The sequence below is a fragment of the Photobacterium sanctipauli genome (genome assembly GCF_003026495.1).
GTDB classification, from domain to species: Bacteria; Pseudomonadota; Gammaproteobacteria; order Enterobacterales; family Vibrionaceae; genus Photobacterium; species Photobacterium sanctipauli.
In genome coordinates this window covers 56,918-172,260 of sequence record NZ_PYMA01000010.1, presented here as the reverse complement: position 1 = coordinate 172,260, position 115,343 = coordinate 56,918, and the positions used below count along the sequence as shown (strand labels likewise).

The window sequence follows — 115,343 nt, the reverse complement described above, 5'->3', positions numbered from 1 at the left end:
AATTTATCCAGTGCCCAAATGATCCCCGTGACCAAGGTGGCCAGAACAAGGATTAGCGAAAAAGTATTAGCCATCATATTCCCTACTAAATGTAACAATGCAGCAAGGGATCCTTGCTGCATCGCTCATTACCTTAAACCCGCCAGCCCGGCACGTTGCATCACGCTGGTACCTGCGGCTAGGTAAGGCATTGAGTAAACTCGTTATTACTTATCTTTACCTACGTGCAGAATTGCCAAGAACGCTTCTTGAGGCAGTTCGACGTTACCGATCTGCTTCATACGCTTCTTACCTTCTTTCTGCTTCTGTAGCAGTTTCTTCTTACGGCTCACGTCACCACCGTAACACTTGGCAATTACGTTCTTACGCAGCTGCTTCACGGTTGAACGTGCGATGATGTGGTTACCGATAGCAGCCTGGATCGCGATGTCGAACATCTGACGTGGAATGAATTCCTTCATCTTCTCAACCAGATCACGGCCGCGGTACTGTGCGTTGTCCTTGTGGGTAATGATAGCCAGTGCATCGACGCGGTCGCCGTTCAGCAGGATATCAACACGTACCATGTCAGACTCTTCGTAGCGCTGGAAGTTGTAATCAAGCGACGCGTAGCCACGTGACGTTGATTTCAGGCGGTCGAAGAAATCCAATACCACTTCGGACATCGGGATATCGTAGGTCAACGCAACTTGGTTGCCGTGGTAGACCATGTCTACCTGAACACCACGTTTCTCGATACACAAGGTGATCACGTTACCTAGGTAATCACTTGGCACCAGGATGTTACAACGAGCAATTGGCTCACCAACCACTTCGATGTCGTTCACCGCCGGTAGCTTCGACGGGCTATCAACGTAAATCTGGGTACCGTCGGTTTTCTTCACTTCGTACACTACGGTCGGCGCCGTGGTGATCAGATCCAAGTTGTACTCACGCTCTAGGCGCTCTTGGATGATCTCCATGTGCAGCATGCCTAGGAAGCCACAGCGGAAACCAAAGCCCAGTGCCGCCGAGCTTTCTGGCTCGTAGAATAGCGAAGCATCGTTCAGGCTCAACTTGCCCAGTGCATCACGGAAGTTCTCGTAGTCGTCTGACGATACAGGGAACAGACCCGCGTATACCTGTGGTTTCACTTTCTGGAAACCCGGTAGCGCTATTTCGCTGCCGTGCTTGGCGTGGGTCAAGGTATCACCAACTGGCGCACCCAGGATGTCTTTAATACCACATACAACCCAACCTACCTCGCCGGTACGCAGGATGTCGGTATCGATCTGCTTAGGTGTGAAGATACCGATACGGTCAACACCCCAAACCTGGTCGGTACTCATTACCTTGATCTTGTCGTTCTTCTTCAGTACGCCGTTTTTGATACGTACCAAAGAAACAACACCTAGGTAGTTGTCGAACCAAGAATCGATGATCAGTGCCTGTAGCGGTGCTTCAGGATCACCCTCCGGTGCTGGAATTGCTGATACGATGTTTTCTAGTACATCTTCAACACCCAAACCGGTTTTCGCTGAACAGCGAGTGGCTTCCAGGGCATCGATACCAACAATTTCTTCAATTTCTTCTGCTACGCGCTCAGGATCGGCTGCTGGCAGGTCAATCTTGTTCAAGATTGGCACCACTTCCAGATCCATCTCGATGGCGGTGTAACAGTTCGCAAGCGTCTGGGCTTCTACACCCTGGCCTGCATCGACAACCAAAAGCGCACCTTCACAGGCCGCCAGCGAACGTGATACTTCGTATGAGAAGTCAACGTGTCCCGGGGTGTCGATAAAGTTCAGCTGATAAGTCTCACCATCTTTAGCCTGATAGTCGAGCGTCACGCTCTGGGCTTTAATGGTGATACCGCGTTCGCGTTCAAGATCCATGGAATCCAGAACCTGTGCTGCCATTTCACGATCGGAAAGGCCGCCACAGACTTGGATTAGACGGTCGGATAAGGTCGACTTACCATGGTCGATATGTGCAATAATCGAAAAGTTACGAATGTGCTTCATGAATTGGCGTGACTAACTCGTGATTAAAAATGAATGGGATCAAACGATCAAGTTGACGGATTCTACCGAATTTCGCCGCTAGTCGCTATCTTTCGATGCGCCATTTATCACTTGATCAGCTGAAATAGGACTACCAAGCACCCGGATAAGGTTGGGTTTATACGCTAAATTTCCTTCCAAACGGGCTGCGAGACGCCGGGCAAGCAGCAAACCAACACCGCCGCTCACCAGCGAAGTGACGATAACACCCAGCTCGCTTCCCCCGGAAATACTGACAAACCACCACTGCCCCAGTGCTGCGCCCACCACTAAGAATAGCAAAGGCAGCACATAAACCAGCACTGCAGAGTGCAGCATGCTCCGTTCCGACAGGCCGATTTCAACCACATCCCCCACCTTGGCAGGAATTTGGGTCGCAATTTTAACCAGATGGCTGCGACCGGGTATTGCCTTAGTGACAATACCGGTGCCGCAACTATTTTGCGCCGCGCAACTGCCGCACGAGGTTTGCTGCTGGCAGCTGACGGTAAGCTCGTTATTGCCTACCGCCACCACCGTGGCAAGGGAGCGCATCATTGCCCGCTTTCTCCGGCCACATTGGCAAAGACCACAGATTCAGCGATGCGACGTGCCGTCGCCGGCGGAATATCACCGACAACCGTCACTTCTTTATCATTGAGCATATAACTGTGCAATGTTCGGCGACCTTGGCGAACCAGCTGCTCCCGCACCGTGTAGCTATCTGACGCAGAGACGTAAATCGAAAAGCTGAACAGGCCATCACTGTACATTTTGCTTTCCACCGGTCGCTCAGTCATCATCAGGCGGTGGCGGTTCTTCGACACCGATTCAAACCCTTGCGGCAGCCAGTTCACCTGCCAGTTTAGCTCAGCCTGAGGCTGCGGCGGCAACTGGACCACGGCAGGCAGCTCGACACTTTCCAAGCTTTTCAGTACTTCGCCCACCTTGGGGTTAATCACATAAGAAACGGCCCGGTACTGCTCTAGCGGCTCGCCGTCACGATCGAGCAAATCAGCCCTCAGTACCAGCTTGCTACGGGTATCAATCCAAAGCAGGTAGGAATAGCGCGCACCGTCTTTCGGCGCGATACGTACGACATCCGATGCCACCCCGGCTTCGCGGGCACGGCCCATCGGAATAAAGTCGTAATACTTGGCCAACTCATCGATGTCGGTTTTCATGATTGGCGGCAGCGGCGCGACCATCTTGTTGCTGTCGATGGTAAACGGGTCTAGGCCAGGCTCGAAATAGCTCACTTCGTTGCCACGCTGAATCACCTCACGAGGAGGCCCGCTCAAATAAACTAGGTGTGCATAAGTCTCGCCATCTTCGATTGCATGGCGGTAACGCAGGGGTTCGATACTATTTTTCTTGATTAGGATGTACGACAGCTCATAGCTGAGCTCGCGGCTAGCCTCACCCATTTGATGCAACAAAGCCTCGGCGGAAGAAACAGGCTCTTCTGCAGAGGCTTGCAATGGCATCGCGAGGCTGACCAGTGTCATTACACCGACCAGAATCTTCTTCATTTAACTGCCATCGTTTAGTTCACTTCAAGCATTGTACGGTCGATAGAACCATCTTCCGCGTTCAAACGCAGCTGTAGTTCGTAATCTTGAAGCATCGCATTAATACGGCGACGTTGTTCCATAACCTGCTCTTCGCTAGGTGCGGCATGGCGGGTGCCAGAGCGCACAGAATCACGGGTTAGGCTCACAGGCTCGGCGGTACCGGCAAACGGAATGGTTTCCAATACGGGTAGCTGGCTATCGGTCGCAACGGCTGTTGCTCCGTCATCACCCGCCCCACCGTTGTACTGCTGAACACCGACAATCACCGCTAAAGAAACACAAGCTGCGGTTGCAACCTGTCCAAATTGGGTCAACCAAGCAGGCAATGTACGCTTGGCCTGTTGCGGTGTTGGCTGTGCTTCCTCGACACGCGCCTCTCGGGCAGTGGCTATTTGTACCACAGGAGCAGGTTCTTCAACTGACTCCGTCAAACCAGTGTGGGCTGGTTCATCTTCCAGTGCCAGTGCTACCTTTGCCGCAATGTCCCAATCCTTGTTTTGCGGTGCATCCCCACGCATCACATCACCGATAAGGTTGAAGTTCTGCCAGGTTTGCTGGCTGTCATCATCAACAGCCAATGCATTTACAATGCTCTGATCCAGCTCTTCGCCATCTAATAATGCCGAAATTTTTTCTCTATCAGCCATCTTTTTCACCGTTTGGCTTAACACTAACGTTGCGTAAGAGGACGGATGCGTTTTTCAACCGCCTCCCGCGCACGGAAAATTCGAGATCTTACTGTACCGACCGGGCATCCCATGACTTCTGCAATTTCTTCATAGCTTAAGCCTTCCAGCTCGCGTAAGGTGATCGCAGTTTTAAGATCGTCCGGTAATCCTTCGATGGTACTAAAGACAACCTGTCTTAATTCATCAGACAACATTTGGTTCTCAGGGTTCGAAATTTCTTTCAACGCATTACCACTCTCGTAGTATTCCGCCTCTTCCGCATCGACATCTGACGCTGGCGGGCGGCGCCCCTGGGCAACCAAGTAGTTTTTCGCTGTATTAACAGCAATACGGTACAACCATGTATAAAACGCACTTTCCCCTCGGAAAGTAGGCAATGCCCGATACGCTTTGATAAATGCTTCCTGAGCGACATCCGGTACGTCACCGGAATTGCTGACATATCTTGCTACCAAGTTGCATACCTTGTTTTGGTACTTCACCACCAGCAAATTAAATGCCTGCTTGTCTCCTCGCTGTACTCGCTCGATTAATACCTGATCAGTTTGCTGCTCGCTCATTCGAGCGTGTACTCCTATGTCTATTGCCCTTGTCATTCTTATTCGCTTTAGCCAAATGCGAAACGGGCTTTTATATGCACTGTAGTATGGAGTGCCATACAAATGTAGCCTGTTAATGCCCAACTAAAACAATATGATAAAAATTTATGAGCGTGAGCACTATTTAAGACCCGGGCACGATGGCAAAGTTCCCCGAACTGAAAAAATTATTTCTCAATAATAGTGCGCGATTTTTCTGCGCTTATAAAGCAAAATTAGTGGTTGCATTATAACGCGTTAGGCTAGTTTTTTGTGCACATCCTGTCAAAAATCAACAAATGGAACGGAATTTGGTAACATAGCGCGATTGCCAAAGGGATATGAAATCAATATGAACGAAAACCGTGAACATCAATGTGATGTACTTGTCGTGGGTAGTGGTGCAGCCGGGTTATCACTGGCCCTTCGCCTAGCACCACTGGGTAAGGTCATCGTATTAAGCAAGGGGCCGCGTAGTGAAGGCGCGACCTATTATGCTCAGGGAGGAATTGCCGCGGTCTTCGACGAATCCGACAGTGTCGATTCTCATGTGGAAGATACCCAAATCGCAGGAGCCCACCTCTGCGACGAAGACGTGGTCCGGTTCATTGCCGAAAATGCCAAGCACTGCGTGCAGTGGCTCATCGATGGCGGCGTCCCGTTTGACCAAGAAGAAAGCAATGGCGACGAAGCCCCCCGCTACCACCTCACCCGTGAGGGCGGCCACAGCCACCGTCGCATTCTCCACGCCGCCGATGCCACCGGCATGGCAGTACAAAACTCCTTGCAGGACAACGTCCACAACCACCCGAATATCGAGGTGCTGGAGCGCCACAACGCCCTTGATCTGATCACCAACCAAAAGCTGGGTATTAGCGACCAGCCAAACCGGGTGCTTGGTGCCTATATCTGGAACCGTAACCGTGAAGCGGTGGAAACCGTACGCGCCAAGTTTGTGGTGCTGGCAACGGGTGGGGCTTCGAAGGTTTACCAATATACCTCCAATCCGGACGTGTCTTCCGGTGATGGTATCGCCATGGCCTGGCGTGCTGGCTGCCGGGTAGCCAACCTTGAATTTAACCAGTTTCACCCGACTTGCCTGTTCCATCCGGATGCCCGCAACTTCCTGCTAACGGAAGCGCTGCGCGGGGAAGGGGCCTACCTTCGCCGTCCAGACGGCACCCGTTTCATGAAGGACTTCGATGAGCGTGGCGAGCTTGCCCCGCGTGATGTCGTCGCCCGTGCTATCGACTTCGAAATGAAGCGCTTGGGTGCCGACTGCATGTACCTAGATATCAGCCACAAGCCAGCGGATTTCGTGATTAAGCACTTCCCGACCATTTACGAGAAGCTGCAAGGGTTTGGAATTGATATCACCAAGGAGCCTATCCCTATCGTACCGGCCGCCCACTATACCTGCGGCGGGGTTGTGGTCGAGAAAGACGGCAGTACCGACCTACCGGGCCTTTACGCAATTGGGGAAGTCAGCTACACCGGCTTGCACGGCGCCAACCGCATGGCCTCGAATTCGCTGCTTGAATGCGTGGTCTATGCGTGGTCTGCGGCCCAAAGCATCGAGCAGAAATTCAATGACGTCGGCCTGCCGGCACCATTGCCAAACTGGGATGAAAGCCAAGTAAGTTGCTCGGACGAAGAAGTCGTTATCCAGCACAACTGGCACGAGCTACGCCTGTTTATGTGGGACTACATGGGCATTGTCCGCACCACCAAGCGACTGGAGCGCGCAATGCGCCGCATCCAGCTGCTGCAGGATGAAACCCACGAGTACTACAGCAACTTCAAGGTATCGAACAACCTACTGGAGCTGCGTAACCTGCTGCAGGTTGCCGAGCTGATGGTACGCTGCGCCCTTGAGCGCAAAGAGAGCCTTGGCCTGCACTACACCCTGGATCACCCGGAGCAGTCAGAGGATCTGAAACCGACGATCCTCACCCCGGACCAACCGTGCTAGCGGCACTGCCAGGGTTCAAGTAACTTAATACAAAAAAAGCGAGCCGGCCAAATAGCCTGCTCGCTTTTTTCATTCTAGCCCTAGGGCAATCGAATTACAGCTTCTTCGCCCAAGCCTTGGCAGCTTCATCAATTAGCTCATAAGCATGGTCGAAGGCTTCGCGGCTCTGGCGGTAAGGGTCAGGAATGTCCTTTTGGCCGATCCACTGGCCGAACAGCATCGTCTTGCCACGCGCTTCGGCTGCAATATTCGTCACCGCTTCAATGTGGCCTTTTTCCATCACCAAGATCAGATCGTACTCGCGGCAGATCTCGCTGGTCAGCTGGCGTGCAACGTGCCCTTCAAGGCTGACACCATGCTCTTCGGCCACCAAGGCAGAGGTTTTATCGGCAGACTTGCCAACCACCGCTGCCACACCCGCAGAGGCAATGTGCTTATTCGGCAGCAGGCTCTTTAGCAAGTATTCACCCGCAGGTGAGCGGCAAATATTGCCAACACAAACGACCAAAATTTTATTGAACATTCTATTTCCTTTATATCCCCTCAGCCGACGGATACACCATCGGTAGGGCTAAATGCGTGTCGAGTCTGCCGCCATTTTCCCATAACCCTAGGTAGAATTTAAACCTTATATTCTGAAATCGCCTTGGCCAGCCCGTGGGCTTGCTGCGCAACATCATCGGCCGCTTGGGCATTGTCATGGGCAACGGCAGAGTTTTGGCTGGTGATATCCCGAATCGCCGACACGTTGCGGCCAATCTCATCAGAAACCAAGCTTTGCTGCTCAACCGCTGCGGCTATCTGGGTGCTGGTGTCCATGATTTGCTGCATATCAGCCATAATTTGGTTGATCTTCGCCTCGGCGCTATTTGCCTGCTCGACACTGACATTGCCTTGCTCCTGGCAGCGGCCAATGTGCTCAACCACTTCCCCGGTTTGCTGCTGCAATGAGCCGATGATCGTCGTGATTTCTTCGGTCGACTGGCGTGTACGCAACGCCAAGGAGCGCACTTCGTCAGCCACCACGGCAAAGCCTCGGCCCTGCTCCCCGGCGCGCGCGGCTTCTATCGCCGCATTCAACGCCAGCAAGTTAGTCTGCTCGGCTATGCCTTTTATCACATCGAGCACCGAACCGATGTTCTCGGACAGGCCTGATAAACTGGCGATTTCATGACTGGTTTGGGACAAGTCATCCGACAGGGCCTTGATCCGCTCCTTGGTGGCCGATACCTCGGCCAGCCCTTGCGTCGCCCCTTGGTAACTGTTGTCGGCGTTCGCCGCGGCCTGCTCGGTATTACCGGCGATTTCACGGATGGTCACCCCCATCTCGGTGATAGAGGTTGCCACCGAGTCGGTTTCACCCTGCTGGTTTTGCAATGCCTGCTCCGAGTCCAGGCTTCGCTGCTGGAGCTTGGCAGAGGCCGGTTCGAGTTGTTCAATTGCCTGCTGCACATTTGCGACCAGGCCGCTGAGGCTGCCAAGCAAGTAATTGAAGTTAGCTGCCATTTCCGCCAGTTCATCGCTACCGCTCTGATCTGCGCGCTGGGTCAAATCATGCTGGCGGGCAATATTGCCCATCAATTGGCTCAGGCTCGCCAAGCGCTGCTGGATCGACTGGCTGATCCACCAAGACACGCCCAACAACAGCGCGACCACAACGATTAGCGCAACCAGGATGGTCCATACCGTTTTCTCCTGATCGGCAGCAACAGTCGCGGCCAGCTGCTGCTTTAGCCGGTCAAAAGCCTGCTCGACCTGGTGGGATTGCTGGCGGATCTCGCCCTGCAAGCCATCGTTATGGCTCAAGCCAATCACATGCAATTGAGATAAGAGCGGTGCCACCGCCTGCGCATAATCTTGATAAGCCGAGCCGAGGTTCGCGCCCAGCTGGGGAGCCAGCTCTTGCTGCAGGGCCACATAATGGTTGGCTTGCTGCTCACTGCTATCGAGAACAAGTAGCTCGGCAGCCTGCACCAAGCGATAGGCTGCAATACTGTCCTGTTGCCCGCTTGCCGCTAAGATCAAGGCTTGCGATGCCGCAAAGAAAGCTTGCTGCATCCCTTCATCTGGCGATAGCCCCAGCTTTTGATAGGCTCCAATCAACGCCATCATGCCCGCCTGGTAGCTCGCCATCTTATTTGGCAAAGCCTCAATTTCAGGCAATTGAATATCCAGCTCAGACAGGTACAAGCCCAGCTGTGCCTGATGCTGTTGGTAGGATTGGAAGTTGCGCTGAAAGGTCGCTTGGTACTTCAAGTCCATCCGCATCAAAAAATCTTTTTCGTTACGGCGCAGGTTAAGCAGCGAAACCTCCATCTCGCTGACGGATGTCAGCGCCTGGTTGATCTTCACCACCCGATCACTGGCAAACCACCCGAGCGACAAAACGGCGCCCAAAGCAAGCAGTCCCAGCATACTTAAACCGTATAGTTTGTGCTTTATTTTCATGAGCAATGTTCCCCCTCTGCTCAATATAATTATTCAGTTGAGCAATCTATCATTAAAAGCGCATAAATGCTGGGTATAGATCAATAGGTATGACCTGCTCCGGGGAAAAAGCACAAGGATGATGCAATATTGGTCAGTCGTGACATATTGACGGGAAGTGGTGGCAAAATAAGGCCAAGCTGCGGTAATCATTTTCTCGGCAACTGTCTGGGGCGATAAGCAACCAACGGCGCTGGGAACCTGATTGCACGCCGACCATGATTAGCCAACGGGTGCAGATCTTCACTTGTACCAGGCGCCACCGTTCGCCCTGCCAGCGGATCTGGCCCTGTTGCTCTATTACCAACCGCCCCTGCTGCTGGCAATACCTCAACGCAAGTTGCCAATACTCATGCCACAGCAACCAGCTACAGGCAATCAATATAGACAGCGGAAGAACAAGAAAAAATACGGCAAGGAAAAGAAGAAAAAGCGCACTGGCATACAGGGTTGCCAGCGCGCCTAATAGATACGTTGATGGTACGAGGGTAAGATCAGCGAAGTTTGCTGTTGTTGTGGGCAACGATCTTGTCCACCATCGCGGCATGGGCAGGGTTGTCGCTGCGGCCATGCTGCATCACCCAAGTAAACAGATCAGGATCATCACACTTCAACAGTGAAATGAAGTCCTGCTGCTCTTGCTCCGACAAGTCATCAAAGCACTCTTCGAAGAAAGGCATAATGATAACGTCTAGCTCTAGCATACCGCGGCGGCATGCCCACTTTACTCGTGCTTTATCGTCTGCACTCAACATTTTACAACCTCAAACCGGTTACTGGTCGTTAACAATGGCACCCATACTAGCAGCCCGATCTGCAACCGACCATGAGCCAGAGCAAGCAAAACACCAAGTTGAGACCTAGGATCCATTATCCCGTCTATTAACTGACCTATTCTCTCAAGTATTTGGGCTGACAAATAATGCATCTGGCTTTAACATAGTCGATATACCCAGTTACCTTTCATCGAGTAGGTCAGACAGTTTACCCTCTGGCGGCTACTTCAATAGCATGGATTTTCTATGAGCAATTGGTCTGAAACTTTGAAATTTGCCCCTCTCTCCCTGTCACCAGAAGATAGCCTGCCGGCACTGGCATTGGTTGATCTTGCGAATTGGGGCTTGGTTACCCTGATTGGCGACGACAAGAAGTCTTACCTACAAGGCCAGGTGACTTGTGATGTCGTTTCCCTAGCACCGACGCAATCAACGCTGGGTGCCCATTGCGATGCCAAGGGCAAAATGCGCACCGTGTTTCGCCTTTTCCACCACAATGATGGCTACGCCCTGTTCCAGCGCCAGAGCATCATGGCCACGCAGCTGCCTGAGCTGAAGAAGTACGCGATCTTCTCCAAGGTCGATATCGAACAAAGCGGCGATGTCCTGCTCGGCCTTACCGGTGCTGACGCCGATACCAAGGTGAGTGCCCTATTTGGCGGCGAAGGCGATGTCCGTGCAATTGACGGCGGTACCGCCGTGAAGGTCGACGAGCAGCGCTGGTTATTGGCCGTCACCGCAGAGCAAGCCGGCACGATTGCCGACAAGCTGGCGGGTGAAGCGACACTGGCTGACGACACCCTGTGGGACCTTTACGATATCAAAGCGGCGCTACCTCGCGTCGATGCGGCCACCGAGCTGGAATTCATCCCTCAAGCGATGAACCTGCAAGCGGTTGACGGTATCAGCTTCAAAAAAGGCTGTTACACCGGACAGGAAACCGTTGCCCGCGCCAAATACCGTGGTATCAACAAGCGCGCAATGTACATTGTCAGCGGCCCAACCGAGCAGTGCCCGCAAGCGGGTGATGCGCTTGAGCGCAGCGTAGGCGAAAACTGGCGCAAGGGCGGCAGTATTATTGCCGGCTACCAATACAACAACGGCACAGCCGTTGCGCTAGTTGGCCTGCCAAACGATCTGGATGCCGACACCACGTTCCGCCTGAGCGGACAAGAAGCGGTATGGCAGCAGCTTGAACTTCCCTACTCGCTGGCGGAAAACGACTAACCATGGATACCCCGGTTACCAGTTACCTGCAAAAAGAAGGCGTGGAATACCGCCTTCTCCCCCATACCCAACCGGCCAAAACCATTGACGAGGCCGCCCGCGAGCGCGGGGTCGATCCGCAACAAATGGTCAAGTCCATCCTGCTTCGCGATATGGGTGGTTTTCATGTCTTGGCCTGCGTGCCGGGCCCTGCCCAAGTTGATCCGAAAAAGGTGCGTGAAATGTTCGGCTGCCGCCGGATGACCTGTGCCGATGCCAGCGATGTTGAAAAAGTAACGGGACTGGTCATTGGTACCGTGGCCCCTATCGGCTTGAAGCGCCCGCTACCGGTAATCTTTGATCACCAAATTACCCGCCACCAGCGGGTCAATATCAGCAGCGGCGATCGCATGGCGGGGGTCGAGCTCAGTACCGACGATTTGCTGTTGTTGTGCGATCCGATGTTTGCCGATATCTGCCGCTAGGAAGGAAAAGACGATGAGCAATATTAACTGGCGTGGCGTGGATCTTAACCTGTTGATCGCCTTTTCCGCCTTGATGGAAACCCGCAGCGTAACCAAGGCGGCCGCCAAGCTCTCGATCGGCCAGTCGGCAATGAGCCATAACCTATCGCGGCTAAGGGCATTGATTGACGATCCGCTGTTCGAACGGCACGGCCACCAAATGATTGCCACCGACAAGGCAACCGAGCTCGCGCCGGTGGTGGAGCAGATCCTGCAATTGGTGACCAATGAGATCCTGCAACCCGACGATTTTTCGCCGCAGGAGTACCATGGGATCTTTCGCATCGGCCTGACGGATTACGCCGAGCTGCTATTTGCCCCAACGCTGTTTGATGCAATTCGCCATGCCGCCCCCCACTGCCAGTTGAGCTTCTGCAATATTGATCGCAATAACTACCAGCAAGCGGTAGAGGCCCAGAAAATCGACCTCGTCATCGGTTCGATGACCGACCTCCCCCGCGAGTTCGATGCACAATACCTCTATACCGAGGATCATGTGTGCCTGTTTGATGCCGACGCCACCGGGCTGGCATCGCCTATCGATTTGGCCCGCTACATCCACACCCCGCAGGCTTTGGTCACCCCGGATGGCAAGCTGGCCAGTAAAGTCGACAGCCAATTGCAGCAACAGGGATTCCAGCGCCATGTTGCGGTTGGCTCCGGCAATTTCATGACGATCCGCCACCTGCTTACGGGGCGCAACTTGGTCTGCGTGGTATCGACCCTGATGGCCAAGCTCGATGTTTTCCACGACAACCTGAGCCAATGTCGGCCGCCGGTCGATATCCCTGATTTTGATATCAATATGCTGTGGCTCAAGCGCAATACCAACCACCCGCGCCTGGAGTGGCTGCGCCAATGCGTTCATGATGCCATCACAGCCAGGGTTAACGACCTGCGCCGGCTAGGCTAGGTCATAGCCGCAACGCAAGACGCTTACAGCTTCATGGTCGGCTTGGCTTCATCCGCCGGCTCTTGGATTTGATACAGCTTGTGCTCATCACAGGGCTCTTTGCAGCCACACTCTTTTTCCACCCCAACATTGGCTAAGCCGCCGCAACTCCCCTTGATGGCTTTCTTTTTAAATACCCAACCAATGGCCATGGCGCCGATCACGACCAGAAACACCAACACAGTTAATAGGTAAGTCATAGTTTAAGCCCTCCTATCTTAGTCAGACCCGAGAGCGGTGCAGTTGCTTTCAGCATGGTGCCCACTTTTGGCACCGCTGCTTTCTTCTTGCTGCCGCAGCCACAACCACAGCCGCCTTTCTCGCGCTTGCACGGGCGCCCTTGCTCGGCCGACAACAGCGGCTCAAGCTGGGTTCCCCCCGCCACCACCTGGCTCGCCGCGATGCGGGACGGGGCCTTGAAGACTTCAAACCCCGCATTGAGTAGCCGTGCCAACGACCGTTGGCCGATATTCCCCAACACCAGGCGTGTCACCCCATGCTCAGCCAACTGGCGTTGGATCACTTTTTTATGCTTGCAACCAATCTCGCGGCTGCCGCTGTTGTTTAGTTCAGCCAGCAGCTGCCCCTGCTCGTCGTAAATATGAAACCCAGCAGCTTTACCAAAATGCCCTGCCACTTCATTGCGAGGCGTTACTGCAATTGCTAATGCCATGTCGAAAACCTTACTCAAAACAGATTAATAATAGAAAATAAGTAGGGCCCCCCAGAGGCGGTGCGGCCTACTCAGCCGGTTCATCAGGAATCAATTCAATCGCCATCCCGTCAACCAACGCCCGCGCAACTTTATGCCGGGCCTGGGAAATAATATTCCCGAGCGTCTGGCGGGAAACACCCAGTTCTTTTGCCGCACTAACTTGGTTCAAGCCCTTAGCATCCACCAGCTTTAGTGCCTCTAGCTCATCGGCGGCAAGCGGTATTGATGCCAGCTCCCGCATCGGCACCCCGTTTGGCTTGAAGCACTGGTAGGCGGGGCGACAAGTAAGCCTGCGTTGTATTTTAGGTCGGGGCATCTCCACTCCTGTCATTCGCGATAGCATCCCTATTATTGGCATATGCCAAAAACCTTCATTGATCTTAAACAGCCAATCATGGCTTTTATCGACAGATCGGAGTTGCTGGCAGTTTCAGCATAAATCACTGTGTGAATTTCGTGCCCAAGCAAGGGTGACTAAAACACAACCAGCCAAGGCCATATTTCGTCACTCAATTAAACCCCTCCGAACTATCGCTCTTGGCTATAAGCCTTTAATAAACAAACATAATTGTCATACTTATTGAAAAACCATCGCCCAAGCCAATTCGGCCAAACTTATTTATCACTAAAAATAAAAAGAACAAAATCCTGATAACACCAATAACACTCAAAAAAATAAACCAGCAAGATCTATTTAACATTGTTATTATGCTGATGACATCACAAAAGTCTCATGCATGTTGTTTTATAATTTTTCGGGTATGGAACAAAGGGAAAGGTTAGCTAAATATGCGCATGTTCAAACGCTACTTGCCGAAACTTATCGCCAAGCATGTTAGTCGTTTATTCAGTGGAAGGATCTACATTGATGGCCGTGGTGGCTATGAGTTCAACAACGGAATGTTACTGGTGCCGGTCAAGGCAGAGCAGCGCCACTACCAAACCGTTAATGAGATAAATCAAGAAATCAAACGGCTAAAAGAGCCTTCGTTTTAAACGAGCACAGGCCGAAAGAAGATGAAGCCCACGTTGTAAAGTGGGCTTTTTAGATCTTGCGCGACACTATTCGGACTCATCGACCAAATCAAGGTAGCCGTCGGCATCGAGCAAATCGGTAAACTCATTTTCGTCATCGACCTTTATCTGGAATAGCCAGCCATCGCCATACGGATCGCTATTGACCAACTCCGGCGAGCCTTCCAACTCTTCGTTAACAGCCACAACAAAGCCCGTTAAGGGTGCATAAATATCCGAGGCCGCCTTCACCGACTCCGCCACGGCGCAGTCTTCGCCCGCTTCCGTCGCCGCATCGATCTCCGGCAAATCAACAAAGACCATATCGCCCAATAGAGACTGGGCGTGATCGGTAATGCCTACGGTATAGACGCCATCGCCTTCTGGACGAACCCACTCGTGGGTGTTGGTATAGCTCAACTCAGAGGGAATATAGCTCATGGTGCAACTTCCTTATGAAAGCCTGCCTTTTGCCACACTCAATGCGAACAAAGCAGTAGTGTTAATACCAAAGGGGAAACCCCTGTCATTGGCTCGGGGTTGGCAAAACCGACGACAATAAAGCGCCTTAGCACAACCGCTGAACCCGCCTCAAAATTTCCTGTTATTTACTTTAGGAGAAAAATTCAAAATGGATCAAATTATTCACTCTCATAAAAAAACCGCTTGGCAAAGCGGTTTTCTCTTAGCAAGGCTTGGCAGGAACTAGAAGCGAGCCAACTCAGGCAGTTCGCCTGTCAGGCCCAGTGCCCGTTTCATAAACTCGTCTTTCACGCCCGGCGCTTTATCGGCAAACAACATGCCCAAGTCGCGCACGAGCTTCTTCGCCGGGTGGTCGCCCGCGAACAGATCCTTAAAGCCCTGCATCGCCGTGATCATCTTGGCCGCCTCGGCTTTACGCCATCGCTCGTAATGGCGCAGGTTGACTTTCTTGCCAATGTCTTGCTCTTGCAGCCAAAGCTTCTTGAGCTCTTGCGCCAAGCTAGCCGCGTCAAGCAAGCCAAGGTTCACCCCCTGGCCGGCCAGAGGGTGGATAGTGTGGGCAGCATCCCCCACCAAGGCAACACGCTCGCGGACAAAGTCGCGGGCATAGCGCATCTTCAGCGGGAAGGCTTGGCGTTCGCCTTCCACCTTGCACATCCCCAAACGGTGATCAAATGCGGTGGTCAGGTGCTTGTTGAACTCAGCTTCCGACATGGCGCAAACCTGCTCCGCTTCCTGCGGCGGCAGCGACCAAACAATGGAACACAAATCTGGCTCGGGTAGCGGCAGGAATGCCAGCGGCCCTTGCGGGCGGAAGATCTGCCTTGCCGTATCTTGATGCGGTTCGGCACAGCGAATGTTCGCCACCACCGCACTATGGCCGTAATCCCAGTGGGTTAGCGGAATATCCATTTGCTGGCGCAGCCAAGAGTTGGCGCCATCGGCGCCCACCACCAACTTGGCGGTTAGGTTCTTGCCCGACTCGAGGCTTAGCCAAGCTTCGCTTTCACCAAAGGCAATGTTCTGGCAGCGCTCCGGGGCCAGCAGGCTAACGTTATCCAAGGTTTTCACCTTGTCGAGCAGCGCCAGCTGGATCACTCGGTTCTCGACGATATGGCCAAGGTTCGGTTGTGCCAAGCGGGCAGCATCAAAACTGATGTTGGCAAAGCTATCCTGCTCCCATACCGACATGCTGTTGTATGGGGCAAGGCGGCGGGTTTCGATGCCATGCCAAGCACCAACACGACTCAGGATACGTTCGCTTGCGCGGCTTAACGCCGATACTCGGAGATCTGGCAATGGTGCCAAATCGGGTTCAGGTAACTTGCCCTCGATGACAGCAACCCGCAGTTCGGTGTCAGCCAAAGCCGCAGCCAAGGTCAGCCCCACCATTCCGCCGCCAATAATGGCAACATCAACACTTTGCATCATGGTTATCTTTCTACCTGTCCCATTGCACGCCGTACCAACGGCGCTTTTAATACATCAATCAATTCCATTGCCATTAACCCGGTATTGCGTCCCACAATAAACGGCAGGCTGCAATTTGAGAAGATCCCGACCAAGCCTGCGGTCATGGCTACCGTTGCGCCCCGATCCGGCTCCCGGCGCTGGCGGTAACCGCTAAGTACCCGCTGGCAACCAGCATCGCCGTACAACCCAACACCTTTGGTCACTTCCTCTGCCAGGGTGACGACATCGCGCAGGCCAAGGTTAAACCCTTGCCCGGCAATCGGGTGGAGTGTTTGTGCCGCGTTGCCAACAACGGCTACCCGATGCGAAGTCAGGCGCTGTGATTGGCGCAACAATAGCGGGTAGGCGCTGCGCGAGCCGGTTTTTACCATTTCGCCAAGGCGCCAACCAAAAGCTTGCTGGAGCTGGGAGAGAAACTCATCATCGCTCCACCCCATTACCTTGGCCTGATCTTCGGGACGAACACACCATACCAGTGAACTCCGACCTTCGGACATCGGCAACAAGGCAACCGGGCCATGCGAGGTAAATCGCTCGAAGGCACGGCCGGCATGCGGCTCAGAAGTCGTGACATTGGCAATCACCGCAACTTGCTCGAAGTCATGCTCGCAACGCCCGATACCAAGCATGTCGCAGCAACCGGATAGCGCGCCATCAGCCGCCACCAGCAATTTGCCCTCGATGGTATCGCCAGTGTCCAAGCTCACCGTGACGCCAGCCTGCTGGCGCTCGATCCCGGCGATCGTTGCCGGACACAGAAGATCGATCCGATCCAGCTCATTTAGCCGCTGGTGGAAAATACGTCCGGCATCGGCCAGCTCGATAACATAGCCAAGGGCGTCGACCGCTTGCTCTTTGGCATCGATATTCACCATGCCGGCATGGCCGCGATCAGAAACATGGATGTGCTCAATCGGCGTCGCCACCTTGGCCAGCTGCTGCCAGCATCCCACCGATTCCAACAAGCTCACCGAGCCCAGCGACACCGCAATGCTACGGGCATCATAGCCCGGGTGCTGATCAAGCTTGGGGGCCATTGCCTCCACCACTGCGATTGTCAGCTTGCCCGCACTGAGCTTGTCGAGCGCAATGGCTAAAGTAGCCCCTGCCATTGCCCCGCCGGCAATGACGACATCGTACTGCTTCACATCCTGTTCCTTTGTCAGTTATTCAGTTATCGCCTTAGTGAAGGGTCGGCTTTTGCGCCGATTCGGTTTCGCCTTCTTGCTCAACCTCACCACGCTGGCTCAAGCCTACCAGACAAGTCAGCACACATTCCGGTACATAGGCCACGACATTGTCGAACAGCTCGGCCTGCTCTTCCATATCGTCGTCCTCGTCGATGCCAAGCTGGGCAATCTCTTCAAGCGCGGCGATGGCTTCGGCAACATCGTCGGAAAGCTGCTGCTTATCCATCCCCATCAAGCCCAAGCCAGAGATAAAGTTCGTCACCCACTCGCTCAGTGCTTCGGCACGCAGCATCAAGTCGGCTTCTTCGGCAGGCAACAGCAGCGATACCGAAAACTCCACTTCCATCAACTCGGCGGCTGTCGAGGTAAACAAGGTTTGGGTCAAGCCGCCTAGCTCGGTTGAAGCCGCGCTAAAGATTGAGCGTACCAGTGTCTTCGCCCCATCCGTCATCGGCTCACCTTCGTTGGCATAATCGCAAATTGGCCCCAGCCACTGCTCGCCATCAACGGCCAGACCGCCGCAAATCATCCCGCTAAGAAGGCCGTGCAACTCGGAAGGGGTGGCGGCTAGGCCCTGCTCTTTCAGCATTGGCTCGATGGTTTCGTAAGCTGGCAATTTCACTTCGCTCATGGCGCTTCACCTTAATGTCATTGGCGTGGTTCGTATATCTGTTATGCTACCACTTATCAGAAAGATCCGTCACTCGCCATTTCCAGTCACGGGAGTATGTTTGTGCCAAACTGGTTAATATATGATTAGTCAGGCATCTTATAGACTAAAGCGTGACAAGCTTGCTTGCATGTTGTGAGGGGTTTTTCTATATTGAGCCACCTAAAGCGTATCGCAAGCGGAATGCCACAATCACAGTTTGGCACGGAGCAAATGTAGAGTTTATGAGTAATCAGGCAGTAGAAATTCAGGTATTAGGCCGCAAACTAAAGGTTAACTGCCCGACTGGTCAGGAAGAAGCCCTTCTGGCGTCCGCCGCTGATTTCGACCAGCGCCTGAAAGATCTTTCAGAGCGAACCAACATCACCAACCCGGAGCAACTTTTGATGTTCACCGGGCTGAACATTTGCAACGAACTGTACAGCGAACGCCAAGAACAGCAACGCAATGCTGAAAAACTATCCAATAGAATCAATGAGATGGAAGAATTATTGGAGAAAGCATTGCAATATCAACCAAAGAGTTGATAATGAATTGACCCTGGGGTGTGCGTCAGCGGATTAACGTCCCCGAGCCGATAAGCAAAAATCCAGGATTTGCTTTTTATTAGCTATTGAGCATGCTCGGCATGTACCGAGAAGCCTGCGGTTAATGTTGCAGATCCACCTTGAACATCTGGTTCAAGGGCCACAATTCGCAACGGCACCTTGGGGCATACCTTCTTTCCTATCGCCATACTCTGTCATTGGATGACCTATGAGCTCAGCGGTTACACCATCGGCTTCCCGCCAGCAAATACGCCAACAGATCCGCCAACAACGCCGTACCCTGACGGACGAGCAACAACGCCATTTTGCAACACAGCTATTGCAGCAATGCCAGCAAGCAGAAACACTTGGCAATGCCCAGCATATTGCACTCTACCTTGCCAACGACGGCGAGCTCGACACCCAACCCGTCATCGACTGGCTATGGCAGCAGGGGAAGTCTGTTTACCTACCCGTGCTGCACCCGTTCAGCAAAGGCCACCTGCTGTTTTTGCATTACACCGCCGAAACGCGGATGACCCTCAACAAATACCAGATCCGCGAACCGCAGCTGGATATCCGCTTGGTCAAACCCGCCCACCAGCTCGACGTCATTTGCACCCCGTTGGTTGCCTTCGATGCCAGCGGGCAGCGGTTAGGCATGGGCGGCGGCTACTATGACCGCACCTTGAGCAACTGGCACCGCCACCAACAAGGCCCTCGCCCTGTCGGGCTCGCCCACGATTGCCAGCAAGTCGATAGCCTGCCAAGCCAGGCTTGGGATGTACCATTACCGGAAATCATCACCCCATCCCGCCACTTTCGCTGGTAATGACCGGCCAACCGGGCTGATCCGCAACCAAAAACGCAAACGATTGTCTTTTTCGTGCCACACGCGCGATGATTAAGTCTATGTTATTAATAGTATTGTCAAATTTGTTATCACGCTCGGCTAAGATTATGACTGACGAAAACATTCCGTTTGGCTATAATCAGCGCTCCGCATTCGTCATCACTAGGAGAAAAGCATGACACAAGATGAAATGAAAAAAGCCGCTGGCTGGGCTGCCCTTGAATACGTTAAGAAAGGCAGCATTGTAGGTGTAGGTACCGGCTCTACTGTTAATCACTTCATCGATGCTTTGGAAACCCGTAAAGAAGAAATCAAAGGTGCGGTTTCAAGCTCAATCGCATCAACCGAGCGACTAGAAAAAATCGGCATCCCAGTGTTCGATGCCAACGAAGTTTCTAGCCTTGATGTTTACGTTGACGGTGCTGACGAAATCAACGGCGAGTACGACATGATCAAAGGCGGCGGCGCAGCCCTGACCCGCGAGAAGATTGTTGCGGCTATCTCTAAAAAATTCATCTGTATCGTTGACGATACCAAGCAGGTAGATGTACTGGGCCAGTTCCCGCTACCTGTTGAAGTGATCCCGATGGCACGTTCATACATCGGCCGCGAGCTAGTGAAGCTAGGTGGTGACCCGGTTTACCGCGAAGGTTGCGTCACTGACAACGGCAACATCATCCTTGATGTCCACAACATGGAAATCACCGATGCAAAAACACTGGAAAAGCAAATCAATGCCCTTCCTGGTGTGGTGACCGTGGGTCTATTTGCCGATCGCGGTGCTGACGTTCTACTTGTTGGCTCACCAGACGGTGTGAAAAAGTTCGAGAAATAAGGGCATCGTTACCACAAGGTAGCGCTTCCGTTATTTGGTTACAAAACGGCATAATTTATGCCGTTTTTTATTATCTTTTTTGTAATATTCTTACCCATAGTGGCTATTTTTTGATACCTTAACTGTCAGCATGTAAGCAACTGTTCACGAGTTAAGGATGAGGATCAATGGCAAAAGTTTCATTGGATAAAGACAAAATAAAAATTCTCCTGCTTGAGGGAGTCCACCCTTCAGCAATTGAAGTTTTTCAGGAAGCCGGTTACACCAACATCGAGTACCACAAGGGCTCGCTATCGGGTGAGGAACTGAGCGCGGCAATTGAAGATGCCCACTTCGTTGGTATTCGCTCCCGCACCCAGCTAACTGAAGATGTTTTCCAGTCCGCCAAGAAACTGATCGCCGTTGGTTGCTTCTGTATCGGCACCAACCAAGTCGACCTGACCGCCGCTGCCAAGCGCGGTATCCCGGTCTTCAACGCACCGTTCTCCAACACCCGTAGTGTCGCCGAGCTAGTACTGGGCGAAATTTTGCTGCTGCTTCGCGGTATCCCAGAGAAAAACGCCAAAGCCCACCGCGGCGAGTGGTTCAAGTCTGCGGATCACTCCTTCGAGGCCCGTGGCAAACGCCTGGGTATTATCGGCTATGGCCACATCGGCACCCAGTTGGGTATTCTGGCTGAAAACCTTGGTATGAAGGTTTACTTCTACGATATCGAGAACAAGCTGTCGCTGGGCAATGCCACCCAAGTCGCCTCACTGACCGAGCTATTAAATAAGTGTGACGTGATCAGCCTGCATGTACCGGAAACCCCTGAGACCCAAGACATGATGGGGGCGGAAGAGTTTGCCCGCATGAAGCCAGGCGCCATCTTCATCAATGCTGCCCGTGGTACGGTGGTCGAGATTGACTCGCTGTGCAGCGCGCTTGAAAGCAACCACATTGCAGGGGCGGCACTGGATGTCTTCCCGGTGGAGCCAAAAACCAACAAAGACCCGTTCGAATCGCCACTGGCCAAGTTCGACAATGTGTTGCTGACCCCGCATATCGGTGGCTCGACGCAGGAAGCCCAGGCCAATATCGGTATCGAGGTGGCAGGCAAAATGGCGAAGTACTCGGACAACGGTTCTACCTTGTCAGCGGTTGGCTTCCCAGAGGTATCACTGCCGGAGCACAAAGATTGCTCGCGCTTGTTGCACATTCACGAGAACCGCCCGGGTATCCTTAACCAGATCACCACGATCTTTGCGTCTGACGGTATCAACATCGCCGCCCAGTACCTGCAAACAGGCCCGGAAATCGGCTACGTGGTCATTGATGTCGAAACCGAGCGTTCGGAAGAGGCATTGAAGAAGCTGAAGGGCATCGACGGCACTATCCGTGCCCGTATCCTGCACTAAGCCAGGCCCAAAATAAGATAAAAGAAAGGAGAGCCAATCGTGCTCTCCTTTTGCTTTTCGGTGACCCGCTTTAACCTACTCCGCCAATTTGAATACCACTTCCACACGGTCTCGGATCACAATCTCGGCGTCTTGGTAAGTGGCTGCCGTTTCCGGCGCAGCATCCATCGCCATGCGCATCATGACCGGGCGGGGCTGGTTCGACTGGTAACGGATCTGCCATACCCCATCGATTTCCTCGCCAAAGCCCTTGGCTAGCGACTCTGCCTTTGCCTTGGCATCACTGATCGCCGCCTGGCGCGCCTGCTCTTGGTACTTGGCTTCATCGCTCACCTTCAACTCGATGTTATTAATACGGTTGATCCCATCACCAATAGCATGGTCAAGGTAGGTATTGAGCTGCTCCAAGTCGCCCACCGTCACGGTGATATTGCGGCTGGCCCGATAGCCTTTTAGCTCCGGCGCTTTGTCTTTCGGGTAATGATACTGAGGTTGCAGGCTAATATTGGCGCTCTGGATTGCATTGCGCTCAATGCCCTGCGCCTGTAGGCGTTCAACAAATGCGGTTACGGCCTGATCGACCGCTTGCTTTGCTTCTTTCGCCGTCGGCTTTACTTCAACCACAGCAACAGCAAATGTTGCCATGTCAGGCTGGACTGCAACCTCACCCATACCGGAGGTTTCCAGGTGCGGAACCGTAATATTGGCTGAAGCCACACCGCTGGCTCCCATCAAGCCAAATCCTAAAAATGCAGCAACAAGTTGTTTTTTCATCAGGATCTTCCTATCTAACCAATCAATATTATTTTCTTACTCCTATAGGACAACGTGATATTTGAAAAAATCCCTAAAAGCTAAAATTTTTTGTACAGTGTTTTATTTTAGCTTTTATCAATGGTGGTTATACCGGGGGGGTACTACTGCGGCAGCACGGTACGGGCATGCTGGGTGAGTTGCAGGGAGAGCTCTGTCAACACACCGCTTTCCAACGCCCAATGGTGCCAATACATCCGCCTGGTAAGAAAGATATCTGGTGTGACATTCACTAACCTGCCATTCTCAAGTTCATCAAGTATTTGCACCTTGGGTATCAAACTAAAGGCAATGCCTTCCAACGCCAAGCGCACAAAGGCTTCAGACGAGCGGACGGTATGCTTCATCACACTACCAAGCGGTAAGTTGAAGTGCTGCTGGATAAACCGCTCATGCATGTCATCGTGCTGATCGAAAGCAACACCTGGCGCATTGAGTAGGCTTTCCCGGGTCACCCCATCAGCAAAGTATTTAGCCGCGAACTCGGGGCTGGCAACGCAGAGGAAGTCGACCCGGCCAAGGTAATCGGCTACGCAGCCCTGCATCGGCGTGGCATCCATACTAATGGCCCCCACCACTTCACCGCTACGGAGCTTATCAAGGGTGCGCGCCTCGTCCTCGATCATCAAATTGAGCTCGATTCGGCGTGATTTCAGCAGGGGGCTAAGTGCCGGTAATAACCAAGTCGCCAAGCTATCGGCATTGGTCGCAATTGACACCGACAATGGCTGGCTGACATCATCCGGGGTGATCTCCGGTAATAGCTCCTGCTCTAGCAAGCGCACCCTGCGATAGAGGCCAAGCATCTTCTGCCCCGCCGCTGTGGGCCGTGGCGGTTGCTCCCTTACCAACATCGGTTGCGCCATCAACTTTTCCAGTTGCTTCACCCGCTGGGAGACTGCCGACTGGGTGATGCACAAGTGCTCTGCCGCCCGCTCGAAGCCCCGCTGGGCAATCACGGCATCTAACGCTTCAATCCAACGATAATCGAGTCCCCGCATCTTGTTTTCCTTAATATTTTCCGCATTGGTGGCGATAGCAAAGCGTTAAATTATCATCATTAGACAAACTTATGATAGATAAATTTTATTAGTTGTACTTAACAGCATAGCCCAGCGTATCCTTGCGCCATCACTTAACCACAATGAAAAAAACAAGGTATACAGCAACATGAGTATTTGGGCGCTATTACAAGGATTCGGCCTCGGAGCCACCATGATCATTCCAATCGGGGCACAAAATGCCTTCGTATTGAACCAGGGGATCAAGCGCAACCATCACCTGACCACGGCGACCATTTGTAGCATGCTCGATGCCTTGTTTATCAGCTTGGGGATCTTCGGCGGCGGCGCTTTGCTGTCTAGCAACGAGACCCTGCTAACCAGCGTTACCATTGGCGGTATCTTGTTCCTGACCTTCTACGGCTCGCTTTCGCTAAGCAGCGCACTTCGCCCCGTGGCCGATCAAGAGCAATCCAAGCAAGTACTTGCCCGCGGCCGCCGCGCGGTGATCTTGGGGGCGCTGGCAGTCACAGTGCTTAACCCGCACATGTACCTAGATACCGTGGTGATCCTCGGCTCTATCGGTGGCCAGTTTGAGGGCAACGAGCGGATTTCGTTTGCTATCGGCACGGTCATGGCATCGATCGTGTGGTTCTACACCCTATCAATGGGTGCGGCCAAGCTAGGGCCGACGTTATCAAAACCCAAGGTGAAGCGCGGCATCGACTTTGCAGTTGCTGCTATGATGTTCTTCATTGCCAGCCACTTAGCCAAAGGACTTTGGAGCCAGTATGTTGCTTGATAACCCATTAACCGAACACCCAACCGAACAGCTCGAGGCCATTTATCTCGCCAACTTGGCATTGTTTAGCCAAACCGGCGTGGCCTACCAAGCTTGGCAGCACGAGCCTATCTTAGATTTCGAGACCGATGCCAGGATTGCGGCTGAACTTGGTTGGACAGCGGCGCCAACCAAAAGCCTGTTCATGAAAATTAAGGGCGGCGGCCACTGCCTGCTGCTGACCCACCGTGACAGCCGGTTGGACAGCAAGCTAGTCAAGCTAATCCTCGGCAAGCGGGTGTCGGTTTGCAGCCACGACGAAATGATCGCGGCGATTGGCTGTACCCCGGGCGCGGTTTGCCCGTTTGGCTTACCAAGCGATGTCGTGATGCTGGTTGATCCCGTGCTCTACCAACATGACGAGTTGATGTTCACACCGGGCAAGCCCGAGATCACCTTCGCCTTTGCCAGCGGGGATCTTGATACCCTGCTCGGTGCCCTACCCAACAAGGTGATCCCCCTGCAGGCCCCACAGCAGACCGCCTGATAGCCATCACGGACCCTTAGCAGGCTTAGCCTGCGCATAAAAAATGGAGCTCGAAGCTCCATTTTTTGTTCTCGCTAGAAAGGCTTAGCTTTCTACTTTGTTCAGGTGGACATCCATCTGCGGGTAAGGAATACCAATGTTTTCCTTATCCAGCTCTTCTTTGATGGCCTGCATCAAGTCGAAGTAGACATCCCAGTAGTCAGAAGTGTTTACCCATGGGCGCACGGCGAAGTTCACCGAAGAGTCTGCCAATGCCAACACACCAACGGTCGGCTCCGGATCTTTCAAGATACGCTCATCGGCCTCGATGATACGGGTAAGTACAGCCTTGGTATGCTGAAGATCAGCATCGTATGACACGCCAATCACCAAATCGATACGGCGGGTTTTGTGGCGGGAGTAGTTGGTTATCGGGCCACCAATCACCGACGAGTTTGGTACCACCACCATTTTGTTATCCGGGGTATTCAAGATGGTTGAGAACACCTGGATAGATTCAACCGATCCCGACACACCGCCGATTTCGACAAAGTCACCGGACTTGAACGGGCGGAAGGCGACAATCAGTACGCCAGCGGCAAAGTTGGATAGCGAGCCTTGCAATGCCAGGCCGACAGCAAGACCGGCGGCACCGATCACCGCAACCACAGAGGCCGTTTGTACCCCAACCCGGCCCAATGCCGCAATCAGTACAATCACAAACAGCAGGTAGCGAACAAGCGAGTGCAAGAACTCAACGACCGCTTCATCCATGTCTTTCTTGCGCAGCATTTTTGCCACGCCGTTAGCGATGCTCTTGGTGATAATATTACCGATGAAAAGGATGATCAGCGCAGACAGGATATTCACCCCGTACTGGATCAACAATTCTTGGTTGTCGGCAACCCAGGTACCTGCATTGAGCACACCCGAGGTTAGTTCATTATCCTTGATGGTCTCCACCACCGAATCTGCGACACCGGAGACGGTATCCGTCACGGTATCTGAAACAGTACTCTCACTCATACATTTCTCATCCTGCAAATGTTATTTCCATTCCCACCAAAATAAACCGGGAAACACAAATAATCATAGGCTCGTTTATATAAATTACTTATGCAACTGCCAATATATCAGCAATTTATTCATTTTGTAGAGCATTGAAAGCTCTTTTTCGCGGCGGATAATACTCTTCGGCACAAAAAACGCCAACAAAAAATGACAAGCGAGTCATACCCTGTTCTTCAGGCATAAAAAAACCCGCCGAGGCGGGTTTTTTAAAAGGCTTAAAGCTAAACGTAACTTATAGTACGTCGATAGCGTTAAGGTCTTTGAATGCTTGCTCAAGACGGTTAACCATACCAACCTGACCAGCACGTAGCCATACGCGTGGATCGTAGTATTTCTTGTTAGGCGCGTCTTCGCCAGTTGGGTTACCGATCTGGCCCTGTAGGAAGTCACGATTTTCCGCTTCGTACGCACGAACGCCATCCCAAGTTGCCCACTGAGTATCAGTATCGATGTTCATTTTGATAACACCGTAGCCGATTGACTCTTCGATTTCTTCCTGAGAAGAACCAGAACCACCGTGGAATACGAAGTTTAGTGCGTTACCAGCAATACCGAACTTCTCTGCACAGTGTGCTTGAGAGTCACGTAGGATAGTTGGAGTTAGAACAACGTTACCTGGCTTGTATACACCGTGTACGTTACCGAAAGATGCAGCGATAGTGAAACGTGGGCTGATAGCAACAAGTTTCTCGTAAGCGTAAGCTACGTCTTCTGGAGAAGTGTATAGCTCAGATGCGTCCATGTGAGAGTTATCAACGCCGTCTTCTTCACCACCAGTACAACCTAGTTCGATTTCTAGCGTCATACCCATCTTAGCCATACGCTCTAGGTACTGGCCAGAGATTTCGATGTTCTCTTCTAGCGACTCTTCAGAAAGGTCGATCATGTGAGAAGAGAATAGAGGCTTACCAGTTTGAGCGAAGAACTCTTCACCCGCGTCTAGTAGACCGTCGATCCATGGAAGAAGCTTCTTAGCAGCGTGGTCAGTGTGAAGGATAACTGGCACACCGTAAGACTCAGCAACAGCGTGTACGTATTTCGCACCAGCTACAGCACCCATGATTTGCGCTTCCTGACCTTCTAGTTTCAGGCCTTTACCAGCGAAGAATGCAGCACCGCCGTTAGAGAACTGAACAACAACTGGTGCTTTAACTTTAGCAGCAGCTTCTAGTACAGAGTTTACAGAGTCAGTGTTAACAACGTTAACCGCTGGAAGAGCAAATTTGTTCTCTTTTGCAACTTCAAATACTTTCTGTACGTCGTCGCCAGAAATAACACCAGGTTTTACGAAATCGAAGATCTTAGACATAACAATAGTCCTATTTGCCTTGTTGTCTGTGTGAATTTTAAATCTTTGCAAACGTTTGCTGCTGGTCGGGTATTCTAGTAAAACCAGACCTAAATCACAAACATTTCAGTGCGGGAGCAGCTTGCTCCCGCCCTAATAATTAAGCTTTTGCGCGCTCTTCAAGCATTGCAACAGCTGGAAGTACCTTACCTTCAACGAACTCAAGGAATGCACCGCCACCAGTAGAGATGTAAGAAACGTCAGCTTTGATACCGAACTTGTCGATAGCCGCTAGCGTGTCACCACCACCTGCTACAGAGAAACCTTCTGACTCTGCGATTGCTTTAGAGATACCAGCCGTACCTGCTTCGAAGTTCTTGAACTCGAATACGCCAACTGGGCCATTCCAAAGAATTGTTTTCGCGTTGCCGATAATTTCAGCCAGTGCCGCAGTTGAATCCGGGCCTAGGTCGAAAATCATGTCGTCGTCAGCTACGTCTGCAACGTTCTTGATTTCAGCTTCCGCGTTCTCGTCGAATGCTTTCGCACAAGCAACGTCAGTTGCAACAGGGATTGAACACTCTTTCATTAGCTTCTGAGCAGTTTCAATTAGGTCTGCTTCGTACAGAGATTTACCAACATTGTGGCCTTCTGCTGCAATGAATGTGTTCGCAATACCGCCACCAACAACTAGCTGGTCAGCAACTTTTGATAGCGACTCAAGTACTGTTAGTTTAGTAGAAACTTTAGAACCACCAACGATAGCAACTAGCGGACGAGCTGGGTTGTCCATTGCTTTGCCTAGCGCTTCTAGCTCAGCAGCAAGAAGAGGACCTGCACATGCTACTGGTGCGTAAGTACCAACACCGTGAGTAGATGCCTGTGCACGGTGAGCAGTACCGAATGCGTCCATTACGAATACGTCACATAGCGCAGCGTATTTCTTAGATAGCTCTTCTTCGTTCTTCTTCTCGCCTTTGTTGAAGCGAACGTTTTCAAGAACAACTAGCTCACCAGCGTTCAGCTCAAGGCCGTCTAGGTAATCTTTCGCTAGTTTAACGTCGCAATCTAGTGCGTCGTTTAGGTAGTTAACTACAGGCTGTAGAGAGAACTCTTCCGCGTACTCGCCTTCAGTTGGACGACCTAGGTGAGAAGTAACCATTACTTTCGCGCCAGCTTCTAGGCACTTCTTGATAGTAGGTAGAGACGCTAGGATACGCGCATCAGAAGTTACTTTACCGTCTTTTACAGGAACGTTTAGGTCAGCACGGATAAATACGCGTTTGCCCGCTAGTTCCAGATCCGTCATCTTGATTACAGACATGGTTTGTCCTCTCAACATTAATTAATTTAAAATCAAAGTTTTGTCGGCCCAGCGTCACTGCCAAGCCCTAATAATTCGTTATTGCTGCTCGCCAACCGCAGAGTCTCGCTCACCAGCCGCTTCGGCTGTGTCGGTAGCGTGCATTGCCAAGGCGGTGTCTAGCATCCGGTTGGCAAAGCCCCATTCGTTATCACACCAGACCAACAGCTTGATCAGGTGCTGGTTGCTCACCCTGGTCTGGGTACCGTCGACAATCGCGCTATGGGGATCGTGATTGAAGTCTATTGAGACAAGTGGCGCTTCGGTATAGTCCACAATGCCGTCTAATGTACAACGAGACGCACCAGACAATGATTGATTTACGTCATTAACTTTCACGTTTGTCTTTACCGTGACACTTAAATCCATCGCGGTAACGTTAATTGTCGGCACGCGCACAGAGATCGCTTCGAATTTGTCAGAAAATTTCGGAAAAATACGACCAATCCCCAAATGTAACTTGGTATCTACCGGGATGATGGATTGGCTGGCTGCGCGGGTGCGGCGTAAATCAGTATGGTAGGCATCGATGACCTGCTGGTCGTTCATTGCCGAGTGAATGGTGGTGATGGTGCCGGATTCAATCCCGAATGCTTCGTCCAGGACTTTGATAACAGGGACAATACAGTTGGTGGTACAAGAGCCGTTCGACACTATCTTGTGTTCCGGCCTGAGGGACTCGTGGTTCACCCCGTAGATGATCGTATTGTCTATATCGTTGGCTGCCGGGTGGGAAAATAGCACCTTGCCTGCACCGGCCTTGATGTGTGCTTCGCCATCGGCGCGGGAGCCAAACTTGCCGGTACAATCGAGTACGATGTCGATACCCAGATCTTGCCACGGCAACAAATGCAGCTCGGATTGGTGGAGGATTCGGATAGAGTCCTGGCCGCCGTTTTCATGAGCAATAAACATATGCTCCTGGTCATGGCTGACAGGCTTTTGGAAGCGACCATGGCTGGTGTCATATTGCAGTAGGTGAGCCATAGCCTCAGGCTCAGCCAACTCGTTGACTGCCACGACCTCGATTTGATGGTGCTTGCCGCTTTCGTACAATGCCCGAAGCACACTGCGACCGATGCGACCGAATCCATTTATTGCGACTTTTAGTGTCATATCCGTGCTACAAAATTATTAAGCTGGGTTAGTGTATACCAAGCTTTGGCGAGAATCACCATAATTGTGAGCGAAATCACCCAAGCAACAAATAACATTAAAAATCAGACAATTAAAAACAAAAACACACAAAAAAAGCGGAAAATAACCGTAAACCAAAGCGTGATTTAGATCTCACTTCATATAAAAAAGGCCTCATAACGAGGCCTTTTTTTTACACTTCGAATTAAATAGGCGCCATCAGCACAAAGCGCGTGTCGCCCATCTCACCCATTGAAGTATCAATTAAGCTAGAAGCTCTTTCGCTGTTTCAACGACGTTTTCAACCGTGAAGCCGAACATCTTGAATAGTTCGCCTGCAGGTGCAGACTCGCCGAAGGTCGTCATACCGATGATGCGGCCGTTGAAGCCCACGTACTTGTACCAGAAATCAGCAATGCCCGCTTCAACAGCGATACGTGCCGTCACGTCTGATGGCAGTACTGCTTCACGGTAAGCCGCGTCTTGCTTGTCGAATGCATCAGTAGATGGCATTGAAACAACGCGTACTTGCTTGCCTTCTGCAGCTAGCTGCTCAGCCGCTGCGACTGCTAGCTCAACTTCAGAACCAGTTGCGATCAGGATCAGCTCAGGCTTGCCGTCACAATCTTTCAGGATGTATGCACCCTTCGCGATGTCTGCAACTTGTGCTTCTGTACGTGCTTGCTGTGCTAGGTTCTGGCGCGAGAAGATCAGCGATGTTGGGCCGTCTTTACGCTCGATAGCCAGTTTCCAAGCCACTGCCGATTCAACCTGGTCACATGGGCGCCATGTGCTCATGTTTGGCGTTAGGCGAAGTGATGCCATTTGCTCAACCGGCTGGTGAGTCGGGCCGTCTTCACCCAGACCGATAGAGTCGTGAGTGTAAACCTGGATGTTCTGCACCTTCATCAGTGCCGCCATACGCATTGCGTTACGCGCGTATTCCATGAACATTAGGAAAGTTGCACCGTATGGTACGAAACCACCGTGTAGCGCGATACCGTTCATGATAGCGGTCATGCCGAACTCACGTACACCGTAGTGGATGTAGTTACCAGAGAAGTCGTTTGCTTCTAGCGACTTAGAACCAGACCACATAGTCAGGTTAGATGGCGCCAGGTCAGCAGAGCCGCCCATGAACTCAGGTAGCATCTGGCCGAATGCTTCTAGTGCGTTCTGAGAAGCCTTACGGGATGCGATGTTCGCTGGGTTAGCTTGCAGATCAGCGATGATAGCGTTCGCTTTCTCTTCCCACTGTGCTGGTAGCTCACCGTTAACACGGCGCTTGTACTCAGCAGCTAGCTCAGGGTAAGCCGCTTCATAAGCTGCAAACTTGTCGTTCCAAGCAGCTTCTTTCGCTGCGCCCGCTTCTTTAGCGTCCCACTCAGCTGCGATATCAGCAGGGATTTCGAATGGGCCGTGGTTCCAACCTAGGAACTCGCGTGCTGCTGCAATTTCGTCGTGGCCTAGTGGCGCACCGTGACAGTCGTGAGAGCCCGCTTTGTTTGGTGAACCGAAACCGATGATGGTCTTGGTACAGATCAGCGTTGGCTTGCCCGTTTCAGCTTTCGCCGCTTCGATAGCAGCGTTAATTGCTGCTGGATCGTGGCCGTCTACTGCAGGGATCACGTGCCAGCCGTAAGATTCGAAGCGCTTAGGCGTGTCGTCAGAGAACCAACCTTCAACTTCACCGTCGATAGAGATGCCGTTGTCATCCCAGAATGCGATCAGCTTGCCTAGGCCCAGTGTGCCAGCAAGAGAACATGCTTCGTGAGAGATACCTTCCATCAGACAGCCGTCGCCCATGAACACGTAAGTGTTGTGGTCAACGATGTCGTGGCCATCGCGGTTGAACTGGGCAGCCAGGGCTTTTTCAGCCATTGCCATACCCACACCGTTGGTGATGCCCTGGCCTAGCGGGCCAGTGGTTGTCTCAACACCCGGTGCGTAACCGTATTCAGGGTGACCCGGTGTTTTAGAGTGTAGCTGGCGGAAGTTTTTCAGATCGTCGATAGACAGATCGTAGCCAGTTAGGTGAAGCAGAGAGTAAATCAGCATTGAACCGTGGCCGTTAGACAGGATGAAACGGTCGCGATCAGCCCACTCTGGGTTTTGTGGGTTGTGGTTCATGTGGCTGCGCCACAGTACTTCAGCGATATCAGCCATACCCATAGGTGCACCTGGGTGGCCAGAGTTTGCTTGTTGAACACCGTCCATGCTTAGGGCACGGATTGCATTAGCAAGTTCTTTACGAGAAGACATGTCTGCTCCAAAAATTCGTAGACTTTATTGATTGAGGGATGTCCGTCATCTATGACCCAACACCCATCAGGATTCGGCGGGCGAGTATTGTCGCAAAGAGTCGCACTAAACTGCAAACGATTTCCTGAGAAAAATAAGTTCCATATCAACACGCTGAAAAAGTGCGCCCGCCAACCGCCTGTAATAAAAGCTATACAGGGGAAACGTTTGCTCAATCGCAAAACCATACCCGCACTGATTGCGGTGTTGCTTTTCAATCGCCAGTGAGTAGAATAGACGTCTAGACGGAGGTAGCTCTATACATACAAACGTATATCCGTATGCATCTATATGATGCTTTTTCTTTTTTATAGAGCCCTACATTATCAATCAATATTTATGGGAGCGCTCATGGCGAAGCACCTGTTTACTTCTGAGTCAGTATCAGAAGGCCATCCAGATAAAATTGCTGACCAAATTTCTGATGCAGTATTGGATGCGATCTTAGAACAAGATCCTAAAGCACGTGTTGCGTGTGAGACTTACGTAAAAACCGGCATGGTAATGGTTGGTGGTGAGATCACGACTTCTGCTTGGGTTGATATCGAAGAAATCACACGTGAAACAGTACGCGAAATCGGCTACGTTCACTCTGACATGGGCTTTGATGCTAACTCTTGTGCGGTACTAAGCGCTATCGGTAAGCAGTCTCCAGATATCAACCAAGGTGTTGACCGCGCAGACCCGCGCGACCTAGGTGCTGGTGACCAAGGTATCATGTTCGGTTACGCGACTAACGAAACTGACGTACTGATGCCTGCGCCTGTCACTTACGCTCACCGCCTTGTAGAGCGTCAAGCTAAAGTGCGCAAGAACGGTGCCCTACCTTGGCTTCGCCCTGATGCGAAAAGCCAGGTAACTTTTGCCTACGACCAAGGCAAAATCGTTGGTATCGACGCTGTTGTTCTATCAACTCAGCACTGCGACAGCATCGAGCTACCTGTACTGCAAGAAGCAGTAATGGAAGAAATCATCAAGCCAGTACTGCCTTCAGAGTGGCTAAACAAAGACACCAAGTACTTCATCAACCCAACAGGCCGTTTCGTTATCGGTGGCCCAATGGGTGACTGTGGTCTAACTGGCCGTAAGATCATCGTAGATACCTATGGTGGTGCAGCGCGTCACGGTGGTGGTGCTTTCTCTGGTAAAGATCCATCGAAAGTTGACCGTTCAGCGGCATACGCAGCACGTTACGTAGCGAAGAACATCATCGCTGCTGGCATGGCTGACCGTTGTGAAATTCAGCTTTCTTACGCTATCGGTGTTGCTGATCCAACATCTATCATGATCGAAACGTTTGGTACTGAAAAAGTATCTCACGACATCATCGTTGAAGCGGTACGCCAGCACTTCGACCTACGCCCATACGGCCTAATCGAAATGCTTGACCTGCTGAAGCCTATGTACCAGAAAACGGCGGCATACGGTCACTTCGGTCGTGAAGAATTCCCTTGGGAAAAAACCGACAAAGCAGACATCCTGCGCGACTTCGCTAACATCAAGTAAGCGACCCCGCATTGATTTGAAAAAGGAAGCCTCGGCTTCCTTTTTTGTTTCATGCCATCCACCAGCAAGCCTTGGAAAGAACATGACCGCCCTGCAAAACCAAGTTACCGATCGCGTAAAGCAATGCATCGCCCAAGCCAACCAGCGCCTCAACAAGCGCATGGCGATGCCAGCCGTCAGCTTTAGGCAACGGGGAAAAATTGCCGGTAGCGCCCGCCTGCAAGGTTGGGAAGTGCGCTTCAACCCGGTATTGCTGGCGGAAAACCCCGACGCCTTCCTGAACGAAGTGGTTCCCCATGAAGTGGCCCACCTGGTGGTGTTCAAACTGTTTGGCAAGGTTCGCCCCCACGGCAGGGAATGGCAAATCATCATGGCCGAGGTGTTTGGCGTGCCGCCGCGCACCACCCACAGCTTCGATGTCAGCTCGGTACAGGGCAATACCTTCACCTACCAGTGCCAATGCAGCGAGCACCAACTGACGGTCCGCCGCCACAACAAGGTACAGCGCGGCCAGGCAATTTACCGCTGCCGTCAGTGCAATAGCCCATTGCAGCTACAATCTAGCTAACATCCCTCGTACCGCTAATTACCCCTATCCATTCGCAACAACCTGCAACTGATAAAAAACTTTCTGTGCAGTGGTTCTAAAAAACAGCATCAATGATACGCTTGGAGCATAAATTGCTGTTTTAAAGGACCCTCATGCTTCGTCCAATCCATTGCTTGGCACTTGGCCTATTGCTACCGGCTATCGCCAATGCCGCCCCTCCCTCTTCATTCGGCCGAGCCAAAACCATCGCGGTAAAAGAGATTTACCATGATTACACCACCAGCTTTTATTGTGGGTGTGATATTGAATGGCAGGGCAAAAAAGGGATCCCCAACCTCGCCAGTTGCGGCTATGAAGTGCGCAAACAAGAGCGCCGGGCAAACCGCATCGAGTGGGAGCATGTGGTACCCGCGTGGCAATTTGGCCACCAGCTCCAGTGCTGGCAACAAGGCGGGCGCAAAGCATGCGGCAAGAATAAAAACTTCCGTATGATGGAAGCGGATCTGCACAATTTAGTGCCGGCTATCGGCGAGGTCAATGGCGACCGCTCCAACTACAGCTTTCAACCTTGGAACGGCAACCAAGGTGCCTTTTATGGCCAGTGCGAGATGAAAGTCGATTTCAAGCAGCGCCGGGTAGACCCGCCTGAGCAAAGCCGAGGGGCGATTGCCCGTACCTACTTGTACATGAGCGACACGTACCCGTTCAGCCTTTCGCGCCAGCAGCGCCAATTGATGGAGGCGTGGAACCGCAGCTACCCGGTTTCCGAGTGGGAATGCGAGCGTGACCGCCGAATTGCCAAGGTTCAGGACAACCATAACCCCTATGTGCTTGAAGCCTGCCGTGAAATCGGTTGGTAAGTACCCAATGTCGATGATTAGTTCGCTCTTCCCCTTGTGATCGGGCGGACTACCCCCCATTACTTATATACCCGACCACCTTGAAGTAACTTGGGTGTATTGGGTATATAATGCCCCGAGATAAAAACCAACAGGTTATAAGATAGCCATGAGAATCCCACGAATTTATCATCCCGAGGCACTGCCTGCTTCGGGGAAAATCATGCTCAGCGATGATGCTGCCAACCATGTCGGGCGCGTTATGCGTATGCAGGCTGGTCAGGAAATCTTGCTTTTTGACGGAAGCGATGCCGAATTTCCGGCCGTGATCACCAACGCCAGCAAGAAAAGCGTGGAAGTGGACATCCAGGGCCGCCGCGAAAACAGCATCGAATCACCGCTGGATATCCATCTTGGCCAGGTGATCTCTCGTGGCGAGAAAATGGAATTTACCATTCAAAAGTCTGTTGAGCTGGGTGTGAACACCATTACCCCGCTCATCTCAGAGCGCTGCGGCGTTAAGTTGAATGCCGAGCGCTTTGAAAAGAAACTCGCCCAATGGCAGAAAATTGCCATCGCGGCCTGTGAGCAATGCGGCCGCAACGTGGTGCCGGAAATTCGTCCGGTTATGAAATTGGAAGACTGGTGTGCCGAAGAATACGACGGCCTTAAGCTGAACCTTCACCCACGCGCCCACTACTCGATTAACACCCTGCCAGCGCCAGTTAGCAAAGTACGTTTGCTGATCGGCCCCGAAGGTGGCCTGTCTGCTGAAGAGATCAGCATGACGGAAGAATATAAATTTGATGAGATCCTGCTTGGCCCACGCGTACTGCGCACCGAAACCACGGCCATGACGGCGATCACCGCCTTGCAAGTTCGCTTCGGCGATTTGGGCTAACCCCGACGGGACACTAACTAGGAGAAACCAATGATCAAACTGGGTATCGTGATGGACCCTATTGAGTCTATCAACATCAAGAAAGATTCCAGCTTTGCCATGATGATGGAAGCTCAGCGCCGAGGCTGGGAAATCCACTATATGGAAATGAACGACCTATCACTGGAGCAAGGTAAAGCCGTTGCCCGTACCCGCGTGGTAAGCCTGAAAGAAGATCCTAATGGCTGGTTCGAATTCCACAGCGAGCAAGAGATCGCACTGTCAGATCTTGATGCCGTACTGATGCGCAAAGATCCACCGTTCGACACCGAGTACATCTACGCGACTTACATCCTAGAGCGCGCCGAAAACGAAGGGGCGTTGATCGTCAACAAACCGCAAAGCCTGCGCGACTGCAACGAGAAGTTGTTCACGGCTTGGTTCCCGGAGCTAACGCCAACCACTATCGTGACGCGCCGCGACGATAAGATCAAAGCCTTCCACCAAGAGCACGGCGATGTGATCCTCAAGCCACTTGATGGCATGGGCGGCTCGTCTATCTTCCGTGTCATGAAGGGCGATCCGAATGTATCGGTGATCATCGAAACCCTGACCAACCACGGCCAAAACTACTGCATGGCACAAACCTTCGTGCCAGATATCAGCAATGGCGACAAGCGTATCCTAGTGGTAGACGGCGAACCAATGCCTTACTGCTTGGCCCGTATCCCGGCCAAAGGCGAGACGCGTGGTAACCTGGCAGCGGGTGGCCGCGGTGAAGCACGCCCGATCAGCGAAACCGACCGCAAGATTGCCGAGACGGTTGCACCGGTACTGAAAGAAAAAGGCCTAATTTTCGTTGGCCTGGATGTAATTGGCGACAAGCTGACAGAAATCAACGTCACTAGCCCAACTTGTATCCGCGAAATCGAAGCCGCTTTCGATATCTCTATCACCGGCAAGCTGATGGATGCCATTGAGCGCCGTATCAAGGCTTAACAACCAAAGCTAATTTGTGCCACGTATTCGTGGCACATGCTAGCATGAATAACGCAGCCTACTCGGCTGCGTTTTATTACCAATTCTGTCAATTAGTCGGCATACTGTTAGTAACAGCGTATGTAGTAGGTGCACACCAATGAATCTGACCAATCACTTTCTGGTTGCCATGCCAAGCATGCAAGACCCTAATTTTAAAGGAAGTGTCGTCTATATCTGTGAGCATAATGACGAAGGTGCCATGGGTATCGTCATCAACCTGCCGATTGAGATCTCGGTGGGCAACATGCTCGAACAAATAGAAATTGAGCGTGACCTTCCTGTTGAAGACCCATCAAGCCTTGAGCAACCGGTATTTAACGGCGGGCCGGTTTCGAGCGATCGCGGCTTCGTGCTCCATAACCGGATCAAAAACTTCAGCTCGAGCATCGACATTACCGACGATGTGTCGGTCACAACCTCGAAAGATATCCTGTCGCTACTCGGCACTCACGAAGCACCGGACAATTTTCTTGTCGCCCTTGGCTATGCAGGCTGGGATGCCGGACAATTAGAGCAAGAATTGGCTGAAAACTCTTGGTTAACCACCGAGGCTAACCCAGATGTTGTGTTTAATACCCCGGTAAACGAACGCTGGCACAAAGCCATTGCGCAACTGGGGATCAGCTCCGCCCACCTTTCCATTGATAAAGGACATGCATGAGTAACTCACGCAGCGTATTAGGCTTTGATTACGGCACCAAGAGCATTGGTGTTGCTATCGGCCAAGAACTCACCGGCACAGCCAACCCACTCGCCGCTTTAAAGGCCAAAGATGGGATCCCTAACTGGGACGAAATAGAAAAGATCCTCAAGGAATGGCAACCTGATTTAGTGGTAGTAGGCTTGCCGCTTGATCTTCACGGCGGCGAATTGGAAGCCATCACCCCGCGGGCAAAGAAATTTGCCAATCGCCTGCATGGCCGCTTTGGCTGCCAAGTTGAATTGCACGACGAACGCTTAAGCACAGCAGAAGCCCGTGCCGATCTGTTTGAGCAAGGCGGCTACCGCAACCTCAGCAAAGGCAATATCGACTCCCAGTCGGCAGTGGTGATCCTCGAAAGCTGGTTTGAACAGCAATACGGATAACCGCCGGCCTTTCTCCACCTAGGCTCATTGGGATCTAGGTGGACATTGATCCCCCTCCCCCTCGTACAGCTTTTCAATCCAAGATCAAATAAAAGCAGAGCAGCTGCTCAGCAACACATAATTGACAGCAAAAGATCCAAGCGGGATAAGGGCTGATCAGCTTGTACAGCTTTTGGACACTTTGAACCCAAAAGCTCATATCGCTGATCACTGCATTTTCATCGCTCTTTAAAACCATTTAAGATCAACCATCTAACCAATAGCGATCATAAAAAAAAGCATTAGGATCATTACAACCCCAATGCTTTATACCTGCCATAAACCTTTTACTATTTACCATACCGATATGGCCCATGGTTCGTAGCCCATGGCCAAGGCTAGCCCATATCGATCGTCACCCCATCAAGGGTGTTGTTGCCTAGTTGGTTCTTACTACCGACTTTGATCATCAAGCGTAAATCATTGGCGGAATCGGCGTGGTGAAGCGCGTCCTGCTCGGTGATCTTGCCGGCGCTATAGAGGTCGTAAAGGGATTGGTCGAACGTCATCATCCCCGACTCATTGGATTTTGCCATCGCCTCTTTGATCTCATGCAACTCACCGCGGCGGATCAGATCGGCCACTCGGGGGGTATTTAACAGCAGCTCAAAAGCACCATGACGCCCTGCGCCGTGGGCATCTGGGATCAACTGTTGGGCAAGGATGCATTTGAGGTTGAGCGACAAATCAAACAAGAACTGCTCCCGGCGCTCTTTCGGCACCAGGTGCAAGATACGCTCGAGCGCTTGGTTAGCATTGTTTGCATGCAGGGTTGCCATACACAGGTGGCCCGTTTCGGCAAAGTTCATTGCGTACTCCATGGTTTCCGGGGTACGGATCTCGCCAATCAGGATCATATCCGGCGCTTGGCGTAACGAGTTTTTCAATGCAACCTCATAACTCTCGGTATCCAAGCCAACCTCCCGCTGGGTCACAATGCACTTGTTGTGCTTGTGAACGAACTCAATCGGGTCTTCTACCGTCAGGATATGCCCACTGCGATTGGCGTTGCGGTATCCGGTCATTGCCGCCATCGACGTCGACTTCCCCGACCCCGTCGCCCCGACCACCAATACCAAGCCACGCTTGGCCAGCGCCATCTTCTGCATGTCCATCGGCAAGTTCAGGCTAAAGATATCCGGGATCTCGGTTTCAATCCGGCGGATCACCATGCCCGGCAATTCACGCTGCCAAAAGGCGCTCACCCTGAAACGGTACTCACCACGCACCAAGGCAAAATTCGCCTCCTTGGTCGTATTGAACTCGTGTTGCAACGCCTCATCCATCGCTTCGGCAAACATGCCGTCAACCGCAGTACGGTCGAGAATATCGCCAATGGCATGAAGGCTGCCATCCACCCGCAGCAAACTCGGCGAATCCACTGTAATATAAAGATCTGACGCCTTGCTGCTGACCATCTCTTTCAGCGCATCTTGTAAAGTCATACGACCACCCTTGATTAAATCTGGATAAAGCTGCTATCAACCACGCGTCGGCCTTCCTCGGCCTCAACCAAGCCTTGCGCCACCAGCATCTTGACACTCTGCTCCATGGTTTGCATCCCAAGCGCCGAGCCGGTTTGGATCATCGAATACATCTGCGCGACTTTATCTTCGCGGATCAAGTTACGGATGGCCGGGGTCGCCATCATCACCTCATGGGCGGCAATACGGCCCCCGCTGATGCACTTCAATAAATTCTGCGACACCACCGCGCGCAACGACTCCGACAGCATCGAGCGCACCATCGCCTTATCGTTGCCAGGAAAGACATCAATGATCCTGTCCACGGTTTTGGCCGCCGAACTGGTGTGCAGCGTCCCCAGCACTAGGTGGCCGGTTTCAGCTGCTGTCAACGCCAAGCTAATGGTTTCCTTGTCTCGCAATTCACCGACAACAATCACATCCGGATCTTCACGCAAAGACGATCGCAGGGCGTTCTGGAAGCTATGGGTATCGCGGTGGACTTCACGCTGGTTGATCAGGCAGCGTTTGCCGGTATGGACAAATTCAACCGGATCCTCAATAGTCAGGATATGGCGGTTGAAGTTCTCATTGATGTAATCGACCAAGGCTGCGATGGTGGTCGACTTACCCGAGCCCGTCGCCCCGGTTACCAATACCAAGCCCCGTTGGCACTGGGCAATTTGGTAGAACACATCGGGCACATTGAGTGACTCAAGCGTAGGGATAGTCACCGGAATGGTTCGAAACACCGCCGCACACCCGCGGGCCTGCTGGAAAGCATTGACTCGAAAGCGACCTACGTCAGGTAAATCGAAAGAAAAGTCAACTTCGAGCCTTTCCTCGTATTCACGACGCTGAGCATCATTCATAATGTCAAAAATCAATCGGTGCACCTCGCCGTGCTCCAATGCAGGCAAGCTGAGCTTTCTGACATCACCGTCAACACGGATCATTGGCGGAACGCCCGCAGAAAGGTGCAGATCAGATGCATTATGCTTTACACTAAAGTCCAGTAGTTCGGTGATATCCATAAATTTTCCCCACAGAATCAATTATGAGTAGTATCAAGCAAAATATTGAACAGGTCATCTCCCAGATTGGCCTTGCAGCAGAAAAATGCGGTCGAAACGCCGATTCCGTGCAACTACTGGCGGTAAGCAAGACCAAACCCATCGCTGCCATCGAGGACGCAATTGCCGCCGGCCATTACGCCTTCGGTGAAAACTATGTCCAGGAAGGGGTCGAAAAAGTCCAGCACTTTGCCTCGGATAGTTACCCGCAGCCAATCACTTGGCACTTCATCGGCCCAATCCAATCCAACAAAACCCGCCCGATCGCGGAGCATTTTGACTGGGTTCACTCCGTCGACAGGGTAAAAATTGCCCGCCGCCTCAGCGAGCAGCGCCCGGCAGAGATGGCACCGCTTAACATCTTGCTGCAGGTCAACACCAGTGGCGAAGCCAGCAAGTCGGGATTGGATAACGACGAAATCCTTGCCGCGGCAGATGAAATTGCCCAAATGCCCAATCTGGTTTTACGCGGCCTGATGTCAATCCCGCAAAAAGCAGAGGATTACGACAGCCAGTTGGCCGCCTTTACCCAACTGGCCGAGCTGCAAGCCAAACTGAAAGAAACACACCCACAACTCGATACCCTTTCTATGGGAATGAGCGGTGATTTAGATGCAGCCGTCGCCGCAGGCAGTACAATAGTACGCATCGGCACGGCAATTTTTGGTGCCCGGGACTACTCCTAGAAGATATCCCAGAAGCCATCATAAGCGACGAAAACACAACGAGAATAAACACAATAACGGACAGGTGGGTACTGGCAGCCACTCCAAAGGCTCCCGGCCCTCAATAATTTTAATAAGGATTGAACATGGAACAACGCGCAATTGCCTTTATCGGTGCAGGAAACATGGCCCGCTCTATCATCGCTGGCCTAACCGCCAGTGGTTATGCCCCGGATAAAATCACTGCAACAGCGCCTAGCTCTGCACGCCGTGAGCCACTCGCCCGAGACTACGGCATCCACACCACCGACAACAACCTGCAAGCTGCCTCCGAGGCCGATGTTGTGGTACTTGCCGTCAAGCCACAGCTGATGGAAGAAGTCTGCAAACCGCTACAAATCCTCGACTTTTCTGGCAAGTTGGTGATTTCCATCGCGGCAGGGATCAGCGCCTCAAGGCTCAACGAGATGCTGGCAACCAACCTTAACCTAGTGCGGGTGATGCCAAATACCCCATCGCTGATCGGCAAGGGCATGAGCGGGCTGTTTGCCTCTGAGGGCTTGAACAGTCGTGACAAGACCTTTGCCGAAAACTTAATGCAAGCTGTCGGTAAAGCATGCTGGGTAGAGCAAGAAAGTGATATTAACGGTATCATTGCCGCAGCAGGTAGCGCCCCGGCCTATTTCTTCCTGTTCATGGAAGCGATGCAAGCCGAGGCGATTAAGCAAGGCTTCAGCCCTGAAACTGCTCGCGAGCTAGTGCAACAATCCGCCCTTGGCGCGGCAGAGATGGTGGTTGCCAACCCTGATATCGAACTATCGACATTGCGTGAGCAAGTCACATCGAAAGGTGGAACCACTGCTGAAGCAATCCGTACTTTTAACGAGCACCAACTTAGTGATACCGTAGCGAAAGCAATGCGTGCTGCCGTGACTCGCGCGGAAGAAATGGAAAAGTTATTTTAAGGTTAAGATATGAATTCAATTGGTTTTTTGGTCAGCACCCTGTTTGACCTTTACATCATGGTCGTCCTGCTACGCATCTGGCTCCAGTGGGCACGTGCAGACTTCTATAACCCGTTTTCGCAATTCATTGTAAAAGCGACCCAGCCAGTTGTGGCACCGCTGCGCCGTATTATTCCGTCTATCGGCTCGTTGGATGTAGCAACCCTGTTGTTTGCCTACGTGCTGAGCATGGGTAAGTTCATTGTGCTGCAATTAGTACTGGGCGGCGCATTGATGTTCAGCCCTGATCTACTGTGGGTTGGTGCGCTATCGCTACTAAAAGCCGCTGGTGGCCTGCTGTTCTGGGTACTATTGCTACGCGCAATCCTGAGCTGGGTTAGCCAAGGCCGCAGCCCGGTTGAATACGTGATGCACCAGCTAACAGAGCCGCTAACTGCGCCGATCCGCCGTATTATCCCGGCAATGGGTGGCCTGGATCTAAGCGTACTGGTTCTGTTTATCGGCCTGCAGTTTGCGAACTTCCTCATTGGCGACATGGTTGGCCCGATCTGGTACCAGCTATGACCATAGAGGCGGTCTCTCGCCAGGGCGATGACTTGGTGATCAGGCTGTATATCCAGCCCAAGGCCAGTCGCGACCAAATCGTCGGCTTGCATGGTGATGAAGTTAAAATCGCTATCACCGCACCGCCTGTCGACGGCAAGGCCAATGCGCACTTAGCCAAATACCTGTCGAAGCAATTCAAGGTAGCCAAGGGGCAGGTGAACATTGAAAAGGGCGAACTAGGCCGTCACAAGCAAGTCCGAATCGAGAGCCCGCGCGAGGTCCCCGAAGCGATCTCCGCACTGCTAGCCTAGGGGCTGTTGATCTTTTGAGCTAATACCAAGGCCGAGTCTCAGACTCGGCCTTGCTGTATCTCCCCACAGAGATACCATTCCGCTTACTGCTGGTCGTTATGGCGTCAGCAGGTTACCAACCCGGTAAACTTGCAGCTCCCCGCAGGCAATACGTGCGCTCAACTCATTACCCAGCTCCTTATCCGATTTATGATGGAGCAAAGCAGGATTCAAGAGCCGGGCGTAGAGCTTGCGCAAGTTAAACCTACGCCCCCAGCCATCATGGTGCGAGTGCAATAATAAACTTGCCCTGTAAATATTGTTGTAGCACCTTTGCGCCTGTCCCAAATTGCTATCGACAGCCTGACCATAAGGCACAATGAGGTAGCAAAACCCCATCGCATCGACAATCATGGTTTGGTGGCGCTGTGCCTCTTCCTGTGGGTTTCCAGCTGCTATATTCCCTTGTGGTTTAAACATGCACTCCCCTACGGCATCCCTGTTGTTGACACAATTCAGCTTTCAAAATTAACGAGTTAGAACTAAAAGAGTGACTCCGCAAGATTGCTTTATCAAACCTGAAGTGAAAAACTTCGGTACAATGACAAGAGATCAATGCAAGCACATCCAATACTGATAACAAAGCTTGTGGTGAATCGAGAAAAAGTGACCGAAACTAAATCTATAGCGAAACACAGCTAACCCACTGGAGATAACACAATGAAAGCCCTGCTCAGCGCCTTACTCCTTACCTTGGCAGCCCTGCCGGTTCAGGCCGAACAACTTAAAAATATCGGTAACCTAGAAGTACATTACTCCAGTTTCCCATCGACCTTCCTAACCCCGGAAATTGCCAGCAACTACAAGATCCAGCGCAGCCGTTATTCCGCTGTCGTGAACGTCACCGTGCTTGATACCAACTTGGAAGGCAAGCCAGCGGTTCCGGCAGTGCTAACCGGCCAAGCCAAAAACCTCATCGGCAACGTAAAGAACCTGTCGTTCCGTGAAATCAGGGAAGGTGCAGCCATCTACTACATCGCAGAGCTCAAGCACGCCAACGAGGAGAGCTTCAACTTCTCAATCGATGTGTCGCAAAACGGCACCAAGGGCAATATCGGTTTCAAGCAAACTTTCTATGTCGACTAGCCCATAGAGCACAACGACACAGGGAGGGGCTAAACGCCCCTCTTTTAATTTCCGGGCAGTCGGTTAAGATAGCGCCCAATTCGGTGATCCCACCAGCATAACGACCCGTCGAGGAACTGAGATGAGCAAATTGGTACTGGCTACTGGTAATCAGGGCAAAGTAAAAGAAATGGCAAGCCTGCTGGCTGACTTTGGCTTTGATGTTGTCGCCCAAAGTGACTACAACGTTTCTTCTGTGGCCGAAACAGGCACAACCTTTATCGAGAATGCCATTATCAAGGCACGCCATGCCGCCAAAGAAACCGGTCTACCGGCCATCGCTGACGACTCAGGGCTCGAAGTGGACTACCTAAAAGGCGCGCCGGGCATTTACTCTGCGCGTTTTGCAGGCGAAGACGCATCAGATCAGGAAAACCTAGAGAAGCTACTAAAAGAAATGGCAGGCGTACCTGCCGAGCAGCGTACTGCGCGTTTCCATTGCGTACTCGTAATGATGCGCCACGAGAACGATCCAACCCCGCTGGTTTGCCACGGCAGCTGGGAAGGCAGCATCCTAACTGAAGCACATGGTGAGAACGGCTTTGGCTATGATCCGGTATTCTGGGTACCGGAAGATCAGTGCGCCTCCGCAGAGCTTGAGCCTGCGCGCAAAAAACAATTGTCACACCGCGGCAAGGCACTCGCCAAACTGTTTGCTGCCCTGAAGGAAGCATAAGCGATGCTAGTTCCACCACCACTCAGCCTGTATATCCACATCCCGTGGTGCGTGCAGAAGTGCCCATATTGCGACTTCAACTCACACGCGCTGAAAGCCGAGATCCCAGAGCTCGATTACATCGATGCCCTAATTGAGGATTTGGATACCGACTTGGCAGCTTACAACCTGCAGCAAGACAACCGTAAGCTCCATTCTATCTTTATTGGTGGTGGCACCCCGAGCTTGATCTCCGCACCGGAGATCGGCCGCCTGCTTGAGGCCGTAAGCCAGCGGATCCCGTTCAGTGACGATATCGAAATCACCATGGAAGCCAACCCGGGGACAGTGGAAGCAGGCCGCTTTACCGCCTACCGCGAGGTTGGCGTCAACCGTATTTCCATCGGTATCCAAAGCTTCCAAGACGAGAAGCTAAAGCGCCTCGGTCGGATCCACGGCAGCCAGGAGGCTATCAAGGCCGCCCAGCTGGCGACAGAAGCCGGACTAAACAGCTTCAATATCGACCTGATGCACGGCCTACCGGATCAAAGTGTTGCTGATGCGCTTTCCGACCTGAAGCAAGCTATTGCCCTAAACCCGCCTCACCTATCCTGGTACCAGCTAACTATCGAGCCGAATACCCTGTTCTACTCGAAACCTCCGGTACTTCCGGACGACGATGATCTTTGGGATATCTTCGAGCAGGGCCACCAGCTCTTGGCCGAAGCCGGTTATGTCCAATACGAGATCTCGGGTTATAGCAAACCGGGGCTACAGTGCCGCCATAACCTCAACTACTGGCGCTTTGGCGACTACCTCGGTATTGGTTGCGGTGCCCACGGCAAAATCAGCTTTGCCGACGGTACCATAACCCGTACAGTCAAGGTGAAGCATCCCCGAGGCTACCTCAACCCGGCAAAGCCCTACTTGGATCAAGCGACCTCTGTCGCAGCTAGCGAGCGTCCTTTCGAGTTCTTCATGAACCGCTTCAGACTGCTAGAGTCATGCCCCAAGCAAGATTATATCGATCGTACCGGCCTACCGGTGAGTACCATCGAGCAGCCTATCGAGTGGGCTCTCGGCAAGGGATACTTGGAAGATCTGGGCACAGAGTGGCAGATCACCGAGCACGGCAAGCTGTTTCTCAATGACTTGCTGGCTGCCTTTGTTGATGAGGGCGATCAGCAATAACCCTACCGGTCATCTTTCGCGAGGCTGACGCTGTCAGCCTCCTCTTTTCCTTTCTTGCTTGCTCCATCCAACTTATCCGTCCCCCCATCCGCCTAACGTCACCCTAGACATCTAGCGATCAAGATCAACTTTATGGAACTTTTTGTATCATTAATTAAAACGTAAACTATATTTTTACTTGGCAATACTTTTTGGCACCTTCAATTCCAAGGCCATAGCCAATGCCACACTTTTACCAATGCAAACTAACGCCTAGCTTGTCTGCCATGAATAAGTTGTTGCTATGGGTTGTCAGCCGCTGATTTAGGCCGTTTATTCTCACCATTAAAGACATGGGGATAAGATGAAAACCAAGACCTTACCAATGACAGCACTGATTGCACTGGCTATGGCTCCAAGCTATAGCCATGCCCAGACTACTGAGCAATTCGCCGATACTATCTACCGAAATGCTCAAGTCATCACCATGGATCCCGAATTCAAGCAAGCCGGCAGCATTGCTATCAAGGATGGCGTAATACTTTCGGTTGGTAGCAACGAACAAATAGCCAAGTTCCAAGGACAAGACACGACTCTCCGAGACCTTGGGGGAAAAACAATTGTTCCTGGATTTATTGATAGCCATGGCCATTTTAGTATTGTTGCCCAGACCCTGAACTACGCCAACTTGGCTCCCTCACCAATCGGGAATAGCAATTCTATCCCCCAACTTATCAAGGAAATGGAACAATTCTGGCAAGGCAAAGACGTCGCTAAAGGACAGTGGCTAATCGGTACTGGCTACGATGATTCCCTGCTTGCGGAAAACACCCACCCGACCCGCCACGACCTAGATAAAATTAGCACTACCCAGCCCATTGCCATTATCCACGCGTCCTATCATCTGGCTGTAGTAAACAGCAAAGGGTTGGAGCTTCTCGGCTTCGATACCAATACCCCAGATCCAGATGGAGGAAAAATAGTCCGAGAGCCAGGCAGTAAGCAACCAAACGGCGTACTAGAAGAGACGGCGATGAAAAAGCCACTGCGGATGGTCATGACCCCTACCAACAACCTCAGCCAGCTTATCGACAACTTCAAGCAAACCCAGAATTATTACGCCAGCTTTGGGATCACAACAGCACAGGAAGGCGCGGCCAGCTACAACACGATCAAAAGCTACGAACAACTCGCTAAACGGAGCCAGCTATATTTAGATATTGCGGCCTACCCAACTTGGGATGCGTTCGCTCGCTTAAAAATGGAAGGCTACAAGCCAGCAAAAAGCTACACCAACAATTTCAGAATTGCCGGTATTAAAATCACATTGGACGGCTCACCCCAGGGAAGAACCGCCTTTATGACCAAGCCGTACAAAACCCCTCCCAAGGGAGAAGCTAAAAGCTACATCGGCTATCCAACCCTGGAGAAAGACTTCCTGATCAGCAAGCTCGGTAACTACTTGGACAACAATTACCAATTCATTGTCCATACCAACGGCGATGCCTCAGTTGATATGTACTTAGAAGCACTGGAAGCCGTGATTGATGAGCAAACCGACTTATCTCAAATCCGCCCGGTTTCGATCCACTCCCAAACAACCCGGGATGATCAACTGGAGCGAATGGCCGAACTCAATATGATCCCGTCGTTTTTCTCTGCCCACACCTACTTCTGGGGCGACTGGCATAATGATGTCGTCTTTGGCAAGGAGCGTGCGATGCGCATCAGTCCAACAGGCTCGGCCACCAAGTTAAACATCCCCTATACCACGCACAACGATTCGCCTGTCGTTGACCCTGATATTCTTCGCTTGATGTATAACACTGTTAACCGGGTGACACGGAGCGGCAAAGTCCTTGGGCATGACCAACAAGCAACCCCCTATGAAGCGCTTGCCTCGGTCACCATCAACGCCGCCTACCAAAACCATGAAGAACATAAGAAAGGCTCAATAACAGCAGGCAAGCTCGCGGACTTGGTTATCCTGTCGGACAACCCTTTAACTATCGACAAGACTCAAATCAGCAACATCAAAGTACTGGAAACCATCAAGTCCGGACAATCCATTTACCAAAGCACCGAAGAAATATAACCACCAAGGGAAAAGCGCATAAGCAAGCTATAAACTGCTTATGCGCCCATCACGAGTAGCACTACTCCAGCGTGACGCTCTGCCAGCGGTTTAGCGCCGGGATCAATGACTGGATCTCATGCTCTTTGGCCTGGCGTACCGCGACACGGTCGCACATCTCGTCATCAATCAATTGCGAGTGGGATAATGTATAGGGAAGATCATCAAGCATCAGCTTGTGGTAATCGGCAAGGGCTGCAGTCTGCTCAGGGTTGAGCTTTACCTTGTGAATACCAAAATAAAGCTGGCCGCTGGATTGTATCTTGAAGGTTTCACCGGACAACTCGAGCTGCAGCGCCCCGTCCTGCAGGCTCATCACATTGTGCCATTGTGGCTGGCATATTGGCTCATGCACTTCCTGCGCGCTGACAGGCAGCATCCAGCTCAATACCGATAAGCCAACGGCAGAGCAGAACAAACGGCTGTGTCGTAACAACATACGCATCCCCAAATCAGGATCAGCCGTTCATCTATGAGCAAACTCATCCGTTAAAATATCGAGCGTCCAATTCTCTCAGCAAGTAGTTCCAATGCCGCTGTTCCAGCCAGTGAATTACCTGACGGATCCAGCTCCGGTGACCATACCGCTATCGACATCTCGCCAGGTACGATGGCAATGATCCCGCCACCGACCCCGGATTTGCCCGGCATACCCACACGGTAAGCAAATTCACCGGCTCCGTCGTATAAACCGCAGGTCGCCAGTAATGCATTCATTTGCTTAGACTGAGTTTGGTTGATAATTGTTTTTTTTGCGCCTAAAGGAAGCCCTTTATTTGCTAAATAGCTGAATGTCCTAGCCAAATCAACACAGCTCATTTTCAGTGCACAGTAACTAAAGTAGTTTTTTAGCACCGGCATCACTTCGTTTTCGAAGTTACCGAACGAGCGCATCAGGTAGGCAATCGAGGCATTGCGGTCGCTATGCTGCATCTCGGAGGCAGCCACTACCTTGTCGTAGACAATATGCGGGTTGCAGGACAGCTCGCGCACCATTTCCAGCATTCGGTATTGCGGCGCAGAAAGGCGGCTATGAAGCAAGTCAGACACCACCAGCGCACCGGCATTGATGAACGGGTTGCGCGGAATACCATTCTCAAGCTCTAACTGGATCATCGAATTGAAAGCATGGCCTGAAGGCTCCTTGCCAACCCGCGGCCAGATTTCACTGGCCTGGTAGAGCGTCATCGCCAGCGTCAAGCTCAGCGCCTTGGAGATCGACTGGATCGAAAAGCCTTCTTCACTGTCACCGGCCTGGATGATCTCGCCATCGTTGTAACACACCGCAATACCCAGCTTATTGGCCGGTACTTCAGCCAGTGCCGGGATGTAGTCTGCCACCTTGCCATGACCGATAAGCGGCCGAACTTCGTCCAGAATTTCGTTTAACAGTTGCTCTGTTGGCTTCATTTCATTTTCTCCAAGGATAAAAAAGCCAACACAAAGGTTGGCTTTCTTGCTTAAACTGTTGTCTTACGGCGCTGGCCGCAATGGAGCAGACTTATTCAGTGCGCTCGTATTTCATGTCCCACACACCGTGGCCAAGACGGTGGCCGCGCGCTTCGAACTTGGTTAGCGGGCGATCTTCCGGACGTGGGATGTAAGCGCCATCCGTCGCGGTATTGCGGTAGCCAGGGGCAGCATCCATCACTTCCACCATGTGCTCGGCGTAGTTTTCCCAGTCTGTTGCCATGTGGAAAATACCACCGATTTTCAGCTTCTTGCGAAGCATCTCGGCAAACTCTGGCTGCACGATACGGCGCTTGTGGTGGCGCGCCTTGTGCCAAGGGTCAGGGAAAAACAGCTGAACGCAATCAAGGCTGCCGTCCGGGATCATGTGCTCGAACACTTCAACACCGTCGTGGCACATAACGCGAAGGTTGGTCAGGCCCGCTTCCTCAGCACCCATCAAGCATGCACCCACGCCAGGGCTGTGTACTTCGATACCGATGTAGTTCTTCTCTGGGGCGTTCTTCGCCATTTCAACTAGCGATGCACCCATACCGAAACCAATTTCAAGTACCACTGGCGCTTCGCGGTTGAACACTTCTTTCCAGTCCAGCATCTGCTGAGCAAAGTCGATACCCATGGTTGGCCAGTTGTTATCCATGGCCGCTTCTTGGCCCTTGGTTAAACGGCCTTCACGACGAACAAAGCTACGGATCTTGCGTACCAGTTTGCCGTCTTCGGTAAATTCAGTCAGGGTAACGTCGCCTGACTTTTTTGAAACTTCGCTCATGCTTAATATCCAAACAAAAAAGAAACGGAACGGCATTATCCAAAGTTACAGGCTAAGTTCAAGTCTATCGTTTGCGACAGCCACGACTTTGTGGTGCAATCAGCGCAAAATGACGATTCCAATAATAATGACACGGCCCAACCGCTGTCAGTAAAGTGAGCTTAATTCTGTGACTAAAACCTTCTCTGATGCCATTTTAGCGTGGTATGACAAATTCGGCCGGAAAACCCTGCCTTGGCAATTAGAAAAAACACCGTATAAAGTTTGGCTATCTGAGATCATGCTCCAGCAGACCCAGGTTGCCACGGTGATCCCCTACTTCGAACGCTTTATGGCCCGCTTCCCGACCGTCACCGATCTTGCCAATGCCGATCAGGACGAGGTGCTCCACCTTTGGACCGGATTGGGCTACTACGCCCGCGCCCGCAACCTGCACAAGGCGGCGCAACTCATTGCCAACCAATACAACGGCGAGTTCCCCACCAATATCGACCAGGTAATCGACCTACCCGGCGTCGGCCGCTCAACGGCAGGCGCCGTGCTTTCCCTATCGCTAAACCAACACCACCCAATCCTTGACGGCAATGTCAAACGTACGCTGGCGCGTTGTTATGCGGTCGAAGGTTGGCCGGGAAAAAAAGCGGTTGAAAACAAGCTATGGGAGATCGCAGAGCAGAATACCCCAAGCGAGGGCGTCGAGCGCTACAACCAAGCCATGATGGATATGGGCGCGATGATCTGCACCCGCAGCAAGCCAAAATGCGAGCTCTGCCCCGTTGCCGATATTTGCCAAGCCAAAGCCATGGCTCGCCAAGCCGATTTCCCCGGCAAGAAACCCAAGAAGGCCATGCCTGAAAAACAAGCCTGGTTTGCCATCTTGCAATACCAAGATGAGGTTTGGTTGGAAAAGCGCCCGCCGGCCGGGATCTGGGGCGGCTTATGGTGTTTTCCGCAACATGACGACGCCGACCTCTCGGCTACCGTCGCCAAGCGGCTTGGCCAGCAGCAAGGGTTGGTTACCGATACCGAGCAACTCAACGCTTTTCGCCATACCTTCAGCCATTATCACCTCGATATCGTACCGGTACGGCTCACGCTGTCACGGTTGCCGGAGCAAATAAGCGAGGCCGGCCAAGGTCAATGGTATAACCTTAACCAGCCACCGGAGATTGGCCTTGCCACCCCGGTACAGCAGATCCTCGAGAGCCTGCGCTACGAACTCAATCATAAATAACCGCTTGGCCGCACTCGGTTAGCTAGATGCGGCCTCGGCTCTCTGGTATAAATAGAGCCGTACTCATGAAGGTTAGATCACTAAAGGAGCCACTCAATGAGCCGTACAGTATTTTGTGCCCGCCTGAAAAAAGACGCGGAAGGCCTGGATTTCCAACTATACCCGGGCGAACTGGGCAAGCGCATCTTCGACAACATCTCGAAAGAAGCTTGGGCTGAGTGGCAAGGTAAGCAAACCATGCTAATCAACGAAAAGAAACTGAACATGATGGATCCAGAGCACCGCAAGCTGCTGGAAACGGAAATGGTAAACTTCCTGTTCGAGGGACAGGACGTTGTTATCGACGGCTATACCCCGCCAAGCGAGTAAGCCCGATCACGTTTTTGGTTTGCCGGCTGATTTTTTTGATCTCAGCCCTTACCCCAAGGTATTGATAATGACATCATTTGTGCCATCACAAGTGATGTCTTTTTTATAACTATGAAAATTAGCGTATTTCTTTTATCTCTACTATTGCTGACAGGGTGCAGCCGTGAGTTCATCGAAGGGATCTACGATGTTAACTACACCACCACCAACCGCTTTGCTAAAAACCTCGCGCCGCTCCCAGGGCAGTTCACCAAAGATGCCGCGGCCTTAGACCGCCTGATGAACAACTTCAGCGGCCAGGTTAAGCGCCATTGGGGGGACAACGACTCGCTTGTTGCCAGTAAGCGCCAATACGTCAAATACACCGACGGCTACCAAAGCCGCGCCCACGTAGATTTTGAACGCGGGGTGGTGATTGTCGAAACCGTGGCGAAAACCGAGCCAGAGAACCACCTGCGCGAGGCTATCAACAACACCCTTCTGACCCCGGATAACCCGGGTGGTGTCGACTTGTACTCGGACTCCCCTATCAGCCTCAACGGCAAGCCGTTCCTCTATGGCCAGGTACTTGATCAGGACGGCAAGCCAATTGAATGGTCTTGGCGGGCAAACCAGTTTTCCGAATACCTGATCCAGAATAAGCTCAAAAAACGCAAAGAGCGCTACCACCAAGTCTATTACGTCGAGATCCCAATGGTAGAGGATCACGCCAACAAGCGAAGCTACAAGTATGCCAACATTGTGCGCGACGCATCGCGCCGCTATGGCATTGCCGAAGACTTGATCTATGCCATTATCAAAACGGAAAGCAGCTTCAACCCTTACGCGGTTAGCCACGCCAATGCCTATGGCCTGATGCAGGTGGTACCAAAAACCGCCGGTGCCGACGTGTTCAAGCTTGTGAAAAACAAGCCGGGGATCCCGACCCCCGAGTACCTGTTTGATCCGGCAAAGAATATCGATACCGGTACCGCCTACTTCTATATCCTGCGCACCCGCTACCTAAAGGATGTCCGTGATCCGCTATCGCTGCACTACAGTATGATCTCGGCATATAACGGTGGCACCGGCGGGGTATTGAATACTTTCCACAGCAACCGGAAGCGGGCAATGGACGATCTCAATAGCTTGCAACCTAACCAAGTCTATTGGGCGCTAACCAAAAAGCACCGAAATGCCGAAGCACGCCGTTACTTGGAAAAAGTGACCGCTTTCCAGAAAGAGTTCAACCAAGGAAAAATCTGACGCTATGACAAGGAAATAGCCACAGCCGCGGTTTATGAACAAAAAGCCAGCAGGTGCACCGCGGATGGTAATTTTTCTGAAAAAAGTAGTTGACGAAAAGGCCGAAAAACCGTTTAATAGCGCTCCGTTGCCTCGATAGCTCAGTCGGTAGAGCAGAGGATTGAAAATCCTCGTGTCGGTGGTTCGATTCCGCCTCGAGGCACCATCACTTTCTTTTGAAGTAAATGGTGCAAGCAACAATAGCTATTCCCCCTTAGTTCAGTTGGTAGAACGGCGGACTGTTAATCCGTATGTCGCAGGTTCGAGTCCCGCAGGGGGAGCCAAATTTTAGTTTTGAGCCAATGGCTTGGAACACAAAAAAGATTAAGTGTGCCGACTTAGCTCAGTAGGTAGAGCAACTGACTTGTAATCAGTAGGTCACCAGTTCGACTCCGGTAGTCGGCACCATCTTTTGCAAAGTAGAGCAAGCCTTTACTTTTGCCTCGATAGCTCAGTCGGTAGAGCAGAGGATTGAAAATCCTCGTGTCGGTGGTTCGATTCCGCCTCGAGGCACCATTATTCATCCGATACGAGTTTTCGTGTTAGATAAAGAATAATTCCCCCTTAGTTCAGTTGGTAGAACGGCGGACTGTTAATCCGTATGTCGCAGGTTCGAGTCCCGCAGGGGGAGCCACATTTAGTGTGCCGACTTAGCTCAGTAGGTAGAGCAACTGACTTGTAATCAGTAGGTCACCAGTTCGACTCCGGTAGTCGGCACCATTTATTTTCTTGCCTGGCAAGAATGCAAAGTAGAGACTTAACCATCGCTACTTCTGCCTCGATAGCTCAGTCGGTAGAGCAGAGGATTGAAAATCCTCGTGTCGGTGGTTCGATTCCGCCTCGAGGCACCATATTTAAATTTGATGCCAATTAGGTCTGATAGGTTATCGCTACGCGATAATGTGTCGGTCCCTAGCCGGGCGCGGTCGATTCCGTCCTCGAGGCACCATATTTTTCCCCCTTAGTTCAGTTGGTAGAACGGCGGACTGTTAATCCGTATGTCGCAGGTTCGAGTCCCGCAGGGGGAGCCACATTAGAGAAAGCCGTGTCACTTGACGCGGCTTTTTCGTATCTAAGCTGCGACTGGCTTGTTCCAAGCCATGGTCTCAGACCTAGTCGGCCACGTTGAGTCCCGCCAGGGGGAGCCACATTAAGAAGCCAAGTCGAAAGACTTGGCTTTTTTCTTATATAAACTGCGACTTACTTGTTCCAAGTAATTGTCACAGAGCTGGCCGCCCTTCCCCCACCAATCCATTTTTTCCAGCCAAAAATTTCAGGTTATCTATTTCCGCCACTTATGCCATTTAGGAATAATCACTGGCTAAAACGCTCTCCCCCGCATCGGTTTAACCACTTCAGTCAAGTTTTTGACTGTTTTGTTTTACAACATACGAGCAAAACATTATAAGTACCGACAAACTTAATAAACTATACAAAATAATTAAACGACTATGAAATTGAAGCATCAAGCCTTTGCTCTGTCAGCGATTATCCTGCTTGCGCTGGTTAGCATCAGTGCCACCGGGCTATGGTCCCTGCGTATCGCGAGCAACTTTGACAACAAAGAGCGAGTCACCGAAGTATTCAATAGCGCCTACAGCATCCTCACCGAGGTGGAGAAAATGGCGCTCGATGGCACATTGGAAAAATCCGAAGCCCAGGCCATGGCAAAGCGCCTGCTTCGCAACAACCTCTACAAAGACAACGAATACGTATATGTCGTCGATGCCGACATGACTTTCGTCGCCGCCCCGCTTGATCCGCAATTGCACGATACCAGTTTCAATGACTTCAAAGATGCCGACGGCAACAGCATCGGCCACCTGATCCAACGCGTATTGGGCAATAGCCGCAACCAACTGGTTGAATACACTTGGCACCAGCAACTGCCTGACGGCAGCATCGAGAAAAAACTGTCGATTGCCAAGAAAACACCGGAATGGGGTTGGGTCGTCGGTACCGGGATCGGCTACCAAGAAGTAAATGCCCGCTTCTGGTCAACCGCACAATGGCAGCTGCTCCTGTGCTTGGCAATTGCTGCTGCTATCTTGGCGATATTAATTATCGCGATTAAGCGCATGCTAGCCTTGCTTGGCGGCGAGCCAAGTGATGTTCGCAATGCCGTTCAAGCTATCGCCGATGGTCAAATCCATACCCAATTTAATGTACAACCGCCCCGTGACAGCCTGTATTACGCTGTTCAGCAAATGAGCCTGTCACTCGCCCAACAGGTGCAAAACCTCGAACAGTCAATGCATGCGCTGCACCACGAATTGGATGAAGCCCGCCACCGTTCAAGCCAAATTGCAGGCCTGAGCGAAACCCAGCAGCAATCGACCGAGATGATAGCCACAGCAATGACTGAAATGGCCTCATCCAACGCCAATGTTGCCGATGCAGCGACCGAGAGCGCCACCAGCACCAAAGATGCCGACGAGGAAAGCCAACGTACCCAGCAATTGATCACGACCACGGTTGATCAGATTGCCGGCTTGGCCCAGGAGCTAGATACCGCAAGCCAGGCCGTATCGGCTTTGGATACCGATGTAAATAATATCGCCAAGGTACTGGAAGTGATTGGCGATATCGCCGAGCAGACCAACTTACTGGCCTTGAACGCAGCCATTGAGGCAGCACGGGCCGGTGAGCAAGGGCGCGGCTTTGCCGTTGTTGCCGATGAGGTTCGCAACCTAGCCGGGCGCACCCAAAACAGCACCAAAGAAATCCAGCAAATGATTGCCAACCTCCAAAGCGCATCGAAAAATGCCATCCAAACCATGGGGGTTTGTGCAACCACTAGCCAAACAACCGTTGAGCAATCTCAGGAGGCATCCGCTGCGCTTGGGCACATCGTGAATTCATTGGAGTCAATCACCCAGATGAGCCACCACATCGCCAGCGCTGCTGCCGAACAAACCCATGTCAGCCATGATATCTCTGAGAGAATAAACATGATTGACGACAGCGGCCGCCAACTCGGCGAGGTTGTCACCCAAAGCCACAACAGCACCGAAAACCTGGCTCAGCTAGCTGCCGAACTCAAGAGCTGGGTAAGCCGCTTTACTATCCATAGCTAACTAACCAGCAAAAAACCGCAGCCTGGCGGCTGCGGTTTTCCCCTACTGCTCTTCCCCGTCACTCACCAGCAGAACACCCAGCTCATAATCTTGGAAACCAAAGTGGGTAACCAAGCCATCGTTTAGGCCAAAGCTGGGAACATCCTGGGTCTGGAGGTTTGCCGTCGAAGACCAAACCGTCGATGTCAGCGCCCACATATCCTCTTCTTTGCGAATAAAACCAGGGAATGCCTTCAGGTTTACCGCTGGCGAAATACAAGCCACCTCACGAAGGCTGAATAGCTCCTTGATATTGGGCATTCGCCAGTTGGTGACTCCACCGTAGCCCGACGACTTTTCGTTATGCTCAATATGAAATAAAGCCGATTTCCACTTGAACCCGCTAGGCTCGCCATCGCAGGTTTGTGTCGCTTGGTTCCATGTCGTCCCCGATAAGCATCGGCGCCAAACCAGTTCAGTTTGCAGATCGACCACCGTACCATCGCCATTATCTTGGAAGCGTATATCTGCCGTACTGCCGGCCTCGTCGGTGTAGCAAGATTGCATCGCCGCAATAGCCTGCCCTGAAAATACCAAGGCAAACGCCACCGCCATACTTGTTTTCTTCATCATGATCTTGCTCCTTATTCTGCAACCAAACGAACGGTAAGAACCGTTGGCGAAATACACTCTTCCGCTTGCCCATCTTCACACAGTGAGTAACCCGCTGAGATCTCACCAAGGGAATTGCTATCATCAACATTTGTCATCTGAGCTAGCAGCGGAATTTGCTTGCCTGAGGTATACCCCGGGTCGGAGCGTAATGCGGTTGATGACCAATACATGCCATACGGCAAGTCTTCCCCGCCAAGAACCAGATCGTCAAAGAATTGGTTACTCAGACCATAGCCATTGCCGGCCTCGTCTGTTGTCGTTTCACCAAAATCAAGTAGGTCAAATTGCTCGTGTAGCGTCGGCAGGCGCCAATTCGTTTTACCGCAATACCCTTGCTTGTTCATCTCCTCGATATATTCAAGAGTGGTGCAAGCCGTAACACTGTCGCTTGCACAAGAAGCGATGTCCAAAGCGGCTTGGTGGGGCTTATGGGAGCTAGACTCATAGGCGAAGAGGCGTCCTTTATCGCGGTAGGACGAAGCATTTGCCTCCTTACGCTCCCAAACCAGCCCAGTTCGCTCATCGGCAATGCAGTACCAATTTTCACTGTCATCCGGCATGGCCTGCCCGCTCTCATCCAGCTTGGTGAATTTAAACCCACCATCAGTAGCGTCCAAGCCATACTCAGCATCCTGGCCGGGCGCACCGCTATCAGGCTGGTCGCTAAACTCGCCAGTTGTCAGGTTGAGGTGCTTGGTTAAGCCGGTATCGTTGGCCGGGCGGTTGGCAATTGCTCCTAATTCCGCCAACTCTTCAAGTTGCGCATCACTCAAGTTGCCAGCCTTGATGTCATCGCCATAAATACTCAACCCCTTGGCGGTGCCTGCCACCAAAGTGTCATAGCTCTCGGTACGCTTTGTCATTCGGGACAATACATTGACGATCTGTTGATCCACCTCGGCTAACTGAGCTTCGCTGCCGCTAGTCAATAGGTCGGTTGGCACACTTAGCCCCATCGCTTCTAGGTTGGCTTTAACTTGCGCCTCTGCCTGCGCTTGGTTGCTGCCAAGCAGCATTTCACCGACGACCATTGTCGTGATTCCATTGATTTGGTAATCGCGGCTCTCCCCCACAGCGGGGGTCGCTAGCAGGATGTTGTCCTGGCCTGAACTCTTCGCAGCCAGTGCACCACCAACCAAATTTCCCTGCACCAATAGAGGTGAGGTCTTGACCTTGATATCGGTGCTTTCTAGGCTAAATGTCTGCTGGCTTGATTCCGTCTTCGGCTCGTTGCTGTCGCACTGCCAGTTACGATCTAAATCGGCGCAGGCCGTGAACGGTAAATCAACATTTTCAGCCGCTAGCATCGCTTCTACTTCATAGGTCAGCTCAGTGCCCCCTGCAGAACTATCGCTATCGCTTGAACCACCACACCCGCTCAAGGCTAGGGCAATGGCAACCGGTAATACGGCTAACTGTTTTGCTTTCATCTTGTTATATCTCTTCTTTTATTGTGTGTATTTGCGTGTGCTTCTTACCGCGGCCAGCATCAATGCGGCCAACAATGTAAGTAGGTTGATACTCCCCCCAGAGGATCCGGGAACGGATGGTGTGATCTCCTTATTTTCTTCTGAGTGGTTGTTACATTGATATCCTTTAAGCGGGCCAATTCCCCAGCTGATCAACTTGCCCGCTTCTCCTTCAACCCTGTCGGTAATTTCCAATGTCCAGTTACCGGACATGGGTTGCCCTAGCCAATCTCCCAAAGCAGGAAGGCTATCGACGGTAAACAAGTATTCATATTCCGACACTGGGATTGCCTGATAGTTAAGCAAGCTGATACTGCTTCCTGAAGGGGTGCGCAGTACCACATTCAAATCAGAAAGCCGACGGTGTTCTAGCGAAAGGTAGATGGCAAAATCCTGCGCTACCGCACCGGTATCGACTTTGAGCGCATAGAGGTTTTCGCCCAGCAATAACTTATCGCCCTGCGGAGAAAGCCGGGCGTCTGCAAGCACGCTTTCGACTTGCTGCGTACCAAGTTTTAGTACCGGCTGGCCGTAAACAAAGCTCAGCTGCTGCTCACTTGTGCGTGACTGCTGGGCGCTATCTCGCGCTGTGGTGATGCTGGCATTCAGCGATACCTTGGCCCCACATTGCAATGAATCAGGCAAAGGAATATCCGCCATGAGAAGGTGGGCTCCCCCCTCTGCGACAGGCTTCACACTCATCTCATGCTGCCAATTCAGCTCGGGGCTATGTAGCACCGCCCTGAAGCTGTCCAGCAGGTGTCCACTGGTGTTTACCAGCATTGCAGGTAAGCTCACCGAACCATTGTCATTGGCTGATATCACAGAAGATGAAGCCACCAGCTCGACCTCATCGCGGATAATCCGGTGGTATTTGAAATGCTGCTCTAAAATACTGGCGTAGGTCTTATCCGGATAGAGCCGAGCTGCCGCATCAACAGTAGAGCGAGCAAGATCATACATCTTCACGCCATCCCCCATGCCGGCAAACCCTTCGAGGATACTTCGGTTTAACTCATCAAATGCCGCCTCACCGTGGTGTTGGACAGCCTGCTTCAAGCTTTGGAATAGAGGCGTTGACCACAATTGATCACTCAGCGTCCCCAGCACCGAAACGTGGGCACGGTAGTCAAACTCGGGGGAATAGCGGGCATCACTATCGTTGAGCGAACGCTGTGACTTCATTGCGCCGGCAATCCCATCCCAGTTAGCAAAGATGTCTAGCTCAAACTTCTCGCTCCGGTTCCTTTGCACCCAATAGCTGTAAGCACCGGCCCAATAATCGCTGAACCCTTCTCCAATACCGGCACTATCGCCGCCTTGCCAATCTGGCACCAAGCTGCCGTTGATGGCATGTCCAAGCTCGTGCAAGACCACGTCGCCGTCCTCGCTATCAGGTACCCCTCCGACTCCCATCGCTAATATTTCGACATCATCTAGGTAAGTTGAGTTATTAGCCGATTGCCCCTGGGCATCAACTTTCAGCGGCGCATCGAACAGGGCTAGCTCCCCTGTAAAGCCAAGGTCTTCGAGGTAACGCAGAGAATGATCCAGGTGATAGAAGGCATTAACATCGCGGAACTCGTGTTGATCGCGGGTAAAGATAAAATCGCTACCACTCTCGACAGATACCAGCCCTTGCAACGGCCCCAGGTCGAGTTCAACCATTGACTCGATATCAACGGCCACCACCCGTGGGTTGGCGAGGTACAGCTTACCGCCAGATAGGGTGACAGCGATCCCCTGAGCTAAGCTGTATGCTTCAGCCGGTATATAGATATTGTCGACATTGCTGTGCCCCTCTTCGAGCGCCTGCCCGGTCGACGTTCTTGGATCAGGGTCAAACACCTGCATCGAGGCCTCGGCAGCCTCGCCGCTTGGCGGTACTAGCAGCTGGTGAGGCCTTGGAGGTAACGGGGTACTAACCTCGCAAGCCGCGGGATCAGCTGTTAGGTTGTTGAACAGGCGGTATAACTGGCCGTCGTTATCAACAGAAACAACAATCGAGCCAGCACATGGCTCTCCCTCAGGGTTTAGTTGAACAAAATTGTAGTGGCGCCCGAGTAAACTGCGCTTGGTATAACGGTGCGACAAACTATCGGTAGCCGGATAGCGGGTCTGGATATAGATCTTCGCGTCATCTTCATCGTTAATTTGCTGCGTTTGCAGCGGGTACACCAAGTGAGGCTCTGTCGCTTGCCCAACCACGGGCAGCCATGCGGCAATGGCAACCGCAACTATCATTTTTTTCATCACGGCACCTAGAAGCTATATTTTGCATTAATGTTGAAATAGCGCCCCGGCTCAGAAGAGTAACGGGTATCCGCAGCCGACATGCCAGCCACATCCTGATAGCGGGTATACTCGCTATCGAACAAGTTGAATACCGCCGCACTCAAGCGCAGATCTGGAATAAGGTAATAGCTCAGACCAAGATCGGCAGTCACCCAACCGGAGGTCGCAGCACATTCTTCCTTGATCCCCAATTCGCTGTAACAACTTGGTGTGCGATCCATCGAGCCGGCATAATTGACGCGCAAAAATGCATCCAGTTTGTCATTTTGAAAATTAAGCTGGGTATTACCCTCGATTGGAGTCAGGGTGCGAATTGGATCGCCCTGCTCATCTTCACCGTCGACAACGCCAATCTTGCTCACTAACTGAAAGTTATCGTTAAACCAATATCCACCGGTCAGCTCAGCACCGTACGTTTTCACACCATCGAGATTCTGGTATTGAACTTCTGATGCCTTGAGCTCGTCATTCCAGCCGACAGTCTGGTTGCTGATAAAATTGTCGAAAATGGAGTAAAAGACCGCGGCATATACAGATACGCGCCCATCATCATATTTGCTGCCCAATTCGAAGTTATCGCTAGTTTCGGCCTTGAGATCCGGGTTGGGCTTAATCACAAAATTCGCTATGCCGCTAGAAAGGTGGGGGACGTAACCGTAAGACTTGTCATAGGATGGCGCGCGGAAACCATGGCTATAGCTAAGGTAGCTATTCCATGCTTCGGTCCACTGGTAGCCCACAGACAGGCTTGGCGAAAGCTCGCTGCTGCTTGATGACTCAAGTTCAAAATCACCAATCGTATCGTCACTGGTTGGCGAAAGGTGCTGGTAGTCAAAACGCAGGCTTGGTGTCACCGTCCAAGCTCCCATTTCGATCACGTCATGCACATACACGCCAGCCCGCTTGGTTGTCGCCGCGGCAAAAGGGGCATAGCTGTCAACACGATCGCCGTTCCAGTCATACAGTGCTTTGGTGATCGGCCTTTCATGCTCAAGCCATTCAAACTGTACTCCCCATGCAACGGTATGCTGGCTACCGCCCATCATAAATGGCTTTTGCATTTCTGCCGTTGCGCCATACAGGCTATCGGTGAAGCTACGGGTTTCAACTTGGCTGCGCTTGTATTTCAGCCCCTCCTGCTCGCGCTCCATGATGATGTCTTTATCACCCTGGTTTTCGGTATGGCGGTAATAGAGGCTCAGTTCTGCCTGCTCTGCCCACCAGCTATCTCCTTCCCAGTCAGCCCCAACCTTGAGCTGCAAGTTGTTGATATCAGAATCTTCATGGAAGGATTTCGAATACCAGCCCTTGCCATCTTCTTGGACGGGAGGAATACCTTCATTCCTCACCATATTCTGGTGATAATATTCAGCCTTACCTTTTAGCATCCAGCTATTGCCGACAAACCACTCACTGGTCAATGCCGCGCTATAACCTTCTACTTTCCTTAAATAGAGGTTTTCGTCATAGTTTCTGGTTTCGTTGCCATCCCAATAACTTAGCCGTAGCAGGTTTTCCGTGGCCCCGAGCCGTTTGGCAGCAGTAACGGCAGATGTGTACTTGTCACTGATACCGCTATAACCGGCTTCAACGCCCAGGTAACCATCTTCCTTGCCAAGATAATCCCCCGGGGCCTTGCTGGTGATAACCACCACCCCACCAATAGCCCCCGAGCCGTAAAGCGACGAACCAGCCCCCTTCACAACCTCTACTTGCTTGGCATCGCCAAGATCAAAACTGTTTCTGCCGGCAACATCATTAATGTCATTAGCACCATAGCCATCGGCAACCCGGACGCCGTCCTTTACCACTGCAATTCGATTGCCCGTCATTCCGCGAATGACAATATTTTGCGGCCGCCCGGCCCCGCCCGTCACACTCACTCCTGGTTCATGCACTAGGGCATCATAAAGTTCAGTTGCCCCCTCTCGCTCAATTTGCTCACTGGTGATAACCGCCACCGAGCCATTGGTCTTCGACAGTGGTTGCTCTACTTTGTTGGCCGTTACGATCACAGGCTCAAACTCAGTCACATCCGTACTTGCAAAACTGTTCTGTGCCATTGGCAAAATAGCCAATAAAGCCAGGGGGAGTGGCTTAAGCTGCATCATGGTTCTCCGTTATATCTGTTGTTATTTATCTGGAATAAAGGCAATAGGTCGCCCTCCAGCTGCTGGCAAAGCAGCCGGATTTAAATCTCCGGTGGGAATGGATTACTGCGGCGGTCTGAAAACTTCGGCTGTTTCAGCCTGATGGATCAAAAAGGCATATTCGCGGATTTGCTGCTGGCGAGCGAGGCGGCGATCCTTAAGGTGGCCTCCATCCATATCGGTCAACAGCAAGTATGGGCCTTTAGCCAAACTGAAATCCCTAACCTTCGCAACCCAGCGGGCAGGCTCCCAATAGGGAACTTGGCTATCATGGAGCGCACCTGTAACCAGCATTGGCGGGTAGGACTGGTGGCGTATATTGTCGACTGGGCTGTACTGGCGCATTATCGCCAATTGCTCTGGAACATTCGGGTTCCCCCACTCCGCGTATTCTTGCCTCGTCAGCGGCAACTCCGGATCAGACATGGTGGCGACAACATCGACGAACGGTACTTGCATAACAGCCGCAGCAAACAATTGTGGCTGTGCATTAATTGCTGCCGCAACCAGCGTGCCGCCCGCACTACCGCCCATGGCTAATACCGGGCGGTTATCTCCCTGCGCGTAAAGCTTCATTTGTTGTGCGACAGCAATAAAATCAAGAATACTGTTTGGCTTGTTAACCCCCCTGCCCTGTTGATACCAATCAGGACCAAGGAACCCGCCGCCCCTCACATGGGCAATGGCATAGATCATACCGCGATCGAGCAGGCTCATTATTTGCGGCATAAAATACGGGCGCATCGGTGTGCCATAGGCACCATAGCCATAAAGCACCACTGGCGATTTGGCATTAAGGCGATCGTGGCGATAGGCTATCGATACGGGGATACTCACGCCCTCATGCTCAACCATGATTTGCACACTGCGGTATAAGCGCGGATCAAAGTTGGTATAGCTATCTTGGCTTAGGGTTGACTGGCTAAAATCATCCAGATCGAATTGTAACCATTTGGCCGGCTGCGCCATCGACATCGAACGGATCAGCACACTATTTTCATCACTTTGCCCATTGCTGGACAACCAAGCCACACCGCCAGGAGGCGTAATTTCATGCTGATGGGCAACCTCCAACGCCTGATCCAAGATCACCAACTCGCTTTTCTGTTGCGTCGCAACTTCTAGTACCAAGTGGCTTGGGTACAGGAACCAATTCTTTAGGTGTTGGCCCTCGTCCAATTGCCATATCGGCGTCCAAGGAGCAGGAATTCGCGATACGCTTGTTTGATATAGCGCGAATGCACCGCTGATATTGCTAGAAATAAACACTTTATCTTGGCGCAGATCGGCATAGTATTCTATGCCGTCTTCACGGGGGCGGATCACGCCAAGCTGTTTGCCTGTCGATAGTTCGAGGATCCGCTGCTCGCTGGTATTGTGGTTGTTGCTTTGAATAATTGCATGTCGCTTTGACGCCGATGCATAAACTGACACCAGCCAGTCCAGGCTAGGCTCAGTAAACAAAACCTTGCTATCTCGACTCGATACAAACCACTGTTTCGCACGGTACGGGCGATAAGTCTTTGCTTCGTTCTCAACCCAAATCAGCGATTGGCTATCTGCTCCCCACACCAAGTCGGTGCTGGCATTGGAAAGCACTTTCTCAAAGAAAGTCCCCTCTTGGGTGTCGAATATAGATATTTGATAATTGCGATCACCTCGGCGGTCTTCCGCCAAGGCGATATAGCGATGATCGGGGCTGACACGCCATGCCCCCAAATTGTAGTACTTGCTTTGCTCTGCCCGGCTGCCCAGATCGATAATTGTTGCCGCACTCACTTTATCATGAGGTTTGCGGGCGATACCGTACTGCTTACCATCATTAACAAGCTGATATTCAAAAGCCCCAACTCTCAACCAAAGGTTTTGAGATGCAATGCGCTGGCGCGAACGCCATTCGGCTGCAAGCTCCTCTTCAAGCGGTGCTTGCAAGGCTAAATTATCGTGGCTACGTTTATTCTCGTGCTGCAGGAAAGCGATAACACGCGCGGATTGACGACTGTCATCCCTAAGCCATTGATATTTATTTTGCTCTTCAGCAGCTTGGGCGAAGGCATTCACTCCTCCCATCAGCAAACTACAACCACACAAGACCAAACTGAGCCGTTCTAACTTCATCTTCAACCCGCAACGCACAACTTCTAATCGTTATAAACAGAGCATTAATATGCCCGTAGCGCGGGCATAATCCACCCAAACAATAATGAGATCAATTATCATTTGCATTTATTGAAAATTAGCAAGCCGGTTTTGTGATACCAGTCACAATAAAAACAGCATTTGAATACACTCCGCGATTAAAAAACAAACCAATTATCGATCGCATGAATATGTCTTTGTGTGAAAAGTGTGGCTTAGCTTATTGATACCTGCCGAAAATATGCAGATTCCAGCAGGGAAATGTAGACCTCGGCAAGACAGTTTTTTTCCTATCAACTAAAAAAACCAAGACGGATAACGACAGGAAAAAGAACAATGACACACAAGCAAAAATCACGCATCTGGTTTGCCTGCCCCATACTGTTTTGTATCGGCTATAGCAGCACCGCCCTTGCCCATGGTTATATGGAATATCCAGCAGCAAGACAGGAAATTTGCGCCCAAGACGGCGGCTACTGGGGAGCCAGCGACGGCTCGCAAATACCCAATACCGCATGCCGGGCCGCTTTCATCGAGTCAGGTTGGTATCCCTTTGTGCAGAAGCCGGAATTTGCCCGGCTGGTTTCGGATTACCGCAACCAAGCCGCAGTCGAGCTTGCAGTGCCTGATGGTGCCCTCTGCTCGGCGGCCGACAGCAAAAAGTCAGGCGTAGATCTTCCCTCGCCGACTTGGCAAAAAACCGCCGTTGCCCTCGACACCAGCAACCAAATCACCATCCGCTACCGCGCAGAAACCCCGCACAACCCCAGTTTTTGGCAGTTTTACCTTTCTAAGCCGGGATTCGATAGCGCTAGCCAAGTGCTCACCTGGGCCGATTTGGAACTCATCGACGAAGCAGGAAACGTCCCCACCACCCTGATCAACGGCTTGAAGTACTATGAAATTCCCGTCACCTTGCCTACCGGCAGATCGGGGGATGCGGTGCTTTACAGCCGCTGGCAACGTATCGATCCCGCTGGTGAAGGGTTTTACAACTGTAGCGATATCAGCTTTGGCGGCGATCCAAACCAACCAGAGCCGCCAGCGACATGGACCAAGGCAGGCTCCCTTCTTCAACCAACCACCGACGCCAATAGCGGCGATACCGTCTGGTTCAGGGTTTTCGATGCGCAGGGCCAAGAGCTGATTTTTGAAAAGCTAGCCATATCGGCCAATAACCAAAGCGAGGCGGTTTGGGCCGAATCGTTAGCCCTTGCGATCAATGCTACCCCGTCACCAGCAGCGCTGATCGGCACCCCAGCCGCAGGCGGCGCGATCATTTTTGATCCGTCGGATCTGTATGCCAACGCGGTCTACCTCGCCGATCCCGACTATAGCTTCAGGCTTGAGATCAAGTCAGAGCCAACCCAGCCACCGGTTGGCAACACGGCTTGGTCACCAAGCAAGGCTTACAATGCGGGTGATACCGTCACCTACCAAGGGCAGACTTATACCGCCCAATGGTGGACCAAAGGCGAGCAACCCGGCGCTGCCAGTGTATGGCTGTTGCAAGGCGATGGCAGTGCCCAGGCTTGGAATCCGGATCTCGCCTATCAAGCTGGCGATAGCGTTACCTACCAGGGCAATAGCTATCAGGCAAAGTGGTGGACCAAGGGAGATACGCCCACAACCCCCAACGGCCCGTGGCAACAACGTTAGTCGCCCGATAAAAACCCAACCAAGGCCATTACCCTAATGGCCTTTTTTAAGCTAGATTTAGGGGTAGCATCTAATTCACTCAGGGATGATCGATGATTGCTTTATATGGCTACCCCCGCACCCGCTCGCTTCGGGTTTCTTGGCTCCTGGAAGAAATAGGTATCGACTGGCAATACCATCTAGTTGATTTTTCAAAGGGAGAGCATCGCGCCTCACCGTTTCTCGCCTTAAACCCCAACGGCAAGGTTCCCTGCTTAATTGACGGCGCTGTGGTGATCACCGAGTCTTCTGCTATTTGCCACTACCTTGCTGAAAGGTATGGCGCACACTGGCTACCTGAGTGCGGAACCGCCGATTCAGCCAAGCACCACGAGTGGGTCAGTTTCATAACCACGGAACTTGAGCAGCCACTGTGGAGCATGGGCAAGCATCGCTTTGCCTTGCCGGAGTCAATCCGCTTACCGGAAATGCTCCCGGTCGCCGCCTGGGAATTCAAGAAGGCACTGCAAACAGCTGAAACTAGGGTTAAAGGCAAAGAGTACCTGCTTGGCAATTTTCCCACCATTGCCGATATTCTGCTCACCCACACCTTGAACTGGGCGGTAAAGTTTGACCAAAAACTGCCTGCCGCATTAGAAGAATATCGCCAACATGTAAGCCGCCGGCCGGCCTTGTCCCGGGCGCTAGCCGTCGAACAACAAGCACTGATCGATAGCTAGCAAAGCCCGGTTTGCATTTCCCCCGCCGCCAAAAAGCACAAAAACCGAGCAATCAGACCAAAAAAGACAAACTTAGTGCTTTTTTGGCAAAAAACCGTTGACGGAAAGCAGGAAAACCTTTTTAATGCGCCCCGTTGCCTCGATAGCTCAGTCGGTAGAGCAGAGGATTGAAAATCCTCGTGTCGGTGGTTCGATTCCGCCTCGAGGCACCATCACTTCCTTTTGAAGTAAATGGTGCAAGCAACAATAGCTATTCCCCCTTAGTTCAGTTGGTAGAACGGCGGACTGTTAATCCGTATGTCGCAGGTTCGAGTCCCGCAGGGGGAGCCAAATTTTAGTTTTAAGCCAATGGCTTGGAACACAAAAAGATTAAGTGTGCCGACTTAGCTCAGTAGGTAGAGCAACTGACTTGTAATCAGTAGGTCACCAGTTCGACTCCGGTAGTCGGCACCATCTTTTGCAAAGTAGAGCAAGCCTTTACTTTTGCCTCGATAGCTCAGTCGGTAGAGCAGAGGATTGAAAATCCTCGTGTCGGTGGTTCGATTCCGCCTCGAGGCACCATTATTCATCCGATACGAGTTTTCGTGTTAGATAAAGAATAATTCCCCCTTAGTTCAGTTGGTAGAACGGCGGACTGTTAATCCGTATGTCGCAGGTTCGAGTCCCGCAGGGGGAGCCACATTTAGTGTGCCGACTTAGCTCAGTAGGTAGAGCAACTGACTTGTAATCAGTAGGTCACCAGTTCGACTCCGGTAGTCGGCACCATTTATTTTCTTGCCTGGCAAGAATGCAAAGTAGAGACTTAACCATCGCTACTTCTGCCTCGATAGCTCAGTCGGTAGAGCAGAGGATTGAAAATCCTCGTGTCGGTGGTTCGATTCCGCCTCGAGGCACCATATTTAAATTTGATGCCAATTAGGTCTGATAGGTTATCGCTACGCGATAATGTGTCGGTCCCTAGCCGGGCGCGGTCGATTCCGTCCTCGAGGCACCATATTTTTCCCCCTTAGTTCAGTTGGTAGAACGGCGGACTGTTAATCCGTATGTCGCAGGTTCGAGTCCCGCAGGGGGAGCCACTTTCAAATTCACAGCCGCTAAGGCTTGGATTTCTAGCATACAACTGCGACCTTACTCGTTCCGAGTAATTGTCACAGAGCTAGCCGCCCGCGTTGAGTCCCGCAGGAGGAGCCACTTTCTTTTTAAGCCTTTTGGCTTAGAATAATAAGAATAAATTGCCGACTTAGCTCAGTAGGTAGAGCAACTGACTTGTAATCAGTAGGTCACCAGTTCGACTCCGGTAGTCGGCACCATCTTTAAAACCTCATCATATGATGAGGTTTTTTTTTGCCTGTACCACATAACTGCCTCTGCTCTCCCTCCCTTTCTGTGATGTTGTCCTGTAAATACACAAGTATACCTATAGCAAATATACCCCTTGCCCCGTTCCTCCTTGGTGGGGTATGGATTATGGTTTACAATTAAATTTATCATTAGCGACAGTCATTTAGGACTTATGGCTGGTAGCAATAATTAAATAGCTTTAACTCATATTAAAAAGAAACAGGTTGCGCTGAAACTATGGCAAGCATCAAACTCTCAGTAGAGCGCTTAACCGAAGGTTTATATATCAAGCTCCCCTTGCAATGGACTGATCACCCTTTTCTACTGAACCACTTCAAAATTAAAGACCAGCAACAAATCCGCCTGATCAAAAATCTGGGGGTAAAGTATGTCTTCCTGATCCCGGAGAAAAGCGATGTTGAGCCACGCAGCCCTGAGTCCCAATCGGAGGCCATTAGCGAGCAAGAAAGCCAGTTCCTCGACCGCCAGGCAGAAAAGCTATGGCAAGAGAAGCAAGGCCGCATTACCCGGCTAAAAAACTATAAGCGAAAGCTACAACGCTGCGAAAAAAGCTTTGGCCGCTCGATGGCCCAACTGCGCTCGATCGTTGGCAAGATAAAAAGCCGCCCGGTAACCGCAATCAAGGAAGCCGAACTGCTGGTCGAAGAGATGGTGGAAGCCCTGCTAGAGGCCGATAACGTTGCCCTTCACCTGATGAACGACGGCAAAGAAAACGAAGATGTCTACTTCCACTCATTGAACGTCGCCATTATCTCGATGATGCTTGCCCGCTCGTGCGGTATGTCGCAGGAGGAAATCAAGAACATCGCACTAGGCGCCCTGTTCCACGACATGGGCAAGTTAAAGGTGCCGACGGCCATTACCCGCAAGGCAACGCCGCTAACCGAACCGGAAGAGAACTACTTGAAGCTGCACACCAAGTACAGCTTGGATCTCGCCAACCTTGCCGATGACTTCCCCGAGGCAGCCAAGCCGATCCTGTACCAGCACCATGAGATGCTTGATGGCAGCGGCTATCCCAAGCAGCTCAAGGGCGACCAAATTGATATCAAGGCCCAGCTTGTTGCCGTGGTTAACGCCTACGATAACTTGTGCCACCCGCAGGATCACAACAAGGCCAGGATCCCATACAGCGCGCTATCCTACTTGTTTAAAAACAAGCGCAAGCAATACAACAACGACCACCTGGGCTTGCTGATTAAGCTGATGGGCGTTTACCCTCCAGGCAGTGTGGTACAGCTCTCCAACAAGCAGCTGGGGTTGGTGATCTCGGTAAACAGTGAAAGCCTGCTCTACCCAAATGTGTTGCTCTATGATCCGAGCGTTCCTTCCAATGAGGCGCCGATCATCGACTTGGAAGAAAATAACCTGCGAATTGAGCAAGCCATTCCGCCGCATAAGTTGCCGGAGCAAGTCCACACCTACCTCAACCCCCGGATCCGGATCTCCTACTACTTCGACCCGGACGACTAAGTGGTCGCTTGCTAGCCCCTGATAAAAAAACGCCTTGGCTGTGATAACCAAGGCGTTAGTTTTTCTTGGGGAAAAGTGCCCTGCTACCAGCTAAACATTTCCTTGATCCAGCCAGCTGGCTTGCTGCTATCGCAATAGGCTTTCACCGAGCCGTCCTTGTCCCATACCGGCAATGAATGCTGGCCAGCACAATCCCGTGCCAGCGTTCCATTTGCCATCCGCGAGTACTTGGCTGTTGTCAGCTGCTGCGGCCAATTCAGGCGCAGCGGCTCTGGGTAGCGGCGTTTGAGGTAATCGCTGTACAAGCGCAATGCACCTGACGAGCCGGTTAGGTTGACCGACTTGTTGTCATCGCGCCCAATCCATACTGTCACCACTTCCCGGCCGTCAACACCAACATACCAGCTGTCGCGGTTGCGATCAGTGGTTCCCGTCTTGCCTGCCAGTGCAGCCCAGCCAAATTGTGGCTGTAGGAACCGGGCAGTACCTTGCGAGACGACGTTTTTCATACCGTAAGTTGTCAGCCAGGCCGCCTGCTCAGGCACCGACTGGGTTGCCCTTGGCACGCTTTGGTACAACAAACTGCCTTGGATATCGACCACGGAGCGCAATGCCGTCAGCTCGGCCCGACGGCCGCTGCTTGCCACCGTCTGGTACATCTGGGTCACTTCGTATGGGGTCAGGGTAAATGCCCCAAGCAAAATTGCTGGCAATTTCGGTATCTCATTGCGATCCACCCCTAAGTCGACCATGGTGTCGATAACCTCATCAAGCCCCACCTGCATCCCGAGGTTCACCGTCGGCACATTCAACGATTTCGCCAAGGCGTAGTACAGCGGCACTTCGCCCCTGAACTTACGGTCATAGTTCCTCGGCTGCCAGCTGTTGCCGCGGCTACCGGAGAGTTTGATTGGCTTATCCTCGATGGTCGTCGCCAAGTCAAACGACTCAGGCTCGCGCAATGCTGCCAAATAAACCGCTGGCTTGACCAAAGAGCCTATCTGCCTACTGGCATCCAGCGCGCGGTTAAAGCCAGCATAACCAGGGCGGCTGCCACCAATCATGGCACGAATTTCCCCGGAGCGACGATCGGCGGCCACCATTGCAGTTTCAACCTTGGTCCCCGCCTTCTTGTCGAGTTGCGGGATCATGCCCAGCACCGCTTGCTCGGCCTCCTGCTGGGACAAGGGATCAAGGGTGCTGAATACCCTCAGACCAACGCCCGGGGTAAAGTTATCACCGACTTTTTGCTTCAGCTCTCGCTGCAACTGCTGGAAGTAAGCAGGCTGGCGGCTGGCAATACGCGGTCGGCTCTGCACATCCAGCGGGCGGGAAGCCGCTTGCTCGTATTGGTCCCCGTTAAGGATGCCGTTGTCCATCATCAGGCGCAGGATCAAATCACGGCGCTGGCGGGCCCGATCCGGGTTGCGCCAAGGATTGTAGTAGGACGGCCCCTTTGCCATAGCCACCAGCAACGCCTGCTGGTCAATACGTAGCTCCTGCAAAGGACGGCCAAAGTACAAACGTGCCCCCAGCGCAAAGCCGTGGACTTCCTTGCCGCCGTTTTGCCCCAGGTAGATCTCGTTGAGGTAAGCCTCGAGGATCCGATCCTTGTTGTAGCGATAATCGATGATCAGCGCGATATAGGCCTCGCTCAGCTTACGCCACAGGGTACGCTCGCGGGTCAGGAAGATATTCTTTGCCAACTGCTGGGTCAGGGTACTACCGCCCTGGACGGTGCGTCCGGCCTTGAGGTTGACCACCAAGGCACGGGCTATCGCCAGCGGGGATACCCCGTCGTGGTGGTAGAAATCCCGATCTTCCGTTACCAGCAAGGCTTCAACCAGCACTTCGGGGAATTGCTCGCGCGGCATAAAAATACGCTGCTCACCCTCGGTCGTGCCCAGCATCCCCAGCATCTTTGGCTCGATACGCAAGTAGCCCAGCTGGCGCTTGCTGCCCACTTCATGGATGCTTTTCAGCTCGTTATCGGAAAACGTCAGCATGATATGGCGTGCGCCCTCGTGGCCGTCGTCAAATTCAAACGGCCGGCGGATCAGCTCAATGCGGGTTGACGATGACGAGTACTCGCCATTGCGTTGCGGGGTATGCACCTTGTGGTATTTCAGCAAATCAAGCTCGCGCTTGACCTCGTTGAGGGTGATCGCCTGTCCCGGTTGCAGGTTAAGCACCCGCCCGTATACCACCGCAGGTAAGTTCCAAAGCTGGCCATCAAACTTGTCTCTCACCACATTGTCGAGGTAGATCCCCACCACCAGCAACACGGCGAACACCACAATGGCCACCTTGACACCAAAGCCAATCAGCCACTTGAGCCAGCGCGGCAAGCGAGATGGCTTCTTGCTTGGTTTCTTCCGGCTCCGGCTGGACTTGGCCAGTTTTTTCTTGGCCGTCGATGCCGCCTTGCGGCGCGTGGTTGTTTTTTTCGTTCCGGGCTTTGGCCCCGGCTTCTTTGGAGCCTGCGCCGCCGAACGCAACCCCAATAATTGACTCAATGGCAAAATTCTGTGTTCCCTAAATCCCAGCTTATTGCCAGCCGGGGCAATTCGAGTTTAACAAAGCGCAAAAGGTTGATGCTTCTGCTCTTCCCTGCCCTACATATACTTCTTCGTTTTTCGGGTCGGGGCATGGGTTGCCGGATCATCCGGCCACGGGTGTTTCGGGTAGCGCCCTTTCATTTCCTTCTGGACATCTTTGTAGGATCCCTGCCAAAAAGCGGCCAGATCTCGGGTGATCTGAAGCGGCCTTTGCGCTGGCGACAACAATTCTAGCACTACCGCCACCTTGCCATTGGCAATCAGCGGCGAAGATTGCTCACCAAACATTTCCTGCAGCTTCACCGCCAATACAGGCGCCTGTCCCACCTGGTAGCGAATAGGATAACGCGAACCGGTGGGCACCTGGTAATGGGTCGGCAAGGCTTCATCCAGCGCTTGCTTCTTGTCCCAACCAAGCTTGGCCTCCAATGCCGCTATCAGATCCAGCTTATCAAGCGCCTTGAGGGTTTTCATGCCATTCATATAAGGCAACAGCCACTCCTCGGCCGTTGCCAGCAAAGCCTCATCATCCATCGCCGGCAATACCAACTCCGGCAACCACTCATTGGCACAGCGCGCCCTTTCGAGCAGGTTTTCGGCAGACCGCTGCCACGGTAACACCTTCAGCCCCTTGCGAACCACCGCATTGAGCAGTGCCTCGCTGGCCTTCGCGGGATCTGGCTCTCCCATACTACGGCGTTCCAGCACCAACTTCCCGCAGCAAAGCTGCTTCTCGGCAGTCAGGCGGCCCTTTTTGTCATCCCAGTCCAGCCATTCCCGTTCGCAGAACAAGTGTGGCAGGGCTTGTTGCAGTGTGGCGGCATCGGCAGCCACCGCCGAGAAGATACGGCTATCCCCTTGGCGGGTCTTGACGATATCAGCCACCACCAAGAGGTTTTCATCGGCAAGCGGCTCGTCCGGCATCAACATCGCCCCTTGGCCGTTGGCCAGCTGGTAGCGGCTATCCCTGCCGCGGGACAGTGCAATCCGATCGGGAAAGCCCGCCGCCATCAGTGGCGCTATCCACTCCCGCGCCACAACCAATGTTGTTGAGGAATGGCCGTCCAGTTTACCTAAGTGCTGTTTCGCCCGTTGTAAGTAATGTCTGCTTTTCGGTAATTTACCGCTTTCCAGCATGCTCAGCTGGAAGTGCAAATCCGGATTATTCATTCCCCGCGGCGGCTCCTCCAGCAAAGCAACCAGCATCGCCGCCGTCGCGCCTGCCCCCGCGTCGTTGTCTTGCCCCATCAGCAGCATCGCGGCATGGCGGGGGTCGGCACCGAGCGACTGGATTGCCTTGCCCTTCTCGGTCAACTGGTTGCGCTCATCCATCGCGTCCAGCGAGCGCAGCAGACGGCGTGACTGGCCTAGCGCGATGGCAGGGGGCACATCTAACCACTTCAGCTCAGCGGCATCACTACAGCCCCATTGCGCCAGCTCCATCGCCAATGCGGTGAGATCTGCGCGTAAAATTTCAGGTTGCGGTGTTGCCGGTTGGCGGCTGAGTTGTTCCTCGCTGTAGAGCCGCAAGCAGATCCCCGGTTCAAGGCGACCGGCACGCCCCGCCCGCTGCTCGGCGGAAGATTGGGCAATCCTGACCGACTCCAGCTTGCTTATGCCGGTCTTCGGGTCCCATTGGGCAATACGCTCTAGCCCGCAGTCGACCACCAAACGGATCCCCTCAATCGTCAAGCTGGTCTCGGCAATATTGGTCGCCAATACCACCTTGCGCTTGCCCTTGGGCGCAGGCTCTATCGCTTGCTGCTGCTGGCTACCGGAAAGCTGGCCATAAAGCGGGCTGAGCAGAACATCATTGCCAACAACTGGTTCCAGTTGCTCTGCCAAGCGGCGTATCTCCCCCGCTCCCGGCAAGAACACCAATATCGAACCCGACTCGTGCGCAAGTAGCGAGGTGACTTCGCGACAAGTGGCTTCAATCAGGTTAACCGAGTCCGCCAGGCGCTTGTAACGGTGCTCGACCGGGAAACTGCGCCCCTGCGACTCGACATAGCCAGCTTCGGGCAACAGCTCACCCAATGCCTGCTCGTCCAAGGTGGCTGACATCACCAATAGCTTGAGGTCGTCACGCAGCGCTTCCTGCACCTCCAAGGCCAGCGCCAAAGAGGTGTCAGCATGGATACTGCGCTCATGGAATTCATCGAAGATTAGCAACGAGATCCCATCAAGTTCGGGATCTTGCTGCAACATGCGGGTCATCACCCCTTCGGTGACGATTTCTAGTTTGGTCTGCTTGCTGACCTTGGTCTCACCGCGTACGCGCAAGCCGACTGTCTGCCCCACCTTCTCTCCCAGTTGGGAAGCCAAGTAGGCCGCGATATTGCGGGCAGCAAGGCGGCGGGGCTCCAGCATCACAATCCGGCCGTCCAAGCCGGCCTGCTGTAACACAGCCAATGGCAAGCGGGTTGACTTACCCGCCCCGGGCGGGGCCTTGAGGATCAATTGCGAGCAGGATGCGAGTTGCTCGAGAAGCATGGGAAGAACGTCTTCGATAGGCAGCTGTGACAATGGGAACACCTTGTGTCATATTCAAACTAAGCTCTGCCATTGTACATCACCGCCATGAAAGAGAAAAAACAACGCCTATTCTTCGCCATTTCCCCGTCGCGCAACGCGCAAGACTTCAAACCCTTGTGCCAGCTATCACAACGCCTATCGGTGTTTGGCCGCCCCGTACCAACGAGCAACGTGCATGTGACCCTGGCTTTTCTCGGCGGGGTTTCTAGCCAGCAAACCGAGGCGATAAGGCGGGCAACTACTAGGCTCAACCCACCACCCGCCTTTACCCTAAACCTCGATACCCTCGGCTATTGGAAGCGAAGCAAGGTACTTTGGCTCGGCACCGAGTCGCCACCGCCCGCAATCCTTCAGCTCGCCGAGCAGTTGAAGTCGCTGGCTATCCAAAACGGTATCAACCAGGAAAGCCGTCCCTACCGACCCCATATCACATTGGCCAAGTCGGTGATCCAACGCCCGGCATCGCTTCCCGACAACCCCAAATTTAGCTTTCACTTCGACCACTTCGGCCTGTATATTTCAGAGTCGGTTGTTTGCGCCGGCCGCCAAGGCGTGCGTTATACCTGCCTCGAACAATGGCCGCTGCAACCGACTGGCACCCGATAAAACGACAACAACGAAGGCATAAGTATTCCCGTCAGCCGCCAAGGAATGAGATGAAATTTGATCCGACATTGCAATCTGCAACGTTAATTAAGCGCTATAAGCGCTTTCTAGCCGACATTGAACTGCCCGACGGCACAGTGAAAACCATCCACTGCGCCAACACCGGCGCCATGACAGGCTGTGCCGAGCCCGGCAACACCGTTTGGTACTCGACCTCCGACAACCCAAAGCGTAAGTACCCAAATAGTTGGGAAATATCACAGACCCCGGCGGGGGACATGATTTGTGTCAACACCGCGCAGGCCAACCGCCTGGTGGTAGAGGCGATAAATCAAGGCGCCATCACAGAATTAGCAGGCTATACGTCACTTCGAACCGAAGTAAAGTATGGTAGTGAAAACAGCAGGATAGACGTGCTTCTAGAGGCAGAAAACAAACCTGCCTGCTATATTGAAGTAAAAAGCGTTACGTTGCTTGAAAATGGAAGGGGATATTTCCCTGATGCTGTCACCACAAGGGGGCAAAAGCACATCCGCGAATTAATAGAAGTGGCACAAAGCGGACAACGTGCCATACTTTTTTTCGCAATTTTGCATTCAGGGATTGAAAATGTTGCCGCGGCACACCATATAGACCCGGACTATCACACTTTAATCCAACAGGCAGAACAGGAAGGCGTAGAAATCGTGTGTTACAAGGCGGTATTGAACCAACACGAGATTTACCTAGACAGTTGCATAAAATTCAACCAGTAGATCCCCCAAAGTGATGCTTTCTTCACATTGGTATACAATTGGATATATGCAGCAATTGCCACACTACCCCCTTTCTGCTATAGATACCGCCCAAATTTAACCAGTGACGGTTATTAGGTATATTAGGAGATGCTATATGCCAGAGAGCAAAGTTAAAAAATCGCTAGGCATCCTGGCTATTGCTGGGCTTGAGCCATATCAAGAGAAAGCTGGCGAAGAGTATATGGGTGAAGCGCAACTTGAGCACTTCCGCAAGATTCTTGGCGCTTGGCGTAACCAGCTTCGCGAAGAAGTTGATCGCACCGTTAACCACATGCAGGACGAAGCCGCAAACTTCCCGGATCCTGTTGACCGTGCAGCGCAAGAGGAAGAGTTCAGCCTTGAACTTCGCAACCGCGATCGCGAACGCAAACTGATCAAGAAAATTGAGAAGACACTGCAGCGCATCGAAGACGACGACTTTGGTTTTTGTGACTCGTGCGGTATCGAAATCGGTATTCGCCGTCTAGAAGCACGTCCTACAGCCGATCTATGTATCGATTGTAAAACGCTTGCTGAAATCAAAGAAAAGCAGATGGCAGGCTAATACCCCAAGGTATTCACTGACTACTGTATCAAGAGGGAGCGTCGGCTCCCTTTTTCATTTTTCCACGTTATCATTTGCAGCCAACCGGGAGCCCTTCCCCAACCGCCGTATTAGTTAGCTTATGAGTACAAACAAACATTATATTGGCCGCTTTGCCCCTTCGCCTTCAGGCCCGCTGCATTTTGGCTCCCTTGTCGCCGCGCTCGGTAGTTACCTCCAAGCACAGTCGCAGCAAGGCAGCTGGCTCGTGCGGATGGAAGATCTCGACCCGCCGCGCGAAATGGCCGGTGCCGCCGATGACATCCTCCATACCCTGGAAGCCTACGGCTTGCATTGGGACGGGAGCGTGATGTACCAAAGCCAACGCCATGAGGCCTACCAGGCCCAAATTGAGCAATGGCTGGCGCACGGGCAGGCCTATTATTGCCAATGTACTCGTAAGCAAATTAAGGAAGCGGGCGGCTTCTACCCCGGCACCTGCCGTGAGTTGCAGCAACCGGCAGCCAACAGCGCCATCAGGCTAAAAGTCGATGAGCCGGTCACCTACTTCGTTGACCGCCGCCATGGCCGTATCGAGATCCCGGCCGCGCTGGCACAAGAAGACTTCATCATCCGCCGCCGCGATGGGCTGTATGCCTATAATTTGGCTGTGGTGCTTGACGATATCGAGCAAGGGGTGACCGAGGTCGTGCGCGGTGCCGATCTCATCGAGCCGACCGGCCGCCAAATCGGCTTGTACCGCCTATTGGGCCAAACCGAGGTCAGCTACCTCCACCTGCCGCTGGCAGTCACAGAAAACGGCAACAAGCTATCGAAGCAAAACCACGCCCCGGCAATCGACAAGACGGCCCCCAAGCCCGCCCTGATGGCAGCGATGCGCTTTCTCGGCATGACGCCACCCGATGACTTATTGGCGTCAAATATCGACGATATCCTGCGCTGGGGCAGCGAAAATTGGCAGCTAGAAAGCCTGCCCGATTCCACAGCAGTGACGCTAGGATTCTAAAATGCGTTGCTGTGATATATGATATGCGGCTGTTTGTTGAACCCGAACCACATAAATGAGGTGTATTATCTTTAATCGAGTAGCCAGCTTTTGCCGTAAGGTATTGAATCGCGATAATAGTACTCTCGACAACGAGGAACTGGCCTTGCAAGTTTATCAGCGCCAAGAGCACGGTATTTCACGTAAAGATATCAGCGAAAACGCGCTGAAGGTCCTGTATCGCCTAAATAAGGCCGGTTATGACGCCTATTTGGTCGGCGGGGGGGTTCGCGATCTCCTTCTGGACAAACAACCGAAAGATTTCGACATTGCGACCAACGCCACGCCGGAAGAAATTAAGCAGCTCTTCCGTAACTGCCGCCTGATTGGCCGCCGTTTCCGCCTGGCCCACATTTTGTTTGGCCGTGATGTCATTGAAGTCGCGACATTCCGCGGCCACCATGCCGATGCCAAGCCCGCGCTTAAAGACAAGAAGCAGGTCTCGGCCCAGAGCCAAGAAGGCATGCTGCTGCGCGACAACGTGTATGGCACCATCGAAGAAGATGCCGAGCGCCGCGACTTCACTATCAACGCGCTTTACTACAGCATCAAAGACTTCAGCGTTACCGACTATGTCAACGGCGTTGAGGATCTCGACAACCGTATCATTCGCCTGATCGGCGATCCGGAAACCCGCTACCGCGAAGACCCGGTTCGCATGCTGCGTGCTGTTCGCTTCGCGGCCAAGCTGGATATGGACATCGAAGAGAAAACGGCCGAGCCGATTGTCCCGCTGTCGAACCTGCTGCAGGACATCCCGCCTGCGCGCCTGTTCGAAGAAAGCCTGAAGCTGCTGCAGTCGGGCAATGGTTTCGACACCTACAAGCTGCTACGCGAATACAACTTGTTCCAGCAACTGTTCCCGCTGCTATCCGAGCACTTCACCGAAGAGCAGGACAGCCAAACCGAGCAGATGATCGAACATATCCTTAAAGCGACCGATAAGCGCCTGGCTGAAGACAAGCGCGTCAATCCGGCCTTTATGTTTGCCGCGATGCTGTGGTACCCGATGGTTACCCGCGCCGAGGAAATTTCATTTGCCAGCGGCCTGTCATACTACGACGCCTTCATGGTGGCCTCGAACGACATCCTCGATGAGCAAGTAAAGACCATTGCGATTCCGCGCCGCTTTACCACTACGGTACGTGATATTTGGCAGCAGCAAATGCGCTTTAGCCGCCGTTCCGGCAAGCGTGCCTTCAAGATGATGGAGCACCCGAAGTTCCGTGCGGCGTACGACTTCCTGGAGATGCGCGGCAAGTTTGAAGACGATGAGATTGCCGAGCTCGCCAAGTGGTGGAACGATTTCCAGGCCGCCGATCGCAACCAGCGCGGTAAGATGGTGCAGGAAATCAATGGTGGAAGCACAGGCACCACCCGCCGCCGTCGCCGCCGCCCGCAACAGCGCCGCAAGAAACCACAGGCGAAATCCTCATGATCAGAGCCTATATCGCCGTTGGCAGCAACCTGAGTGATCCCGTCACTCAGGCCCAAAGCGCCATTGAAGCCTTAAAACAACATCCCGATCTCAAGGTGGTCGGGGTGTCATCACTGTACAGCAGCACGCCGATGGGTCCCCAGGACCAGCCTGACTACATCAATGCTGTTGTCGCTGTCGAGACCGAGCTCGCGCCGCTGGCGCTACTCGACTGTACCCAGTCAATCGAACAAGAACATGGCCGCGTTCGCAAAGCCGAGCGCTGGGGCCCGCGCACCTTGGATCTCGATATCGTCCTTTACGGCGATCTCGTGCACCAGTGCGAGCGCCTCACTGTGCCGCATTACGGCATGAAAGTACGTGAATTCGTGCTTTATCCACTTGCTGAAATTGCACCTGAGTTGGTTCTACCCGACAACACTGCCCTGCAAAGCTTGCTGGCAGAGGTAGACCGCAATGGCTTGACCATCTGGTCAAGCTAACCGCAGCTCAGGAGTTGAGGGAGAGAAAATGAAAAAAATCACAATTAACGACCTGATGAAGTGGAAGCAAGAAGGTCGTAAGTTTGCGTCTGTTACCGCCTATGATGCGAGTTTTTCCCAGCTTTTCGAGCAGCAGGGCATGCCTGTAATGCTGGTAGGCGATTCATTGGGAATGGTGCTTCAGGGCAAACCGGATACACTGCCGGTCAGTGTTGCCGATGTTGCCTACCACACGCGTTGTGTGCGTGCTGGCAGCCCGAACTCACTTTTGATGGCAGATATGCCATTCATGAGTTACAGCACCCCAGAGCAGGCTTGTGAGAACGCGGCAGAGCTAATGCGTGCCGGTGCCAACATGGTCAAGCTTGAAGGCGGGGCCTGGCTGGCAGAAACCGTCACCAAACTCACCGAGCGTGCTGTACCGGTTTGTGCCCACTTGGGCCTGACGCCGCAATCCGTCAATATTTTTGGCGGCTATAAAGTGCAAGGACGTGACTCTGACCACGCAGAGCAGATGGTAAAAGATGCTATCCTGTTGAAAAATGCGGGTGCCCAGATCATTTTGCTTGAATGCGTGCCAGCTAGCCTTGCAGAGCGCATCACGAAAGCCGTCGAAGTACCTGTTATCGGTATCGGTGCTGGTAACGTGACCGACGGACAAATTTTGGTCATGCATGACATGTTCGGGATCTCGGCAAACTACATGCCTCGTTTCTCCAAAAACTACCTGGCAGAGACTGGCGAGATGCGTGCAGCCGTAACCAAATACCTAGAAGATGTCGAGGCCGGTACCTTCCCGGGCCCAGAACATACCTTTGAATAAGGAATAAAGATGCAAACATACGCCGAGATTGCCCCGCTAAGAGAACAGATCCGCGTTTGGCGCCGCGAAGGCCGCCGGATTGCCTTTGTTCCGACCATGGGCAACCTGCACGAAGGCCACCTGACGTTGGTTCGCAAGGCCCGCGAACATGCCGATGTGGTTGTCGTCAGTATTTTTGTTAACCCGATGCAGTTCGACAAGGCCGACGATCTAAACAACTACCCTCGCACGATGGAAGATGATCTTGCGAAGCTAAATGGTGAGTCTGTCGAGGCCGTGTTTACCCCAACACCGGAGATCATGTATCCGGATGGTTTGGACCGCCAAACATTCGTTGACGTGCCGGGGCTTTCTACCATGCTGGAAGGCGCATTGCGCCCTAGCCACTTCCGTGGCGTGGCAACCGTCGTCACCAAGCTATTCAACATCGTCCAGCCTGACGCTGCCTGCTTCGGCGAGAAAGACTACCAGCAATTGGCGTTGATCCGCCAAATGGTGGCTGACATGGCGATGGACACCGAGGTTATCGGTGTGCCGACAGTCCGTGAAATGGACGGCCTGGCCATGAGCTCCCGCAATGGCTACCTGACTGTCGATGAGCGCCAGCGCGCCCCTGTTCTAGCCCGCACCATGCGCTGGATCAGCAGCCAAATCCGCGGCGGCCGCAACGACTACTCAGAGATCATTGTCGATGCCAACGATCAACTGCGTGCAGCAGGCCTTCAACCGGATGAAATCTACATTCGCGATGCAGCCAGCCTGCAACCGCTAACCGAAGAAAGCCAGCAGGCGGTGATCCTGATGTCGGCATTCCTGGGTAAGGCCCGCCTGATCGACAACCAGGTTATCGACCTGACTCCACCGGCACCCGCTGCTGAATAAGAGTTCATAACGACCAAGCACCCAAGGCCATGCATCATTGATGCATGGCCTTTTTATTTACAGCCATTTAACCTCCCAAGAACCATAAAATCACATGTCGAGATATTTCAATTTTAAAGATGCATTTTAATTGCAACTTTAAAATTGTGCCGTTATGATGCCTAAAAAAATCATCATACAATTATAGGTAAAGTCATGTCACAGCAGCCTCAATCGCATAACACCCACTTTCAACCACAGACCATAGCCGACCGCCTGGCATGGTACTTTGTTCTGTTGCTACGCACTTGTGCTGATCTCTTGTTTGGCAAGCGCTACGCCCATCGCGCAATCGTACTAGAAACCGTCGCCGCAGTACCCGGCATGGTCGGTGGCTTTTTCAACCACCTTAAAGCCCTGCGCCGGATCCGTGACGACGAGGGCTGGATCAAGGAGCTACTGGCAGAAGCAGAGAACGAGCGCATGCACCTGATGACCTTTATCGAGATCGCCCAGCCATCATTGTTCGAGCGCGGCTTGATCCGTGTTACCCAGGTGATCTTCCTGTGCGTGTACACCTTGATTTACCTACTTTCAGCCAAAACTGCCCACCGCATCGTCGGTTACTTCGAAGAAGAAGCGGTCCGTAGCTATGACAATTTTCTTAGCTATATCGACAACGGCACTATCGCCAACACCCCAGCGCCGCAAATCGCCCTTGATTACTGGAAACTGCCAGCCGATGCCACGCTAAGGGAAGTTGTTGTCGCGGTTCGTGAAGATGAAATGCATCACCGCGACCGCAACCATGGCTTTGCCAATGCTTACCACGCCAAGCAGACCCCGGCGCACATCTAAATACCCATAAAAAATCCCGGCTCGATGGCCGGGATTTTTATTTAGCTAGCAATCGGGCTAGGAACTAGGAACGAAGCCCGATACCACGCGAAATCAAGAAATAAACGATACTATAAAGCGCCACAGTGAACACGCCAAGCACCGCAAACGAGGTACCGATACCCACATCAGACACGCCCAGGAAACCGTAGCGGAAAGCGTTGACCATATAAACAATAGGGTTCAGCTTGGATACTGCCTGCCAAAACTCCGGCAACAGCGCTAGCGAGTAGAACACGCCGCCAAGGTAGGTTAGCGGTGTCAGCACGAAAGTCGGAATAATACTGATATCGTCAAAGGTTTTGGCGAAAACGGCGTTGATCAGGCCGCCCAACGAGAACACCACCGAGGTCATAAACACGGTTGCTACCACTACTCCTAGGTGGGCCACTTGCAAGTCGACGAACAGCAGCGACACCACAGAGACAATCAGGCCAACACCCAGCCCGCGCAAGACCCCGCCGCCAACAAAGCCAGCGATAATGATGTAGTTGGGCACCGGGGCGACCAGCAACTCCTCGATGTTATGCTGGAACTTGGCGCTGAAAAACGACGATGCCACATTCGAATAGGAATTTGTGATCACCGACATCATGATAAGGCCCGGCACGATGTATTCCATGTAGGTGAAGCCACCCATCTCGCCAATCCGGCTGCCAATCAGATTACCGAAGATAATAAAATACAGTGTCATGGTGATCGCAGGCGGTACCATGGTTTGCACCCAGATACGGGCAAAGCGGTTCACTTCCTTGGTGATCAGGCTTTTGAAGGCAATCCAATACTGCCGATTCATGATTGCGCTCCTGTAGGCTGTTTCGCGGCTTTGGCATTTGCCACCAAGGTGACAAACAATTCTTCAAGGCGGTTGGCTTTGTTCCTCATCGAAATCACATCGATACCTTGCTGGGTCAGCTGGGCGAAGACATGGTTGAGGCTGTCGCCCTTGCTGATGTCGACTTCGAGGGTATGGTTATCAGGTAGCTTCCACTGCACACCGTCAAGCTCCGGCTTGTTGCCGTTCAGCTTCACATCAAGGATGAAGGTTTCAACCTCGAGCTTGCTCAGCAGCGCTTTCATTGAGGTGTTCTCGACCAGCTCACCATGGTTGATGATACCGATATTGCGGCATAGCATTTCGGCTTCTTCCAGATAATGGGTCGTCAGGATGATAGTGACGCCCTCACCATTGATCTTGCGCAGGAACTCCCACATCGAGCGGCGCAATTCGATATCGACCCCTGCGGTTGGCTCATCCAAAATCAATAGCTTGGGCTCGTGCATCAAGGCACGGGCAATCATCAGGCGGCGCTTCATACCACCCGACAGGTTACGGGCGCGCTCGTTGCGCTTTTCCCACAAGTCGAGCTGGGATAGGTACTTCTTGGCCCGCTCCTTGGCCAATGGGCGCTCAACGCCATAATAGCCGGCCTGGTTCACCACAATCTGCTCGACGGTCTCGAACTGGTTGAAGTTAAATTCCTGCGGTACCAAGCCCAACTGCTTCTTGGCATCCACTTTCTGGCGATCGAGATCGTAGCCAAACACGCTAACCTCACCCGACGACTTGTTAACTAATGAGCTAATAATGCCTATTGTGGTCGATTTTCCTGCACCGTTAGGGCCTAATAGCGCGAAAAAATCGCCCTCTTTAACACATAGGCTCATGTTTTTCAGTGCATTAACGCCACCTTTATAGGTTTTGTTTAAATTTTTTATTTCCAATGCGTTCATAAAATGCGATCTTTATGTTAGAAACTTTCATCGGACAACTAATCCGATTTGCTATCGAACCAGCTTGTGTATAGTAAAGCCAGTTTTCATATCTATCAGAATTATCAATAGCCCTGATACATATGTGAATTGGTAGTACCGAACGGGCAACCTGTAATTCAATTCCAGGCACTTGCTTCGTAGGTATACGAATGTATCAAAGAAAGGCATTATCATGGCAGATATTAAACAGCTATTCGCAAACAACGTTTCTTGGTCCGAAAACATCAAGGAAGAAAAGCCTGAGTTTTTCACCCACCTTGCTAAGGCACAGCACCCCGAATACCTATGGATTGGTTGTGCAGACAGCCGCGTACCGGCCGAGCGCCTGACCGGGCTAGACTCAGGTGAGCTATTCGTACACCGAAACGTGGCAAACCAAGTGATCCACACCGATCTCAACTGCTTGTCCGTTGTCCAATACGCCGTCGACGTACTAAAAGTCAGACACATTATCGTCTGTGGCCACTATGGCTGTGGCGGTGTTACCGCTGCCATCGAAAACCCGCAACTTGGCCTGATCAACAACTGGCTACTGCATATCCGTGATTTGTTCCTCAAGCACCGCTCCGATCTTGGCCAGATGCCACGCGAAGAGTGGGACAACAAGCTTTGCGAAATCAATGTCGCCTCTCAGGTATACAACCTTGGCAACTCAACCATCATGCAGCAAGCGTGGGAGCGTGGGCAGCAGGTTAAAATCCACGGTTGGATCTACGGTATCGGTGACGGCAAGCTGCGTGACCTAGGGGTTACCGCAACGAGCCGAGAGTCACTGGAAGTCAGTTTCCAATCAGCAATGACAGAGATCCTGCCTAGCCTTGAAAAAGAGCTAGAGCGCTGATTTTATACCTAAGCTCATATAAAAAAAGCGACCCCTGGTCGCTTTTTTATTGCCCGAGAAGCAATTAACCTTCTAGCGGCACAACCTTACCGATGTATGGCAGGTGACGGTATTTCTGCGCATAGTCGATGCCCACGCCAACCACGAACTCATCCGGGATTTCAAAACCATACCAATCAACATCAACATGCACTTCACGGCGCTCTGGCTTATCAAGCAGCGTACAAATGCGGATCGAGTTTGGTTCGCGTAGGGATAGGATCTCACGCACCTTGTTCAGGGTATTGCCCGTGTCGATGATATCTTCAACCAAAAGTACATCTTTACCCTTGATGTCATCATCCAGGTCTTTCAGGATACGAACATCACGGTTGCTTTCCATGGTGTTGCCATAGCTCGATGCAGTCATGAAGTCGACTTCATGAGGAAGGTCAATTGCACGCGCTAGATCAGCCATAAACACGAATGAACCACGTAGTAGGCCTACCATTACTAGATTTTCCGAATCTTTGTAACACTCGGTAATTTGCTGTCCTAGCTCTTTTACTCGTGCCTGAACATCCTGCTCAGAAATCATTACTTCAACTGTATGCTTCATCTTTATCTCCATCAGAACGACTGCACCAGCCGCCTGTCGGCTTACGGTAAAACGGAAGCCTATTCTACCATCCATTGATGGGAATAGTTATTTTATCGATCCTGTCAATTATATGACACACATTGAGTAAAAGCAGTTTGAATACACTCAATTGCTCCTGTAAAGTTATCTGACAACTACTAATCATAAGCAAAACAAATACTTTAAAGCTAGGGAATAAGCCATATGGATACGATCGTAAAGAAAACTCGAACCCGCCTATCACCTGAGAAAAGGAAACAGCAACTTCTTGATTTTGCTCTTGAAGTGTTCGCCAGGCGCGGCATTGGCCGAGCTGGCCATGCTGATATAGCAGATATGGCAAACGTCTCTGTAGCAACGGTATTCAATTACTTTCCAACCCGTGAAGCCTTGGTTGAACAAGTGCTGGCCCAAGTGGAAAGTCGCTTTCACCTATTGCTAAAAGACAACCTCGACAGCGCTCAGCCAGTCGATATCCAGCTCACGGCGCTCTGCTACCAGTTGATTGATGATGTGATTGAGCAACAAGATTGGGTAAAAGTCTGGTTCGAATGGAGTACATCGGTACGCGATGAAATCTGGCCCTTGTTTGTCAGCAGCAACAAGAAAAGTTTTGAGCTGTTCGCAAAACTGTTCGAGCAAGCCGAGTTGGACTCGCCATTGTCGGCCAAAGAGCAAGCTTGGCAGTTCCAAGGGCTATGTTATGTGCTGTACCTACAAACCAACATCTCGCCTAACCGCGAGCAGATGCAGCAGCAGGCCGATATTCAAATTCGTACGCTATTTAGCAATAGCTAAGCTTGCCTCCTTTATCAACAACAAAGGCCAGCAAATGCTGGCCTTTTCTTTTTTCAACAAACTAAAACTAACTAAGCTAGCTTGCCGCAGCAAAGACAACGGGCTCGTGCGGCTCCAGCTCTACCTCGACCTTGTCGCCGATATTAAGGATCAGGTGCGAGTTCACGATCAGGCTGTGGCCCTGGAAGTCGACGGTATAACGGCAACTATCCCCCATGAACAATTGCTCGGTGATCGTCCCCACCCCGCAGCTCTGCGGCGTTACTTTCAAGTTTTGCGGGCGTAGCATCCACTCCACGTCGGCTTCAGACTCGTACGAGGCGCCATTGGCAATATGGATGTTGCCAAACGGCGTGGCCATCACCCCGTTGTTGGCGACCTTGGCCGGCAAGTAGGAGCCAGTTCCCAGAAACTCGGCCACAAAGCGGCTGCTCGGCTGGTAGTAAAGCTCGGTCGCACTGCCAAACTGCTCGATAACACCATTGTTCATCACCGCCATACGATCAGCAAATGCAAAGGCTTCCTCACGGCTGTGGGTGACGAAAATAGCGGTAACGCCCTGCGCCTTGAAGATACGGCGGATTTCTTTAATCAACCCGTGGCGAACCTGGGTATCGATGTTGGAAAACGGCTCGTCAAGCAAAATCAAGTCCGGCTCGCAAGCCAGCGCACGGGCAATGGCGACACGCTGCTGCTGGCCGCCCGATAACTGGTGAGGATAGCGCTTATCGAGGCCGGTCAAATGGACCAGCGTCAGCATCTCCTGGATTTTGGCTTCAACACGGGCCTTGTCCCAATCGCGCAAGCCAAAGGCGATGTTTTCCGCCACCGTCAGATGGGGGAACAGCGCATAGTCTTGGAAGATCATCCCGATATTGCGCTTCTCGGGCGGCAGCCAGGTTGTTTCATCGGCAATGGTGCGGCCATTGATATGGATCTCGCCGTTTTCCAGTGGCAGCAAACCGGCAATCGCCTTTAGCAAGGTGGTTTTACCACAGCCACTCGCCCCCAGTAAGCAGACGATTTCATTGTCCTTCACTGGTAACGACAAGTTTTCCAGTACCGCCAGACCATTGTATTTACAGGTCAGGTTAGTGACAGATAATGCATGGTTCATCAGTGTTTCTGCTCCAGAGAACGGTTAACCATGACCAAAGGGATCAGGCCAACGATAACCAGTAAGATCGCAGGCAGGGCAGCCAGCTCGAGCTGCTCATCCGATGCGAAGTTGAAAACATAGGTTGCCAAGGTTTCAAAGTTGAAAGGGCGCAGTAGCAATGCCGCATTCAGCTCCTTCATCGATTCGATAAAGACCAGTAAACCAGCGATCAAGCACCCACGGCGGATCAACGGCAAGTGGACCCGGCGCAGCATTGGCAGCGACGCGTAGCCCATGGTCTTGGAAGCCATATCCAGCGACGGCGGGATCTTGGCCAGGCTACTTTCGATACTGCCAATGGCAACCGCTGCGAAGCGCACCACAAAGGCGAAGATAATGGCAAACATGGTGCCGGAGAAAATCAAACCCGGGCGACCCAAGCCATTGGCTATGGTGAAATCGTTTAGCAGGTGATCGGCGCTGGTCAGCGGGATCATCACGCCAATCGCCAGTACCGTACCCGGCACCGCGTAGCCCATCGAAGAAATACGCACTGGTACCGCAGTAACGCTACGGCCATCAAGGCGGCGATAGAAGTTCACAATCAGCGCCAAAATCACCGCACATAGCGCGGCAATCAACGACACCTTGAGGCTATTGACGCTGTACTGCTGGAATTGGCTCGTCCAGCTGTCACCAAAATAGTGCCAGGCATAATAGCCCAGCTGCATGAGCGGGAACAAGAATGCCAGTGCAATCAAGCCCCAGCACCAAACCAAGGCCGCAATTTTCTTACCGCCGGTCAAGGTATAGCGAATATCATCGCCATGCTCGAATTCTTGCTGGAACAACTTCTGCTTGCGACGGCTAAAGCGCTCGGCGCTGATCAGCAAGAAGATCACCATCAGCATAATGGCTGAAATTTTGGCCGCCGCATTCAAGTTGGAGTAGCCCAACCAAGTATCGTAAACCGCAGTCGTCAGTGTATTGACCGCAAAATACTTAACCGTACCAAAGTCACCGATGGTCTCCATCGCCACCAAAGAGGCACCAACGGCTATTGCCGGCCTTGCCAGCGGCAGCGAGATACGGCGGAAACTCTCCCACGGTGAGCATCGCAGCAAGCGGGCGGATTGCAGCAAGCTGGTGCTTTGCTCCATAAAGGCAGCACGCACCAATAAATAGATATAAGGATAAAGCACAAGGGCCAAGACAAAGCAGGCGCCGCCTAGCGAGCGAATATTCGGGAACCAGTAGTCTTGCATCGTCTGCCAGCCAAAAATGTCCCGCAACAGGATTTGGATTGGGCCGGCATAGTCAAACCAGTCGGTATAGATATAGCCAATGATATAGCCCGGCATTGCCAGCGGCAGTACCAAAGCCCACTGTAATATTTTTTCGCCAGGCAAACGGCACATCGCCATCAACCAAGCGGCAGGCAAGCCAAACAACGCCGCCAGCAACATCGTGCCAGCAACCAATAAGAAGGTATTACTGGCATAAGTCGACATGACGGTGCCCATCAGGTGTGAGAACACCTCATCGGTTTCACCTATCGCGGTATAGAAAATAGCTAAGATCGGCAAAACCAGCAGTAGGGAAAGCCCCCAGCCGCTGGTCTGCCAGAATGTGTATTTTTCTTTCATTGCTTACTACTTAGTACCTTTTACAATCAACCTGTGGCACTACGGCTTCTAAAAACCAGAAGCACAATAAAACCCTTTAAACTCGAAGGGTGAAGCTACCATAAGTCATTGGAAAAAGTACTAAGCCTTAAGCAAAAAAGGGGCACGAAGCCCCTTTTTTTGTAACAACTTATAGATCAAACTTCACTTCGTCTAGAAGCTTGATAGCCGTGCTGTGGTACTCTGCGATTTTGTCTAGAGAAACATCATCGGCATCGAAATCACCCCAAGATGCCACTAGCTCAGAGCGCTTAACACCCTCTTTAACCGGGTACTCGAAGTTCACTTCCGCGTACATTTGCTGTGCTTTATCAGCCGTTAGGAATTCCATCAGCTTAAGCGCGTTTTCTTGGTTAGGCGCGTATTTCGCCATCGCCATGCCACTGACGTTTACGTGAGTGCCGTTTGCTTTCTGGCCTGGGAAGTTGATGTAAACCGCTTCAGCCCAAGACTTCTGCTTCTCATCGTTAACCATCTTACCTAGGTAGTAGCTGTTACCGATAGCCAGATCACATAGGCCTTCTTTCACGGCTTTAACCTGAGCACGGTCGTTACCCTGTGGCTTACGCGCTAGGTTAGCCTTAACGCCTTCCAACCACTCTTTCGCTTCAGCTTCACCGTGGTGAGCAATCATCGAAGACACTAGAGAGATGTTGTACGGGTGCTTACCAGAGCGGGTACAAATCTTACCTTTCCACTCAGGATCAGCCAGATCAGCATAATCAAACTCTGCAGGAAGCTCGCCAACACGATCACGTGAAGAGTAAACGTTACGCGTACGTAGCGTTAGAGCAAACCACTCATCTTCGTCATCACGGAATTGTGCTGGTACATTTTGGTCAATAACTTTGCTGTCAACAGCCTGTACAAGCTCTTTGTCTGATAGCTCAACTAGGCGACTAATATCAGTAGTCAAGATAACGTCTGCTGGGCTGTACTGGCCTTCTTGTTGTAGTTTCTCAGCCAAGCCTTCTTTAGCAAACTTAACATTCACCTTGATACCAGTTTCATCGGTAAATTCCTTGAACATAGGTTCTACCAAGAATGGCTGACGGTATGAATAAACGTTTACTTCTTCTGCCGCGGTAGCCGCTTGTGGAGCAGCTAGACCAAATAGAATTGCCGATGCCAACAGCTTTTTCATTATAATTTCCCTTAAATGCAAAAATTAATGATAACGGTTATCAATAACACAGTGATTATACTGTAGCAGCTATGTAAAACAATGCACAAAAAAGAAAAAACGCTACAAACTTGTAACGTTTTTTAAAGATGTGAACTAGATATATGTTACTGATTTCTTAACTGCATTTCCTTATACCCTAAGGAAATTTCTAATCGGTCAATAAGCTTATTTCACACTCACAAACTCTGGATAGGCATCGATGCCGCAGTCGTGCAGGTCCATGCCCGCCAACTCTTCTTCCTCTGTTACTCGGATACCGATTGTGTACTTCAGTACAGCCCATACCGCCAAGCTTGCGCCGAATACCCAAGCGAAGATAACTGCCGCACCTAGCAGCTGCGCGCCAAAGCTAGCATCTGCATTGCTTAGCGGTACTGCCATCAAGCCAAGGAAGCCACACACACCGTGAACTGAGATAGCACCAACCGGATCATCGATTTTCAGCTTGTCTAGCGCGATGATGCTAAATACAACCAAGTTACCTGCTACCGCACCGATAACCACAGCGGCTAGCGGGGATGGTGATAGCGGGTCGGCAGTGATAGCAACCAAGCCAGCCAACGCACCGTTGAGGATCATGGTCAGGTCAGCTTTACCCCAAGTGGTTTTACACACAGCCAACGCTGCAATGGCACCCGCTGCTGCCGCCGCATTGGTGTTCAGGAAGATTTGGCCAACCGCCGTCGCGTTCTCAAAGTCAGATACCATTAGCTGAGAGCCGCCGTTGAAGCCGAACCAACCGAACCACAAGATGAAGGTACCCAAGGTTGCCAGTGGCATGTTCGAACCTGGAATTGGGTAGATAGCACCGTTTTTACCGTATTTACCCTTACGCGCGCCCAGTAGCAGTACACCCGCCAATGCCGCAGCCGCACCAGCCATGTGAACAATACCCGAACCCGCAAAATCGCTAAAGCCCGCTTCAGCCAGGAAGCCACCGCCCCAAGTCCAGTAACCTTCCATCGGGTAGATGAATGCCGTCAATACAACCGAGAAGATCAGGAACGACCATAGCTTCATACGCTCAGCCACCGCACCGGATACCACCGACATTGCCGTTGCCACAAACACCACCTGGAAGAAGAAGTCAGATTCCAGCGAGTGGTCGGCCCCTTCGGCTTGGGTGCCAATCAGTGCGCCAATCGACGGTAGCCAGCCACCTTCGCTGTTATCGACGTACATAATGTTGTAGCCCACAATAAGGTAAGTGGTACAGGCGATAGCGTACAAACAAATGTTCTTGGTTAAAATTTCAGTGGTATTCTTTGAGCGTACCAACCCCGCCTCAAGCATGGCAAATCCAGCAGCCATCCACATCACCAGCGCACCAGACATCAAAAAGAAAAATGTATCGAGTGCATAACGCAGCTCGGTAACGGTTGTCATCAATTCCATAATCTTTTTCCCCTACTCATTCATTCTTATAAGGCTTCTAAATCTGTTTCACCGGTACGGATACGCACGGCATGGTCCAGGTCGTAAACAAAAATCTTGCCGTCACCAATCTTGCCGGTTTGCGCCGCTTTCGAGATGGCGTCTACAATCGCATCCAGGTTGTCTGCCTGGGTCGCAATCTCCAGCTTGACCTTTGGTAGGAAATCCACCTGATACTCCGCACCGCGGTAAAGTTCTGTATGGCCTTTTTGGCGGCCAAATCCCTTGACCTCCGAGACTGTCATCCCCTCGACCCCTACATCAGCTAAGGCTTCGCGAACATCGTCTAATTTGAAAGGTTTGATTATTGCGTTGATTAGTTTCATTGCCTGCTCCTAAAAGTCGGATTTCCTTCCCATCTTGGTAAGTTAACAAACAAGCAACATGCCAACTTTTTTAGTCTTTATTTATCAGCCACTTAGATTTGCGGGACGTAAAAAGCAAAAAAGGGCCGCACCAATAAGGTGCAGCCCTTTCACCGAAAAGAAGCATTCAGGTCAAGAATGGTTACCCATGCTCAGAAACGGGTGACAAATGCCCGCCAAGCTTGCAAAACCTGTTCGAAATCTTCAAACCCACACAAGGAGACCGACTCCTCATCGTAGAAATCCATATCTTCTTCAAGCTCGGTATCATCTTGTGAAAACAAGAAATTAGCTTGAATAAGCGCCTCATTGTCCTGCAGGCTCAAGGTCAGTTCATCGCCGACCAAACGCCACTCCTGGGTGCTGTTTTTTAGTGCACCAAGCTGGAACACCACCTCGTCCATGCGCTCGAAGTTCTTGCCAACCTCCTCGACCAGCCAACGGCCCAATGCCTCATGGCCCATCGAGAACGTGGCATGATAGCTACCATCCAAGGTATTCTTCTTAAAATCGTAATCCATAGCTATCCTCTTGATTAATACCGAACATACAAAAGCCGATGGTGATAAACTGGCTCAGGGCATACTGTTACTGCAATACCACCCCGAATCAATACTGGGTATTACTAGTTAGCATAAGCGAAGCGCACATTTTCAGGATCTAGGACAGAAATGCAACTTAATGGGACCATCGCCCGACAAATCGTCGAGCGGGCAATGAAAATCATTCACCATTCCGTCAATGTCATGGATGAATACGGCCGTATTATCGGCTCCGGCGATCCTTCACGGCTCAACGAACGCCATGAAGGTGCTATCCTGGCCATCAACGACAACCGGGTGGTCGAGATAGACCATGCCACCGCGCAGCAGCTCAAGGGGGTAAAACCCGGGATCAACTTGCCGATCCGCTTCCAGCAGCAAACAATCGGTGTGGTGGGGGTATCCGGCGATCCGGCCCTTGTGCGCAGCTATGGCGAATTGGTGAAGATGACGGCGGAGTTGATCGTCGAGCAGGAAGCCTTAATGTCGCAGATCCAATGGAACAAGCGCCACCGCGAAGAATTGGTGTTGCAGTTGATCCGCGGCAGTGAGCTGAACGAAGCCCAGTTGCTGTCGATCGCCCAAAAACTCAGCCTCGATCTCGATCAACCGCGTATAGCCGCCATTGTAAAAGTCCTGCCCTCTAAGGGCGAAAGCCTTTCGCTTGAGCACCTACAAAAAATGGTGCATCTGCTCGAGTACCCAGAGCGCGACAACCTGGTTGGTATTACCTCGGTTTCAATGAACGAGATAGTCGTACTCAAACCAATCAACCTCACCAAGGAAGGCTGGTCGCGCGACCTCGAGCAAAAACGGGTCAATAAACTGATGCGCCGAGTGGCCAAGGAAAGCGAATTTTCGATTCAAATCGCCCTTGGCGAATACTTTCCCAACCTTCACGGCCTTGCCCGCTCTTATCAAACCGCCCAGGCAACCTTGGAATCAGCCACCAGCGATGATTCTGTCTTGTTCTACCAAGATTGCATCCTGCCTGTAATGCTCAGCGGGCTCAAACAAGACCCTTGGCGCCATGAACAGCTCCAGCAGCCGCTTGTACTACTCAAGAAAAGTGACCCCCGTGGCATATTGCTAAAAACCCTCAAGACATATTTTGCGCAAAATTGTGACTTGGCTCAAACTTGCCAGGCGCTGCATATCCACCGCAATACCCTGCGTTACCGGCTAGAGCGTATCGAGCAAGAAACACGCTTAAATTTCAATAACATAAGTGATACCACCTTGCTTTATTTGGCATTGATAAACCAAAGATAAAAACAATAAATTGTGCATTTGCACAATTTATTGTTCCCTTCCCCATGTTTTTTTGTCGCTGCGCCTAAAGCGAAACCCCACCGTTCGAAGTACATTTCATCTTAGTAAAAGTTAAGTTGTATTTACTTTCTGAAGTACGGAATAAAACCATGGTAGAAGTATCAACCCTAGGTGCCCTTGCCGCCCTAGTCGTGGCCATTAGCCTTATCCTCAAAAAAGTCCCGCCAGCCTATGGCATGATTATTGGTGCCTTAGTCGGTGGTATTGTTGGCGGCGTATCGTTAACAGACACCGTTGATCTAATGATTGGCGGTGCCCAGGGGATCGTCACAGCGGTATTACGTATCCTCGCCGCAGGTGTGCTGGCAGGCGTGTTGATTGAATCCGGTGCTGCTACTTCTATTGCCGAAACGATTGTTAAAAAAGTGGGTGAGACCCGAGCATTATTGGCGCTTGCTGTCGCGACCATGATCCTAACAGCCGTGGGCGTTTTTGTTGATGTGGCTGTTATCACGGTCGCACCTATTGCGCTTGCCATCGCCCACCGTGCCGATCTTTCGAAAATGGCGATCCTACTTGCCATGGTTGGCGGCGGTAAGGCCGGTAATATCATGTCGCCAAACCCCAATGCCATCGCTGCCGCTGATGCATTCAACGTACCGCTAACATCGGTAATGGCCGCAGGTATTATTCCAGGCTTATTCGGCATGGCATTCGCCTACTTCATTGCCAAAAAGTTGGTAAACAAAGGCAGCAAAGTACAAGGACACGAGGTAGTCGCTGTAGATCATAGCCGACTACCAAAATTCAAGGCGGCGATCGTCGCGCCGCTGGTTGCCATCGCCCTGCTGGCGCTTCGCCCAATTGCCGGTATCAATGTTGATCCATTGATCGCCTTACCGCTTGGCGGCCTTGCCGGTGCCATGGTAATGGGCCGATTCCGCGATACCAACCACTTCGCAGTTTCCGGCCTGACCCGTATGGCTCCCGTTGCAGTAATGCTACTGGGTACCGGTACCTTGGCGGGGATCATCGCCAACTCCGGCCTGAAGGACGGCCTAATCGATCTCTTGACCGTATCGGGACTACCGTCATACCTGCTTGCCCCTATTTCAGGCTCGATGATGGCGCTGGCAACCGCATCGACCACAGCAGGTACTGCTGTTGCCGCCAGCGTATTTAGTACCACCATTCTTGAGCTGGGTGTGCCTGCACTGGCTGGTGCCGCCATGATCCACGCCGGTGCCACGGTGCTTGACCATATGCCTCACGGCAGCTTCTTCCATGCCACGGGTGGCGCGGTGCATATGGACATTAAAGAGCGCCTAAAGCTCATCCCGTATGAATCCGCTGTCGGTCTGATGATCGCTGTGGTTTCGACCCTTATCTTCGGTGTATTTGGCTTCTTCGTTTAAGGAACAGAACTATGAAAATTGTAATCGCTCCAGACTCATACAAAGAAAGTTTAACCGCCATGGAAGTGGCAACAGCGATTGAGGCAGGCTTTCGCCAAGTGCTGCCTGATGCAGAATACATCAAGCTACCGATGGCCGACGGCGGTGAGGGCACGGTGCAATCTTTGGTTGACGCCACCGGTGGCGATCTCGTTGAGTGCCGGGTAACCGGGCCGCTTGGGGAGCAAGTCAATGGTTTCTACGGCGTTATGGGCCACGGCAAAACCGCCATTATCGAAATGGCGGCGGCATCCGGCCTCCACTTGGTTACGCCTGAATTACGCAACCCAATGAAAACCACCACCTTCGGTACTGGTGAGCTGATCCTCGACGCGCTAGATAAGGGCGCCCAACACATTATCGTGGGGATCGGCGGCAGCTCGACCAACGATGGCGGTATCGGCATGGCGCAAGCCCTGGGTATTCGCCTATTGGACGAAAACGGCAACGAGGTCGGCTTCGGTGGCGAGGCGCTGGCACAAATCCGCACGATTGATACCAGCAAGGTCGATCCTCGCCTTGCCGATATCAAGCTTGAAGTGGCATGCGATGTAGACAACCCGCTATGCGGCCCGAAAGGGGCTTCCCATGTTTTCGGCCCGCAAAAAGGCGCAACGCCAGAGATGGTGGCGCAACTGGATACCAACCTTGCCCACTACGCAGAACTTATCAAGGCTCAGCTTGGCAGGGACATCAAAGACACGGCTGGCGCAGGTGCCGCTGGTGGCCTTGGCGCCGCCCTATTGGGCTTGTTTGAGGCAAGCTTGCGTCCCGGCATCGAGATCGTGATGGACGCGGTTAACCTGAAAGAGGTTGTCGCTGACGCCGATCTGGTGATCACCGGCGAAGGCCGTATCGACAGCCAGACCATCCACGGCAAGACCCCTATCGGTGTCGCCCGCACAGCCAAGCGATACAATGTGCCAGTGATCGGCATCGCCGGTAGCCTGTCAAATGACTGCGACGTGGTTTACGATCACGGCATTGATGCCGCCTTTAGCGTGGTATCGGGTGCCATGAGCCTACAAGACGCCCTCGATGGCGCGGCGTTCAATGTCCAGGCCACGGCACGCAATGTTGCAGCAACCATGATGCTAGGCAAGCGCTAGCTTCTAGCCCGCTGTAACCCAGTATTCAAAGAGGTGGCTTTGCCGCCTCTTTTTGTATCCATACCACCTTGCCAACTTTCACCACCCTGCCAACCCTCGATCAACATCACGTTCTGACCGCCGGACGCCAAATAAACCCCATTATTCAGGCTAGAGTCATCTTCGCCGCCGTCTAATTATGGTTAGCTAAAGTCACCCTTATTTCACTCATGCTCAAAGACTGCCAACAGGAGTGCTGCCATGAACAAAATCCTTGCTTTGCTAACTGGCCGAAATGGCTCGCACCGACTTGAAGATCTTCTTTTGCTCTTGCTCCGCCTGGCTATCGGCGGCGCAATGCTAACCCACGGGGTTGGCAAAATCATGAACTTCAGCGAACTTGCCCCGACCTTTATCGACCCGCTGGGTATCGGTAGTACCCCAAGCCTAGTGCTGGCGATGCTGGCCGAAGTGATCGGCTCGATCGCCTTGCTGCTAGGTGCCATGACCCGACTAAGTGCCTTGGTGCTGCTGTTCACTATGGGCGTGGCGGTTTACGCCATTGGCATGATCAAAGGCTGGGCTGGGGTTGAGCTGGCCTTTATCTACTCGCTGGTGTACCTAACCCTGCTCATCCAGGGCGGCGGCCGATTCAGCCTCGAACACATCTGGCTCAAAAAGCGGATTGCCAAAAAGCAGGCATTAAAGGCCGATTAGCCTTAGCCTGACTAAGCAAATAAACCGCAATAAAAAACGCCTCCGATGGAGGCGTTTTCATCTAACCAGTAAGCTGGATTCAGCGGGACTTACGCCGGCTGCTGAACAATCACATCATCCGCTTTCTTGGTGTACTGCTCCATACGGTGGAAGTTGAGGTAGCGATAGGTATCGGCCGCTGTTGCGTCGATTTGCTTCGCGTACTCAAGGTACTCTTCCTTGGTCGGGATTCGGCCAAGAATAGCGCCCACCGCAGCCAGCTCGGCTGAAGACAGGTAAACATTCGCCCCCGTACCCAGGCGGTTCGGGAAGTTACGCGTTGATGTCGACATCACGGTTGCTTCGTCTGCCACACGGGCTTGGTTACCCATACACAGCGAACACCCTGGTGTTTCGATACGCACGCCCGCACGGCCGAAGATACCGTAGTAGCCTTCTTCGGTTAGCTGGTCTTTATCCATCTTCGTTGGCGGCGCAACCCATAGGCGGGTATCAAGCGTGCCACCGAACTTATCGAGCAATTTGCCAGCCGCACGGAAGTGACCGATGTTGGTCATGCACGAACCGATAAAGACTTCATCGATAGATGTGCCCTGCACGTCTGATAGCAAGCGCGCATCATCAGGGTCGTTCGGCGCACACAGGATTGGCTCATTGATTTCAGCCAGATCGATTTCGATAACATGCGCGTACTCGGCATCGCCATCCGCTTCCATCAGCTCTGGGTTAGCCAACCACTCTTCCATCGCGGTAATACGACGCTCGATAGTGCGACGGTCGCCGTAGCCTTCGGCAATCATCCACTTCAGCATCACGATGTTCGAGTTTAGATACTCAGCAATCGACTCTTGCGACAGCTTCACGGTACAGCCCGCGGCACTACGCTCGGCTGAGGCATCAGATAGCTCAAATGCCTGCTCGACAGTCAGGTGCTCGACACCTTCGATTTCCAGTACACGGCCTGAGAATTCGTTGATCTTACCGGCTTTCTCAACCGTTAGCAGGCCCTGCTTGATACCGTAGTAAGGAATGGCATGAACCAAATCACGCAGCGTGATCCCTTCTTGCATCTCACCTTTAAAGCGAACCAGGATAGACTCAGGCATATCCAGCGGCATAACACCCGTTGCAGCGGCAAATGCCACCAGGCCAGAACCGGCCGGGAACGAAATACCTAGCGGGAAGCGGGTATGCGAGTCACCACCAGTACCAACAGTATCAGGCAGTAGCATGCGGTTTAGCCATGAGTGGATAACACCATCGCCTGGGCGAAGTGATACACCGCCGCGGTTCATGATGAAATCTGGTAGCGTGTGGTGCGTATTCACATCCACCGGCTTAGGATAAGCCGAGGTGTGACAGAACGACTGCATCGTTAGCTCGGCCGAGAAGCCAAGACATGCCAAGTCTTTCAGCTCATCTCGCGTCATAGGACCAGTGGTATCCTGAGACCCCACCGTGGTCATCTTAGGCTCACAGTACGTGCCAGGGCGAATGCCTTCCACGCCACAAGCCTTACCCACCATCTTCTGGGCCAGGGTGTAGCCTTTGCCAGAATCTTCGACCGCAACTGGGCGACGGAAGACATCAGATGACGGCAAGCCAAGAGATTGACGGGCACGATCAGTCAAGCCACGGCCGATGATCAGTGGAATACGACCACCAGCACGGACTTCGTCAATCAGAACGTCGGTTTTAAGCTCGAAGGTTGATACCACGTCTTCGCTACCGTGGTGGCGAACTTCACCCTTGTATGGGTAAACGTCGATAACATCACCCATGTTTAGGGCAGTCACGTCAACTTCAATCGGCAGTGCACCGGCATCTTCCATGGTGTTAAAGAAGATTGGGGCAATCTTGCCACCCAACACATAACCACCTGCGCGCTTGTTTGGCACATTAGGGATATCATCGCCCATGAACCACAGTACGGAGTTAGTCGCAGATTTACGCGAAGAACCGGTACCCACAACATCGCCAACATAAACAAGCTGGTGGCCCTTTTCTTTCAGCGCTTCAATTTGTTTCACCGGGCCAATTGAGCCTGGTTGCTCCGGCTCGATACCTTCGCGGCTGTTTTTCAGCATCGCCAGGGCATGCAGCGGAATATCAGGACGGGACCAAGCATCCGGTGCTGGAGACAAGTCATCGGTGTTGGTTTCACCGGTCACTTTGAATACGGTCAGGGTGATTTTTTCAGCCAGTTCAGGCTTAGACAGGAACCACTCGGCATCAGCCCAAGATTGGATCACTTGCTTGGCAAACGCGTTGCCTGCCTTTGCTTTCTCTTCTACATCGTAGAAAGCATCGAACATCAGTAAGGTGTGCGACAGGGCTTTCACGGCAATCGGTGCAAGTTCAGCATCATCTAGCAGCGAAATAAGCGGCTCGATGTTGTAGCCACCCTGCATGGTACCTAGCAACTCGGCAGCTTTTTCTTTGCTAACAATCGGGGACTGTGCTTCACCTGTGGTCAGGGCTGCCAAGAAACCTGCTTTAACATAAGCGGCTTCGTCAACGCCTGGGGGAATACGGTTTTCTAACAGATCTAGCAGAAAGGCTTCTTCGCCTGCTGGCGGGGTCTTTAATAGTTCAACTAAAGCGGCAACTTGCTCAGCATCGAGCGGCTTTGGAACAATTCCTTCTGCAGCACGTTCTTCGACGTGTTTACGGTAGGCTTCAAGCACGACATATTCCTCATTTTAGGTTTGGCTATCATCACCAAACATCCTTGGAAGTGATTGATCCCCAACAACCGCAATTTGTACGCGTGATAAGTTGTTATCCTACAAATTCGCAGCAAAATAAGACGTTGGCGACCAAAACCGTTCAAGCATCATACCATTTTTAACTTAAAATTAAAATCCGCTCGATTTTTACAACATTCACAAAACGAACAAAAAACTTAATCCCCCCTTACACCCTATTAATAAGCAGGCTTCTGAGTAGCACAACAAAATCCCTTACATTTCAAATGGTCACAAAAGAGTGACGTTAATCACTAAAGTTATGCAACTAATTGGCAGATAACATAGCAAATAATAGCTCGATCAAATTATCATTCCCACGAGCCATTACAGGACAACTGAAGAACGGGTTACACGTTCAACTATCACTCTTATTAGCAGCAAAGAATTATGAAACTCACGCAATTTACAATTAAGCAGAAGCTGATCCTCGCGATTGTGCTCGCTGTACTTGCATCGACCTTGTTGGTTGGTGTGATCAGCCAAAAACAAGCAAGGGAAGTGGTCGAAAATCGCTTGCTTGAATCCGAACTCCCTGCCACCTTGATGCAGATCCGTAACAATATCGATAAGGAAGTCTCGTTGATGCAGGCTGCGGCAGAGCAGCTGGCTACCAACCGGTTTATCACCGAAAAGTACCATGCCGTCCGCACTCTTGATGAAGAAGCCCAAATTGTCCAGCAGCTTAACGACGTCAAAGAGCAATATCGCTTATTTGATGCCTCGGTTGCCGATCGCTCAACGGGCGACTACTGGAACCAGAATGGCTTCCTTCGCCGCCTAAACCACCAGCAAGACGCATGGTTCTATAACTTTACCCAAAGTGGCAACGCGCGCTCGCTCAGTGTTTTCCGCGAAGCTAACGGCGATGTGAAGTTGTTCATCAACTACCAGCAACTGAACGGCAAGGGCATGGCGGGGCTATCTAAGTCGATGGACGACATGGTGCGCTTCATCAACCAGTTCAAGCTGGAAGATACCGGGTTTGTTTATCTGGCCGACGAGCAAGGTATGGTTCGCCTGCACAAAGACAATGCCCTGATGGGCAAGCAGGATCTCTCCGCGCTGTACGGCTCCTCCCATGCCCGAACCTTGCTGTATAAAGATGACTTCAACGTCATCCAAGCAGAGTTGAATGGCAAGGCAACCCTGGTAGCGACCACTTACATTCCTTCGATGCAATGGTACGTCGTTGCCGAGCTGCCGTTGGAAGAGGCCTTTGCCGAACTAAACAGTGCCCGCCAGCATATCATGGTATGGACAGCCGCCATTGCCGCTGTCTTTGTCATGCTGGCAATCTGGCTTGGCACCAACATCACCCGCCCTATCGAGCGCCTGGCCGCCGTGTTTAAAGATCTCGGTGAAGGCGAAGGCGACTTGCGCCATCGCATCGATATCCAAGGCAACGATGAGATAGCCCAACTCTCGGCGGGCTTCAATAGCTTTATCAGTAAAATCCACTACTCGGTCAAAGAAGTAGCCGAAACCGGCAATTCATTACGCGAAGCCGCCGAATCGGTCGCAAGCCAGGCACAGCTGACTTTGGATAACAGCCATAGCCAGCGTGACCGTACCATTCAAGTCGTTACCGCGATCAACGAGATGGGGGCAACCGTCAATGAGATAGCCAACAATGCCGCCCATGCCGCCGAAGCTGCCCACAATGCAGAGTCGGAAACCCAAAGTGGCCAGCAGGTTGTCGGCCAGGCCCGTGATACGATTAGCCAACTCTCTAGCGACGTTGCCCAAGTTAGCGAAGTGATTGAGTCGCTGGCGAACAACACCCAGGCGATTGGCAGTATCCTCGATGTGATCCGCGGGATCTCCGAGCAAACCAACTTGCTGGCTCTCAATGCCGCTATCGAAGCCGCCCGTGCCGGCGAGCAAGGCCGCGGCTTTGCCGTGGTGGCCGACGAAGTGCGCAGCCTCGCCAGCCGCACAGCCGACTCGACCGATGAAATACAGTCGATGATCAACCGCCTGCAGGAAGAAGCCAGCAATGCGGTGAATGCCATGGTGCAAAGCCGACAGCTTAGCTCCGACGGCGTGTCTGCTGCCGATGAGGCTTCGGGGGCGCTAGTGTCGATTTCCGATCGCATTACCCTGATTTCGGACATGAATACCCAAGTGGCGACGGCAACCGAAGAGCAGTCGACTGTGGTGACCGACATCAACTGCAACATCGAAGAGATCAACGAAACCACCCAGCGTACTGCCGACACCGCCACCGAGCTGGCACATGCCAGCCAGGCCTTGCGCGACCTATCGGCCCGCCTCGACGGCATGGTCGGCACCTTTAAGCTTTAGCGGCCGGCCTTAGCAACGATCTGGCACATCAACGCTCAGGCCCACTGAAACCTGCTCCCCAAGGAGAGCCACGTGCTCTCCTTATTTTGTCCGCCCCAATTTCTTTTTAACAACCCAACAGATTGCATTGCAAGATACGACTGGGCGCCAGTATTAGCGACTTGCCATTTGCAAAACCAGAAAGTACAAAACATAAAAGCCGCAACTTAATACTATAAAATCAACCACATAAAAACATGGCATTAATTTTGACTGTTGCTAATGACTCATAGGGGGAATAGACAATGGATCGAAAAGTTATACTTTCATTAGTGCCTTTGTTGTGGGCTCACAACGTCAGCGGCGCTGCTTTTGACACCTGCCCATACACCGCGTTTTTAATGCAAGACTCACAAACCAACGTGTATGGCGTCAACCTGCTGACCGGCGCCTACCAGACCCTACAAACGGATATTGGTCAACAGGGCAACCTCAATGCAGCCGGCTACAACGAAGCAGATAATTTTATTTATGCCTTCAACACCACCAGAAAAAAGGTGGTCAAGGTGGGCAATGATTTTACCGCCACCGACCTCTCGGTCAGCGGGCTACCAAACACACCTTTCTATGTCGGCGATGTTGCCAACAATACCTACTATCTATACCGCTCTGGGCTATACACCATCCCGCTTGACGAAAGCGACCCCAACTACCTCAAGGCAAGCAAAGTCGAGGGCAGTGATGGCAACATGAAGCTGACGGATTTTGCTTTCCACCCCGAAGACGGCAATATCTACGCCATCGATAACAAGCTGGGACTGCTGTACCGTATCAACCCCGATAACGGCCAAAAGACGACCTTGGGTGATGCCGGGGTCACCGGCACGTTCGGTGCCGCCTATTTTGAAGCCAGCGGTAAGTTCTACTTCAGCCGCAACAAGGACGGTATCATTTTTACTATCGATATCTCCGATCCCGACAATATTGATCCCACGGCCACCCAGTTTGCCGCAGGCCCCAACTCGAACCTCAATGACGGCGTGCGCTGTGCTTCAGCCCCCATCGAAATCCAAGCCCTTGACTTGGGGGATGCCCCAGAGAGCTATCAAACTTCGGTGGATAACAACGGGCCTCGCCACGACCAAAGCGGCAATACGCTCTACCTAGGCGGGGTTGCACCAGATTCAGAAACCAACCAAGAAAGTAGCGATGACGAAACGGGTATCGATGACGAAAACGGCGTAATCATTACCACCCTGCAAGGTGGGGAATCCGCCTTGGTGACTGTGACGGCCAGCCAGCCCGGTTTTCTCAATGGATGGATAGACTGGAACCAAGACGGGGATTTTGCCGATAGCAATGAAAAAGTCATCAGTGCGAATGCGTTGGGGGCGGGAATGACATCCTTGGTCATTAATGTCCCCAACTCAGTCACCGCGGGCGAGACTTGGGCACGCTTTCGCTTTAGCAGCATCGAGGAGCTTCCGGCCTTTGGTGGTGCTCCCGACGGCGAGGTGGAAGATTACCAAGTCACACTCGAAAGCGCGCAGTTCAGCACAGCCAACTATGGTCCGTATACCGCAGCCTTTGAAGACAGCTGGCCAAGAGCCGGGGATTACGATCTCAATGACGTGGTGATGCGCTACCGCATCGAGGTCAAATCCGATCAAAACAACAACGCCGCGCAAGTCAAAATCTCAGGCACACTGCAGGCGCTGGGAGCCGACTATAAAAACGGTTTTGGTATCCACCTTCCCTCTCTGAGCCGAAGCGTCGCCGACGAAAGCAATATCATTTTCATCAAAAACGGTGAGCCTGTTATCGACTCACCGCTCGAGGCTGGGCAAGGGAATGTGGTGTTGATCATCTCCGACAACCTCACCGCCGATACCGAGACGAATTGCCGGTTCCACCGGACACTGGAAAACTGCCAAGAAGCAGAGCGATTTAGCTTCTCTGTCACCTTGCCGCTAGTCGATGGCGTCAGCACCGCTAGCCTACCCGACGCCCCTTTCGATCCTTTTATTTTCGCCGTTGACGGTATGTACCATGGCGAGGAGACCTCCATTGGCCGCGGGCTCGAAATCCACCTTGATGATCACCCACCGACAGACTTGGCCAATGCCAGCTTAGGGCTGATGGGAGACTATGACGATCGAAGCAACAGCGGCCTCGGCAGCCAGTACCGGACCGAGAACGGCCTGCCCTGGGGCTTTATTATTGCCGAAAACTGGTCACACCCAACAGAGCGGGTCGACATGCTGCAAGCCTACCCCCGCTTTTTCGACTTTTGTACCCAAGGCACCCATACCGACTGGTACACCAAAGCCAAGCGAGTTAGCCAGCACCTCTATGGTATGGAATAACAAGAAGGATTTCGTGATGAAACTATACAAGCACACGCTTATCAACATGATGCTAGCTCTAGGACTGGTTGCCTGCGGCGGTGGCGACGGCGATAGCGCCGTATCCGGAGACACGCCCGGTAGCGTGGCTGGCGGCACAGAGCAAACCACCACCATGAAGGACATCAAGGTCGCCCCCGACTTCGACTTCACCACCAGCCAGCGGCTTGAAGTCAATGTCGACTTGCGCGATATCACCGACCAGCGCGCTTACATCGGCTTTTACCAACAGTGGAGCGGAAAAGGCCAGTCATCGACACCGGATCCTGATTCACAGTTGCTACTGTTCGTGACCGATGACGGCCTGCTCAACCAGAGCCTGGTTATTGGCAAGCAGCAGCAATCACTGCTCATGGTCGTCATGTTCACCGACACCTCGCTCTTCCCTATCACCGAAGTGTTTGAGGTGGATGGCAATGGATATCAGTACCCTTAAGCGCAGGCTTTGGCTATTAAGCCACCAGAAACAAAAACAGCGCCCTGGGGCGCTGTTTTATATCAACTGTCGTAGCAAGAATTACTTCTTACGCTTAACCGCTTTCGGGTTTGGAAGGTCAGTGATTGAGCCTTCGAATACCTCTGCAGCCAAACCAACAGATTCGTGTAGCGTTGGGTGAGCGTGGATAGTCAGAGCGATATCCTCTGCATCACAGCCCATCTCGATCGCCAGACCGATTTCACCCAGTAGCTCACCACCGTTAGTACCCACGATAGCACCACCGATAACGCGGTGAGTGTCTTTGTCGAAGATCATCTTGGTCATACCGTCGGCACAGTCAGAGGCGATTGCACGGCCAGATGCTGCCCATGGGAAAGTCGCAACTTCGTAGTTGATGCCTTCCGCTTTCGCTTCTTTCTCAGTCTTACCAACCCATGCCACTTCTGGCTCGGTGTAAGCAATTGAAGGAATAACCTTAGGATCGAAGTAGTGCTTCTTACCAGAGATAACTTCAGCCGCTACGTGGCCTTCATGCACACCTTTGTGAGCAAGCATTGGCTGGCCAACGATGTCACCGATAGCGTGGATGTGAGGGACGTTGGTACGCATTTGCTTATCAACGTTGATGAAGCCGCGCTCGTCAACTTCGATACCTGCTTTTTCAGCGTCGATCAGCTTACCGTTTGGTACACGGCCGATAGCAACAAGTACCGCATCGTAACGTACGGCTTCAGCAGGTGCTTTCTTGCCTTCCATTGAAACGTAGATACCATCTTCTTTCGCTTCAACTGCCGTTACTTTAGTCTCTAGCATCAGGTTGAACTTCTTCTTGATGCGCTTAGTGAAGACTTTAATGATGTCTTTATCCGCTGCAGGGATAACCTGGTCGAACATCTCAACAACGTCAACCTGAGAACCCAACGCGTGGTATACTGTACCCATTTCCAGGCCGATGATACCGCCACCCATTACAAGTAGCTTTTCTGGTACTTCTTTCAGCTCAAGCGCGTCAGTCGAGTCCCAGATACGTGGATCTTCGTGCGGAATGAATGGCAGCTCGATTGGACGAGAGCCCGCCGCAACGATGGCGTTGTCAAAGTTAACGGTTGTCTGGCCTTCTTCGCCTTCAACAACGATAGTGTTAGGGCCAGTGAACTTACCGTAGCCGTTAACAACGTTAACTTTACGCATCTTAGCCATGCCGCCAAGACCGCCAGTAAGCTGGGTGATAACTTTTTCTTTCCAGACACGGATCTTGTTGATGTCTGTTTGTGGCTCGCCGAATACTACGCCGTGCTCAGCCATCGCTTTTGCTTCTTCGATAACCTTAGCTACGTGAAGCAGTGCTTTTGATGGGATACAACCCACGTTTAGACAAACACCACCAAGCGTGCTGTATTTTTCGATTAGGACTGTATCCAGACCTAAGTCAGCGCAACGGAACGCCGCAGAGTAACCAGCAGGGCCTGAACCCAACACCACTACCTGGGCTTTAATTTCTTTACTCATTATGACCTCGTTGTAAGTCTTATATCCCTAACAGGCTATCAGGTAAGTTCTACTTTCTTGTTTCAGTTAGCCAACGATTTTACAGAGGTGTTAACAAACTGAAAAGTAAATTGCTATAGCCTGTGAGCTGCGCAACAATTCCATGCCTGCTTTTGCAGGCATGGGCATGGCGCAAGGAAGATTTAAAGCACCAAACGGCGGATATCAGATAGACAACCGTTTAGGTATGTAATGAAGCGTGCACCTTCAGCACCATCGATCACGCGGTGATCGTAAGATAGAGAAAGTGGTAGCTGTAGGCGCGGTTCGAACTCTTTACCGTTCCATACAGGCTTCATTTCAGACTTAGAAACACCCAGGATACCAACTTCTGGTGCATTCACGATTGGTGTGAACGCAGTACCGCCGATACCGCCAAGGCTTGAGATAGTGAAACAGCCACCTTGCATATCTGCAGCAGTTAGCTTGCCAGCACGTGCTTTCTTCGATACTTCTTTCAGCTCGTTAGATAGCTCGTAGATGCCTTTCTTGTTTACGTCCTTGAATACAGGAACAACAAGGCCGTTTGGCGTGTCTACCGCGATACCAATGTTCACGTACTTCTTCAGGATCAGGCTCTCACCGTCTTCTGATAGTGAAGAGTTGAACGCTGGGAATGCTTCAAGCGCTTTCGCTGCCGCTTTCATGATGAACACTAGTGGGGTGATCTTCATGCCAGTGTCTTTCTTCGCTTCGATAGCGTTCTGCTCTTTGCGGAATGCTTCTAGCGCAGTGATATCAGCGTTGTCCCACTGTGTAACGTGAGGGATCATTACCCAGTTACGGTGTAGGTTGGCACCAGAGATCTTCTTGATGCGAGACAGTGGCTTAACTTCAGTCTCACCGAACTTGCTGAAATCAACTTTCGGCCATGGTAGTAGGCCAAGAGCAGCGCCGTCGCCTTTGCCAGATGCCGCAGCACCAGACTCTAGACGCTTAAGTGCTTCTTTAACGAAGTTCTGTACGTCTTCTTTCAGGATACGGTTCTTACGGCCAGTACCTTTAACCTTAGATAGGTTAACACCGAACTCGCGAGCAAGACGGCGAACAACTGGAGACGCGTGAGCGTACTCGTTATTTTCCTGGAAGTCGCCGCTAGAAGCAGGAGCTGATGCCGCAGGCGCTGCTGCTGGAGCCGCCGCAGGGGCTGGCGCTGCTGCCGCAGGAGCAGGAGCTGCTGCCGGTGCTGCACCCGCTACTTCAAATACCATGATAAGGGAGCCAGTAGAAACCTTGTCGCCAGCTGCGATCTTGATTTCCTTAACTGTACCCGCAAACGGTGCTGGTACTTCCATTGAGGCCTTGTCACCTTCAACAGTGATTAGAGACTGCTCTTCTTCGATGGTGTCGCCTACCGCTACCATGATTTCGGTTACTTCTACTTCGTCGCCACCGATATCTGGAACGTTAACTTCTTTCGCTGCAGATGCTGCTGGAGCCGCCGCTGGCGCTTGTGCTGCTGGGGCAGCTGCTGCAGGTGCAGAGCCTGCAGTTTCGAAAATCATAATCAGTGAGCCAGTCGATACTTTATCGCCTGCCGCTACTTTGATTTCTTTTAGGGTACCGGCAAATGGTGCTGGTACTTCCATTGAAGCCTTGTCGCCTTCAACAGTCAGAAGCGATTGCTCTTCTTCGATGCTGTCGCCAACTGCAACCATGATTTCGGTTACTTCTACTTCGTCGCCACCGATATCTGGTACGTGAACTTCTTTAAGCTCTGCCGCTGCTGCTGGAGCTGGAGCTGCTGCTGGAGCTGCTTCTGCCGCAGGAGCAGGTGCAGCAGCTGCTGCACCCTCGGCTTCGAAAATCATGATTAGAGAACCAGTAGAAACAGAGTCACCTTCCGCAACTTTGATTTCTTTAACGATACCCGCTTGAGAAGCAGGAACTTCCATAGAAGCTTTATCGCCTTCAACTGTGATAAGAGACTGCTCTTCTTCAACCTTGTCGCCAACGCTTACAAGAATTTCAGTAACTTCAACCTCATCTGCACCGATGTCAGGTACATTAATTTCGATTGCCATTTCTTATTTACCTTCTCAATTAAGCGTATAGCGGGTTAGTTTTTTCAGTGTCGATGTCGAACTTAGCAATAGCTTCAGTTACTACTGACTTCTCAACATCACCACGCTTAGCTAGTTCAGTTAGCGCTGCAACTACCACGTAGCCTGCGTTAACTTCGAAGTGACGACGTAGGTTCTCACGGCTATCAGAACGGCCGTAACCATCTGTACCCAGTACTTTGTATGACTCAGAAGGCATGAACGCGCGAACTTGCTCAGAGTAGTTCTTCATGTAGTCAGTCGCTGCGATAGCTGGCTCAGTACCCATTACTTGTGCAATGTAAGGTACTTTTGCTTCGCCTTCTGGGTGAAGCATGTTGTAACGTTCTACATCTTGACCGTCACGAGTTAGCTCGTTGAACGATGTTACAGAGAACACGTCAGAAGCGATGCCGTATTCTTCGCTTAGGATAGTTGCTGCTTTACGTACTTCGTTCATGATAGTACCAGAGCCCATTAGCTGAACTTTAGACTTGTCACCTGCGTAAGACTCAAGCTTGTAGATACCCTTACGGATGCCTTCTTCAGCACCTTCTGGCATTGCTGGCATTGCGTAGTTTTCGTTCATCACAGTTAGGTAGTAGAACACGTTCTCTTGGTTCTCACCGTACATGCGACGGATACCGTCTTGCATGATAACTGCAACTTCGTAAGCGAACGTTGGGTCGTAAGAAATACAGTTAGGTACAGTGTTCGCCATGATGTGCGAGTGACCATCTTCGTGCTGTAGACCTTCACCATTTAGCGTTGTACGACCAGCAGTAGCACCTAGTAGGAAACCACGAGCTTGTTGGTCACCAGCCATCCACGCCATATCACCTACACGTTGGAAACCAAACATTGAGTAGTAGATGTAGAACGGGATCATTGGTAGATCGTTAGTGCTGTATGACGTTGCAGCTGCAACCCAAGAAGCCATTGAGCCTAGCTCGTTGATACCTTCTTGTAGCACCTGACCAGATGTCGCTTCTTTGTAGTAAGAAACAATGCCTTTATCTTCTGGTGTGTATTCCTGACCGTGCGGGTTGTAGATACCGATCTGACGGAATAGACCTTCCATACCAAACGTACGTGCTTCGTCACAGATGATAGGAACGATGTTCTTACCAATGTTCTTGTTCTTAAGCAGGATGTTAAGCGTACGAACGTAAGCCATAGTTGTAGAGATATCACGCTTTTGCTCACTTAGTAGCGGCGCGAACTCTTCTAGCTCAGGTACTTTGAATTCTTGAGTGAACTTAGGTAGACGCTGTGGCGTGTAACCTTTTAGTTCTTTACGACGAGCGTGTAGGTATTCGTATTCCGCAGAACCTTCTTCAAGTTTCAGGTACGGAAGCTCTTTAACTGCTTCGTCAGTTAGGATGTCTTGAAGACCTAGACGATCACGTAGGTGTAGTACGTGAGTCATGTCCATCTTCTTAACTTGGTGCGCGATGTTCTTACCTTCAGCCGCTTCACCCATGCCGTAACCTTTAACAGTCTTAGCTAGGATTACTGTTGGACGACCTTTAGTTTCTGCCGCGTTTTTGTATGCTGCGTACAGCTTAGAAGACTCGTGACCACCACGCTTAAGTGCGAAGATTTCGTCATCAGTCATGTCTGCAACTAGTGCAGCTGTCTCTGGGTACTTACCAAAGAAGTGTTCACGTACGTAAGCACCGTCTTTAGATTTAAATGTTTGGTAGTCACCATCTACAGTTTCGTTCATTAGCTGTAGAAGCTTGCCAGACGTATCTTTAGCAAGTAGTGCATCCCAGTTGCTACCCCAGATAACTTTAACAACATTCCAACCAGCACCTTTGAATAGGCCTTCTAGCTCTTGGATGATGCTACCGTTACCCATTACAGGGCCATCTAGACGCTGTAGGTTACAGTTAACTAGGAAACATAGGTTGTCTAGCTTCTCACGCGCAGCGAAAGATAGTGAACCACGTGATTCTGGCTCATCCATTTCACCGTCACCTAGGAACGCATATACACGTTGAGCCGAAGTATCTTTCATACCGCGGCCGTCTAGGTACTTAAGGAAACGCGCTTGGTAGATCGCAGAAATTGGACCTAGACCCATTGAAACTGTTGGGAACTGCCAGAACTCAGGCATCAGTTTAGGGTGCGGGTATGATGGGATACCTTTACCGTCTACTTCTTGGCGGAAGTTATCTAGCTGCTCTTCAGTTAGACGACCTTCAACGAATGCACGAGAGTAGATACCCGGTGAGATATGACCTTGGTAGTATACTAGATCGCCACCGTCCGTCTCGTTTGGAGCGCGGAAGAAGTGGTTGAAACATACTTCGTAGAATGCAGCAGAAGACTGGAAAGACGCCATGTGGCCGCCTAGCTCTAAGTCTTTCTTAGATGCACGTAGAACGATCATGATTGCGTTCCAACGGATGATGGAACGAATACGGCGCTCAAGCGTTGTGTCACCTGGGTAAGCTGGCTCTTGATCTGATGGGATGGTGTTGATGTAGTTGGTAGTGATGCCGGTTGGCATATCTACACCGTCAAGGCGTGCTTTGTCCAGTACTTGCTCAAGTAGGAACTGGGCACGTTCTACACCTTCTTCACGAACGACTGATTCAAGGGCTGCTAGCCATTCTTGAGTTTCCAGTACATCCACGTCATTCTTAATGACTTCAGACATGCGATCTATCCTTTCGTTGATAATCTACAAAACTTACTATCCACCGCCATCGTGCTTTCAACTTTAACTTATGATGACGACAGGTATTGTGTCGCGACTGCTTACCACCCTCGGCTTATATGAGGGTTACTAATCCAGCCCGTCCTTGCGTTGTTGAATCCGACGAAGAGAGCGTTCACGTCTGCTATCTTCACGCGTTAAATCCAACAGGGTTTCCTCGATATAAGCCAAATGTGCATGCGACGCTTCACGTGCCTTTTCGGGCTCACCCGAAACGATCGCCTGGACAATATTGGCTCGATGCTTCCTGACTCTTTCCACCACATCAGTACGGCGGTTTAGGAGTTCAAAGTTTTGTAATACGTTTTGCTCTAGCAATGGGGCAAGGCTACGGATGATATGGAGCAATACCACATTGTGCGCAGACTCTGTCACTGCGATCAGGTATTGCATAACGGCACTTGCTTCGGCCTTTAAATCACCTTGCTGCTGAGCGTCCTGTATCCGTGTATGGCAGTCACGAATACGGTTGAAATCTTCTTCGTTGCCGCGAAGGGCGGCGTAGTATGCAGCCAGGCCCTCGAGGGCGTGGCGCGATTCCAGCAAATCTAGCTGGGTCTCCGAATGGGCAGCTAATAAATCCAACAGCGGATCGGAAAAGCTCTGCCATAGCTTTTCGGTCACGAACGTGCCGCCGCCCTGACGGCGTGTCAGCAACTGCTTGGCTTCTAGGCGTTGGATAGCTTCACGAACAGAAGGGCGAGAAACATCGAATTGCTTGGCCAGCTCGCGTTCTGGCGGCAACTGCTGACCCGGGGACAGGATTCCCTCAAGGATCAGGCGCTCCAGTTCTTGCTCGATAGCATCAGAGAGCTTAGGTTGGCGAATTCGTTTATAAGTCATTTTTATTATGCTTCTTACACTTATAGCGTTCTTTAATGGTCCGGAGTGCGGATAATTGGTATTACCAATTTAACGATACAAGGAAAGTTTACAGAAATAATTGAGGATGTCCACCGACAACTTGACCGAAATCATAGAACGAGGGGTGATTTAACAAAAATTTCAACTTATGAAAACTTGTTAAAACATGTTCAACATTAGAAAACAACAGGGGTTTAGGGGTTATTTCGATGGAAAAGCACTCAATGGTCTGACCAATTTATTTACACTTTTCCATCGCATATTCGGTGAGGGAATGGCGAATTTTTATTCAAGACTTAGCAATTAATGACTTATAGGCGTACCAATCAAAGGCAAAACCCGGATCGGTTTTTCGCCCCGGAGCAATGAATTCATGGCCCGTGATCCTGCTCGGCGTGACATTCGGGTACTTGCCGATAATCGCCTGGGTCAACTCGGACAGCACTTGGTACTGCGCCTCGGTGTAAGGCAAGGTGTCCGTTCCTTCCAATTCGATGCCAATCGAATAGTCATTGCACTTCTCGCGCCCGGCAAATTGCGATACGCCGGCATGCCAAGCACGGCAATTAAGTGGCACAAACTGAATAATATCGCCATTTCGTCTTATTAAACAGTGCGCTGACACACGAAATTCGGAAATTAACTCGAAATAGGGATGATCATCGGGGTTAAGCTGGCCCGTAAACAGCTGTTCGATGTACGGGCCGCCAAACTCACCCGGCGGCAAGCTGATGTTATGGACCACCAGCAACGAAATATCATTATCATCAGGGCGTTGGTCATAAAAAGGGGAAGGGACATGCTTCACCCCTTCAAGCCAATGGTTGTGGTTTATGGTTAACATTTCATTTCGATCCTAGAAGCGTGGTCCTGTGGTCCTGTGGTCCTGTGGTCCTGTGGTCCTGTGGTCCTGTGGTCCTGTGGTCCTGTGGTCCTGTGGTCCTGTGGTCCTGTGGTCCTGTGGTCCTGTGGTCCTGTGGTCCTGTGGTCCTGTTAGGAGTTTCAAAAAGCGACAGCAACCTGTCAAACTATTATCATAAAGCAATAATCTTGTCTGATCCCACTATGGTACGGCAACAACCTTTCCACCATTCTGCTTTGTTCATAGAACCAGTCCTGCTCTATTGGGTGATAGGGCCTTAGTACCCTAGTACCTTAGCACCGCTCCTCCCCCCATCACCCGCTCTTTTCCTACTCACGCCTAGGATCTCACCCCGTCTCAATGTATGATCGCTGCAATCCCATTGCGAGCAAGCAGCAGCCTTGCGATTGCAATGACAAAGCAGCCCAACCAATGCTACGGAAATGTCATGACTCAGATGGAAAAGAAGCACGACAGCGAATCGCGCTTGAACTACCTAAAACAGCAACTTCCCCTTGAAATTACCCGTGCCGTCGCCGACACCCTGCGTGAAGATCTAGGCGGTGAAATTGACCCTAGCCGCGATATCACAGCCAGCCTGATCCCGGCTGACAGCCAAGGCGTTGCGACTATTATTACCCGCGAACACGGTATTTTCTGCGGCCAGCTTTGGGCCGAGGAAGTCTTCAAGCAGCTAGGCGGTGAAGTCAACATTGAGTGGCACGTACAAGACGGCGATCAGGTTGAACCAAACCAGACCCTGTGTACCCTGACAGGCCCATCGCGCATCTTGCTTACCGGCGAGCGCAATGCGATGAACTTCATCCAGACCCTCTCTGGCTGCGCAACCACCGTCGCTGAGTACGCCAAGCAACTGGAAGGCACCCAGTGCCGCTTGCTTGATACCCGCAAAACCATTCCGGGCCTTCGCAGCGCGCTGAAATACGCCGTCACCTGCGGCGGTGGTTTCAACCACCGTATCGGCGTGTTCGACGCCTACCTTATCAAGGAAAACCACATCATCGCCTGCGGCGGCATTGAGCAAGCCATTAGCACAGCCAAGCAGCTCAACCCGGGCAAGCCGGTAGAGGTTGAAACCGAATCATTGGACGAGCTGCAGCAGGCAATTGCTGCCGGGGCGGACATCATCATGCTCGACAACTTCACCACCGAGATGATGCGCGAAGCCGTTGCCATCAATGCTGGCCGCGCCGCACTGGAAAATTCAGGCAACGTGACGCTGGCAACCATCCGCGAGTTTGCGGCAACTGGCGTTGACTACATTTCGGTTGGTGCGCTAACCAAGCACCTAAAAGCCATGGATCTTTCGATGCGCTTTAAATAAGCCGTCTTTGCTGCAAACAAAACGCGATAGCCAAGGCTATCGCGTTTTTGTATCCATCGAAGCCGCAACCAACTAATCGGCTCTAGCGCCAAGCTTGCCACTTCCCCCAAACAGACAACTCTGGCACCGAATAACCAGCCATCGGCTACTGACTTTTTCTTACTACTCTTTTCTCCCTTTATTAACCA

Annotated in this window: 104 protein-coding genes, 17 tRNA genes and 1 other RNA gene (1 of these 122 cut by a window edge); 70 read left to right on the top strand and 52 right to left on the bottom strand. The window is 52.0% G+C overall.

Annotated features, from left to right (window positions below; all coding sequences use genetic code 11):
* The 6 genes from lepB to rpoE all read right to left on the bottom strand — a co-directional run.
* Positions 1–74, bottom strand: partial view of a signal peptidase I gene (gene lepB, locus C9I98_RS16265; RefSeq protein ID WP_036818208.1) — the start only. It extends 826 nt beyond the left edge of the window; 74 of the gene's 900 nt are visible here — the first part of the coding sequence; its start codon is at positions 72–74; its stop codon lies beyond the left edge, outside the window.
* 132 nt (positions 75–206) lie between these two features.
* Positions 207–2,003 carry a translation elongation factor 4 gene (gene lepA, locus C9I98_RS16260; RefSeq protein ID WP_107272215.1) on the bottom strand — a complete coding sequence of 599 codons (1,797 nt, stop codon included), beginning with the start codon at positions 2,001–2,003 and terminating at the stop codon, positions 207–209.
* A 78-nt stretch (positions 2,004–2,081) separates the two neighbouring features.
* The gene (locus C9I98_RS16255) at positions 2,082–2,579 is read right to left on the bottom strand and encodes a SoxR reducing system RseC family protein (RefSeq protein ID WP_107272214.1); all 498 of its coding nucleotides are present in this window, start codon (positions 2,577–2,579) and stop codon (positions 2,082–2,084) included.
* Entirely contained in the window at positions 2,576–3,553 is a 978-nt protein-coding gene (gene rseB / locus C9I98_RS16250) for a sigma-E factor regulatory protein RseB (RefSeq protein WP_036823301.1), read from the bottom strand. The genes C9I98_RS16255 and rseB overlap by 4 nt, the downstream gene beginning before the upstream one ends.
* A 14-nt stretch (positions 3,554–3,567) precedes the next feature.
* Positions 3,568–4,242 carry an RseA family anti-sigma factor gene (locus C9I98_RS16245; protein ID WP_036823299.1) on the bottom strand — a complete coding sequence of 225 codons (675 nt, stop codon included), beginning with the start codon at positions 4,240–4,242 and terminating at the stop codon, positions 3,568–3,570.
* Positions 4,243–4,265: 23 nt separating this feature from the next.
* Positions 4,266–4,844, bottom strand: coding sequence for an RNA polymerase sigma factor RpoE (gene rpoE / locus C9I98_RS16240; protein WP_036823297.1), 579 nt, complete (start codon positions 4,842–4,844; stop codon positions 4,266–4,268).
* A 370-nt stretch (positions 4,845–5,214) separates the two neighbouring features.
* On the opposite strand from rpoE, the gene nadB reads away from it, so the two are divergent.
* Positions 5,215–6,834 carry an L-aspartate oxidase gene (gene nadB, locus C9I98_RS16235; protein ID WP_107272213.1) on the top strand — a complete coding sequence of 540 codons (1,620 nt, stop codon included), beginning with the start codon at positions 5,215–5,217 and terminating at the stop codon, positions 6,832–6,834.
* A gap of 94 nt (positions 6,835–6,928) precedes the next feature.
* Here the strand turns inward: nadB and C9I98_RS16230 are convergent, their stop codons facing one another.
* The 4 genes from C9I98_RS16230 to C9I98_RS16215 form a co-directional block, all read right to left on the bottom strand.
* Positions 6,929–7,357: an arsenate reductase/protein-tyrosine-phosphatase family protein gene (locus C9I98_RS16230; protein ID WP_036826278.1), complete on the bottom strand. Its 429-nt coding sequence runs from the start codon at positions 7,355–7,357 to the stop codon at positions 6,929–6,931.
* A gap of 98 nt (positions 7,358–7,455) precedes the next feature.
* Positions 7,456–9,282, bottom strand: a complete 1,827-nt coding sequence (locus C9I98_RS16225) for a methyl-accepting chemotaxis protein (RefSeq protein ID WP_107272212.1) — start codon at positions 9,280–9,282, stop codon at positions 7,456–7,458.
* A 133-nt stretch (positions 9,283–9,415) separates the two neighbouring features.
* Positions 9,416–9,844: a protein YgfX gene (locus tag C9I98_RS16220; RefSeq protein WP_158262690.1), complete on the bottom strand. Its 429-nt coding sequence runs from the start codon at positions 9,842–9,844 to the stop codon at positions 9,416–9,418.
* Positions 9,816–10,076: an FAD assembly factor SdhE gene (locus C9I98_RS16215; RefSeq protein ID WP_036826880.1), complete on the bottom strand. Its 261-nt coding sequence runs from the start codon at positions 10,074–10,076 to the stop codon at positions 9,816–9,818. The genes C9I98_RS16220 and C9I98_RS16215 overlap by 29 nt, the downstream gene beginning before the upstream one ends.
* A 267-nt stretch (positions 10,077–10,343) precedes the next feature.
* On the opposite strand from C9I98_RS16215, the gene ygfZ reads away from it, so the two are divergent.
* The 3 genes from ygfZ to C9I98_RS16200 are packed head-to-tail and all read left to right on the top strand — an operon-like array spanning position 10,344 to position 12,740.
* Complete coding sequence (gene ygfZ, locus C9I98_RS16210; RefSeq protein ID WP_036826886.1) at positions 10,344–11,324, top strand: tRNA-modifying protein YgfZ; 981 nt, start codon at positions 10,344–10,346, stop codon at positions 11,322–11,324.
* A gap of 2 nt (positions 11,325–11,326) precedes the next feature.
* Entirely contained in the window at positions 11,327–11,788 is a 462-nt protein-coding gene (locus C9I98_RS16205; protein WP_036826890.1) for an aminoacyl-tRNA deacylase, read from the top strand.
* Between the two features lie 13 nt (positions 11,789–11,801).
* Entirely contained in the window at positions 11,802–12,740 is a 939-nt protein-coding gene (locus C9I98_RS16200) for a LysR substrate-binding domain-containing protein (protein WP_036826893.1), read from the top strand.
* A 23-nt stretch (positions 12,741–12,763) separates the two neighbouring features.
* Here the strand turns inward: C9I98_RS16200 and nqrM are convergent, their stop codons facing one another.
* The 3 genes from nqrM to C9I98_RS16185 form a co-directional block, all read right to left on the bottom strand.
* The gene (nqrM, locus tag C9I98_RS16195) at positions 12,764–12,979 is read right to left on the bottom strand and encodes a (Na+)-NQR maturation NqrM (RefSeq protein ID WP_036826896.1); all 216 of its coding nucleotides are present in this window, start codon (positions 12,977–12,979) and stop codon (positions 12,764–12,766) included.
* On the bottom strand, positions 12,976–13,452 hold the full coding sequence (locus C9I98_RS16190; protein WP_036826899.1) for a NifB/NifX family molybdenum-iron cluster-binding protein: 477 nt from the start codon (positions 13,450–13,452) through the stop codon (positions 12,976–12,978). The genes nqrM and C9I98_RS16190 overlap by 4 nt, the downstream gene beginning before the upstream one ends.
* A gap of 67 nt (positions 13,453–13,519) precedes the next feature.
* Positions 13,520–13,810 carry a DUF134 domain-containing protein gene (locus C9I98_RS16185; protein ID WP_036826901.1) on the bottom strand — a complete coding sequence of 97 codons (291 nt, stop codon included), beginning with the start codon at positions 13,808–13,810 and terminating at the stop codon, positions 13,520–13,522.
* Between the two features lie 473 nt (positions 13,811–14,283).
* Here C9I98_RS16185 and C9I98_RS16180 point away from each other — a divergent pair, with 473 nt between their 5' ends.
* A complete protein-coding gene (locus C9I98_RS16180) occupies positions 14,284–14,490 on the top strand; it encodes a DUF1107 domain-containing protein (protein ID WP_036826904.1) in 207 nt (68 codons plus the stop codon).
* Between the two features lie 66 nt (positions 14,491–14,556).
* Here the strand turns inward: C9I98_RS16180 and gcvH are convergent, their stop codons facing one another.
* From gcvH to C9I98_RS16160, 4 genes are all read right to left on the bottom strand, one after another.
* Complete coding sequence (gcvH, locus tag C9I98_RS16175; RefSeq protein ID WP_338049226.1) at positions 14,557–14,940, bottom strand: glycine cleavage system protein GcvH; 384 nt, start codon at positions 14,938–14,940, stop codon at positions 14,557–14,559.
* 273 nt (positions 14,941–15,213) lie between these two features.
* A complete protein-coding gene (locus tag C9I98_RS16170; protein WP_036826911.1) occupies positions 15,214–16,422 on the bottom strand; it encodes an FAD-dependent 2-octaprenylphenol hydroxylase in 1,209 nt (402 codons plus the stop codon).
* Between the two features lie 2 nt (positions 16,423–16,424).
* Positions 16,425–17,612 carry a 2-octaprenyl-6-methoxyphenyl hydroxylase gene (ubiH, locus tag C9I98_RS16165; protein ID WP_036826914.1) on the bottom strand — a complete coding sequence of 396 codons (1,188 nt, stop codon included), beginning with the start codon at positions 17,610–17,612 and terminating at the stop codon, positions 16,425–16,427.
* A gap of 34 nt (positions 17,613–17,646) precedes the next feature.
* Positions 17,647–18,285 (bottom strand): UPF0149 family protein, encoded by a 639-nt coding sequence (locus tag C9I98_RS16160; RefSeq protein WP_036826917.1) that lies wholly within the window; start codon positions 18,283–18,285, stop codon positions 17,647–17,649.
* 263 nt (positions 18,286–18,548) lie between these two features.
* Between C9I98_RS16160 and zapA the strand changes: the two genes are divergently transcribed.
* From zapA to serA, 5 genes are all read left to right on the top strand, one after another.
* A complete protein-coding gene (gene zapA / locus C9I98_RS16155; RefSeq protein ID WP_036826920.1) occupies positions 18,549–18,851 on the top strand; it encodes a cell division protein ZapA in 303 nt (100 codons plus the stop codon).
* A 7-nt stretch (positions 18,852–18,858) separates the two neighbouring features.
* Positions 18,859–19,042, top strand: a non-coding RNA gene (ssrS, locus tag C9I98_RS16150) — 6S RNA.
* A gap of 38 nt (positions 19,043–19,080) precedes the next feature.
* Complete coding sequence (locus C9I98_RS16145) at positions 19,081–19,683, top strand: 5-formyltetrahydrofolate cyclo-ligase (protein WP_036826923.1); 603 nt, start codon at positions 19,081–19,083, stop codon at positions 19,681–19,683.
* Positions 19,684–19,879: 196 nt separating this feature from the next.
* Positions 19,880–20,539, top strand: a complete 660-nt coding sequence (gene rpiA, locus C9I98_RS16140) for a ribose-5-phosphate isomerase RpiA (RefSeq protein WP_036826926.1) — start codon at positions 19,880–19,882, stop codon at positions 20,537–20,539.
* Positions 20,540–20,706: 167 nt separating this feature from the next.
* On the top strand, positions 20,707–21,936 hold the full coding sequence (serA, locus tag C9I98_RS16135; RefSeq protein ID WP_107272211.1) for a phosphoglycerate dehydrogenase: 1,230 nt from the start codon (positions 20,707–20,709) through the stop codon (positions 21,934–21,936).
* Positions 21,937–22,011: 75 nt separating this feature from the next.
* On the opposite strand, the gene C9I98_RS16130 is transcribed toward serA, so the two are convergent.
* Together C9I98_RS16130 and C9I98_RS16125 are read right to left on the bottom strand one after the other, a co-directional pair.
* Complete coding sequence (locus C9I98_RS16130) at positions 22,012–22,710, bottom strand: oxidative stress defense protein (protein WP_036824233.1); 699 nt, start codon at positions 22,708–22,710, stop codon at positions 22,012–22,014.
* Positions 22,711–22,853: 143 nt separating this feature from the next.
* On the bottom strand, positions 22,854–23,750 hold the full coding sequence (locus C9I98_RS16125) for a LysR family transcriptional regulator ArgP (RefSeq protein WP_036824237.1): 897 nt from the start codon (positions 23,748–23,750) through the stop codon (positions 22,854–22,856).
* Between the two features lie 169 nt (positions 23,751–23,919).
* Between C9I98_RS16125 and C9I98_RS16120 the strand changes: the two genes are divergently transcribed.
* Together C9I98_RS16120 and C9I98_RS16115 are read left to right on the top strand one after the other, a co-directional pair.
* Positions 23,920–24,552: a LysE/ArgO family amino acid transporter gene (locus C9I98_RS16120; RefSeq protein ID WP_036821868.1), complete on the top strand. Its 633-nt coding sequence runs from the start codon at positions 23,920–23,922 to the stop codon at positions 24,550–24,552.
* Complete coding sequence (locus tag C9I98_RS16115) at positions 24,542–25,078, top strand: YbaK/EbsC family protein (RefSeq protein ID WP_051902165.1); 537 nt, start codon at positions 24,542–24,544, stop codon at positions 25,076–25,078. The genes C9I98_RS16120 and C9I98_RS16115 overlap by 11 nt, the downstream gene beginning before the upstream one ends.
* Before the next feature lie 84 nt (positions 25,079–25,162).
* Here C9I98_RS16115 and mscS read toward each other — a convergent pair whose 3' ends face one another.
* The 5 genes from mscS to tkt form a co-directional block, all read right to left on the bottom strand.
* Entirely contained in the window at positions 25,163–26,083 is a 921-nt protein-coding gene (gene mscS, locus C9I98_RS16110) for a small-conductance mechanosensitive channel MscS (protein ID WP_051902167.1), read from the bottom strand.
* A 277-nt stretch (positions 26,084–26,360) separates the two neighbouring features.
* On the bottom strand, positions 26,361–27,437 hold the full coding sequence (gene fbaA / locus C9I98_RS16105) for a class II fructose-bisphosphate aldolase (RefSeq protein ID WP_036821862.1): 1,077 nt from the start codon (positions 27,435–27,437) through the stop codon (positions 26,361–26,363).
* Between the two features lie 139 nt (positions 27,438–27,576).
* On the bottom strand, positions 27,577–28,740 hold the full coding sequence (locus C9I98_RS16100; RefSeq protein ID WP_036821865.1) for a phosphoglycerate kinase: 1,164 nt from the start codon (positions 28,738–28,740) through the stop codon (positions 27,577–27,579).
* A gap of 78 nt (positions 28,741–28,818) precedes the next feature.
* Positions 28,819–29,895 (bottom strand): erythrose-4-phosphate dehydrogenase, encoded by a 1,077-nt coding sequence (gene epd / locus C9I98_RS16095; protein ID WP_107272210.1) that lies wholly within the window; start codon positions 29,893–29,895, stop codon positions 28,819–28,821.
* A gap of 285 nt (positions 29,896–30,180) precedes the next feature.
* Positions 30,181–32,178: a transketolase gene (gene tkt / locus C9I98_RS16090; RefSeq protein WP_107272209.1), complete on the bottom strand. Its 1,998-nt coding sequence runs from the start codon at positions 32,176–32,178 to the stop codon at positions 30,181–30,183.
* Between the two features lie 390 nt (positions 32,179–32,568).
* On the opposite strand from tkt, the gene metK reads away from it, so the two are divergent.
* The 7 genes from metK (at position 32,569) to ruvX (ending at position 38,119) form a co-directional block, all read left to right on the top strand.
* Complete coding sequence (metK, locus tag C9I98_RS16085) at positions 32,569–33,723, top strand: methionine adenosyltransferase (RefSeq protein WP_036825341.1); 1,155 nt, start codon at positions 32,569–32,571, stop codon at positions 33,721–33,723.
* Between the two features lie 82 nt (positions 33,724–33,805).
* Complete coding sequence (locus C9I98_RS16080; RefSeq protein WP_107272208.1) at positions 33,806–34,291, top strand: SprT family zinc-dependent metalloprotease; 486 nt, start codon at positions 33,806–33,808, stop codon at positions 34,289–34,291.
* Positions 34,292–34,425: 134 nt separating this feature from the next.
* The gene (locus tag C9I98_RS16075) at positions 34,426–35,133 is read left to right on the top strand and encodes an endonuclease (protein ID WP_036820777.1); all 708 of its coding nucleotides are present in this window, start codon (positions 34,426–34,428) and stop codon (positions 35,131–35,133) included.
* A gap of 148 nt (positions 35,134–35,281) precedes the next feature.
* Complete coding sequence (gene rsmE / locus C9I98_RS16070) at positions 35,282–36,013, top strand: 16S rRNA (uracil(1498)-N(3))-methyltransferase (protein WP_036820774.1); 732 nt, start codon at positions 35,282–35,284, stop codon at positions 36,011–36,013.
* Between the two features lie 30 nt (positions 36,014–36,043).
* A complete protein-coding gene (gene gshB / locus C9I98_RS16065) occupies positions 36,044–36,991 on the top strand; it encodes a glutathione synthase (RefSeq protein ID WP_036820771.1) in 948 nt (315 codons plus the stop codon).
* Positions 36,992–37,130: 139 nt separating this feature from the next.
* Positions 37,131–37,694, top strand: a complete 564-nt coding sequence (locus tag C9I98_RS16060; RefSeq protein ID WP_036820768.1) for a YqgE/AlgH family protein — start codon at positions 37,131–37,133, stop codon at positions 37,692–37,694.
* Positions 37,691–38,119 carry a Holliday junction resolvase RuvX gene (gene ruvX, locus C9I98_RS16055; RefSeq protein WP_036820765.1) on the top strand — a complete coding sequence of 143 codons (429 nt, stop codon included), beginning with the start codon at positions 37,691–37,693 and terminating at the stop codon, positions 38,117–38,119. Before C9I98_RS16060 ends, ruvX begins: the two co-directional genes overlap by 4 nt.
* Positions 38,120–38,496: 377 nt before the next feature.
* On the opposite strand, the gene C9I98_RS16050 is transcribed toward ruvX, so the two are convergent.
* Both C9I98_RS16050 and C9I98_RS16045 read right to left on the bottom strand, forming a co-directional pair.
* Positions 38,497–39,603: a PilT/PilU family type 4a pilus ATPase gene (locus C9I98_RS16050; RefSeq protein ID WP_036820763.1), complete on the bottom strand. Its 1,107-nt coding sequence runs from the start codon at positions 39,601–39,603 to the stop codon at positions 38,497–38,499.
* 14 nt (positions 39,604–39,617) lie between these two features.
* On the bottom strand, positions 39,618–40,655 hold the full coding sequence (locus C9I98_RS16045) for a type IV pilus twitching motility protein PilT (RefSeq protein WP_107272207.1): 1,038 nt from the start codon (positions 40,653–40,655) through the stop codon (positions 39,618–39,620).
* A gap of 23 nt (positions 40,656–40,678) precedes the next feature.
* Here C9I98_RS16045 and C9I98_RS16040 point away from each other — a divergent pair, with 23 nt between their 5' ends.
* From C9I98_RS16040 to yggU, 4 genes are all read left to right on the top strand, one after another.
* Positions 40,679–41,380, top strand: a complete 702-nt coding sequence (locus C9I98_RS16040; protein WP_036828716.1) for a YggS family pyridoxal phosphate-dependent enzyme — start codon at positions 40,679–40,681, stop codon at positions 41,378–41,380.
* A 125-nt stretch (positions 41,381–41,505) separates the two neighbouring features.
* Positions 41,506–42,324 carry a pyrroline-5-carboxylate reductase gene (gene proC / locus C9I98_RS16035; RefSeq protein ID WP_036825751.1) on the top strand — a complete coding sequence of 273 codons (819 nt, stop codon included), beginning with the start codon at positions 41,506–41,508 and terminating at the stop codon, positions 42,322–42,324.
* A gap of 9 nt (positions 42,325–42,333) precedes the next feature.
* Positions 42,334–42,888, top strand: coding sequence for a YggT family protein (locus tag C9I98_RS16030; RefSeq protein WP_036825755.1), 555 nt, complete (start codon positions 42,334–42,336; stop codon positions 42,886–42,888).
* Entirely contained in the window at positions 42,885–43,181 is a 297-nt protein-coding gene (gene yggU, locus C9I98_RS16025) for a DUF167 family protein YggU (protein ID WP_036825758.1), read from the top strand. Before C9I98_RS16030 ends, yggU begins: the two co-directional genes overlap by 4 nt.
* A 96-nt stretch (positions 43,182–43,277) precedes the next feature.
* On the opposite strand, the gene C9I98_RS16020 is transcribed toward yggU, so the two are convergent.
* A complete protein-coding gene (locus C9I98_RS16020; protein WP_036825762.1) occupies positions 43,278–43,640 on the bottom strand; it encodes a hypothetical protein in 363 nt (120 codons plus the stop codon).
* Between the two features lie 240 nt (positions 43,641–43,880).
* Between C9I98_RS16020 and C9I98_RS16015 the strand changes: the two genes are divergently transcribed.
* From C9I98_RS16015 to C9I98_RS16000, 4 genes are all read left to right on the top strand, one after another.
* Positions 43,881–44,306: a DUF4426 domain-containing protein gene (locus C9I98_RS16015; protein ID WP_107272206.1), complete on the top strand. Its 426-nt coding sequence runs from the start codon at positions 43,881–43,883 to the stop codon at positions 44,304–44,306.
* A gap of 121 nt (positions 44,307–44,427) precedes the next feature.
* Entirely contained in the window at positions 44,428–45,021 is a 594-nt protein-coding gene (locus tag C9I98_RS16010) for an XTP/dITP diphosphatase (protein WP_036825907.1), read from the top strand.
* A 3-nt stretch (positions 45,022–45,024) separates the two neighbouring features.
* Positions 45,025–46,191, top strand: coding sequence for a radical SAM family heme chaperone HemW (hemW, locus tag C9I98_RS16005; RefSeq protein ID WP_036825906.1), 1,167 nt, complete (start codon positions 45,025–45,027; stop codon positions 46,189–46,191).
* 343 nt (positions 46,192–46,534) lie between these two features.
* Positions 46,535–48,265 carry an amidohydrolase gene (locus C9I98_RS16000; protein ID WP_107272205.1) on the top strand — a complete coding sequence of 577 codons (1,731 nt, stop codon included), beginning with the start codon at positions 46,535–46,537 and terminating at the stop codon, positions 48,263–48,265.
* 61 nt (positions 48,266–48,326) lie between these two features.
* Here C9I98_RS16000 and C9I98_RS15995 read toward each other — a convergent pair whose 3' ends face one another.
* The 3 genes from C9I98_RS15995 to trmB all read right to left on the bottom strand — a co-directional run bounded on the left by C9I98_RS15995 (position 48,327) and on the right by trmB (position 50,543).
* Positions 48,327–48,743: a hypothetical protein gene (locus C9I98_RS15995; RefSeq protein WP_107272204.1), complete on the bottom strand. Its 417-nt coding sequence runs from the start codon at positions 48,741–48,743 to the stop codon at positions 48,327–48,329.
* Positions 48,744–48,793: 50 nt separating this feature from the next.
* Positions 48,794–49,714, bottom strand: a complete 921-nt coding sequence (gene glsB, locus C9I98_RS15990) for a glutaminase B (RefSeq protein ID WP_036818169.1) — start codon at positions 49,712–49,714, stop codon at positions 48,794–48,796.
* Positions 49,715–49,805: 91 nt separating this feature from the next.
* Positions 49,806–50,543 carry a tRNA (guanosine(46)-N7)-methyltransferase TrmB gene (trmB, locus tag C9I98_RS15985; RefSeq protein ID WP_036818171.1) on the bottom strand — a complete coding sequence of 246 codons (738 nt, stop codon included), beginning with the start codon at positions 50,541–50,543 and terminating at the stop codon, positions 49,806–49,808.
* 169 nt (positions 50,544–50,712) lie between these two features.
* Between trmB and mutY the strand changes: the two genes are divergently transcribed.
* From mutY to C9I98_RS15925, 12 genes are all read left to right on the top strand, one after another.
* Positions 50,713–51,777, top strand: coding sequence for an A/G-specific adenine glycosylase (gene mutY, locus C9I98_RS15980; RefSeq protein ID WP_036818173.1), 1,065 nt, complete (start codon positions 50,713–50,715; stop codon positions 51,775–51,777).
* A gap of 96 nt (positions 51,778–51,873) precedes the next feature.
* A complete protein-coding gene (locus tag C9I98_RS15975) occupies positions 51,874–52,146 on the top strand; it encodes an oxidative damage protection protein (protein ID WP_036818176.1) in 273 nt (90 codons plus the stop codon).
* A 111-nt stretch (positions 52,147–52,257) separates the two neighbouring features.
* The gene (gene mltC / locus C9I98_RS15970) at positions 52,258–53,391 is read left to right on the top strand and encodes a membrane-bound lytic murein transglycosylase MltC (protein WP_036818178.1); all 1,134 of its coding nucleotides are present in this window, start codon (positions 52,258–52,260) and stop codon (positions 53,389–53,391) included.
* Between the two features lie 129 nt (positions 53,392–53,520).
* Positions 53,521–53,596: transfer RNA gene (locus tag C9I98_RS15965), tRNA-Phe, on the top strand.
* Positions 53,597–53,638: 42 nt separating this feature from the next.
* Positions 53,639–53,714, top strand: a tRNA-Asn gene (locus C9I98_RS15960).
* Positions 53,715–53,762: 48 nt separating this feature from the next.
* Positions 53,763–53,838 (top strand) — tRNA-Thr (locus C9I98_RS15955).
* 32 nt (positions 53,839–53,870) lie between these two features.
* Positions 53,871–53,946: transfer RNA gene (locus C9I98_RS15950), tRNA-Phe, on the top strand.
* A gap of 42 nt (positions 53,947–53,988) precedes the next feature.
* Positions 53,989–54,064, top strand: a tRNA-Asn gene (locus C9I98_RS15945).
* Positions 54,065–54,074: 10 nt separating this feature from the next.
* A tRNA-Thr gene (locus C9I98_RS15940) sits at positions 54,075–54,150 on the top strand.
* A gap of 55 nt (positions 54,151–54,205) precedes the next feature.
* Positions 54,206–54,281: transfer RNA gene (locus C9I98_RS15935), tRNA-Phe, on the top strand.
* Positions 54,282–54,385: 104 nt separating this feature from the next.
* A tRNA-Asn gene (locus tag C9I98_RS15930) sits at positions 54,386–54,461 on the top strand.
* A gap of 420 nt (positions 54,462–54,881) precedes the next feature.
* Entirely contained in the window at positions 54,882–56,507 is a 1,626-nt protein-coding gene (locus C9I98_RS15925; RefSeq protein WP_036826151.1) for a methyl-accepting chemotaxis protein, read from the top strand.
* 42 nt (positions 56,508–56,549) lie between these two features.
* Here C9I98_RS15925 and C9I98_RS15920 read toward each other — a convergent pair whose 3' ends face one another.
* The 5 genes from C9I98_RS15920 to C9I98_RS15900 all read right to left on the bottom strand — a co-directional run bounded on the left by C9I98_RS15920 (position 56,550) and on the right by C9I98_RS15900 (position 65,193).
* Positions 56,550–57,119 carry an Lcl C-terminal domain-containing protein gene (locus C9I98_RS15920; protein WP_051902197.1) on the bottom strand — a complete coding sequence of 190 codons (570 nt, stop codon included), beginning with the start codon at positions 57,117–57,119 and terminating at the stop codon, positions 56,550–56,552.
* Positions 57,120–57,130: 11 nt separating this feature from the next.
* The gene (locus C9I98_RS15915) at positions 57,131–58,591 is read right to left on the bottom strand and encodes an Lcl C-terminal domain-containing protein (protein WP_036822618.1); all 1,461 of its coding nucleotides are present in this window, start codon (positions 58,589–58,591) and stop codon (positions 57,131–57,133) included.
* Positions 58,592–58,609: 18 nt separating this feature from the next.
* A complete protein-coding gene (locus C9I98_RS15910; protein WP_036822616.1) occupies positions 58,610–60,883 on the bottom strand; it encodes a proprotein convertase P-domain-containing protein in 2,274 nt (757 codons plus the stop codon).
* 8 nt (positions 60,884–60,891) lie between these two features.
* Entirely contained in the window at positions 60,892–63,036 is a 2,145-nt protein-coding gene (locus C9I98_RS15905) for a TonB-dependent hemoglobin/transferrin/lactoferrin family receptor (protein ID WP_107272203.1), read from the bottom strand.
* A gap of 102 nt (positions 63,037–63,138) precedes the next feature.
* Positions 63,139–65,193 (bottom strand): prolyl oligopeptidase family serine peptidase, encoded by a 2,055-nt coding sequence (locus tag C9I98_RS15900; protein ID WP_081878887.1) that lies wholly within the window; start codon positions 65,191–65,193, stop codon positions 63,139–63,141.
* Between the two features lie 357 nt (positions 65,194–65,550).
* Between C9I98_RS15900 and C9I98_RS15895 the strand changes: the two genes are divergently transcribed.
* From C9I98_RS15895 to C9I98_RS15840, 12 genes are all read left to right on the top strand, one after another.
* Positions 65,551–66,873 (top strand): lytic polysaccharide monooxygenase, encoded by a 1,323-nt coding sequence (locus C9I98_RS15895; RefSeq protein ID WP_036819647.1) that lies wholly within the window; start codon positions 65,551–65,553, stop codon positions 66,871–66,873.
* A 92-nt stretch (positions 66,874–66,965) separates the two neighbouring features.
* A complete protein-coding gene (locus C9I98_RS15890) occupies positions 66,966–67,592 on the top strand; it encodes a glutathione S-transferase family protein (protein ID WP_107272202.1) in 627 nt (208 codons plus the stop codon).
* Positions 67,593–67,728: 136 nt separating this feature from the next.
* A tRNA-Phe gene (locus C9I98_RS15885) sits at positions 67,729–67,804 on the top strand.
* Positions 67,805–67,846: 42 nt separating this feature from the next.
* A tRNA-Asn gene (locus C9I98_RS15880) sits at positions 67,847–67,922 on the top strand.
* Between the two features lie 47 nt (positions 67,923–67,969).
* Positions 67,970–68,045: transfer RNA gene (locus tag C9I98_RS15875), tRNA-Thr, on the top strand.
* Between the two features lie 32 nt (positions 68,046–68,077).
* Positions 68,078–68,153 (top strand) — tRNA-Phe (locus C9I98_RS15870).
* Between the two features lie 42 nt (positions 68,154–68,195).
* Positions 68,196–68,271: transfer RNA gene (locus tag C9I98_RS15865), tRNA-Asn, on the top strand.
* Positions 68,272–68,281: 10 nt separating this feature from the next.
* Positions 68,282–68,357: transfer RNA gene (locus C9I98_RS15860), tRNA-Thr, on the top strand.
* 55 nt (positions 68,358–68,412) lie between these two features.
* Positions 68,413–68,488: transfer RNA gene (locus tag C9I98_RS15855), tRNA-Phe, on the top strand.
* Positions 68,489–68,592: 104 nt separating this feature from the next.
* A tRNA-Asn gene (locus tag C9I98_RS15850) sits at positions 68,593–68,668 on the top strand.
* A gap of 158 nt (positions 68,669–68,826) precedes the next feature.
* A tRNA-Thr gene (locus tag C9I98_RS15845) sits at positions 68,827–68,902 on the top strand.
* Positions 68,903–69,170: 268 nt separating this feature from the next.
* Positions 69,171–70,427: a cyclic di-GMP phosphodiesterase gene (locus C9I98_RS15840; protein ID WP_107272201.1), complete on the top strand. Its 1,257-nt coding sequence runs from the start codon at positions 69,171–69,173 to the stop codon at positions 70,425–70,427.
* A gap of 83 nt (positions 70,428–70,510) precedes the next feature.
* Here C9I98_RS15840 and mrcB read toward each other — a convergent pair whose 3' ends face one another.
* Together mrcB and hrpB are read right to left on the bottom strand one after the other, a co-directional pair.
* Complete coding sequence (gene mrcB / locus C9I98_RS15835; RefSeq protein ID WP_420848104.1) at positions 70,511–72,943, bottom strand: penicillin-binding protein 1B; 2,433 nt, start codon at positions 72,941–72,943, stop codon at positions 70,511–70,513.
* A gap of 99 nt (positions 72,944–73,042) precedes the next feature.
* On the bottom strand, positions 73,043–75,511 hold the full coding sequence (gene hrpB / locus C9I98_RS15830) for an ATP-dependent helicase HrpB (protein WP_107272200.1): 2,469 nt from the start codon (positions 75,509–75,511) through the stop codon (positions 73,043–73,045).
* A 54-nt stretch (positions 75,512–75,565) separates the two neighbouring features.
* Between hrpB and thpR the strand changes: the two genes are divergently transcribed.
* The 9 genes from thpR (at position 75,566) to C9I98_RS15785 (ending at position 82,974) form a co-directional block, all read left to right on the top strand.
* Positions 75,566–76,126: an RNA 2',3'-cyclic phosphodiesterase gene (thpR, locus tag C9I98_RS15825; RefSeq protein ID WP_146153882.1), complete on the top strand. Its 561-nt coding sequence runs from the start codon at positions 75,566–75,568 to the stop codon at positions 76,124–76,126.
* A gap of 50 nt (positions 76,127–76,176) precedes the next feature.
* Entirely contained in the window at positions 76,177–76,881 is a 705-nt protein-coding gene (gene sfsA / locus C9I98_RS15820; protein ID WP_036825014.1) for a DNA/RNA nuclease SfsA, read from the top strand.
* A 136-nt stretch (positions 76,882–77,017) separates the two neighbouring features.
* On the top strand, positions 77,018–77,467 hold the full coding sequence (gene dksA / locus C9I98_RS15815) for an RNA polymerase-binding protein DksA (protein WP_036825016.1): 450 nt from the start codon (positions 77,018–77,020) through the stop codon (positions 77,465–77,467).
* A 121-nt stretch (positions 77,468–77,588) separates the two neighbouring features.
* Positions 77,589–78,473, top strand: a complete 885-nt coding sequence (gene gluQRS / locus C9I98_RS15810; protein WP_036825018.1) for a tRNA glutamyl-Q(34) synthetase GluQRS — start codon at positions 77,589–77,591, stop codon at positions 78,471–78,473.
* A 55-nt stretch (positions 78,474–78,528) separates the two neighbouring features.
* The gene (gene pcnB / locus C9I98_RS15805) at positions 78,529–79,950 is read left to right on the top strand and encodes a polynucleotide adenylyltransferase PcnB (RefSeq protein WP_081878989.1); all 1,422 of its coding nucleotides are present in this window, start codon (positions 78,529–78,531) and stop codon (positions 79,948–79,950) included.
* Positions 79,947–80,432 (top strand): 2-amino-4-hydroxy-6-hydroxymethyldihydropteridine diphosphokinase, encoded by a 486-nt coding sequence (gene folK, locus C9I98_RS15800; RefSeq protein ID WP_036825022.1) that lies wholly within the window; start codon positions 79,947–79,949, stop codon positions 80,430–80,432. The genes pcnB and folK overlap by 4 nt, the downstream gene beginning before the upstream one ends.
* Before the next feature lie 28 nt (positions 80,433–80,460).
* A complete protein-coding gene (panB, locus tag C9I98_RS15795) occupies positions 80,461–81,255 on the top strand; it encodes a 3-methyl-2-oxobutanoate hydroxymethyltransferase (protein WP_036825023.1) in 795 nt (264 codons plus the stop codon).
* Between the two features lie 9 nt (positions 81,256–81,264).
* Positions 81,265–82,137 carry a pantoate--beta-alanine ligase gene (gene panC / locus C9I98_RS15790; protein WP_107272198.1) on the top strand — a complete coding sequence of 291 codons (873 nt, stop codon included), beginning with the start codon at positions 81,265–81,267 and terminating at the stop codon, positions 82,135–82,137.
* Between the two features lie 195 nt (positions 82,138–82,332).
* Positions 82,333–82,974 carry an alternative oxidase gene (locus C9I98_RS15785; RefSeq protein ID WP_036817123.1) on the top strand — a complete coding sequence of 214 codons (642 nt, stop codon included), beginning with the start codon at positions 82,333–82,335 and terminating at the stop codon, positions 82,972–82,974.
* A 64-nt stretch (positions 82,975–83,038) separates the two neighbouring features.
* Here the strand turns inward: C9I98_RS15785 and C9I98_RS15780 are convergent, their stop codons facing one another.
* Positions 83,039–83,809, bottom strand: coding sequence for an ABC transporter permease (locus C9I98_RS15780; RefSeq protein ID WP_036817126.1), 771 nt, complete (start codon positions 83,807–83,809; stop codon positions 83,039–83,041).
* Positions 83,806–84,747, bottom strand: coding sequence for an ABC transporter ATP-binding protein (locus C9I98_RS15775; protein WP_036817129.1), 942 nt, complete (start codon positions 84,745–84,747; stop codon positions 83,806–83,808). Before C9I98_RS15775 ends, C9I98_RS15780 begins: the two co-directional genes overlap by 4 nt.
* A gap of 214 nt (positions 84,748–84,961) precedes the next feature.
* On the opposite strand from C9I98_RS15775, the gene can reads away from it, so the two are divergent.
* Complete coding sequence (gene can, locus C9I98_RS15770) at positions 84,962–85,630, top strand: carbonate dehydratase (protein WP_036817132.1); 669 nt, start codon at positions 84,962–84,964, stop codon at positions 85,628–85,630.
* Between the two features lie 64 nt (positions 85,631–85,694).
* On the opposite strand, the gene hpt is transcribed toward can, so the two are convergent.
* Complete coding sequence (gene hpt, locus C9I98_RS15765; RefSeq protein WP_036817134.1) at positions 85,695–86,228, bottom strand: hypoxanthine phosphoribosyltransferase; 534 nt, start codon at positions 86,226–86,228, stop codon at positions 85,695–85,697.
* Positions 86,229–86,453: 225 nt separating this feature from the next.
* On the opposite strand from hpt, the gene C9I98_RS15760 reads away from it, so the two are divergent.
* Positions 86,454–87,047, top strand: a complete 594-nt coding sequence (locus C9I98_RS15760; RefSeq protein WP_036817136.1) for a TetR/AcrR family transcriptional regulator — start codon at positions 86,454–86,456, stop codon at positions 87,045–87,047.
* Positions 87,048–87,123: 76 nt separating this feature from the next.
* Here C9I98_RS15760 and C9I98_RS15755 read toward each other — a convergent pair whose 3' ends face one another.
* From C9I98_RS15755 to C9I98_RS15730, 6 genes are all read right to left on the bottom strand, one after another.
* A complete protein-coding gene (locus tag C9I98_RS15755) occupies positions 87,124–88,164 on the bottom strand; it encodes an ABC transporter ATP-binding protein (protein ID WP_107272197.1) in 1,041 nt (346 codons plus the stop codon).
* Positions 88,164–89,792: an ABC transporter permease gene (locus tag C9I98_RS15750; RefSeq protein WP_036824478.1), complete on the bottom strand. Its 1,629-nt coding sequence runs from the start codon at positions 89,790–89,792 to the stop codon at positions 88,164–88,166. Before C9I98_RS15750 ends, C9I98_RS15755 begins: the two co-directional genes overlap by 1 nt.
* Before the next feature lie 169 nt (positions 89,793–89,961).
* Positions 89,962–90,975, bottom strand: coding sequence for a Fe(3+) ABC transporter substrate-binding protein (locus C9I98_RS15745; RefSeq protein WP_036824481.1), 1,014 nt, complete (start codon positions 90,973–90,975; stop codon positions 89,962–89,964).
* Positions 90,976–91,182: 207 nt separating this feature from the next.
* Positions 91,183–92,412, bottom strand: a complete 1,230-nt coding sequence (locus C9I98_RS15740) for an ammonium transporter (RefSeq protein ID WP_107272196.1) — start codon at positions 92,410–92,412, stop codon at positions 91,183–91,185.
* Between the two features lie 26 nt (positions 92,413–92,438).
* Positions 92,439–92,777, bottom strand: coding sequence for a P-II family nitrogen regulator (locus C9I98_RS15735; RefSeq protein WP_036832809.1), 339 nt, complete (start codon positions 92,775–92,777; stop codon positions 92,439–92,441).
* Between the two features lie 191 nt (positions 92,778–92,968).
* Positions 92,969–93,337 carry a YacL family protein gene (locus C9I98_RS15730; protein WP_036832807.1) on the bottom strand — a complete coding sequence of 123 codons (369 nt, stop codon included), beginning with the start codon at positions 93,335–93,337 and terminating at the stop codon, positions 92,969–92,971.
* A 150-nt stretch (positions 93,338–93,487) separates the two neighbouring features.
* On the opposite strand from C9I98_RS15730, the gene C9I98_RS15725 reads away from it, so the two are divergent.
* The 4 genes from C9I98_RS15725 to C9I98_RS15710 all read left to right on the top strand — a co-directional run bounded on the left by C9I98_RS15725 (position 93,488) and on the right by C9I98_RS15710 (position 97,889).
* Entirely contained in the window at positions 93,488–94,630 is a 1,143-nt protein-coding gene (locus C9I98_RS15725; RefSeq protein ID WP_036832805.1) for a sugar diacid recognition domain-containing protein, read from the top strand.
* Positions 94,631–94,779: 149 nt separating this feature from the next.
* Positions 94,780–96,045 carry a GntP family permease gene (locus C9I98_RS15720; RefSeq protein WP_036832804.1) on the top strand — a complete coding sequence of 422 codons (1,266 nt, stop codon included), beginning with the start codon at positions 94,780–94,782 and terminating at the stop codon, positions 96,043–96,045.
* An 11-nt stretch (positions 96,046–96,056) separates the two neighbouring features.
* Entirely contained in the window at positions 96,057–97,193 is a 1,137-nt protein-coding gene (locus C9I98_RS15715) for a glycerate kinase (protein WP_036832802.1), read from the top strand.
* A gap of 240 nt (positions 97,194–97,433) precedes the next feature.
* On the top strand, positions 97,434–97,889 hold the full coding sequence (locus C9I98_RS15710; protein WP_036832799.1) for a DoxX family protein: 456 nt from the start codon (positions 97,434–97,436) through the stop codon (positions 97,887–97,889).
* An 89-nt stretch (positions 97,890–97,978) separates the two neighbouring features.
* Here C9I98_RS15710 and acnB read toward each other — a convergent pair whose 3' ends face one another.
* Positions 97,979–100,576, bottom strand: coding sequence for a bifunctional aconitate hydratase 2/2-methylisocitrate dehydratase (acnB, locus tag C9I98_RS15705; protein ID WP_036832796.1), 2,598 nt, complete (start codon positions 100,574–100,576; stop codon positions 97,979–97,981).
* Between the two features lie 450 nt (positions 100,577–101,026).
* Here acnB and C9I98_RS15700 point away from each other — a divergent pair, with 450 nt between their 5' ends.
* The 3 genes from C9I98_RS15700 to C9I98_RS15690 all read left to right on the top strand — a co-directional run bounded on the left by C9I98_RS15700 (position 101,027) and on the right by C9I98_RS15690 (position 105,763).
* Positions 101,027–102,943 carry a methyl-accepting chemotaxis protein gene (locus C9I98_RS15700; protein WP_036832793.1) on the top strand — a complete coding sequence of 639 codons (1,917 nt, stop codon included), beginning with the start codon at positions 101,027–101,029 and terminating at the stop codon, positions 102,941–102,943.
* 284 nt (positions 102,944–103,227) lie between these two features.
* On the top strand, positions 103,228–105,288 hold the full coding sequence (locus C9I98_RS15695; RefSeq protein WP_036832790.1) for an LruC domain-containing protein: 2,061 nt from the start codon (positions 103,228–103,230) through the stop codon (positions 105,286–105,288).
* 16 nt (positions 105,289–105,304) lie between these two features.
* Positions 105,305–105,763 carry a hypothetical protein gene (locus C9I98_RS15690; protein WP_036832787.1) on the top strand — a complete coding sequence of 153 codons (459 nt, stop codon included), beginning with the start codon at positions 105,305–105,307 and terminating at the stop codon, positions 105,761–105,763.
* A gap of 81 nt (positions 105,764–105,844) precedes the next feature.
* Here C9I98_RS15690 and lpdA read toward each other — a convergent pair whose 3' ends face one another.
* From lpdA to ampD, 5 genes are all read right to left on the bottom strand, one after another.
* Positions 105,845–107,275, bottom strand: coding sequence for a dihydrolipoyl dehydrogenase (gene lpdA, locus C9I98_RS15685; RefSeq protein WP_107272195.1), 1,431 nt, complete (start codon positions 107,273–107,275; stop codon positions 105,845–105,847).
* 182 nt (positions 107,276–107,457) lie between these two features.
* Complete coding sequence (gene aceF / locus C9I98_RS15680; protein ID WP_036831088.1) at positions 107,458–109,338, bottom strand: pyruvate dehydrogenase complex dihydrolipoyllysine-residue acetyltransferase; 1,881 nt, start codon at positions 109,336–109,338, stop codon at positions 107,458–107,460.
* A gap of 19 nt (positions 109,339–109,357) precedes the next feature.
* Positions 109,358–112,024 (bottom strand): pyruvate dehydrogenase (acetyl-transferring), homodimeric type, encoded by a 2,667-nt coding sequence (aceE, locus tag C9I98_RS15675; RefSeq protein WP_036831091.1) that lies wholly within the window; start codon positions 112,022–112,024, stop codon positions 109,358–109,360.
* 129 nt (positions 112,025–112,153) lie between these two features.
* Positions 112,154–112,927, bottom strand: a complete 774-nt coding sequence (gene pdhR / locus C9I98_RS15670; protein ID WP_036831093.1) for a pyruvate dehydrogenase complex transcriptional repressor PdhR — start codon at positions 112,925–112,927, stop codon at positions 112,154–112,156.
* Positions 112,928–113,237: 310 nt separating this feature from the next.
* A complete protein-coding gene (gene ampD / locus C9I98_RS15665) occupies positions 113,238–113,792 on the bottom strand; it encodes a 1,6-anhydro-N-acetylmuramyl-L-alanine amidase AmpD (RefSeq protein WP_036831096.1) in 555 nt (184 codons plus the stop codon).
* A 475-nt stretch (positions 113,793–114,267) separates the two neighbouring features.
* On the opposite strand from ampD, the gene nadC reads away from it, so the two are divergent.
* Positions 114,268–115,155 (top strand): carboxylating nicotinate-nucleotide diphosphorylase, encoded by an 888-nt coding sequence (gene nadC / locus C9I98_RS15660; protein ID WP_036825263.1) that lies wholly within the window; start codon positions 114,268–114,270, stop codon positions 115,153–115,155.
* The last annotated feature ends 188 nt before the right edge of the window (positions 115,156–115,343 follow it).

Coding starts and splice junctions, on each gene's coding strand:
- C9I98_RS15910 (WP_036822616.1), bottom strand. CDS start 60,883: ATGAAAAAAATGATAGTTGCGGTTGCCATTGCCGCATGGCTGCCCGTG.
- pdhR (WP_036831093.1), bottom strand. CDS start 112,927: ATGACTTATAAACGAATTCGCCAACCTAAGCTCTCTGATGCTATCGAG.
- hpt (WP_036817134.1), bottom strand. CDS start 86,228: ATGAAGCATACAGTTGAAGTAATGATTTCTGAGCAGGATGTTCAGGCA.
- aceE (WP_036831091.1), bottom strand. CDS start 112,024: ATGTCTGAAGTCATTAAGAATGACGTGGATGTACTGGAAACTCAAGAA.
- C9I98_RS16185 (WP_036826901.1), bottom strand. CDS start 13,810: ATGCCCCGACCTAAAATACAACGCAGGCTTACTTGTCGCCCCGCCTAC.
- C9I98_RS16100 (WP_036821865.1), bottom strand. CDS start 28,740: ATGTCTGTAATCAAGATGACGGATCTGGAACTAGCGGGCAAACGCGTA.
- C9I98_RS16000 (WP_107272205.1), top strand. CDS start 46,535: ATGAAAACCAAGACCTTACCAATGACAGCACTGATTGCACTGGCTATG.
- C9I98_RS15710 (WP_036832799.1), top strand. CDS start 97,434: ATGAACAAAATCCTTGCTTTGCTAACTGGCCGAAATGGCTCGCACCGA.
- C9I98_RS16115 (WP_051902165.1), top strand. CDS start 24,542: ATGTTGCTTGATAACCCATTAACCGAACACCCAACCGAACAGCTCGAG.
- metK (WP_036825341.1), top strand. CDS start 32,569: ATGGCGAAGCACCTGTTTACTTCTGAGTCAGTATCAGAAGGCCATCCA.
- C9I98_RS16230 (WP_036826278.1), bottom strand. CDS start 7,357: ATGTTCAATAAAATTTTGGTCGTTTGTGTTGGCAATATTTGCCGCTCA.
- rsmE (WP_036820774.1), top strand. CDS start 35,282: ATGAGAATCCCACGAATTTATCATCCCGAGGCACTGCCTGCTTCGGGG.
- zapA (WP_036826920.1), top strand. CDS start 18,549: ATGAGTAATCAGGCAGTAGAAATTCAGGTATTAGGCCGCAAACTAAAG.
- C9I98_RS16030 (WP_036825755.1), top strand. CDS start 42,334: ATGAATTCAATTGGTTTTTTGGTCAGCACCCTGTTTGACCTTTACATC.
- C9I98_RS16145 (WP_036826923.1), top strand. CDS start 19,081: ATGAGCTCAGCGGTTACACCATCGGCTTCCCGCCAGCAAATACGCCAA.
- C9I98_RS16045 (WP_107272207.1), bottom strand. CDS start 40,655: ATGGATATCACCGAACTACTGGACTTTAGTGTAAAGCATAATGCATCT.
- epd (WP_107272210.1), bottom strand. CDS start 29,895: ATGACACTAAAAGTCGCAATAAATGGATTCGGTCGCATCGGTCGCAGT.
- C9I98_RS16200 (WP_036826893.1), top strand. CDS start 11,802: ATGAGCAATATTAACTGGCGTGGCGTGGATCTTAACCTGTTGATCGCC.
- C9I98_RS16245 (WP_036823299.1), bottom strand. CDS start 4,242: ATGGCTGATAGAGAAAAAATTTCGGCATTATTAGATGGCGAAGAGCTG.
- C9I98_RS16080 (WP_107272208.1), top strand. CDS start 33,806: ATGACCGCCCTGCAAAACCAAGTTACCGATCGCGTAAAGCAATGCATC.
- C9I98_RS15735 (WP_036832809.1), bottom strand. CDS start 92,777: ATGAAACTAATCAACGCAATAATCAAACCTTTCAAATTAGACGATGTT.
- C9I98_RS16180 (WP_036826904.1), top strand. CDS start 14,284: ATGCGCATGTTCAAACGCTACTTGCCGAAACTTATCGCCAAGCATGTT.
- pcnB (WP_081878989.1), top strand. CDS start 78,529: ATGAGGTGTATTATCTTTAATCGAGTAGCCAGCTTTTGCCGTAAGGTA.
- rpiA (WP_036826926.1), top strand. CDS start 19,880: ATGACACAAGATGAAATGAAAAAAGCCGCTGGCTGGGCTGCCCTTGAA.
- gshB (WP_036820771.1), top strand. CDS start 36,044: ATGATCAAACTGGGTATCGTGATGGACCCTATTGAGTCTATCAACATC.
- C9I98_RS16255 (WP_107272214.1), bottom strand. CDS start 2,579: ATGATGCGCTCCCTTGCCACGGTGGTGGCGGTAGGCAATAACGAGCTT.
- aceF (WP_036831088.1), bottom strand. CDS start 109,338: ATGGCAATCGAAATTAATGTACCTGACATCGGTGCAGATGAGGTTGAA.
- C9I98_RS16190 (WP_036826899.1), bottom strand. CDS start 13,452: ATGGCATTAGCAATTGCAGTAACGCCTCGCAATGAAGTGGCAGGGCAT.
- C9I98_RS15920 (WP_051902197.1), bottom strand. CDS start 57,119: ATGATGAAGAAAACAAGTATGGCGGTGGCGTTTGCCTTGGTATTTTCA.
- panB (WP_036825023.1), top strand. CDS start 80,461: ATGAAAAAAATCACAATTAACGACCTGATGAAGTGGAAGCAAGAAGGT.
- C9I98_RS16075 (WP_036820777.1), top strand. CDS start 34,426: ATGCTTCGTCCAATCCATTGCTTGGCACTTGGCCTATTGCTACCGGCT.
- C9I98_RS16060 (WP_036820768.1), top strand. CDS start 37,131: ATGAATCTGACCAATCACTTTCTGGTTGCCATGCCAAGCATGCAAGAC.
- C9I98_RS15895 (WP_036819647.1), top strand. CDS start 65,551: ATGACACACAAGCAAAAATCACGCATCTGGTTTGCCTGCCCCATACTG.
- C9I98_RS15750 (WP_036824478.1), bottom strand. CDS start 89,792: ATGAAAGAAAAATACACATTCTGGCAGACCAGCGGCTGGGGGCTTTCC.
- ygfZ (WP_036826886.1), top strand. CDS start 10,344: ATGAGCAATTGGTCTGAAACTTTGAAATTTGCCCCTCTCTCCCTGTCA.
- folK (WP_036825022.1), top strand. CDS start 79,947: ATGATCAGAGCCTATATCGCCGTTGGCAGCAACCTGAGTGATCCCGTC.
- C9I98_RS15775 (WP_036817129.1), bottom strand. CDS start 84,747: ATGAACGCATTGGAAATAAAAAATTTAAACAAAACCTATAAAGGTGGC.
- C9I98_RS15975 (WP_036818176.1), top strand. CDS start 51,874: ATGAGCCGTACAGTATTTTGTGCCCGCCTGAAAAAAGACGCGGAAGGC.
- rpoE (WP_036823297.1), bottom strand. CDS start 4,844: ATGAGCGAGCAGCAAACTGATCAGGTATTAATCGAGCGAGTACAGCGA.
- nadC (WP_036825263.1), top strand. CDS start 114,268: ATGGAAAAGAAGCACGACAGCGAATCGCGCTTGAACTACCTAAAACAG.
- hemW (WP_036825906.1), top strand. CDS start 45,025: ATGCTAGTTCCACCACCACTCAGCCTGTATATCCACATCCCGTGGTGC.
- C9I98_RS16015 (WP_107272206.1), top strand. CDS start 43,881: ATGAAAGCCCTGCTCAGCGCCTTACTCCTTACCTTGGCAGCCCTGCCG.
- C9I98_RS16040 (WP_036828716.1), top strand. CDS start 40,679: ATGAGTAGTATCAAGCAAAATATTGAACAGGTCATCTCCCAGATTGGC.
- C9I98_RS15690 (WP_036832787.1), top strand. CDS start 105,305: ATGAAACTATACAAGCACACGCTTATCAACATGATGCTAGCTCTAGGA.
- C9I98_RS16170 (WP_036826911.1), bottom strand. CDS start 16,422: ATGATGCAAAGTGTTGATGTTGCCATTATTGGCGGCGGAATGGTGGGG.
- mltC (WP_036818178.1), top strand. CDS start 52,258: ATGAAAATTAGCGTATTTCTTTTATCTCTACTATTGCTGACAGGGTGC.
- C9I98_RS15785 (WP_036817123.1), top strand. CDS start 82,333: ATGTCACAGCAGCCTCAATCGCATAACACCCACTTTCAACCACAGACC.
- nqrM (WP_036826896.1), bottom strand. CDS start 12,979: ATGACTTACCTATTAACTGTGTTGGTGTTTCTGGTCGTGATCGGCGCC.
- proC (WP_036825751.1), top strand. CDS start 41,506: ATGGAACAACGCGCAATTGCCTTTATCGGTGCAGGAAACATGGCCCGC.
- C9I98_RS15755 (WP_107272197.1), bottom strand. CDS start 88,164: ATGAACCATGCATTATCTGTCACTAACCTGACCTGTAAATACAATGGT.
- C9I98_RS16215 (WP_036826880.1), bottom strand. CDS start 10,076: ATGTTGAGTGCAGACGATAAAGCACGAGTAAAGTGGGCATGCCGCCGC.
- C9I98_RS15995 (WP_107272204.1), bottom strand. CDS start 48,743: ATGTTGTTACGACACAGCCGTTTGTTCTGCTCTGCCGTTGGCTTATCG.
- C9I98_RS16160 (WP_036826917.1), bottom strand. CDS start 18,285: ATGAGCGAAGTGAAATTGCCAGCTTACGAAACCATCGAGCCAATGCTG.
- C9I98_RS15700 (WP_036832793.1), top strand. CDS start 101,027: ATGAAACTCACGCAATTTACAATTAAGCAGAAGCTGATCCTCGCGATT.
- C9I98_RS15695 (WP_036832790.1), top strand. CDS start 103,228: ATGGATCGAAAAGTTATACTTTCATTAGTGCCTTTGTTGTGGGCTCAC.
- dksA (WP_036825016.1), top strand. CDS start 77,018: ATGCCAGAGAGCAAAGTTAAAAAATCGCTAGGCATCCTGGCTATTGCT.
- C9I98_RS15890 (WP_107272202.1), top strand. CDS start 66,966: ATGATTGCTTTATATGGCTACCCCCGCACCCGCTCGCTTCGGGTTTCT.
- C9I98_RS16010 (WP_036825907.1), top strand. CDS start 44,428: ATGAGCAAATTGGTACTGGCTACTGGTAATCAGGGCAAAGTAAAAGAA.
- rseB (WP_036823301.1), bottom strand. CDS start 3,553: ATGAAGAAGATTCTGGTCGGTGTAATGACACTGGTCAGCCTCGCGATG.
- C9I98_RS16120 (WP_036821868.1), top strand. CDS start 23,920: ATGAGTATTTGGGCGCTATTACAAGGATTCGGCCTCGGAGCCACCATG.
- sfsA (WP_036825014.1), top strand. CDS start 76,177: ATGAAATTTGATCCGACATTGCAATCTGCAACGTTAATTAAGCGCTAT.
- trmB (WP_036818171.1), bottom strand. CDS start 50,543: ATGAGCGAAGTTTCAAAAAAGTCAGGCGACGTTACCCTGACTGAATTT.
- C9I98_RS15925 (WP_036826151.1), top strand. CDS start 54,882: ATGAAATTGAAGCATCAAGCCTTTGCTCTGTCAGCGATTATCCTGCTT.
- C9I98_RS16020 (WP_036825762.1), bottom strand. CDS start 43,640: ATGTTTAAACCACAAGGGAATATAGCAGCTGGAAACCCACAGGAAGAG.
- fbaA (WP_036821862.1), bottom strand. CDS start 27,437: ATGTCTAAGATCTTCGATTTCGTAAAACCTGGTGTTATTTCTGGCGAC.
- lpdA (WP_107272195.1), bottom strand. CDS start 107,275: ATGAGTAAAGAAATTAAAGCCCAGGTAGTGGTGTTGGGTTCAGGCCCT.
- lepA (WP_107272215.1), bottom strand. CDS start 2,003: ATGAAGCACATTCGTAACTTTTCGATTATTGCACATATCGACCATGGT.
- C9I98_RS15745 (WP_036824481.1), bottom strand. CDS start 90,975: ATGAAAAAGCTGTTGGCATCGGCAATTCTATTTGGTCTAGCTGCTCCA.
- C9I98_RS15730 (WP_036832807.1), bottom strand. CDS start 93,337: ATGGATTACGATTTTAAGAAGAATACCTTGGATGGTAGCTATCATGCC.
- C9I98_RS15760 (WP_036817136.1), top strand. CDS start 86,454: ATGGATACGATCGTAAAGAAAACTCGAACCCGCCTATCACCTGAGAAA.
- C9I98_RS16130 (WP_036824233.1), bottom strand. CDS start 22,710: ATGAAAAAACAACTTGTTGCTGCATTTTTAGGATTTGGCTTGATGGGA.
- C9I98_RS15780 (WP_036817126.1), bottom strand. CDS start 83,809: ATGAATCGGCAGTATTGGATTGCCTTCAAAAGCCTGATCACCAAGGAA.
- C9I98_RS15720 (WP_036832804.1), top strand. CDS start 94,780: ATGGTAGAAGTATCAACCCTAGGTGCCCTTGCCGCCCTAGTCGTGGCC.
- C9I98_RS15915 (WP_036822618.1), bottom strand. CDS start 58,591: ATGAAAGCAAAACAGTTAGCCGTATTACCGGTTGCCATTGCCCTAGCC.
- C9I98_RS15905 (WP_107272203.1), bottom strand. CDS start 63,036: ATGATGCAGCTTAAGCCACTCCCCCTGGCTTTATTGGCTATTTTGCCA.
- C9I98_RS15740 (WP_107272196.1), bottom strand. CDS start 92,412: ATGGAATTGATGACAACCGTTACCGAGCTGCGTTATGCACTCGATACA.
- can (WP_036817132.1), top strand. CDS start 84,962: ATGGCAGATATTAAACAGCTATTCGCAAACAACGTTTCTTGGTCCGAA.
- C9I98_RS16205 (WP_036826890.1), top strand. CDS start 11,327: ATGGATACCCCGGTTACCAGTTACCTGCAAAAAGAAGGCGTGGAATAC.
- serA (WP_107272211.1), top strand. CDS start 20,707: ATGGCAAAAGTTTCATTGGATAAAGACAAAATAAAAATTCTCCTGCTT.
- C9I98_RS16225 (WP_107272212.1), bottom strand. CDS start 9,282: ATGAAAATAAAGCACAAACTATACGGTTTAAGTATGCTGGGACTGCTT.
- C9I98_RS15725 (WP_036832805.1), top strand. CDS start 93,488: ATGCAACTTAATGGGACCATCGCCCGACAAATCGTCGAGCGGGCAATG.
- mscS (WP_051902167.1), bottom strand. CDS start 26,083: ATGAGTGAGAGTACTGTTTCAGATACCGTGACGGATACCGTCTCCGGT.
- ruvX (WP_036820765.1), top strand. CDS start 37,691: ATGAGTAACTCACGCAGCGTATTAGGCTTTGATTACGGCACCAAGAGC.
- C9I98_RS15715 (WP_036832802.1), top strand. CDS start 96,057: ATGAAAATTGTAATCGCTCCAGACTCATACAAAGAAAGTTTAACCGCC.
- nadB (WP_107272213.1), top strand. CDS start 5,215: ATGAACGAAAACCGTGAACATCAATGTGATGTACTTGTCGTGGGTAGT.
- C9I98_RS15840 (WP_107272201.1), top strand. CDS start 69,171: ATGGCAAGCATCAAACTCTCAGTAGAGCGCTTAACCGAAGGTTTATAT.
- thpR (WP_146153882.1), top strand. CDS start 75,566: ATGAAAGAGAAAAAACAACGCCTATTCTTCGCCATTTCCCCGTCGCGC.
- C9I98_RS16050 (WP_036820763.1), bottom strand. CDS start 39,603: ATGACTTTACAAGATGCGCTGAAAGAGATGGTCAGCAGCAAGGCGTCA.
- C9I98_RS16125 (WP_036824237.1), bottom strand. CDS start 23,750: ATGCGGGGACTCGATTATCGTTGGATTGAAGCGTTAGATGCCGTGATT.
- C9I98_RS15900 (WP_081878887.1), bottom strand. CDS start 65,193: ATGAAGTTAGAACGGCTCAGTTTGGTCTTGTGTGGTTGTAGTTTGCTG.
- gluQRS (WP_036825018.1), top strand. CDS start 77,589: ATGAGTACAAACAAACATTATATTGGCCGCTTTGCCCCTTCGCCTTCA.
- yggU (WP_036825758.1), top strand. CDS start 42,885: ATGACCATAGAGGCGGTCTCTCGCCAGGGCGATGACTTGGTGATCAGG.
- ampD (WP_036831096.1), bottom strand. CDS start 113,792: ATGTTAACCATAAACCACAACCATTGGCTTGAAGGGGTGAAGCATGTC.
- tkt (WP_107272209.1), bottom strand. CDS start 32,178: ATGTCTTCTCGTAAAGAACTTGCTAATGCAATCCGTGCCCTAAGCATG.
- glsB (WP_036818169.1), bottom strand. CDS start 49,714: ATGAAGCCAACAGAGCAACTGTTAAACGAAATTCTGGACGAAGTTCGG.
- panC (WP_107272198.1), top strand. CDS start 81,265: ATGCAAACATACGCCGAGATTGCCCCGCTAAGAGAACAGATCCGCGTT.